Below are 115,343 nucleotides of genomic sequence, written 5' to 3' on the forward strand. Positions count from 1 at the left end.
AGGTTGTCGTGTCTGTCCTTGGTCTGTTCGTGGGTAGCGGCTGGCATCTGACGCTGGGTCTGTTGTTCATGGTTGTCGTGATTTTCCTTCCCGGAGGGATCATGGAAGGGATCGACAGGGTGATTTCAAAATTCAGGTCATCCCGTCAACCGGTGGCGGATAACAAAACGGTTTCTTCACAAAACCAGCCGGGTGAATAGGGAGTAGATCATGGAAAAACTGGTTCTTCACCTGGACAATATCCAGAAGAATTTCGGTGGCCTCAGTGCCCTCAAGGATGTGAACCTGCAAGTGGAGGAGGGGACAACCCACGCCATTATCGGCCCGAACGGGGCCGGAAAGTCCACCCTTCTGAATGTGTGTGTCGGGCGGTTGAAGCCGGACATGGGCAAGGTGACTTTCGATGGGCATGAACTGACAGGCCGCAAACCTCACGAGATTGCCCAGATTGGCGTGGCGCGGGTTTTCCAGACCCCGGAGATTTTCCCGGAACTGAGCCTGCTGGAAAATGTCATGATCCCGGCCTTCTCGAAACGGGATGGGGCGTTCCGCCTTAACGGATACCAACAGCTTTCCGCGCAGGGAGAACTGCGGGCCGAGGCAGAGCATATCCTGGAGGATGTGGGCCTGCAGGAGTTGATGCACCATATTGCGGGCAGTCTGTCCCGCGGCGACAAACGGCGGCTTGAACTGGCCATGTGCCTGATCCTGCGGCCACGCCTGTTGTTGCTGGACGAGCCAACGGCCGGAATGTCCCGTCACGATACCAACCGGACGATCGACTTGCTGAAGCAAATCAAGAGCCGCGGCATGACGAAAATCATCATCGAGCATGACATGCATGTGGTGTTCAGTCTGGCGGACCGGGTCAGTGTTCTGGCACGCGGGCAGATCATCGCCGGGGGAACACCGGAAGAGGTCCGCGAAGATCCGAAGGTAAAAGAGGCGTATCTGGGAGGGGCTCACTGATGTCAGGTGGAACACCATTTTTCAGCGTTCGGGATATCCATGCCTATTATGGGGAATCCTATATCGTGCAAGGGGTTTCCTTCGATGTGGAGGAAGGGGAGATCATTGCGCTTCTCGGCCGGAACGGGGCGGGTAAGACCTCGACGCTCCGAACCCTTGCCCGTGTCGATAACCCGCATCTTGCCAGCGGCGAGATTTATCTGGATGGTCAGGCCGTCCACAGCATGAAATCCTTTCAGGCGGCGCAGGCGGGCATTCAACTGGTGCCCGAGGATCGCCGGATCATCGGAGGACTAACCGTCGAGGAGAACCTGATCCTGTCACAGGTGGCCGAGCCACGGGGCTGGGCGATCGAGCGGATTTACGATCATTTTCCGCGGCTGGGGGAGCGGCGCCATCAGGATGCGGTCACCATGTCCGGCGGGGAACAACAGATGCTGGCCGTGGCACGGGCTTTGGCGCGGGATGTGAAAATCCTGTTTCTGGATGAACCTTATGAAGGGTTGGCGCCGGTTATCGTGCACGAAATCGAAAACATCCTGAAAGAAGTCAAGAAGATGGGCATTACCACCATCATTGTTGAACAGAACGCGGTTGCGGCCCTTCAGCTTGCCGACAAGGCGCTTATTCTGGATATGGGGCAGATCGCGTTTCGCGGGACAGCCCAACAGGTTCTGGATGATGTGGAACTGCGGCACGAATATCTGGCAATTTAGCCGGAAATCTGGAATTTTATAAAGAGTGTTTGGCGCCCCCCAAGGGGGCGGCATGTTTCTCAGCAAGCGTTTGACAAACACTTTTGAATTGTTTGAAATACCGAAAAATACAAAACAAATTTTTTGTCTGCATGTGTGCTGCAGACAAGTTTAGGGATTAAAGGAAATGTCCATACACGAATTGTATCCGGTTTCCAGCGAATTGGCGTCTTCAGCCTGGGCGGATAAAGCAAGTTATGAGGCCATGTACAAGGCCTCTATCGAGAACCCCGAAGCTTTTTGGGGGGAACATGGCAAGCGGATTGACTGGATCAAGCCGTACACGCTGGTCAAGGATGTCTCATACGACAAGGAAGACCTGCATATTCGCTGGTTCTATGACGGGACGCTGAATGTCAGCGCCAACTGCATTGACCGGCATCTGGAAACAAAGGGCGACCGGACCGCGATTATCTGGGAAGGGGATGAACCCACCGATGACAAGACCCTGACTTACCGCGAGTTGCACCGGGAAGTGTGCAAGCTGTCCAACGTGCTGAAAGCTCGCGGGATCAAGAAGGGCGACCGCGTCACCATTTATATGCCGATGATCGTCGAGGCGGCCATTGCCATGCTGGCCTGTACCCGGATCGGGGCCGTTCATTCGGTTGTGTTTGGTGGCTTTTCCCCGGATGCGCTGGCAGGCCGGATTCAGGATTGCGATTCCAATTGTGTGATCACGGCTGATGAAGGGGTGCGCGGCGGCAAGATCGTTCCCTTGAAGGTGAACACGGACAAGGCGCTGGAAAACTGCCCGAAATGTACCCTCTGTGTGGTTGTGAAGCGGACCGGCAATGACATTAACTGGGTTGAAGGCCGGGATGTCTGGTATCACGAGGAAATGGAAACCGCCTCTGAGGATTGCCCACCGGAAGAGATGAGTGCAGAGGACCCTTTGTTTATTCTGTACACCTCCGGCTCCACCGGGACACCGAAAGGGGTTCTGCACACCACCGGCGGCTATCTGGTCTATGCGGCCATGACGCACCGGTATGTGTTCGATTACCATGACGGCGATATCTACTGGTGCACCGCCGATGTGGGCTGGGTGACCGGCCACAGCTATATCCTCTATGGGCCGCTTGCCAACGGCGCGACCACCCTGATGTTTGAAGGGGTTCCAAATTACCCCACCATGTCCCGTTTCTGGGAAGTGTGCGACAAGCATCAGGTCAATATCTTCTATACGGCGCCGACGGCGATCCGCGCCCTCATGCAGGCCGGGGACGAACCGGTCAAGAAAACCTCTCGTTCGTCCATCCGTCTTTTGGGATCTGTTGGGGAACCGATCAACCCGGAAGCCTGGCGTTGGTACTATGAAACGGTTGGGGACAGCCGCTGTCCCATTGTGGATACCTGGTGGCAAACCGAAACCGGCGGTATTCTGATTACCCCGCTGCCGGGGGCAACCGACCTGAAACCCGGATCGGCAACGCGGCCTTTCTTCGGGATTGATCCGGTTATTGTCGATAACGAGGGCAATGAACTGGACGGCGAGGCAGAAGGTGTCTTGTGTATCCGCGATAGCTGGCCGGGCCAGATGCGAACCGTTTATGGCGATCACAAGCGGTTTGTGGATACCTATTTCGCCAACTATCCCGGTAAATATTTCACCGGCGACGGTGCCCACCGGGACAAGGACGGGTATTACTGGATTACCGGTCGGGTGGATGACGTGATCAATGTTTCTGGTCACCGCATGGGAACCGCCGAGGTGGAAAGCGCACTGGTCGCCCATCCCAAAGTGACCGAGGCCGCCGTAGTCGGATATCCCCACGACATCAAGGGGCAGGGTATTTATGCCTATGTCACACTGATGGCCGGGAATGAGCCGTCCGAGGAATTGCGGAAGGATCTTGTGAACTGGGTGCGCAAGGAAATCGGACCGATTGCCGCACCGGATCTGATCCAGTGGGCGCCGGGATTGCCCAAGACGCGCTCTGGTAAGATCATGCGCCGTATCCTGCGCAAGGTGGCAGAGGATGATTTCGGAAGCCTTGGGGATACCTCCACATTGGCAGACCCGGCTGTGGTTGACGATCTGATCGAAAACCGGATGAACCGTTAGGTTCTGGCTCTGCCGGAAAAAGCGGTGTGAATATGCGGGCTTCCGATGATTTCGGAAGCCCGTTTTTTATTCTCCATGCACGGCTTTGACACTGTTCCGGGACGCGGTATAGTGATAAATAATAAAGAAAAATCGAATTAATGGGATGGTCATTCATCCCCTTGGCTGAACTGACGGCTGTACCGTGCCATGGGAGGGGTTATCGACAGTATGTCTCATACTGTGCTTGTTGTAGAGGACGAGCCGAATATTGTGCTGTCCTTGCAGTTTATCATGCGGCAGGCGGGGTTCACTGTCCGGGTGGTTTCTGACGGTGATCAGGCCCTGCGGGCAATCGAGGATTACGTCCCCGACCTTGTCCTGTTGGATATCATGTTGCCCAAACGGGACGGGTTCGCCGTGTGTGAGGCCATTCGTGCCAACCCGGCCTGTCACAAGGTCAAGATCATCATGCTTTCGGCGAAAAGCCGGGATGCGGACCGGAACAAGGCTTTGGAACTGGGCGCCGACGAATTTGTGACAAAACCGTTTTCAACCCGGAACCTTGGTGAGTTGGTGAACAGGATGTTTCTAACAGGGGCCCCGGCCTCCCCGCCCCCTAGAACCTGAATGCAGCCGGAACAGGGACGGACAGGCGGATGAAGCGAAGCGGCAGAAAGAAGGAATGGTCGATCCTGTTGTTCAGTTTCTTTCTGCTGGGCATTGTGCCGCCGGTCATCATCGTTTTTGACAAACAATCCCTGTTTCTCGGCTTCCCCCTCAGTTTTCTGTTCCTGTATGGCCTGTGGGCTGTGGTGATCCTGTTCATGGCGATCGGTGCCCGCAAGCGCCTGCCCGGCCCGGATCAACCGGACAGGGCCAACCTGCCCCTTTTCGGGCGGGGGGAGAGGCCTGCCGGCAGGCCCGAGGATGCCACCGATGTCTAGCGGTCTGGTCCTTGCGGTATCCGCCCTCTATCTGGGGCTTCTATTTGCCATTGCCCAGTATGTGGACACCCACGAGCGGGCCAAGCGGATATTTCACCGAAACCCCTATGTTTTTACCCTGTCCATGGCTGTTTTCTGCACATCCTGGACCTTTTATGGCAGTGTCGGGCGAGCGGCTACCACGGGGTTGAGCTTTCTGCCCATCTATCTGGGGCCGACACTGGTGTTTGTGTTGTGGTCCACGCTCTGGATCAAGATCATCCGGATTTGCAAGCAGCAGCGCATTACCTCGATTGCCGACTTTATTGCCTCCCGCTACGGCAAAAGATCAACGCTGGGAGGGTTGGTCACCATCATCGCGGTTGTCGGCACCATGCCCTATATCTCGCTGCAACTGAAATCCATCGGCAACAGTTTTCGTATTCTGGTGACATCCTCCGCTGGCAGTATGCCCGCGCAACCGGTCGATCCTCTCTTTTTTGTGGATACGACGCTGGTGGTGGCCATTGCCCTGTCCCTGTTTGCCATCCTGTTCGGGACCCGCCATCTGGATGCCAGCGAGCATCATGAAGGGCTGGTGGTGGCGATTGCGTTTGAATCCGTTGTCAAACTGATTGCGTTTCTGGCGGTGGGGCTGTTTGTGACCTATGGCATTTTCCATGGCTTTACCGATATTTTCCAGCGGGCCTCGGTCGATCCGGCCTTGTCGCGCCTTTTTACCGTCAGTCAGGGAAGCGGGTACAGCCAGTGGATGACCATGACCCTGCTATCCATGGCGGCGATTATCTGCCTGCCGCGGCAGTTCTATATTACCGCTGTTGAAAACCCGGATGAGGAATATATCCGTAAGGCGACCTGGCTGTTTCCGCTCTATCTGCTGGTGATCAACCTGTTTGTCCTGCCCATTGCCATCGGCGGGCGGCTTGCGTTTGCGGGGACGCCGGTGGATGCGGACATGTTCGTTCTGACGGTGCCGTTGTATTACGACTATCCGGTTCTGGCGCTGTTCGCCTTTGTAGGGGGATTGTCGGCGGCCACCTCCATGGTGATCGTTGCCTCCATCGCGCTGGCGACAATGGTCTGTAATGATTTGGTGATGCCGCTTTTGCTGCGGTGGCGGTGGGCCAATATCAACAAGACGGCAGACCTGACAGGGCTGCTGCTGGCTATCCGCCGGATCAGTATCGTGGTGATCCTCATTCTGGGATACGGCTATTACCGATTTGCCAGCGAGAGCTACTCTCTGGTGACCATCGGACTGGTGTCCTTTGCCGCCGCCGCCCAGTTTGCCCCGTCCATCATTGGCGGTATTTTCTGGAAAAACGCCACCTATTCGGGGGCGTTGACGGGGCTTATGCTGGGTTTCCTGATGTGGCTCTATACCCTGTTGCTGCCTTCTTTCGCGCAGTCCGGCTGGTTGCCTGTCAGCTTTATTGAGCATGGCGCCTTTGGCATCTGGTGGCTGAAGCCCTACGCCCTGTTCGGGCTGGAGGGGTTCGACCGTCTGACACACGCCCTGTTCTGGAGCATGCTGGTCAATATCGGGGCCTTTTGGTTGATGTCGATCCTGACCCAACAGACCGCCATTGAACGCATTCAGGCGGTCCAGTTCGTGGATGTGTTTCGGGGGGCGGATGACGCCGCCGACAGCAGCTACTGGCGGGGGACGGCGACCATTGGGGATCTGCAACAACTGGTTGGCCGCTTTGTCGGGGTCCAGCGGGTCGCCGAGGCGTTTGATGCGTTCGCTGCGGCGCGGAACATCAGCCTGAAAAAGAACCAGCAGGTGGATGCGTCACTGCTTGATTTTGCCGAAAGACTGCTGGCAGGCTCCATCGGTTCGGCCACGGCGCGGGTCATGATCGGGTCGATCGTGAAAGGCGAGATTGTCAGTCTGGACGAGGTCTACCGCATTCTGGACGAGACCAGTCAGGTGATCGAATATAGCCACAAGCTGGAACAGAAATCGGCCGAACTGGAGGAAGCCACCGCCCAGCTTCGCACTGCGAATGAGCGGTTGAAGGAACTGGACAGCCTGAAGGATGACTTCCTGTCCATGGTCAGTCATGAACTTCGAACCCCGCTGACCAGCCTTCGGGCTTTTGCGGAAATCCTTCAGGACAATCCCACCGTATCCGGTCCCCAGCGGGACCAGTTCCTGTCCATCATTATCAAGGAAAGCGAGCGTTTGACCCGCCTTATTGACCAGCTTCTGGACCTTGCCAAGCTGGAGGCTGGACGCATGGACTGGTCGCTTCGGGATGTGGATGTGGCCACCACCATTGAGGAGGCCGTGGCCGCCCTCAACGCGTTGATCCACGAGAAGGATATTCGGCTGGAAATGGACATGCCGGATGATCTGCCCTTTGTCCGGGCGGACCGGGATCAACTGATACAGGTGATCGTCAACCTGATCTCGAATGCCATCAAATTTTGTGACAGTGAGCGGGGGGTTATCCGCATTCGTGTAACCCGTCAGGCGGAAGCGCTTCTGGTTGGTGTGGAGGATAACGGTTTCGGCATTCCGGCCCCGATGACAGAGGTTATCTTTGAACGGTTCCGGCAAACCCTGTCCCCGGCCGGGGGGAAGCCACAAGGATCGGGGCTTGGCCTTGCCATTTGCAAGCAGATTGTTACCTTTCTCGGTGGGGAGATATGGGCGGAAAATCTGGATCGGGGAGGGGTCGGGTTTTTCTTTACCATTCCAATGGCCAAGTCGTGACAGGGGACGTGGATGAAATGCAGAACCGTTCAAAGCCTGATCAGGGCACTGTGGGTGCTTCTGTTTGGGGCTGTGGGTCTGGCCCTTGCCGGAGAGGGGGCCCCGGCCCACGCCAGACAGGATGTGGATATGGAACTGGTTCTGGCGGTGGACTGTTCCTACAGTGTTGACGCCACGGAGTTTCGGTTGCAGCGGGAGGGGTTGGCTCACGCGCTGCGCCAGCCCGATGTGGCCCGCCTGATCGGGGAGGGGGCTGTTGGCGCCATTGCTGTCAGCGTTATTCAATGGTCAAAGCAGGATGTCCAGATCATGGCGATCCCGTGGGAGCGGTTGTCTACAGCCGGGGAGGTTCGGGCTTTGGCGGACCGTATTGAGGTCATGCCCCGTCTTGCATCGGACGGGGGCACTTCGCTGGCCGGGGCCATCCGATTTTCCCTCGCGGCGTTCCGATCAAGCGGTTTTCAATCTTTCCGAAAGGTCATTGATATCTCCAGTGACGGCCGCGATAACAGTGGTCTCAGCCCGGACGAGGCCCGGGATCTGGCCGTGGCGGCCGGGGTGACCATCAATGGCCTGACCATCCTGAATGAGGTGCCAACCCTGGATCATTATTTCAGGGACCATGTGATCGGCGGACCGGGGGCCTTTGTTGAGGTGGCCTCCAGCTATGATGATTTTGACGATGCCGTGCAGCGAAAACTTATTCGGGAAATCCGGCCGCGCCTGATTTCCGGGACGCCGCCGACTTCCAGCGATCTGGAATAGACCCTTGCCATCGAGGTGACATTTTCTTCCCCTAGATGCTAACCGAGATAAGAATGTTGTTTTAGACCGGATCGCAAGGCGAACGAGGGGAATGAATATTTTCAGGAAAATGTTGGGCGGTGTTGCGCTGATTGTTGTTGGGGGTGTGGTCGTTGTGACCGCGTTGGGCATTTACAGGTTCAATGTGATGGAAAGCGATATTTTCCTGACGCCGACACCGGATCATATGGTGGGTAGCTGGTTGGAGGAAAAACCGGCGCTGGAAGGAACAGCTCTTTATCAGGGGATGGAACTGCGGGCAGATGGCAAAGCGTTTTCCATCAATATGGCAACGCTTCCCTATTCCACCTGGTCGATGGATGGGGATCATCTTGTCCTTGAAGGGCGCAGTATCGGAAACGGGGTCTCCTTCGATTTTTCCATGCGCTATCGGGTGCAGTCCCTTCGCGCCGATAAAAACGCAATGACCCTGGTTGACGATACGGGACGCACAATCCCCTATATCCGGGAGCCGGAAAGCCAGTCGGCAGGGAATAGTCGATTTTCTGCCGACTGAAAGTGGGGCCGCCGCCAAATTAGCGCGGCAGCGTCCCGTTGATGATATAGCCAAGCGCCTGAACCACCTGTTCCGGGGTGCGTGCCATGGCGGAGGCTGCGGCGTCCACCTCTTTCAGGGCATGGTCATGTTCTTCCGGGTGCAGGGTGATATACGGCGTACCAAGGGCTGCGCAATAGCCCGCATCAAAGGCCGCGTTCCATTGTTTGTACTTTTCCCCGAAACGGATAATGGCGATATCCGCCTCGCGCAGCAGGGTTCCGGTGCGGACCGCATTCAGCATGGCACCTTTGTGGTCATGCCAGTATTTGTTGTCTTCGGCACCAAAGATGGCAACACCGCAATCGTCACTGTCGGCATGGACGGTCACCGGTGCGGACAGTGAAACGGGCAGTTCTGCCTCTTTGATGCCAGCGGCGATCCGTTCCCGCCAGTCGGAGTGGATTTCACCGGACAGATAGATGTTCCAGATTTTGTTCATGGGGTAACCTTCCTTCGCTTCGGTTAGAGGGGGCGTCGCCGGTCAGACAAGGGCCCGGATTATCATGCTGCACCCGATCAGGAACAACAGGCTGAGGACACCTTTCTTAAAGTGGTCCGGATTGACATAGTTCCTGAGATGGGTTCCAAGCTTGATCCCGAGATAGATGGGGATCATGCCGATCAGGCCATAGACCAGTTCCAGAGAGCCGAGGGCGGCCGTCCGCTGGAGGCTGATGGCCAGAACCACACTGCCGGAGAAAAGCAGCACGCTGACGGCCGAGACAAACCGTTCCTTGGTCAGGCCCAGCGTAATCAGGAAAAAGATCGGCATGATGGCAAACAGGGTTGTCATGCCCCCGATGATGCCGGAAACAATACCGATGGCCGGGGCAAAAACCGTTTCATGCCGGGACAGGACCTTCAACTGGATGCCAGCCAATTCCAGCAGCGATACAAAAGTCAGCACACCGCCCACAACGAGTGTCAGAAGATGGGTATCCGCGCTGGTCAGGAAATACACACCTACGGGCAGGGACAGAAGGGTCGGCAGATACAGGTTCCAGTGCCGCTTGATGGATCGCTTGATATCTCCGGCAATAGACATTTGGACCAGATTGCTGAGGATCAGGGGAACCACCAGAACCGATACGGCGGATGGCAGCGGCAGAACCAGTATCATGATGGGCATGGCAATGGTTGGCAGGCCGAATGAGGACACCCCCTTGACGATGGCACCGCACAACAAGGCCGCGCAAATGATGGTCAGGTGATAGAGATTGATGTCATTCAGGAGTTGATCCAGCATACGGGTGCTACTTTACAGAAGGGGCTGACAGGTCAGGCCGGTAGGGGGATGTCGTTAAGATGGGTCGGGATGTGATAGCCTTTTTGCACTGCCGGTCGGTCGGCGATCCGGCAATACCATTGCCTGACATTGGGAAAGTCCGTCAGGTTGATATTCTGCCATTCAAATCGTGAAATCCACGGCCAGATGGCGATATCGGCGATGGAATAGTCATCGGCCACATAGTCCCGGCCTTTCAGCCGGGCATCAAGGACGGAATAAAGGCGCTGTGCCTCGTTGTGGTATCGCTCCTCCGCATAGGGGGCAATGCCTTTGTGGAATTTCAGGAAATGATGGGCCTGCCCCAGCATGGGACCCGCGCCGCTCATTTGCCACATCAGCCATTCGATCACGGGCCATTTCTTCTCTCCCGGTGGCAGAAGCCGCCCGGTCTTTTCCGCCAGATACAGCAATATGGCCCCGCTTTCCATCAGGGAAATGCCGGTTTCCCGGTCGTGAATGGCCGGGATTTTATTGTTGGGACTGATGGCGAGGAAATCAGGCGCAAACTGTTCATTCTTGCCGATATCCACAGGATGTACGGTATAGGGAAGGTTGACCTCTTCCAGCATGATGGACACCTTCCGGCCGTTTGGTGTCCCCCATGTGTACAGGTCAATCATTGTCTTGATTTACCTTCCGCCCGGATTTCCGACAGGCTTTGAACCGGTGTCAGGGCCTCGGGGTCGACAACGACCTCAATCACGGCGGGCTTGCCGCTTGCGCTGGCGCGGGCAAAAGCATCCATGAAATCAGCGGTTTTTGTTACCCGTTCCCCGTGGGCGCCATAGGCCTCGGCCAGTTTGACGAAATCGGGGTTCTGCAATCCTGTGCCGATCACGCGTTCCGGGTAATGACGTTCCTGATGCATACGGATGGTGCCCAGCATGCCGTTATTGACGATCACGAAAATCACATTGGCGCCGAATTGCGCGGCTGTGGCCAGTTCCTGACCCAGCATCATGAAGCAACCATCACCGCTGAAACTGACCACCTGACGGTTCGGGGCGGTCAGCTTCGCGGAAATGGCCGCCGGGACACTGTATCCCATGGCGCCATTGGTCGGGGCAATCTGGGTGCGGAATTTCTTGTGCTGGAAAAACCGGTGCACCCACACGGCATAGTTCCCGGCACCGGCGGTGACAATGGCATCCTCGTCAAGAGTCTGGTTCAGCCATGACACGATTTCAGACATGTTGACGGAACCCGGTACCTCTGTCGGCTGGATCCTTTGCAGATAATCGGCCCGTGCGCTGGCAACCCATTCCCGCTTGGCGTCATTGGCTGTCGGGGCAAGGGCGCGGGCGGCGCGGGCAAATTCCGGCATGGCGCAGTTGATGCCAAGATCAGGACGATAGACGCGGCCGATTTCCTCGGCGCCAGTCAGGACATGGACCAGTTTCTGTTCTGTCTCCGGCACCCCCAGCAGGGTGTAGCCTTGTGTTGTCATTTCCCCAAGGCGCGGCCCAATCGCCAGCAACAGGTCGCTGTTCCGTACGCGCTCGGCCAGTTTCGGATTGACGGCAATGGCCACATCCCCGGCATAATGATCATGCCGGTTGTCGAAGCAATCCTGAGACCGCAGGGACGCACCGACGGCAATGCCGTGATTTTCCGCAAAGGCAACAATGTCATCCACGGCTTCCTGTGACCATGTGGGGCCGCCAACAATCATGAAGGGGCGTTCCGCCTTGGCCAGCAAGCCGTGCAATTCGTCAAGGTCGGGCTGGCTTGGGACCGGGCGGGGGGCCTTGGCGGCGGCTTTCAGGTCCGGGGTGACGGCGGTTCCGCTCAGCATGTCTTCCGGCAGGGCAAGGACAACCGGGCCGGGGCGACCGGACAGGGCAACATGAAAGGCCTGATTGATATATTCGGGGATGCGTTCGGTGCTGTCGATCTGGGCCACCCATTTGGCCATCTGGCCGAACATGTGGCTATAGTCGATTTCCTGAAAGGCCTCGCGGTCCATCATGTCCCGCCCGACCTGACCGATCAGCAGGATCATGGGGGTGCTGTCCTGAAAACCCGTATGCAGCCCGCAGGACGCGTTGGTGGCGCCCGGCCCGCGGGTCACAAGACAGATGCCGGGTTTGCCGGTCAGCTTGCCATAAGCCTCAGCCATGTTCGAGGCACCGCCTTCATGGCGGGTGTTGATGACCTTGATATCCTTTTCGTGTGTGTAAAGTCCATCCAGCAGGGCAAGATGGCTTTCACCGGGAACACAAAACACTGTATCCACATTCTGGATGGCAAGCTGTTCTGCAAGAATATGACCGCCAATGCGGGGTTTGGACGCTGCTGACATGGGTTCCCTCATTGCTTCGAAAGGTTTTGGCCGGTGAACCAAACCGGATTGGGCTTTCGGAAGTGAATAATAATGCTATAAATTGTTATCAGAAACATCCTGTCCGAGGCAATGGGGTGTCGTGCCGAATAACCAAAGAAGAATGAAGACACGGCAAACCTCCCGGACAATATACGAACTTAAAAGGCAGGGATTAGTATGAAACTTCTCCGATTTGGACCTGTTGGTCAGGAAAAACCCGGTATTCTGGATACGGAAGGCCGTCTTCGCGATTTGTCCGGGGTCGTCCCGGATATTACCGGGGACTGTCTTGGCGATGACGGGCTTGCCCGGATTGCCGCCATTGACACGGACAGCCTGCCGCTTGCCCCCGAGGGCGTGCGGATTGGTGCCTGTGTTGGCAAAATTGGCAAGATGATCGGTATTGGTCTGAATTATTCGGATCACGCAGCCGAGGCAGGCATGCCGGTGCCGGAACAGCCGATTGCCTTCATGAAGGCCACCTCGGCCATTTGTGGTCCCAATGATGATCTTCAGATTCCGCAAGGGTCTGAGAAAACCGACTGGGAAGTGGAACTTGGCGTTGTGATCGGAAAACGGGCCAAATATGTCTCCCGCGAGGCGGCGCTGGACCATGTGGCCGGCTATTGCGTGGTCAATGATGTGTCCGAGCGGGCCTTCCAGAACGACCGCGGCGGCCAGTGGATGAAGGGAAAATGTCACGATACCTTCGGCCCCATCGGCCCGTGGCTGGTAACCCGCGACGAGATCGCGGACCCGCAGGACCTTGAATTGTGGCTGGAGGTGGATGGACATCGTTACCAGCAGGGGAATACGGGTACCATGATTTTCGATGTGGCGACCCTTATTGCCCATTTGAGCGAGTTCATGACACTGGAACCCGGTGATGTGATCACAACCGGCACCCCGCCGGGTGTCGGCATGGGACAAAAGCCGGAGCCTGTCTTCCTGAAGGCCGGACAGACGGTGCGGCTTGGTGTTGTGGGACTGGGAGAACAGTGCCAGACAACAGTCCCGGCAAGCCGGTAAGTCAATCAGTAACACAATAAACAGAAAAACAGGAAAAGGTGGATTATGGAAGTAACCGCACGGCCGGAAGATCTGGGCTTTTGTAAACAGCGTCTTGAAAATATCACAGACTGGATGAAGCGATATGTGGAGGCCGGAAAGCTGCCGGGCGCACAGACGCTGGTCATGCGGGAAGGCGAGGTTGTCTATTCAAACTGGACAGGTTACCGGGATGTGGAACGGGCGCAGGACTGGACAGGGGATACGATCGCACGGTTCTATTCCATGACCAAGCCGATCACCTCCGTGGCTCTGATGACCCTGTATGAAAAGGGTCTGTTCCATCTGGATGACCCGATCGAGCGGTTCATCCCGGCCTTTGCCGATATGCGGGTCATGCGGAAAAATGCGGTGTCGCTGGATGATACCGAGCCTTGCCGGACCAAGCCGACAATCCATCATCTTCTGACCCACTGTTCCGGGCTGACCTACGACTTCAACAAGGGGGTTCTGGAAGACGCCTACGCCGAGGAAAAGATGGACTTCATGCCCAACCGCGGCACGCTTGAGGATCAGGTGGAGCGGCTGGCCCGTCTGCCTCTGAAATTCGAGCCGGGTACCCGGTGGAACTATGGTGTGTCCACGGATGTGGTGGGCCGACTTGTGGAGGTTATCTCCGGCAAGTCGCTGGATGTCTATCTTCGGGAAGTCATCCTTGAGCCGTTGGGCATGAAGGATACCCGCTTTGATGTGACGCCGGAAATGGTGGGCCGGTTTGCCTCCTCCTATACGCCGAAGCGCGATGGCAGCCTGCGTCTTGTTGACCGGGCCGAGGATTCCCTGTTTGCCGAAGGGCGTGTGCAGGGCTTTTCCGGTGGGGGCGGTCTGGTCTCGACCGTGGAAGATTATTCAAAATTTGCCGAGATGATCCGTCAGCGCGGGGCGCTGGGAGAAGACGGCCCCCGTATTCTGGGAAGCCGGACCGTCGAGTTCATGATGGAAAATCATATGCCGGGCGATTTGGCCTCCATGGGGCAGCCGGTCTTTTCCGAAGTGTCCTTCGAAGGGGTCGGTTTCGGTCTTGGCGGTTGGGTCATGCTGAACCCGGCCAAGGCGCAGATGCTGGGCACCCCCGGTGATTTCGGCTGGGGCGGTTTGGCCAGCACGGTGTTCTGGGTGGACCCGCTGGAGGACCTGACGGTTGTGTTCTCGACGCAGCTTCTGCCGTCCAGCTACCATCCGCTCCGCAAGGAAATCCGCGCACTGGTCTATCAGGCGATGATCGACTGATCGCGGGGCCTGCCCGCACTCCCCGCCGGGCCTGCCCGCACGGGGAGTTGAACTTGTGGCAGGAATGATCATCTTCCCCTTAGGGAATAATCCTGTAATCTGGTCTTGTCGCGGCCGGATTACAGGAAAAGGGGATGAAGAATGAGTATCGCACTTGGTGTAAAACCCTTTGAGTTTGTCGTCTTTGGCGGTACCGGCGATCTTGCCATCCGCAAGCTGATGCCGGCCCTGCTGTTCAGTGAATGCGACAAACGACTTCCCGAGGAAAGTGATATCATTGCCCTTGGCCGGTCAGACCTGTCCCGTGACGACTATATCGCCATGGTCCGGGCCGGATGCGTCAAGCATATGGCCGACTATCCCTTTTCCGACGCCGATTGGGACGCTTTCTCCCGGCGCCTCAGTTATCTGCAACTGGATGCGGATAACGGGCATGATTTTCTCAAGCTGAAAGAAATTCTGGACCGGCGGCGGGACCGGGTGCGGGTCTTTTATCTGGCGACCCATTCCGACCTGTTTGGGAAAATCGGGGATCAGTTGCATGCGGCTGGGGTGATTACGGACGAGACCCGGATCGTTCTGGAAAAGCCGCTCGGTATGGACCTTGCCACCGCGAAACAGGTCAATGAACAGATCGGCAGGAATTTTCGGGAAGACCAGATTTTCAGGATTGATCACTATCTGGGCAAGGAAACGGTTCAGAACCTGATGGTTCTGCGGTTCGGCAACTCCCTGTTTGAACCGGTTTGGCATCATGGCATGATCGACAGTGTGCAGATCACGGTTGCCGAAACCATCGGGGTTGAAGGCCGGGGCGACTATTACGATAAAAGCGGTGCCCTTCGGGATATGATGCAGAACCACCTGATGCAGCTATTGTGTCTTGTGGCGATGGAACCGCCCGCCCATTTCGATCAGGATGATGTGCGCGATGAAAAACTGAAAGTTCTGAAAAGCCTGCGTCCCCTGTCCGATGCGGATGTGGCGGACAAGACGGTGCGCGGCCAGTATGAACCCGGCGCCATCGGCGGGTTGGCAACGCCGGGTTATCTAGATGACCTTGCCATCGGGGAAAGCCAGACGGAAACCTTTGCCGCCCTGAAGGCCGAGGTGGAGAACTGGCGCTGGACGGGGGTGCCTTTCTATTTGCGGACGGGTAAGCGACTGCGCCGGAAATTTTCGGAAATTGTCATCCAGTTCAAGCCGGTACCCCATCCCATTTTCAATCAGGCCGCCAGAGGGATAAAGGCAAACCGCCTGATCATCCGGTTGCAGCCGGATGAAGGGATCAAGCTGATCATGACGAGCAAGGTGCCGGGGCCCGGCGGAATTCGCCTTCAGCAAACGCCGCTGAACCTCAGTTTCTCGGATGTGTTCCGCAGTCGCTCCCCCGAGGCGTATGAGCGTCTTATTCTGGATGCGGTGCGGGGGAATTCGACCCTGTTCATGCGGCGGGATGAACTGGAGGCGTCTTGGGCGTGGATCGAACCCATTCTGGACGCCTGGCAGGAGGATCAGGTTGAGCTTTCCCCGTATCAGGGCGGGACAATGGGGCCGAATGCCTCAACGGCACTGATGGCACGGGATAACCGCACCTGGCATGACGGAGAGGAAACCTAGGGATCATCATGACTGTCCTCACTGAATATCTTTACTCGGCGCGGGAGCAGGTGAATTCTGCCCTTGCGGATTTTGCGGCGGACCGCCTGCAGGACGCTGTGCGAAAACGGGGCCGGGCCGTGCTGGTGGTGTCTGGCGGTTCAACGCCGGGGCCCATGCTGGAATTGCTCAGCCGTCATGAGGTGGACTGGAAGCATGTTGTGGTGTTGCTGTCCGATGAACGCTGGGTGGAGCGGGGCAGCGAGCGCAGCAACGAAGCGATGGTACAGACCTGCCTGTTACAGAACGCAGCGGCAGAGGCTCGCCTTGTCAGCCTGTATGAGCCGGGGATGGACGCGCAATCAGCCACCGGCACAATAGAAAAGCGGCTTGAGTTCCTGAGAGAGCGCCCGGACGTTGTCATTCTGGGGATGGGGGAAGACGGGCATACGGCATCGCTGTTCCCCTGCGCCGATGGAATTGAGGCCTTGCTGGACCCGGACCGGGCGGGATTGGTGGCGCGGGTAATGCCGAAAACCGCACCGGATGAGAGAATGACCCTGACAGCACCAGCGCTGACAAGTGCCCGGCATATGGTGTTGTTTATCACCGGCAGTTTGAAGCTGGAGATCCTTCAGAAAATTCTGGCGGGGATGAAAACGGCCCCGGTCGGCACGGTCCTTCAACAGGCATCGGGGGAAAAGGCGCTGTTCTGGGCCGCCTGAGCAAGAGAGGCATAGACGGATGGTACGCAAATCAATTCAGGACGTGACCCGGCGCATTGCAGAACGAAGTCGGGAAACCCGCTTGGCCTATCTGGAACAGATCAAGGCGGCCAGAGAGGCGGGGCCGAACCGGGCGTCGTTATCCTGCGGAAACCTTGCTCATGCCTGCGCGGCGTCACCGGACGCGGTCAAGGCATTCTACCCGGATAAGGGGGCGGTCAATATCGGGATTGTCTCGGCCTATAACGATATGCTGTCCGCCCATCAACCGTTGAAGGATTACCCGGACCTGATCAAGGCGGCAGCCCGCGAAGAAGGGGCCTTCGCCCAGTTCGCAGGCGGGGTTCCCGCCATGTGCGACGGGGTCACGCAGGGGCAGGACGGGATGGATTTGTCCCTGTTCAGCCGGGATGTCATTGCCATGGCAACCGGGGTTGCCCTCAGCCATAACGTGTTCGATGCGGTGCTTTGCCTTGGGGTGTGCGACAAGATCGTGCCGGGCCTGCTGATCGGAGCGCTGGCCTTTGGGCATTTGCCGGTGATCTTTGTCCCGGCGGGCCCCATGCCCTCCGGGTTGCCCAATGACGAAAAGGCCCGCATCCGGCAGGAATTTGCTCGCGGGGCCATCGGGCGGGACGAGCTGTTTGCGGCCGAAAGTGCCTCCTATCACAGTCCGGGGACCTGTACATTTTACGGGACCGCCAATACCAACCAGATGTTGATGGAACTGATGGGCCTCCATCTGCCGGGGACGGCTTTTATCAATCCGGGAACGCCCCTTCGCGAGGCCTTGACCCGCGAGGCCGCCCGGCGGGCCGTCGCCCTTGCGCGGGATGCTTCCCATCCGCCCCTTGGGCAGCAACTGGACGAGCGGGCCTTTGTCAACGCCGTGGTCGGGTTGCTGGCCACCGGGGGATCAACGAACCTGACCCTGCATCTTCTGGCCATGGCAAAAGCCGCCGGTATTCATCTGACATGGCAGGATTTTGCCGATTTGTCGGAATGCGTTCCGCTGGTGACGCGGATTTATCCCAACGGCAAGGCGGATGTAAACCATTTCCATGCAGCAGGCGGGTTCGCCTTTCTGGTCCGCACCTTGTTGGATGAAGGGTACCTGCACGAGGATGTCTCCACCATTGCCGGGGCAGGCTTGCGCCGGTATCAGCAGGAACCCTTCCTTGTTGGGGAGTGTCTTGAGTGGCGGGACGGGGCCGATACATCGCTTGATCCCGATATTCTTCGCCCGGCATCAGGCCCTTTTCAGCCGACAGGCGGCCTGAAGATGCTGACCGGCAATCTGGGCCGGTCCATCATCAAGCTTTCCGCGGTCAAGGAACCGCATCGTTTTGTGGAGGCCCCGGCCGCCGTCTTCCGGGATCAGGATGAATTTCTGTCAGCCTTTGAGGCGGGAAAGCTGCACCGGGATTTTGTGGCGGTTCTTCGAAATCAGGGGCCCAAGGCCAATGGCATGCCGGAACTGCACAAGCTGACCCCGGCCCTTGGCCTGTTGCAGGATTTGGGATACCGGGTCGCACTGGTGACGGATGGGCGGATGTCCGGGGCGTCTGGCAAGGTGCCAGCGGCCATCCATGTCAGCCCCGAAGCCCTGAGCGACGGGAATATTGCCCGCATTCGCGATGGGGATGTGATCACGCTGGATGGGGAAAAAGGGGTCTTGCAGGTGCAGGTGGATAGAGAGACGCTTGAACGCCGCGGCACAGAGAACCCATCCCCGAACAGGTCGGCCTTCGGGTCCGGGCGGGAATTGTTCGCCGGCATGCGGGAGCGGGTCAGCTCCGCCGAGACGGGAGCCGTGACCCTGTTTTCCTCATGAGGGGGTGGCGCGCGGCAGAAAGATGCTGGCCGTGGTGCCCTGACCGGGTTCGCTTTCCAGTGTAACAAAGCCGTTGGACTGCTTGGCAAATCCATAGATCATGCTGAGCCCGAGGCCGGTGCCTTTCCCGACCTCTTTCGTGGTGAAGAAAGGTTCGAACACATGTTCCAGTGTTGCCGCATCCATTCCCTTGCCGGTATCCTCAACGGACAGGCCCACATATTCCCCTGCCGTAACGTCGTTCAGTTCCAGTGCCTCTTCTTTTGAAACGGTTCGGTTGAAGGTTCGAATGGTCAGGTTGCCGCCTTCGGGCATGGCATCCCGGGCATTGATACAGAAATTCAGGAGGGAGTTCTCGATCTGGCTGGGGTCGGCGAAAATCGGCCAGATGCCGGGGGTATGCTCGAACCGGACAAGGATGGTTTCCCCCAGAAGGCGGTCGATCATGTCCAGCATTTCAAGGGTCAGGTGATCCAGTTGCAGCATCTGGGGATGCAGGGACTGTTTGCGGGAATAGGCCAGAAGCCGCTGCGTTAGCTGGGCTGCCCGTGTGCTGGATCGCTCAATCGCCCGGATGAAAGGGGAAACGGGGGTGTCTTCCGGCAGGGCTTCCTGCAGCAGGTCCACATTGCCAAGGATCACCGCAAGGATGTTGTTGAAGTCATGGGCAACGCCGCCGGTCAACTGGCCGACGGCCTCCATCTTCTGGGCCTGACGCAGTTGTTGCTCCATCTTGCGGGACCGTTCCTTTGCCTCGATCAGGCCGGAAATGTCACGGCCAGCCCCCCGGTAGCCCCTGAACTGTCCCTGATCGTCAAAGATCGGTACGCCGCTGATGGAAATATGCAGCAGGCTGCCGTCCGTTTTGTGAAGCTGGAAGCGGAAATCGCGAAAGGGTTTGCGGTTCGTCAAATCCCGCTTGTGCTGTTCCCAGTCGGCAGAGGACTGGTCGACGCCGGAATTGTCCCAGCGTTCCTTGCCAAGGAAGGTTTCTGGTTGGATACCCGCCAGTTTCTGGAAGCGATCCGATACGGAGGTAAAACGCAGATTTTCATCCATGGCCCAAAACCAGTCCGATGTGGACAGGGCCGAGGCCTTGAAGTTGGCTTCACTCTCGCGAAGGGCGGCCTCGATCTTGCGGCGGTCGGCAATCTCTTTTTCCAATTCCCGTGTACGCTCTGCAACCCGGATTTCAAGGCGGTCGTTTGTTTCCTTCAGCAGAAGCTCTGCCTCCTTGATCGGGCTGATATCCGTCAGCCAGGAAACAATCTTCTCGCGCCCGTCAATCATGATCTTTACCCATGAATTGAGAGCCCAAAAAGGGCTGCCATCGAACCGGGTCAAGTGGACTTCGCGGGCCATGACCTGTCCGGTTTCAGACACTTCCTCAATCATGGCGTCCCGGTCCGCCAGATCGACCCAGAAGCCCAACGTTGACGTGGTCATCAACTGTTCCATTGAGCACCCCAACAGGGTGGCGAGGCTTTCATTGACGAATGTGAAGCGGCCTGTGTTGACCTCGGATATACCAACGGAAACGGGACTGGCGGCCAGAATGTTTCTCAATTGGGTTTCCGAGGCTTCCAGTTCCTTTTGTGCCTCCTTGATCTGGGTCAGGTCATAGAGCCAGAAAACCACTTGGTCCGTATCGCCCAGATTGAACTGGCGTCCGAAAATATCAGCAGGAAAAGGATCGCTGCCCCGGCGAATAATCCGGGTGTTCATAATTTCCAGATGGCCCGTTTCGCTGATCTCGGTGAAGAAGGTGCGCCGGTCCTCATCCGAGGCCCAGAATGTGTGCGCCTTTTCCCCAAGCAGGGTCTTCGCCTGCGGGGCAATCAGGTCCTTGAGGCGGCGGTTGGCAAAGGTGATGGTGCCACATTGTTTGTTGGCAATCCCGACCCCCACCGGGGAGCTGTCCAGAATATGCTGGAAAGCTCGCTCGGTATTCTTGCGTTCCTGAATTTCCTGCGTCAACTCACGGGTTCGCTCCAGAACCTGCTGTTCCAGCCCCTCTGAAATCTGCTCCAGCCGTTCTTGTGTTTCGACAAGCTCCTTAATGTCCGTTGCGATCCCGGCCACTCCAATCACCTCGCCATCCGTCCCATTGACGGGAAACTTGACGGTCAGGGTGGGCTGTTCGTCTGCCTGATACCGGAAATCTTCGCGGAAGGTGAGGGGGCGGTTCGCGGCGGCAACCTGTTGGTCGTGGCCCCGGAGCTGGCGGGCGATGTCATCCGGGAAAATCTCGAAATCGTCCTTACCAAGGATCTTGTCGCCATCCATGCCATATTTTTTGCCGGCATGATTGCCCGCCAGCAAGTAGCGCCCTTCCATATCCTTCATGAAGACATAGGCGGGACTGTTGTCAATGACAGCCCGAAGCATGTTTTCCGATTGTCGCCATTTCCGTTCTGCCTGCCGGAGGTCTGAAATATCCAGCAGGACACCGATCAGGCCGGTGGTGGCCCCGGCGTTGTCAGTCAGGACCGACTTGTGAAATAACACATCCCGCACCGTACCATCGGCAAAGCATACTTTGCTTTCATAGACTTGCCGCCCGCCTGCTGCGAACAATTCATCATCCGCTTTTCTGTATGTATCAGCCAGATTGGGGGCGGAAATGTCATGGACGCTCTTGCCGATGAGGTCCTGCCGGGCAAGGCCGATGCTGTTCAGGAATTCCTCGTTGCATCCCGTATAGATGTGGTCCGTGTTCTTGATGAAGACCGGCGCAGGAATGCTTTCCAGAAGGGTCTGCCCAAGGTCTGTCAGGCCGTGCAGGGGAAGGGGCATGTCCGGGGCGGGGCCTGCAGGTTTGACAAAGACGAGGACCGTGTTGTTTTCGGTTGCGCAGAGCAGGTCGACAATCCTCTCTCCGCCGGAGTTCGGACCAGGAAGGACAAGACCGGGAACGCGAAATTTTTGCCCTTCCTCGGTATGCGCGGCGATGGCTTTGCGGAGCCGTCCCATATCGGCAGGCGAGAGCAGGCGGTCAAGCGGCATGCCGTCGCAGGGCTGGCCACCAACATGTTTCTGAAAGGCCGGGGAGCCGTCAAGAAGTGTCCCGTCCCTGTCCAGCAGGAAGGCAGGCTCATCTGTCAGGGCGAGCAGGGTCTCCGGTTTTAGCATGGGGAGGCCCGCCTGTATTTGATTATTCGCTCTGCTGATTCGGGAAACAGAATGCTTAAATTCGCTAATAAATACATAGTCTGCTGTACAATCACACAACTCTGATGATCTGTTTGCCCGGCATTTCCGTTGGGGTTTTCCGGCTTTTGAGGCAATGTTAAATTACAACTTCGAGGATTGCGATTATTTTATCCTTTGTTAGTGAAGAATTCAGGGTGCGAGAAGGGCGTTGAAAATACCTTTTCGATAGATTTCTGCCATTTTGCGGCACGTATAACAACTTTTAATAAAAATATTTTTTAGCTTTTTCTACCAAAATGTCTTAATTAACATATTACTATTGACGGAATGGTTTGTTCGTTAGTTTTATATCCTGAGTTGTCCTGTAAGGGACAGGTTCCGTTTTGTAAGAACCCGCATGGGTAGCAGGCTGTCGTTCGGTCCTTGTTACCTGACATAAGGGGTCGTAGAATTTTAACCTTCAACTTGCAAAGGGAGGCAAGAATGAGGAAGATTTTTACAGTGGCTGCCGCTGCTGCGATGTGTCTGGGGGTCTCGACAGCCGTTCAGGCAAAGACGCTGAAACTGGCCTATGATGCAGACCCGGTTTCCATGGATCCCCATGAACAACTGTCCGGGGGAACCCTGCAATTTTCCCACATGGTGTTTGATCCGCTCGTCCGCTGGACCCGCGATCTGGGATTTGAAGGGCGGCTTGCCGAAAGCTGGGAACGCATTGATGAGAAAACAATGCGGTTCAACCTGCGCAAGGGCGTGAAATTCCATTCAGGCAATGAAATGACCGCCCTCGACGTGGTCTGGACGTTCGACCGCCTGAAGAAAAGCCCGGATTTCAAGGGCCTGTTCGCCCCGTTTGAAGGCATGCGGGTCGTTGATCCGCACACCGTTGAACTGGTGACCACAGCGCCGTATCCGCTGGTCCTGAACCAGGCGACCTATATTTTCCCGATGGACAGCAAGTTCTATACGGGCTTTGATGACAAGGGAAAATCCAAGGCGGCCATTGTCAAGCACGGCGATGCCTATGCCTCTACCAACGCGTCCGGTACCGGCCCGTTTGTCGTCACCTCCCGCGAGCAGGGCGTGAAAGTCGCCTTCAAGCGGTTTGACGATTATTGGGATGCCAAGTCACCGGGGAACGTTTCTGAAATCATCATGACGCCGATCAAGGAAGGCCCGACCCGTGTTGCGGCCCTCTTGTCCGGCGATGTGGATTTCATTGCACCTGTACCGCCCACCGATCTGGAGCGTATCGAGGAAAACCCGAACACCAAACTTGTCACCATGAGCGGTACTCGCATCATCACTTTCCAGATGAACCAGAACCGGGTTGATCATTTCAAGGATGTTCGCGTTCGTCAGGCGATTGTACATGCCATCAATAACGACGGTATCGTCAAGAAAGTCATGAAAGGCTTCGCCACCGTTGCCGCCCAGCAGGGGCCGAAAGGCTATGTGGGTTATATGGAGGAACTGACGCCTCGCTATGACGTTGAAAAAGCCAAGCAGCTGATGAAAGAGGCCGGTCTTGAAGACGGTTTCTCCATCACCATGATGGCGCCGAACAACCGGTATGTGAACGATGCGAAGATCGCCGAAGCGGTTGCCAGCATGCTGTCAAAGATCAACATCAAGGTTGACCTGAAGACCATGCCGAAGGCTCAGTACTGGCCGGAATTCGATAAACGCTCTGCGGATATGATGATGATTGGTTGGCATTCCGATACCGAGGATTCCGCCAACTTCTCTGAATTCCTGACCATGACCCCGAATGCTGAAACCGGGTATGGCCAGTATAACAGCGGTAATTATTCAAACCCGAAAGTGGATGAACTGGTCCTCAAAAGCCAGAGCATGACGGATATGGCAGAGCGCGCCAAGGTCCTGCAGGAAGTGGAAAAAACCCTGTATGACGATGCTGCCTTTGTGCCGCTGCATTGGCAGAACCTGGCATGGGCATCCCGTAAAGGGGTGAATATCGAGCCTATCGTCAATGTGATGAACTTCCCGTATCTCGGTGATCTGGTCATCGAATAAGCCGGTAGATGTGAGGGTCGGCATCCGCTTGGAGTGCCGACCCCCTTTCAAGGATATAGACGTTGGATTATCTATATTTTGCGATCAGGCGTATCCTGCAGGCCATATTGGTGATGTTTGTCATCAGCCTGATCGGTTTTTCCATTCAGGACAATCTGGGAGACCCGCTGCGCGAGCTGGTGGGGCAATCCGTCTCGGAGGCGGAACGGGATGCCATGCGGGAGCGCATGGGGCTGAATGATCCGTTTCTTGTCCAGTATGGCCGTTTTCTGTCCAAGGCCGTTCAGGGGGATCTTGGCAATTCCTATTTTTTCAAGAAACCCGCGCTTGAGGTGATTGCCGCCAAGTTTCCGGCAACTCTTGAACTGGTGATCGGGGCCACCTTCATCATTGTCGTTTTCTCGGTGCCGCTGGGCGTGTTTTGCGCCATCAATCCGAAAAGCTGGTTTTCCAAGTTTATTATGGGGTTCAGTATTGTCGGCATTTCCGTGCCGGTATTCCTGACCGCGATTTTCTCAATTTATATCTTTGCCGTGGAACTGGGCTGGATGCCCTCCTACGGGCGGGGGGAAACCTCGGACCTGCTGGGCTGGCAATCCGGGTTTTTCACCTGGGACGGTTTTGTTCACCTGATCCTGCCAAGTTTCTCTTTGGCGTCCATCATGATGCCGCTTTTCATTCGCCTGATCCGGTCTGAAATGATGGAAATCCTGCAGATGGATTATGTCCGTTTTGCCTGGGCCAAGGGGCTTTATCCGGCGCGGGTCTGGTTTGTCCATGCGCTGAAGAATACCCTGTTGCCGGTGATCACGGTGGGCGGTGTTCAGGTGGGGACCATGCTGGCCTATACCATCCTGACGGAAAGCGTGTTCCAGTGGCCGGGTATGGGGTTCCTGTTCCTTGAGGCGGTCAACCGCGTCGATACCCCCCTGATCATTGCCTATATCATTGTTGTTGGACTGATTTTTGTGGTGACCAATACAATTGTCGATCTGGTCTATACATGGGTGAACCCAACCGTGAAACTGGTGGGGCAGAAGTCATGAGCAAGGTCGCCACTTTCCTGAAATCCGATTTTGTGTTCCGGTTCCGCCGGGACAAGGTGGCCGTTGGCAGCTTTATCGTTGTCATGGCGCTGGTCCTCTGTGCCGTTCTGGCACCGCTTATTGCACCCTATAACCCTTACGACCTGACCACGATCGATATCATGGACAGCGAAATCCCGCCCGTATGGGATAAAAGCGAGGGGGACGCCCGGTTCCTGTTGGGGACCGACCCGCAAGGGCGCGATATGCTGAGCACGATCCTTTACGGGATGCGTATTTCCCTGACCATTGGCTTTTTCGCGGTGCTGTTGCAAGCCACCATCGGGGTGGCCATCGGTCTTTTGTCCGGGTATCTGGGCGGGCGGGTCGATGCGTTTTTCATGCGTCTGGCTGATATCCAGCTATCCCTTTCCACCCTGATGGTGGCGATTATCACGCTGGCCGTGTTCCAGGCGGCCTTCGGGGCGGAGCTTTATAGCGAACTGGCGATTTTCATGCTGGTCATGGTGATCGGTATTGCGGAATGGCCCCAATATGCGCGGACAGTCCGGGCCTCGGTTCTGGCGGAAAAGCACAAGGAATATGTGGATGCCGCCCGCGTTATCGGGATGAGCCAATGGCGCATCATGGTCCGGCATATCCTGCCCAATACCCTGTCGCCCATTCTGGTGATCTCGACCATTCAGGTGGCGAACGCGATTATCTCCGAGGCGGCCTTGTCGTTTCTCGGTCTTGGTATGCCGGTCAACAAACCGTCTCTCGGATCGCTTATTTCCAGCGGGTTCGAGTTTATTTTCAGCGGCTCATGGTGGATTACGGTTATTCCAAGCATTGTTCTAGTGGTCCTGATCCTCAGCATTAACCTGCTGGGCGACTGGCTGCGCGATGTCTTGAATCCAAAGCTGTACAAGGACTGAGCATGGCGTTGTTAGAGGTAAAAGATTTACAGGTGGAATTCCCGCTGGGTCGGAAAACCCTTCAGGCGCTGTATGGTATCGATTTTGCGCTGGACAAGGGGGAGCGGCTTGGGATCGTCGGGGAAAGCGGTGCGGGGAAATCCGTTGCGGCCTTTTCCATCCTCAACCTGCTCAGCAAGCCGGGCCGGATCTCCGGCGGGGAAATCCTGTTTGAAGGGCGGGACCTGTCCAAGCTGAATGATAAGGAAATGCGTACCATTCGGGGCAATCGGATCAGCATGATCTTTCAGGACCCGATGATGACGTTGAACCCGGTCTTGACCATTGGCACACAGATGGTTGAATGCCTGAAGGCCCACCGGGATATTTCCAGTGCCGAGGCGCGGGAAATCGCAATCTCGAAATTGCGTGAAGTGATGATCCCGTCGCCGGAAAATCGCATGGACAGCTATCCCCATGAATTGTCCGGCGGGATGCGCCAGCGGGTGGTCATTGCCATCGCATTGCTGACCGACCCGTCGATTATTATTGCCGATGAGCCAACCACCGCGCTGGATGTGACCATTCAGGCCGAGATCATGGCCCTGATGCTGGAGCTTTGCAAAACCAACAATGTGGGGCTGATCCTGATCACCCACGATCTGGCGGTGGTCAGTCAGGTGACGGAACGGATCATGGTTATGTATGCAGGCCGTGTGGTCGAGGAAGGATATACGCAGGAAGTGATCAAGAACCCGCGTCATCCCTATACCCGTGGCCTGTTGAAGGCCTTGCCGCAGGAGAACCGGCCGGGCCAGCGGCTGAACCAGATTCCGGGTTCCATGCCGGCGCTGGACGCCATTCCGGCGGGGTGCGCGTTCAATCCCCGCTGCGAGTTTGCGGATGGGGATTGTGTGAAGGCGGTACCCGATCTGGTGGGAGAACAGGGGCACCGAGCGGCCTGTGTGCATGTGGATCGTATCCCGGCCTTTGTCGGAGCAGGAGGAGCGGAATGAGTGATACAGGAGCTGTCCCGCTCGTTGAAATCGAGAATGTGGAGAAACGTTTCGGCGGGGCAGGAGGTTTCCTGTCTTCGCCGCAACCGGTGGTCAAGGCCCTCAATGATGTGACCCTGACCGTCCCGAAGGGCGAGGCTTTTTGCCTCGTCGGGGAAAGCGGGTGCGGAAAATCCACGCTGGCCCGAACGGTGATCGGATTGCATCCGCCGAGTGCGGGGGAAATCCGGTATCGCGGGAAGCGGATCGATAATCTGAGCACCCGGGAACGGCGGCCCTATAACCAGAAAATGCAGATGATTTTCCAGAACCCCTATGCGTCTCTCAATCCGCGCATGACGGTTCTGCAAACCCTGGAAGAGCCGCTGCGTATTCATCGCCCGCAAATGAGCGATGCGGAAATTCGCGACAAGGTCCATGCGGTCATGCGCTCGGTCGGGAATGACCCTGCGTGGGGGGAGCGGTATCCCCATGAATTTTCAGGCGGCCAGAGACAGCGGATCAGTATTGCCCGCGCCTTGATGCTGGACCCGGAATTCATTGTGGCGGACGAGCCGATTTCGGCCCTTGATGTATCCATTCAGGCGCAGGTTCTGAATGTGATGATGGATGCCCAGAAGGAACGGGACCTGACCTATCTGTTCATCACCCATGACCTGTCTGTTGTTGAGCATTTCGGCAGTCAGGTTGCGGTGATGTATCTGGGAACGGTCTGTGAGCAGGCGGAAACGCGAAAATTGTTTTCCATGCCGCGGCACCCTTATACGCAGGCCTTGCTGAGTGCCATTCCCAAGATGGATGGAACCGGCGTCAATCATGTGAAGATGACCGGCGAGGTGCCGACCGCCATGGATTTGCCAAAAGGGTGCGTTTTCCACCCGCGCTGTCCGCATGCCATGGAGCGGTGTTGCCACGAGGTGCCGACACTGAAGCAGAATGGCAGCAGCCAGACCGCCTGTTTCGCCGTTGAAGAAGGGCGTATCTGATCGAACAGGACAAAAAGGCGGCGGATAAGGGCGGATCTGATCGTTCTGGATACCGCCTTCTTTCCTGTCAGCTTTGATCAGCGCGAGGGTTTAACCGTTTCGAAAAAATCCTGCCAGCGCTTGACAGCGGCGCTTTCATTGAAAGACCCGAGATATTCCGCCTCTGCCGCCGCGACGATGGACTGATAGAGCGCCTTGTCGTGGATCAGGTCGCGGATATGGGCGGCAAGGGTCTGGTGATCGTCAATGGGGGCCAGCATCCCGGTCCGGCCATGATCGATATAGGCCTCGGGGCCTGTGGCGCGGGCGGCGACGATCGGTGTTTTTGACGCCCAAGCTTCCAGAATGACATTGCCGAACCCTTCCTGCCGGGACGGAAAGACGCAGATATCGGCGGTGGCCAGCAGGGCCTCCTTGTCGGTGCGCCAGCCAAGGAAACGCACCCGGCTTTCCACCCCAAGATCAGCGGCAAGGGCCTGCAGATCAGGCAGGATTGCCCCTTCCCCCCCAATCCAGAGATAGGCGTCCTTTATGTCCGCGAGCGCCCGAATGGCCACATCCAGTCCCTTGCAAGGGTGCAGACGGCCCAAGGCCAGCAGCAGCGGAGCGTCTTCCGGGGTGTCCAGATCAGCCCGCGAGACGGGCGGGGACGGGGTCCAGTGAACGAAGTTGGGGATATAGTGGACCCGGTCGGCAGGCCAGCCATTGTCGATGATATAATCACATAGATGGCGGGTTATGCCGACCAGATGGTCGCATTTGTTGAAATATTTCAGTTTATAGTATCCGCCGATCCGCGCCACTTTGGTGAAATCCCCATCCGGCGTCATGGAGGCGGCCCGGCTCATCCAACTGAGGAAGATATCCGGCTGGTAGTCGGCGGCCAGTTGCTTGAGGGTGCGCGGTGTCCGCCAGTCCAGTGCGCCGCCGAATTTCAGGTTTACCGGCTGCAGGCCGCCTTCTTGCAATGCCGTGTCGCGGACAGGGTTGGCCCGCGTCGCCAGAAGCTGGTCCATCCCGGCGCGGGAAAAGGCAAGGGCAAGATTTACAAAGAAGGTTTCAGCCCCGCCGTGTCCGGCCCCGCCGATTGCCTGCATGATCTTCATTGAACTGTCTCCGTCATGAGGCCCTTATAAAGGAAGGGCCGCTATTTGCATAGCGACCCTGTTCTCTTCCGATTCAATGGAAAAAGGGTCCTAGTCTGCGGACGCCCCCTGTGCGATCCAGCGGCCAATCAGTTGCCGTTCCGCCTCGGTCATTTCCGTGATATTGCCAAGCGGCATGGCATCCGTATCCACGGACTGTTGGCGGATACGGGTTTTTTCCCGCAGGATTTGCGCGGCGGTTTCCAGTCGGACCCCCTTGGGTGCCACGTCGAAATCCTCGTTTGTCGGTTTCGCCGCATGGCAGCTGGTGCAGCGGTTGTTGATGATGGTTTCGACCTCGCTGAACGAGACCTTGGGGCCTTCGGCCAGATCAGCGGTTTTCGGTGTCGCCACATAGGCAATCACAAAAAACAGCACGAATGCGACCGGCAGCAGGAAAAGGCCTTGCTTGGCCCGCCCCTGATTTTTCATGTTGAAATAATGGCGTACCAGAATGCCAACAAGGGCAATGGCCGCCAGAACCAGCCAACTGAAATCATGCCCGAAGGTCATGGGATAGTGGTTGCTGATCATGATGAACAGGACCGGCAGGGTGAAATAGTTGTTATGCAGGGACCGTTGCTTGGCTTTCAGGCCGGGGGCGGGGTCCGGGGCCTCGCCTTTTTCGGCGGCACTGACAAGGGCGCGTTGGCCCGGCATGATGACCATCATCACGTTGGCCGCCATGATGGTTCCGATCATGGCCCCCACATGGATATAGGCCCCCCGACCGCTAAAGACGTGACTGAGACCATAGGCCGCCAGTGTCAGCAACAGGAACAGGACAATCCCGAACACCCCCTGATTGTTGATCAGGGGCGTCTTGCAGAGGAAGTCATAAACGACCCATCCCCCGATAAGGGACCCGAGGCCGATAAGAATGGCCGTATCGGGCGAGATATCGGCGACATTCTGGTCGATGAGGTAAATTTCTGCGCCAAAGTAATACAGGATGGCCAACAGGACGAAACCGCTGAGCCATGTGAAATAGGCTTCATACTTGAACCAGTGAAGGTGATCCGGCAGGGCGGGCGGGGCCACGCGATATTTCTGCACCTCGTAGAAGCCGCCGCCATGGATGGCCCAAAGCTCGCCGCCCACGCCGGCCTTGTCCTTGGGGCCGTCTTTTGCCGGCGGTGTCAGGTTCATGTCCAGCCAGATAAAGTAGAAGGACGCGCCGATCCACGCGATGCCGGTAATGATATGAATCCACCGGATTGCCAGATGCACCCATTCGAATAAGTCGAACCCCATAACTCTCCCTCACTCTCCCATACTCGGAATTCCGACCCGGCCCCCTCCCTCAAGGTCCGCCGGTCACAATCCGGAATTTTCCCGAATTTTTGATTATTTGAGAAGTTTGAATTAGAGTAACAGTCTTTCAAAAATAATTTGATAATAAAATGGCATCTTTTCAAAATATGGCGGCCTTTGTCGCAGTGGCCGAACAGGGTAGTTTCTCTCAGGCGGGGCGGGAGTTGCGGGTTTCAACGGCGGTGGTCAGTGCGCGGATCGCAAAGCTGGAGGCGGATATCGGCGTGCGGCTTTTGAACCGCACTACGCGGCAGGTCTCCCTGACCGAGGAGGCGCGGGGATATTATCAGGATTGCAAGGATATCCTGCAACAGGTGGAACAGGCAGAGGCGGCCTTGTCCTCGCGTCAGAACAATCCGTCGGGCAGCCTGAAAATTGCGGTGCCGGTGGTCTTCGGGCGGCGGTATGTGGCACCGCTTCTACCGGGATTTGTGGGACGCTACCCGGATATCGATATTCGCCTGCATCTGGCGGACAGCTTTGTCGATATCCTGAAAGAAGGGATGGATGTTGCCATCCGTATTGCCAGCCTTCGGGATTCCACACTGATGGCGAGGAAACTGGCCGACAGCCCCCGCGTGATTTGTGCTGCGCCGTCCTATCTTGACCGGTTTGGAACCCCGCAGGTTCCGGCTGATCTGTTGCAGCATCAATGCCTGTTGCTCCGGTTTCCGGGTTCCGTTCAGTTCCAGTGGCGCTTTCAGGAGAACGGTAACCGCATCACCCTTCCCGTGCAGGGGCGTCTGGACAGCAATAACGGGGATGTCATTCGGGACTGGGCGCTTGCCGGTCACGGGATTTGCATGAAATCCCGCTGGGAGGTGGCACGGGAGTTGGCCTCTGGTGAGTTGGTTGAACTGTTGCCAGAGACACCGCCGCTGCCTGTGGGGGTTTATGCGCTCTATTCCCCGGCAGCAACACTTCCGCCGCGTATCCGGCTGTTTATTGATTATCTGGTCGAGGCGTTCAAGCCGGGGATTGGTTAGGCATTGATGCGGGCATGGATACTGGCTGGATTGTAAAACATGCCAAGGGACAGGCTTTCCGCAATCCGTTCCGCTTTTTCAAAGATGAAATCCGCATCGTCAGCAGAAAAAAGCTCATCCAGTGTTTCACGGAACAACACCAGCCAATGCCCGAAATCTTCCGGCTCAACCGTTTGGGTCAGTGTCATATGGGCCCGCATGGGGTTCCCGGAATAGAGGCCGCTGCTGTTCAGGACGGATGACCAGAAACGATACATCTTGGGTAAATGTTCTGCCCATTTGTCGCCGATGGCACCGTCAAAGATGGGACCAAGCGAAGGGTGCTGGCGAACCTTGCCGTAAAACCGGTTCACCATTTCAACGATCATGTCGTTGGAAATTCTGACGGGTCTGGTTTTTCGCACGCGGGCACCTGTTTATTGGGTCTTCAAAAGGCGTTCATATGCCGCCACGATAATGCTAGCGGCAAAGGCACATTCTGTCTCTGTGACATATCGACCCAGACCAATCCGAACCGTCCGCCCTGCCTCCTCAGGCGAGAGGCCAATGGCGGTCAGAACATGGGATGGTCCCCCGGAAGAAGACAGGCAGGCCGAGCCGGTAGAGATGGCAAGCTCGGGCATTTCCAAAATCAGGTCCTCTGCCTCGATCCTGCCGAAGGTCAGGCTGAGGCAACCGGGCAGGCGGTTGTCAGGGTCGCCATTGAACCGGACATCCACATGCGGGTTCTGGATCAGGATATCCCGAAGGCGTTGGGCCAGACTGGCAAGGGAATGATGGTCATGGTCCCGGTTCTGATGCGCCAGCTTGGCGGCCGTTCCAAACCCTGCGATCAGGGCGGTGGGAAGGGTGCCGGGCCGGCGGCTGTTTTGCTGGTCCCCGCCGAACAGGGTGGGTGACAGGCTTGTTCCGCGCCGGATGAACAGGGCGCCGATCCCCTGCGGTCCGTACAATTTGTGGGCGGACAGGCTGAGTGCAGTGAGGCCGGGCAGGGATGCGTCGATTTTTTCCGTTGCGGCGGCCTGTACCGCATCAGTATGAAAGGGAACGCCGTGGGCCGCACATAAGGCGGCAATCCGGGACAGGGGCTGGATTGTGCCAATTTCGTTATTGGCGGACTGGATCGTGACAAGGGCGGTTTGGCCGCTGATCTTGCTTTCCAGATCGGTCAGGGAAACCCGGCCCTGCCCATCGACCGCCGCGAACGTCACTGTCAGCCCCTGTTTTTCCATCTCTTTCAGCGGTGACAGGATGGAGCTGTGTTCAATGGGCGTTGTGATGACTTGCTTTCCCGCATAGGGCGGGGTGACCAGCCCGAACAGGGCCAGATTGTTGGCCTCGGTCGCGCCAGAGGTAAAGATGATTTCATCGGCATGGGCGGATATCAGGGCGGCGATATGCCGTTTTGCCTTTTGCACGGTCTGGCGGGCGGCATGACCGAAGGCATGGGTGAGACTGTCCTGATTACCCGGTTGTTCATAGGTTTGAAACAGGGTGTCTCGAACTTCAGGGGCCAGCGGGGTTGTGGACTGATGATCCAGAAAGAGCGGCAGGTGAATTTCCGCCCCCTCAAACATGATCGTCTGTTCTGATCCCGCCGTCATGATCACCCCGCCAGATAGGCCGCAAGCCGGGCATGCATGGATTGCTTTTCTGCCTCGCTGGTGAAAGACGCATCAATCCCGTTGCGGGCCAGTGTGATGATTTGGTCCCGTGTCAGGCCAAGCGCTTCGTCAATGGCGTGATAGTTGTCGTTCATATAGCCACCGAAATAGGCCGGGTCATCGGAATTGACCGTGGCTTTCAGGCCTTTTTCCAGCATGGTTTTGATGGGGTGCTTCCGCATGTCCTTGACGCCGGCCAGCTTGTGGTTCGACAGGGGGCAGACCGTCAGGGCGATCTGCATGTCGGCAAGTCGGCGGGTCAGGGCCTCATCCTCAAGGCTGCGGTTGCCATGGTCCAGACGGTCCACCTGCAGCAGATCGAGGGCTTCAATGACATATTCGGGCGGGCCTTCTTCGCCTGCATGGGCAACCAGAAGGAATCCTTCCTCCCGTGCGGCCCGGAAGACCCGCTCGAATTTAGACGGGGGATGCCCCAGTTCAGAAGAATCCAGTCCGACCCCGATGATCTTGTCCTTGTGACGGAGCGCATCTTTCAGCGTTTCAAAGGCGGCTTCCTCGCTCAGGTGGCGCAGGAAACACAGGATCAGCCGGGAAGTGATGCCCAGTTTCTGTTCTCCCTCGGCAAGGGCGCGGGTGATCCCGCTGACCACGGTGTCAAAGGCAATGCCCCTTTCCGTGTGGCCTTGGGGATCGAAAAAGATCTCCGTGTGCATCACATTGTCGGCCTTGATCCGTTCAAGATAGGCCCATGTCAGGTCATGGAAATCCTGTTCGGTGATCAGGACGCTCATGCCCTGATAATAGATATCAAGAAAGTCCTGCAACTCGGTAAATTGATAGGCGGCGCGAACCTCCTCCACCGACCCATAGGGCAGGGAGATGTTGTTTCTTTTGGCAAGGGTGAACATCAGTTCCGGTTCCAGACTGCCTTCGATATGAAGGTGAAGTTCGGTTTTCGGCATATTGTCAATAAAGTCCCGGTGTGATGTCATTGTCCCTCTCCCGTTCATTCCAGATAAAATAAAACCCCCGCCGTTCCGTTCAAGACCGGCGGAGGTTCCAAGAGTGCTCAGGCAGTCTTATTTGGGCAGTTTGCCCTGAATGCCTTCAACATACCAGTCCATGCCAAGCAGGGCGGCATCATCCAGCTCTGCACCGGCGGCAACGGCTTCGGTTCCATCCTGTTTGTTGAACGGTCCGGCAAACGGCTTCACAGAACCATCCATGATGGCCTTGCGGGTTTCTTCTGCCATGGCCACAACGTCGGCCGGAATGGCTTCGTTATACGGTGCCAGTGCAACAAGGCCGTCCTTGAAACCGCCCCACAGGTCCTGGGATTTCCAGCTGCCGTCGAAGGCTGCCTTGGCCCGTGTAACGTAATAGTCGTTCCAGTCGTCGATGATGGCGGTCAGCTGGGCTTTCGGAGCGAAGTGCTGCATGTCGGAAGCCTGACCAACGCCGTAGACGCCGCGGCTTTCAGCAACCTGAAGCGGAGCCGGGCTGTCGGTGTGCTGCATGATGATGTCTGCACCCTGATCGATCAGGGCCTTGGCAGCATCGCCTTCCTTGCCCGGATCATACCATGTGTTGACCCATGCAACCTTGATTTCCACGTTCGGGTTCACGCTGCGGGCGCCAAGGGCGGTGGCGTTGATACCGCGCACAACTTCCGGAATGGGGAAGGAACCGACATAGCCGATGATGTTGGATTTGGTCATCTTTGCGGCGACCTTGCCAACCACATACCGGCCTTCATAGAAACGGGCGGAGTAGGTGGAAACGTTGTCGGCGCGCTTGTAACCGGTGGCGTGTTCAAATTTTACATCCGGGAACTGCTTTGCCACCTTGATGGTGGGGTTCATGAAGCCGAAGGATGTGGTGAAGATCAGCTTGTGACCGTCGGCAGCCATCTGGCGGATGACCCGTTCGGAATCGGGGCCTTCCTTGACGCTTTCAACGAAGGTTGTCTTGACCTTGCCGTCAAAGGCCTTTTCAACAGCCTGACGGGCAACGTCATGGCGGTAGGTCCATCCGTGGTCACCGATCGGCCCCACATAGACAAACCCGATTTTATCCTGGGCCGACGCTGACCCGGCTGCAAGCATTCCGCCTGCGACAACTGCCGCACCCATCAGGGATGCGATGTTTTTCAGTTTCATGATTATCTCCTCTGTCGAAACCGGTTTTCTTCTTCTACCTCAGGCCGCCGGATGGAAAATTTTTCCGATGCAGGCAGGCGCATGTTTTCTGATACGGGACTCATCTTTCGAGATGAGAACCAACACTACAACCGTTGCCAGATAGGGCAACATGGACAGGATTTGCGACGGTACGTCCAGACCAGCGGCCTGGGCATGCAGTTGCAGGATCGTGATGCCGCCAAACATGTAGGCCCCGACGACCACGAGGCCGGGCTTCCAGGTGGCAAAAACGATCAGGGCCAGCGCAATCCAGCCGCGACCGGCTGTCATGTTTTCGGCCCACATGGGAGTATAGGCAAGGGACAGATAGGCCCCGCCAACCCCCGACATGGCGCCGCCAAACATGACGGCGAGATACCGGATTCCGATGACGGAGTATCCGATGGAATGGGCCGCGTTATGGGAATCCCCCACAGCGCGAAGAATCAGGCCGCCCTTGGTCCGGTACAGGAACCAACTGACCAGTGCCGCCATGAACAGGGACAGATAGACAAGGGCATCCTGTCCAAACAGGACCGGGCCAAGAACCGGAATATCCGACAGGCCGGGTACCGCCAGCTTGGGCAGGGCGTCGACGGGAATACCAACAAAATCCTGACCGATCAGGGCACTGACCCCGACACCAAACAGGGTCAGGGCAAGGCCGGTTGCCACCTGATTGGCCATCAGGGACAGGGTCAGGACGCCAAACAGAAAGGCCAGAAAAGCCCCGGCAAGGGCACCGGCAGCCACGGCAAGGAAATAGTTCCCGGTCACGGTTGCGGTGACAAAGGCGGCGACCGCCCCGACCAGCAGCATTCCCTCTACCCCCAGATTGAGGACCCCGGATTTCTCGGTGACCAACTCACCAATGCCGGCAAATACCAGCGGCGTTGCCGCCGTAATCACGGTCAACAGGATAGGGATAATCCACTCAACGCCGCTCATGATGTGACCTTTCCAATTTTATTGAACCGAAACCGATAATTGACCAGCACATCACAGGCCAGCAGATAGAACAGAACCATTCCCTGAAATACGCCCGTTACGGCAACAGGCAGGCCCAGATTGATCTGGGCTGTTTCCCCGCCCAGATAAGTCAGGGCCATGAGCAGACCGGCGAAAATGATCCCCGCGGGATGAAGACGGCCAAGGAAAGCCACGATAATGGCCGTGAAACCATAGCCGGGAGAAATGGAAGGCAGAAGCTGTCCAACCGGGCCAGCCACTTCGGATACCCCGGCAATACCGGCAAGGGCCCCACCGAACAGCAGCGAGAACCAGATGATTTTTTTCTGGCTGAACCCCGCATAGGCACCGGCTTTTGGTGCCGCGCCGATCACCTTGACCTGAAACCCGACAAGGGTTTTTGCCAACATGATCCAGGTGCCGAAAACGGCCAGCAGGGCCAGAATGGTCCCGAAATGAAGGCGGGTTCCCTCCAACAGGACCGGCATGGTCGCAGAGTCACTGAAAACACGGGATTCCGGGAAGTTAAAGCCATCCGGGTCGCGCCACGGGCCATGCACAAGGAAGCTGAGCAGCAACAGCGCCACATAGACAAGCATCAGGCTGGTCAGGATTTCATTGGCATTGAAGCGTGTTTTCAGGAATGCGGGAATGCCCCCCCAGATCGCGCCGCCAAGGGCCCCCATGGCAATCATGATCGGCAGCAGGAAGACGCTGTCCACATCATGGAAGTAAACAAAAACACCGCCGCCAACGATGGCACCGAACGTTAGCTGTCCTTCGGCCCCGATATTCCACACATTGGCGCGAAAACCGACGGACAGGCCAATGGCGCAGAGGATCAGCGGGGTTGCCTTGACCAGCAGTTCCGTTGCGCCGTACTTGTTATTGATGGGAACGATAAAGAAGTTCCGAAGCGCCTCAACCGGGTTTACACCCAGAAATTCGAACAGGGCCATGCTGGTCACAACGGTCAGAAGCAACGCCAGAACAGGCGTCACATAGACCATCTTGCGCGAGGGTTCGGGCCGTTTCTCAATTTTAAGCAACACTTGAAACTTCCTTTCGCTCGCCTGCTCCGTGGGTTCCCCCCATCAGCAAGCCAATTTCCTCAATGGTGATCTCGCGAATATTTCGGTTGACGGACAAGCGCCCTTCGGCAATCACGGCGATCTGGTCACTGATGGCGAACAGCTCGTCAAGGTCCTGACTGACCACCAGAACGGCTGCACCATTTTCCGCAAGGTCAATTATTGCCTGATGAATGGCGGCAGCGGCCCCCGCATCAACGCCCCATGTGGGATGGGCAATGATGATCAGGCGCGGGTCCTGAAGCATTTCGCGCCCGACGATGAATTTTTGCAGGTTGCCACCGGACAGGCTGCCTGCCGTGTGGGAGACGCCAGCGGTACGAACATCAAATTTCTGGACGATTTCTTCTGCGAAGGCGGTGGTCGTGGACCTGTCGATAAAGCCGGCCTTCAGAAGTTTCTTCTGGGAATAGGCACTGAGGAAGGCGTTATCGACCAGATCCATTTCCGGTACGGACCCATGACCGAGGCGATCCTCGGGCACAAAGGCAAGGCGAAGGTTACGGCGCTCAACAGGGCCCAGTTTTCCGATGGGCTTGCCATCCAACTGAATGTTTGCAGGGTCCTGACTGAGGACTTCCCCGCTCAGGGCTTCCAGAAACTCGACCTGGCCGTTACCGGCCACACCGGCAATCCCCATGACTTCACCGGCGCGAACGTCAAGGTTGATCTGGCTGAGATTGACGCCGAACTGGTCGCTGGTTTCCATGCTGAGGTCGCGAATTTTCAGGCGAACCTCGCCCCGTGTCGCATTTTCCACATGTTCCGGTGCCACAAGGTTGGTGCCGATCATCATCTCAGCGAGGGACTTGGATGTTTCCTGTGTGGGGTCGCATTCCGTGATATATTTACCGCCCCGCAGGATCGTCGCCTTGTGACAGAGGGCTTTGATCTCGTCCAGTTTGTGACTGATATACAGGATCGAAACCCCTTCATCCGCAAGGCGGCGCAGGGTTTCAAACATCTTGTCGGCTTCCTGTGGGGTCAGGACCGATGTGGGTTCATCCATGATCAGCAGCTTGGGATTTTGCAGCAGGCACCGAACAATCTCGATGCGCTGTTTTTCACCAACAGACAGCGTGTGGACATGACGGTGCGGCTCAAGGGGGAGGCCGTAATTGTTGGAAACCTCGACGATCCGGCGGGCCAGTTCAGCCATGTTTTGGCGACCGGGCAGGCCAAGGGCGATATTCTCGGTGACCGTCATGGCTTCGAACAGGGAGAAATGCTGGAAGATCATGCCGATGCCCAGTTTCCGCGCGGCATGGGGGCTTGCAATCCGCAAGGGAACACCATTCCAGAGAAGGTCCCCTTCATCCGCTTCCAGAACGCCGTAAATGATTTTGACAAGCGTACTTTTCCCGGCCCCGTTTTCGCCCAGCAAGGCGTGAATTTCGCCGGGCAGGATTTTCAGGTCAATCTTGTCATTTGCCAGAACACCGGGAAAAGCCTTGGTAATTCCCCGAAGTTCAAGACGTGGTTTCAAGGCGCCATGTGGCGTACCGCCGTCACCCATAAAGCTGGACTCCCCAATTTTCACTCAACTAAAATGGCGTTCGCCACCCCTTCCAGTTTGATCCCTTTATCACAGATCCTTGCCGGTTGCCGTCTCTATCACGGTTTACCGTTTCCGGACCGTGCCTGATCCGGCCTGTCCAGGGCCCCTGTCCCGCTCTGATCCAGAACGGACAGGATTTCTGCGGCTGTGCTGATCGCAATTTCCGCAGGATGCTTTCCTTTTAGTACACCAATACCGATTGGGCATCTCATTTTTCCAAGAGCGTCTCCCGGAATCCCTCTCAGTTTAAGGCGCTTTTCAAATTTCGTGCGTTTGGTTTCGGAACCGATCAGTCCGAAATACCGAACAGGCCCCTTTTTAAGAATTTCTGCGGAAATTTCCAGATCAAGCTGATGACTATGCGTCATTACCAGAAAAAATGCTGAATTCGGTGCTTCTTCTGCAACCGCAACGGGGTCTGCGGTCAGAATTTTCCGAACATTTGTCGGTAGAGCCTGCGGGAAAGATTCGGGGCGTTCATCAACCCAGTGAATCAGGCAGGGAAAAGAGGACAGGGTTTTGACAAGCGCCTGCCCCACATGACCCGCGCCAAACAGGAACAGATCGAACCTGTGATCCCGAACCGGGCGCAACAGGGTGAAGTCCCCCGCAGTGCCCGTCCCGTCCAGTCTGGCGGCCTGACATGTATCGCTAACCCGCGACAGACAGGCGGCAAAATCCGGCGTCAGGGACGGGATGGTTTGATCTGTAGAATAAAACTGGTGGCTGATATTGCCATTCCGCTCCCGGCGGGTGGCAAGAACAAGGGGGGCCGTGTCATCCAGATGCTGTTCAAGTCGGTCCAGCCAGGGGGCGTTTTCCTGCCCCAGGGGTTCTGCCAGTATTTCAACAAACCCGCCGCAACATTGCGCAAGCTCCGGGCCAAGGGGGAAGGAGAGTAGGGTCGCCGCCGCCTCCGGGGTGTTCAGAAGGCGTCTGGCTTCCTCGATGGCCGAATATTCCAGACTGCCCCCGCCAATGGTCCCGGTCATGCCGGTGCGTGTGATCAGCATGCGTGCCCCGATTTCGCGGGGGGTTGAGCCTTTCACCACGGCGACCGTCAGCAGAACGGAGCAATGTCCGCCCGCTCGGTGGGCTGCAATGATGTCACGCCAGTTGCTCATTCGGCCGCCTTCACCCTCGCTGTATCCTGTGTTGTCATCTCTGTTTCCAGTGCCTCAACGGCTTTCAGCACTCGTTCCGGTGTGGCCGGTGCGTCCAGTGTCGGATAGATGGCATAGTCAGATACGCTGGAGACGGCATCGGCGATGGCATTGAAGGCGGAAATGGCCAACATGAAGGGCGGCTCGCCAACAGCTTTTGATTTGTGGATGCTGTCTTCCACATTTTCGCCGCCGGAATAAAGCTCCATGTTGAAAATGTCGGGCCGGTCGCCGCAGGCGGGGATTTTGTAGGTGGAAGGGGCGTGGGTCCGAAGGTTGCCGTGGTCATCAAAAACCAGCTCTTCTGTGGTCAGCCAGCCCATGCCCTGAATAAACCCGCCCTCGATCTGGCCAAGGTCAATGGCCGGGTTCAGGCTTTTCCCCGTATCGTGGATCAGGTCCACCCGTGTGATCCGGTTTTCCCCGGTCAGGGTGTCGATCACCGCTTCGGATACGGCAGCGCCATAGGCAAAATAATAGAACGGCCGCCCGGAGAATGTTTCGGCGTCATAATGGATTTTGGGCGTTTTGTAATATCCCGTCGCTGACAGGGACACCCGGTTCAGATAGGCCAGCTGCACCAGTTCGGCAAAGCTGACTGTCTGGTCGCCAATGCGAACCCGGTTGGGCAGGAACTGGATATCCTGTTCTGCAACATTGTAGTGCCCGGCGGCAAAGGCAATCAGTCGTTCCTTGATGGTGCGGGCGGCGGCCTCGGCGGCCTTGCCGTTCATGTCCGACCCCGACGATGCCGCCGTGGCGGACGTATTGGGTACCTTGTCCGTTGTGGTTGCCGTGATCTTGACCCGTTCAATATCGATCTGCAGTTCCTCAGCCACCACCTGTGCGACCTTGATGAACAGCCCCTGTCCCATTTCCGTTCCGCCGTGGTTGAGCATCACACTGCCATCCGTATAGACATGCAGCAGTGCCCCGGCCTGATTGAGGAAGGTGGTGGTAAAGGAAATCCCGAACTTGACGGGGGTCAGGGAGATGCCTTTTTTCAGGATGGGGCTTTTTTCGTTGAAGGCCCGGATTTCCCGTCGCCGCTGGTAATAGTCCGATTTTTCGGCCAGTTCCTCGATGATTTCGGCAGCAATATTGTCCTCAATCGTCATGTGATACGGCGTCACGTTGCGATCGGTCTTGCCATAAAGATTGATTTTCCGAACCTCCAGCGGGTCGGCTTCAAGGCGGGCCGCAATGGCGTCCATGACCCGCTCCACCGCGACCATGCCTTGCGGCCCGCCAAACCCGCGAAAAGCGGTGTTTGACACCGTGTGGGTCTTGCACCGGTGAGACTGGATGGTGATGTCCTTGAAATAATAACAATTATCTGCATGGAACATGGTGCGGTCATTGATGGCGGCGGACAGGTCTGCAGACCGGCCACAGCGGGACGCGAAGACAAACTCGATCCCGGTGACCCGTCCGGCGTCGTCAAAGCCCACATCATAATCGACCACAAAATCATGCCGCTTTCCGGTCATGACCATATCGTCATCCCGATCCAGCCGCAGTTTGGCCGGACGCCCTGTTCGGGTGGCTGTAAGTGCGGCAATTGCCGCGAACCATGCCCCCTGGGTTTCCTTGCCGCCAAAGCCGCCGCCCATCCGCCGCACCTCGACGGTAACGGAATGATCCGGGACGTTCAGGAATTTGGCCACGTTATGCTGCACCTCGGTCGGGTGCTGGGTGGAGCAATGGATGAGGACATCCCCGTCCTCTCGCGGGACGGCGAGGGAAATCTGGCTTTCCAGATAAAAATGATCCTGTCCGCCGATTTCCATCCGTCCCTGCAGGCGATGCTTTGCGCGGCCAAGGGCTTCTGCCGCGTCTCCGCGGGCCATGGTCCGGCTGGGCAGCACAAAAGAGCCGGCGGCCATGGCCTGATCCACGGTCAGGATGGCGTCCAGTTCCTCATATTCAATGATGGCAAGGCTGGCTGCGGCGCGGGCATCCTCAATGCTGTTGGCGGCAACCGCGAACAGGGATTGCCCCACATATTCCACCAGATCCTCGGCGAAAACCGGATCATCGCCAAGCACCGGCGAGGCATCGTTGATCCCCGGCACATCACCGGCTGTCAACACACAGGCAACGCCGGGCGCGTTACGAACCGCGCTGACATCCAGCTTTAAAAGTTTCGCGTGGGCCTTGGTACTTTGCGCCACATAAATATGCAGAAGGTCGCGGGCTTCGGGCATGTCATCAATATAAACCGCCTCGCCCATAACCTGTTTGGCGGCACTGTCATGAGGATGGTTCTTGTGAACTGTGCCGCGAATGATTGTCTCGCTGGGGGTAGGGTTACGCATGGGCAAGCCTCCCTTCTCCGACCAGCCGGGTTTGGGTTTCCGGTTGGGTTGTCTCAATGAAGAATTTGCGAAGCAGGTTCTGCGCCACCGTCATCCGGTAATCGGCGCTGGCCCGCATGTCGGTCATGGGGGTGTAATCCTGTGCAAGTGCCTGCAGGGCGCTCGCGAGATTGTCCGCAGACCAGTCCTTTCCGATCAGGGCCTGTTCCGCCAGCTTGGCGCGAAGCGGTGTGCCCGCCATGCCGCCAAAGCAGATGCGGATATCCGCGACCCGTGTTCCGTCCAGTTGCAGGTTGAAGGCGCCGCAAACGGCGGAAATATCCTGATCGAACCGCTTGCTGATCTTGTAATTGCGGAACAGATCCCCTTCCCGGGGGAGGGGAAGCGTGATTTTCTCGACAAACTCGCCGGGCTGGCGATCCTGCTTGCCATAGTCGATAAAGAAATCCTCAAGGGCAATTTGCCGGGTACCTTTTTGTGACCGCAGGGTCAGGGTTGCCCCCAGCGCAATCAGGGAGGGCGGCGTGTCGCCAATGGGGGAGCCGTTGGCAATGTTGCCGCCAATGGTCCCGGAATTGCGGATCTGGGTGGAGGCGATCCGCCGGACCAGTTCCCCGAAATCACCATATGTCTGTTCAAGCATCTGCCACGCATCGCTGTAGGTGACGCCGGCGCCAATCTCAAGGGTGCCGTCCTGCTCCCGGAGGGTGCGAAGGGCGGCAATGCGCCCGATATAGATGATGGTGTCCAGAACGCGGTGTTGTTTCGTGACCCAAAGCCCCACATCGGTGGCTCCGGCCAGAATTGTGGCGTCCGGATAGTCCGCCAGAAGCTGGGCCAGTTCTTCGGGCGTTCCGGGCGCGAAGTAGCGTCGTCCCTGCCACTCAAGGGCAAGGGTCTTGTCCCCTTCAAGATGTTCCAGCAGGCTGGCCGTTTCGATCATGCGCTCGGTGAATTTGTCGGTGGGGCGGGTGGCCGCGATCTGGCGGGCTGCATCGATAATCGGCCCATAACCGGTACAGCGGCACAGGTTGCCTGCGAGGACCGTATCAATATCCCGGCGCGTGGCGGGGGCGGTGTTGTGCATTTCGGCGAACAGGGACATGACGAAACCCGGCGTACAGAACCCGCATTGGGTGGCGTTTTGTTCGACCAGTGCCTGCTGGGCCGGATGCAGGCTGCCGTCTTCGCCCTTCAGATCCTCGACCGTGATCAGTTCCTTGCCGTCCAGCATGGGCAGGAACTGGATACAGGCATTAACCGCCTGATACCGGACATGATTACCAACCCGTTCCCCAAGGACAACCGTACAGGCGCCGCAGTCGCCCTCGGCGCAGCCTTCCTTGGTGCCTGCCAGCGCATCGTCATAACGCAGGAAATTCAGAACCGTCCGGGTGGGGTCGACAGTGTCCAACTCGCGAATTCGTCCCCTGTGGATGAACCGTATCTTATTTCTCATGGGTTCCTCCGGTAATCATGTAAACATATATAGTGTACTGCATAATCAAGCGTGCGTTCCAAAAAAGGATGCCCCCCGCCCGGAAAAGGGCCGGGGGCACCAGTGAAGGTATTCTTGCCCTAATGATCCTCTTTTGGAAGAAGCAGGTTCAGAAGGATCGATAGAAAGGCGACAGGAAACAGCCCCGTCGTCATCATCATGGCCACCCAGTCCGGAAAGATGGAGACCACGCCGGGTTCGGCTTTCAGGCCAAGGCCCACACTCAGGGAAACGGCGATAATCACCATATTCCGGCGGTTCATGTCGACACTGTTCAGAAGTTTCAGGCCCGCACCTGCAATCATGCCGAACATGACAACCGCAGCACCGCCAAGAACGGCGTTGGGCATGGCCGAGACCACAGCGCCAATTTTCGGAACGAAGGCGGAGAGGATCAGGAACAGGGCCCCGATGGTCACCACATGGCGGCTCATGACGCCGGTCAGGGAAATGATCCCCACATTCTGGCTGTAGGATGTGTTGGGCATGGCCCCCATCAATCCGCCAAGGGCCGTTCCAAGGCCATCGGCCATTGTCCCGCCCGAGATTTCCCGGTTTGTGGCTTCACGTCCTGCGCCGCCCTTGGTGATGCCGGAGATGTCGCCCACGGTCTCGATCGCCGAGACAATTGCCATCAGGCACATGCCGACGACCGCGGCAGCCTCAAAGCTGATGCCGTATTTCAGGGGCTGGGGGAAGGCAAACCATGCGGCATCGGCGACGGTGCCAAAGTTGACAACATCCATGGGGATGGCCACCAGATAGCCGACAATCAGGCCGATCAGGATGGCCGAGGCCGAGGCGATGCCCTTTGCCAGGAACTTGGTGCCAAGGATCACAACAATCACAAGGCTGCCAAGGAAGACATGGTACCAGGCGCCGAAATCCTTGGTGACGAATTTCGCCAGTTTACCGCCGCCCACATATTCAACGCCGGTGGGCAGAAGGGTCAGGCCAATGGTGGCGACCACCAACCCTGTGACCAGGGGCGGCAGAATACCCCGAAACCGCCCGATCACGGTTCCAAGGAAGAAATGAAAGATCCCCCCGACAAGCGTTGCCCCGAAGATCACCGGCAGGGCGGCAACACCCTTGATGGAGGCGGCAATGGGAATGATCACCGGCAGAAAGGCAAAACTGGTGCCCTGCATGATGGGAAGGCGCGCCCCGATCGGGCCCATGCCGATTGTCTGAAGCAAGGTTGCAAGGCCAGCGACCAGCATGGCCATCTGGATCAGGAAAATCTTGTCCCCGCCAGCAATTCCGGCGGCGCCTGCAATGATGATCGGCACCGTCACGTTTCCGGCAAACATGGCCAGCACATGTTGAAGTCCCAGTGGGACGGCCTTTGCCAGCGGCGGCATGTAATCCGGGTTTTTCAGGTCTTCCGGTCCCGAATAGGATCGGTTGCCCGATTGTGAAATCTCACTCATGTCTGTGTCTCCCCCCTGTTAGCTGACACTCTTTTTTTATGGTTGCGTGCCGTTTTTTTGCGGCATGCGCGGATACACCTCCCAGAGTATCCGCCCGGTGCCCCTAGCTTCCCCGATAGGTGGAATAGCTGTAGGGCGAGACAAGAAGTGGGACATGGTAATGCTGATCCGGGTCGGCGATGCCAAACCGGAGAACAACTTCGTCCAGAAATTTCGGTTCCGGCAGGTCAAGGCCCTGTCCGTCGAAATAGTCACCTGCGTAAAACACAAGTTCATATTGCCCGGCCTGAAAGGCGTCGCCTTCCAGCAGGGGAGAGGAGCAGCGTCCGTCGTCGTTGCTGGTTGTGGTCTTGATGAGTTCCCAACTGTCATCAATCAACCGATACAGCTCGATTCGAATTCCTTTTCCCGGCAGGCCAGCCGATGTGTCCAGAATATGGGTTGTCAGTTTTCCCATGGTTTTTCCGTCTTGTTCCATTCTTTTCAGGTACGGGTATTGCCGACCTGATTAAACATCTAATAAGGAAAAAATGATGCATGAGATGCGACATATTGTCCACATTTTTTATTTTTATTGTACTATATCTGCGAAGGCTTTTCGTGGCCCGTTTGGGCCGGCGGGGGCTTGTCCCCCAGCTTTTGGGCGCTATTGGGCCGGTTTTGTCGGTTCTGATGCCGTATTTTCTTGAGATTATGAACATTTTGTTTGTAGATTTGTATACAATCTTTGATATTATTGTTTAAATTTAATGTTGATCAATCTCCATTCCGCATTCGAGATATGAACCAGACTGTAAAAAACCGTTCCGCCTCTGAAAGTCATCAGGATGCTGCGAAGGCGTCGCAGGATGATCGGATCTATGAGGAAATGTTCACCGCCATTCTGGAACAGCGCCTGTCGCCGGGGACCAAGCTGTCCGAGGATGTGCTGGGGGAAATTTTCGGGGTGAGCCGCACGGTTGTGCGCAAGGTGCTGCAACGGCTGTCCCATGAAAAGGTGGTGCAGATTTTCCCCAACCGGGGGGCTTATGTGTCCGAACCGTCGCCGGAGGAAGCCCGCGATGTTCTGGATGCCCGCAAGGTTTTGGAGGCCGGGATCATGCGCCGGGTGGTTCGCAACTGTACAGCGGACGATCTGGCCCGGCTTGAGAAAATGCTGGAGGAGGAGGCCGAGAGTATCGCCGCAGGAGAGCGGACCCGGTGGGTGGCGCTTTCCGGTGATTTCCATCTGGCACTGGCCGCCATTGCAGGAAACCGGGCGCTGGAGGATTTCCTGAAAGAACTGGTGTCCCGCACATCCCTTATTCTGGTTCAGTATCAGGGGGGCGGTGTGAATAGCTGTGCCTGCGACGAACATGCGGGCATTATTGACGCCATTCGGGCACGGGATGAAGACCGGGCGGTCACGTTGATGCTGGACCATCTGCAGAATTGTGAAGAGCAGTTGCAACTGGACGGCGGGGACGAGGCCAGTGACCTGTACAAGATTTTTTCTGGCGTCACCGGCGGCAGAATCGTTCGCAAGGAAGGGTGAGAAATGACAATGAGTTCGGATTACCCGCGGGACATGATCGGGTATGGTGCCAACCCGCCGGACCCCAAATGGCCGGGCGGCGCCCGCCTTGCGGTACAGTTTGTCCTGAATTACGAGGAAGGCGGAGAGAACTGCATTCTTCACGGGGACCATGCGTCGGAAGCCTTCCTGTCCGAGATTATCGGGGCGGACATGCTGCCGGGGGTGCGCCATATCAGCATGGAATCGATCTATGAATATGGCAGCAGGGCCGGTGTCTGGCGGCTGTTAAGGCTGTTTCGGAAATATGATATTCCGCTGACCATCTTCGGGGTGGCCATGGCGCTGGAGAGAAACCCGGAAGTGACCGAGGCCTTCATGGAGGCCGGTCATGAAATTTGCAGTCATGGATACCGCTGGATCAACTATCAGTATGTTCCCGAAGATGTGGAGCGGGAGCATATGCATAAGGCGATCGAGATCATCCTCCGCCTGACGGGGGAGCGTCCCCTTGGCTGGTATACCGGCCGGACCAGCCCCAACACCCGCAAACTGGTGATTGAGGAAGGCGGGTTTTTATATGATGCGGATGCCTATGACGACGATTTGCCCTATTGGACGGAACTGGACGGCAAGAAACAACTGATCGTCCCCTATACCCTTGATGTGAATGATATGCGGTTCGCCGCCCTGCAGGGGTTCAACAGCGGGGATCAGTATTTCACCTATCTGAAGGATACATTCGACACCCTGTATGAAGAAGGGGTGGAGGCACCGAAGATGATGTCCGTTGGCCTGCATTGCCGTCTGGTGGGGCGTCCGGGGCGGATCGCGGCACTGAAGCGGTTTATTGACTATGCGACCGCTCACGAGGATGTGTGGTTTGCCCGTCGCATCGATATCGCCCGCCACTGGCATGAAAATCATTCACCGGAAGGGGCGTGACATGAGCCGCTTGAAGCATGATGTGACCGCCCTTGGGCGCGATGAGTTCGTTTCCCTTTTCGGCGGCGTGTACGAGCATTCCCCGTGGGTGGCAGAGCAGGTATGGGATCAGGGGCTGACCGACGCCCATAACGACGCCGACACGCTTGCCCGTGCCATGGCCCGCCGAGTGGCCGCAGCCGGCGATCAGGCGAAACTGGACCTGATCCGTGCCCATCCCGATCTGGCTGGAAAGGCGGCGGTGCGCGGTGAATTGACGGCGGAATCCACCTCGGAGCAGGCCCGCGCCGGTCTTGGGGAGTGCAGCCCGGATGAATATGCCCGGTTCCAGAAATACAATCAGGCCTATCGGGAGAAATTCGGTTTCCCCTTCATCAAGGCCGTTCGGAACAGCAACCGTTTCGAAATCCTTGCGGGCTTTGAGGCGCGCCTCGAGAATGATCCGGAGCAGGAGTTCAAAACGGCGCTTGAGGAAATTGACAAGATCGCAGCCTTTCGGTTGCAGGACCTTTAGTGAAGACAAGGCCATCTGGCCTGTTCAGGGAGTTATCAAATGACATTGCTTAAGCCTGAGAACGCCGACTTTGTCCGGCGGTATACGGATTTGGCCCAGCCAAGCCTGGGGTCGGAGGTGATCTATGCGACCGATGATTTCTTTGCCGACAAGTCCCGCCTGATTGATCCGGCGGAGCCTGTCTTCTATCCGGATCGGTATGATGATAACGGGAAATGGATGGATGGCTGGGAAAGCCGCCGCAAACGGGGCGAGGGATATGATTATTGCATCCTGCGTCTGGGGCTTCCGGGCATTGTCCACGGGGTCAATATCGATACCAGCCATTTCACAGGGAACTTCCCCCCGGCCGCGTCCATCGACGCCTGCAATGTGGAGGGAGATCCGGACGAGCAGACGGAATGGACGGAAATTGTCGCCTCTGTCTCGCTGGGGGCAAGCCGTCATCATCTTGTTGCGGTTGACAGCGACGCCACCTGGAGCCATTTGCGCCTGAATATCTACCCGGATGGTGGCGTGGCCCGGCTTCGGGTTTACGGTGAAATCAACTGTAACTGGGATGCCCGCGACCCGGATGAGATTGTCGATCTTGCCGCGCTGGTCAATGGCGGGCGGGGCATTGCGGCCAGTGACCAGCATTACGGATCGCCAACCAAGACACTGGCCCCCGGCCGGGGCGTCAATATGGGGGACGGCTGGGAAACGCGACGTCGCCGGGAGCCCGGAAACGATTGGGCCATTATTGCGCTGGGTCATCCGGGTGTGGTGTCCACGGTTGAGGTGGATACCGCCCATTTCAAGGGGAACTATCCTGACAGATGTTCGGTTCAGGCAGCCCATGTAACAGGCGGTACGGAACAGTCACTGGTTACACAGAGCATGTTCTGGCGCACCCTGCTGCCGGAGCAGAAACTGTCCATGCATGCCATCCACAGCTTTACCGACGAGGTAGAGGATTTGGGGCCGATTACCCATGTTCGCCTGAACATCATCCCGGATGGTGGCATCAGCCGTCTGCGCCTGTTCGGCAAGATCAGCCGGTAAGGAGGAGGCAAAATCATGAAACTGTCGGTTCAGCCGTTAACCAAGCCAGCGTTCGCCCCGTACGGGGATGTGATCAGCACGGATGAGAATGATCATTTTCTGATCAATAACGGCTCGACCGAGCGATATCATGATCTGGCAAAGGTGGACCTTCTTGAGGGAGGGCGGGCCCTGATCAATATTTTCAGGGCCACCCCGCTGAGCTATCCGTTGAATATTCGGATGGTGGAGCGACACCCGCTGGGCAGTCAGGCCTTTATTCCCCTGAACGGGCGGCCTTATCTGGTTCTTGTGGCACCGGCTGGCGAGACGGTTGCGCCGTCAGACCTCCGTGTTTTTCTGGCTCGGGGGGATCAGGGTGTGAATTATCATGCCGGCACATGGCATCATCCCGTTCTGGCACTGGGCGCGGTCAGTGACTTCCTTGTCGTGGACCGGGGCGGGGATGGTGATAATTGCGAGGAACTGTTCTTCGCTGAACCCGAAATCTGGCTGGACGTGCCCGAAGGCCCCTGACCGGGGACGGGCGGGCCGCGGCCCTGATCAGGGCTTGCTTCTATAGTGATAGCGGTAAAGCGTTTGATCAAACCCCATGGAGGACCAGAAAGCGGTTCCTTTCGGGTTTGCGGCGACAACCTGAAGATAGGCCGTGGTGACACCGCTTGCGGCGGCAGCCTGAAGAAGGCCCGTGACAATATCCCGCCCCAGCCCTTGCCGCTGATAGGCGGGGTCCGTCGCAAATTCGAACAATCCCATCATGCTATCGTCGCAAATGGCAAGGCCGCAGGCCCGGATGTCCCCGTCTCTCTCCACCGAGGCGCAAAGGGGCCGCATGGGCGAGGCGGACAGGATTTTTTGAAACACCTCGATTTCCTCGTCATCCTGCCGGGTCAGGCGGGCGACAGCTTCCCGCCATGCAGGCGTGACAGAGGTCTCTAGCCGGACCGGACCGGAGGGGGCGCTGATCGTGCCCGGGGAAAGGGCACGGACGCGAATATCTGTAGGGTCCGCCTTGATATATCCACGGCTTTCCAGTTCCTGATCAAGAGTGTCCGCTTCTGCCAGTGGTGTCAGGCGAAAATGACAGCTTTGCCCTTCCCGGCGGTAAAAATCTTCGCAATGCCGGATTTTTTCCTCGATCGGAAGGTGGCTTTTATGAAGCACGTTGACCGAATTGGTCCGCCGCGTGAACCCCTTGGCCCGCCTCAGGACCCAGCCGTCATAGGCTTCATTCTCAAGGGCGGGCAGGGCTTTCAGGGCATGTTGTTCCAGCGTCAGGATCATGAGCGTTTCCACATGTAAGGTATTTCCAATTAATACCCGGTTGGCAAAGGCTTGTCACCTGTGGGAAGTCCCGACATCATGGGGCGGCACGCGACAAAAGACGCAAGGCGGGAATGAAGGATCAGGCGACAGCGCGAATAGCGGGGAAAAGGATGGCAGCGGCCGGGATGGCGGCCCTTCTTCTGGCGGTCCTGTTTATCATTTTCGTCGATCTTCGACCAAGGATCGGGGCCGACTTCTTTTTTGGCAGTAACGACCCGGAGCTGGTGGGAGCGCAGAGGATTGGCGAAATTTTCCCGGCCGATGAATTCGTTATTCTGAGTGCGGCCAGTGACGATATCCACAATCCCGGGTACGGGCGGGCCATCCAGAAACTGACAGACCGTCTTGGCAATCTGCCGGGGATTACCCGTGTTCTCAGTATCGCATCGGGGCCGGAAAGTCTGGCCGCCGCCATGGACAGCCCGTTCTGGCGCCCCTTGCTGATCAGTCGGGACGAACAAGCCACCTTGATCATTGTCTTTCTGGATGAAAGGCAGGCGGTGTCGCTGGTCCCGGTAATTGAACAGATGGCAAGCCAATCGGAAGCCGCAGGCGGCATCGGCCGGCTTTCGATGTCGGGGATGCCCTATATCGCCGAGCAGATCAGGAAAAATCTGGTGCGGGACATGAAGCTGTTCAGTACCCTTGCGCTGGTGATTTTTGCCGGATTGCTGTGGGTGGTGTTCCGCTCTCCGGTGGTGGCGCTGGGCGGGGCGGTTAGCGGCATATCGGCCATTTTCGCAACCCTGCTGGCCCTGCATTTTATGGGGCAACCCATTGGCATCCTGACGGCCAATCTTGCCATTATCGTGTTTGTCCTGACCCAGTCGCAGATTATCTACCTGACCAATAACTGGCTTCGGACAGATGTCAGTGACGGGATTGCCCGCATGCGGGACGCGGTTCGCCGGACGGCCTATCCGGCTTTCTGGTGCGGCGTGACCACGTTTCTGGGCTTTATGTCCCTGATACTGGTCCCGGCCGAACCGCTGCGCCAGTTGGGGGCCGGGGGGATGGTCGGGGTGCTGTCGGCCCTGGGTGTGACCTTCCTGATATATCCGGCTTTTCTGCTCTATGTGCGCCGACCGCCTGTCCCGCCGCGGCAGGAGCGGGAGAAGAAATCCCGAGTTGGCGTACTTTCCAGGGGCGGGAGCGTTCTTCTGGTCGGCTTGGTGGTTCTGCTGGCGGTGGGTCTGCCGTTCCTGAATACGGATCCGGGGCTTCTTGCCTATTTCAAGAAGGGCGGTGACATCGAGCGCGGGCTGGCCCGGATTGATGAGAATGGCGGCAGCAGTCCGTTGCAGCTTGTGGTGTCGCGAAAAGACGGGGAACGGCTGGATACGGCTCAATCCTATGAACAGCTTTGGACATTGCATCATGATCTTGCGCGCCATGATCAGGTGGGAACCGTTCTGTCGTTGCCCGCCCTGATGGCAGAGGCAAATAACCATCCGCTTGCCTTTCTGTTGCCTTGGCGCGAGATCGTGACGCTGCTGTCATTGGAGGCCAACCAGAACGTAGCCAGCAGTTTTCTGGACCCGGACCGGACACAGGCCCTGTATCTGCTGCGCATGAAAGAACAGGGGCGGGATCGCCCGCGGGCAGAGGTGATGCAGGAGTTGGAAGGGGTCGTGTCATCCGCCGGGTTCCATCTGGACCTGAGCGGTGGGGTTTACATGTTGCAGGGGCGGCTGTCCGCGCTGGTGTCCAAAAGCCTTGTCGGCGGTGTTATCAGTCTTCTGGGGCTGTTCTTCCTGATCTCTTTTCTGCTGACGCGAAAGGGGCTTGTCGCCGGGGTCATGACCCTGACGGCGGCCATTATCCCGGCCATTACGCTCGGCTATTACGGGACGTTTCGCATCCCGATTGATATCATATCCGCGCCGGCGGTTACCGTGTCGGTGGGGCTGGCCGTGGATGCGCTGATACATCTTGTCCTTGCCATCCGCCGATCTTCCAAAAAGGGGGGCGCTCCCGCCCGGTCGATTGCATCGGCCCTGCGTGAACAAGGGACGGGTATCGTTGCCTCCTCCGGGATTATAACGCTGGGCTTCCTGATTTTTTCAGCCTCCGGCTTTCCGCCGACCATCCGTTTTGGGCTCGGGATCATCATGGGGGCGGTGATTGCCGCCGTTGCATCCCTGACCCTGTTCCCGTATCTGTTGAGGATGACCCAGAAGTTCACCGGAAAAGCATGACCATTGAAATTCCAGAAACCGGTCTTCCTGTCGAGGAAGTCCTGCCCCGTCTTGTCCAAATCCTTGAAGTGGGGAACCGCGCCGTGCTGCAGGCACCGCCGGGTGCCGGTAAGACGACGACGGTCCCCCTTTGGCTGTTGCGACTGACGGCGCTGGACGGGAAAAAGATTATCATGCTGGAGCCAAGACGCCTTGCCGCCCGTGCCGCGGCGCGGCGCATGGCCGACCTTCTGGGTGAAGAGGTTGGCGAGACGGTCGGATACCGCATAAGGCTGGACACCCGTGTTGGGGCGAAGACCCGGATCGAGGTGGTGACCGAAGGGATCCTGACCCGCATGCTTCAGGAAGACCCGGATCTGTCGGAAGTGGGGGCCCTGATCTTTGATGAGTTTCACGAGCGGAACCTGAATACGGATTTGGGGCTGGCCCTTGCCCTGCAATCCCAGGAAATCCTGCGCGATGATTTGCGTCTGGTGGTTATGTCGGCCACGCTGGATACGGAACGGGTGGCCGATCTTCTGGGCGGGGCGCCGGTTGTTCAAAGTGATGGCCGGATGTTCCCTGTGGAAACACGTTATTTCGGCCGGTTCACCCAAAAACGGGTTGAGGGGCCCACCGCCGATTGCCTGAAGACAATCCTGCAGCAGGAACAGGGCGATATTCTTGTTTTCCTGCCGGGCGCGGGCGAGATTAACCGGACGGCCACGGCGCTTAAATCCGTTGTCCCGGCGGATACGGTCGTTCTTCCGCTTTATGGGAACCTGTCACAGCAGGAGCAGGACCGGGCCCTGTTTCCAGACAGGGAGGGGCGGCGGAAAATTGTTCTGGCGACCGATATTGCGGAAACCAGTCTGACCATCGAAGGCGTTCGTGTCGTGGTGGATGCGGGTCTGGCCCGTTCTCCCATATTCGACCCCAACAGCGGCATGAGCCGTCTTGAAACCCGCCGTGTCAGTCGGGCCTCTGCCGATCAGCGGCGGGGCCGGGCGGGACGTATGGGACCCGGTATTTGTTACCGTCTTTGGTCGGAAGCGGAAGACCGGGGGCTGCTGCCCCATGCAGAACCGGAAATCGCCGTCGCCGACTTGGCGGCCCTGGCGCTGGAACTTGCCAAATGGGGCGTCACGGACCTTCAGGAACTGCACTGGATGACGCCGCCGCCGGATGGGTTGATGGGGCAGGCGCGGGATCTTCTGACCGCGCTGGGGGGCATTGATGATGAAGGGCGGATATTGCCCTTGGGGCTGCAGATGGTACGTCTGCCCCTGCATCCGCGCCTTGCTGCAATGGTGATCAAGGCCGCAGAGATAGGCGAGCAGGGCCTTGCCTGTGATCTGGCAGCCCTGCTGTCAGAGCGGGATTTCGTCCCTCGAAACCGGGAGTTCCCCAATTCCGATATTCGGCATCGCCTTGTCCGCATGAACGCCGCGCGGCAGGGCCGGGACAAGGATGTGCGCATCCGCCAGATCATGCGGAATGCGGATGATCTGCGCCGCCGGATGAAAGCCGGACGTGAGCCGGGGGCTGTCGAGGCGGTTGGCATTGTGTTGGCCTTTGGCTATCCCGACCGTATTGGGGAATTGCGCAAGAAAAGTGCACGAAACTATCGTCTGTCCGGGGGACGGGGGGCGGTTCTGCCTGAAAATGATGCCTTGCAGGGCGAGCCTTATCTGGTCGTCGCCGATCTGGAAGGGCGGGGCCGGGATGCGCAAATCTATCTTGCCGCCGCGATTACCTACAGTGATTTGATGGATCGGTTCGAACAGGATATCCGCACCGAGACCCGTGTCTTTTGGGACGATCAGAAAGAAAAGATCATCGCGCTGGAAGAGCGGAAAATCGGGGCCCTTGTTCTGGACGAGACGCGGATCAAGTCGCCGCCCGCAGATTTGGTGGCCAAGGCGCTTTGCGATCTGGTGCGGGGCAAGCAGATGCGTATTCTTCCGTGGTCCCCGGCCAGCCGGGGCCTGATCGACCGGGTCGCCTTTGCCCGCAAGCATGACGCCAAGCCGGGTGGGTGGCCGGACTTTTCGGACCCCGTATTGCTGGACAGTCTGGAAGATTGGCTGATGCCTTATCTGGCCGGAAAGACAACCCTGTCCGATCTGGAACGTCTTGACTTGTACGAAATTCTGAAAGGCAGCTTGAGCTGGGAGCAGCAGGAAGCGCTGGACCGGTTTGCGCCAGCCTTTTTCGAGGCCCCCACGGGTAGCCGTCTGCGGCTGGATTATTCAGACCCGGACATTCCGGTTCTGGCCGTCCGTATTCAGGAAATGTTCGGGCAGGCGGAAGGTCCGGTGGTGGCGGATGGTTCTATCGCCGTGTCTATTCACCTGCTGAGCCCGGCACGCCGCCCGGCCCAGATCACCCGCGATCTGGGTGGGTTCTGGAAAAACTCTTACACGGCAGTGAAAAAGGATTTGAAGGGGCAGTATCCAAAGCATTACTGGCCCGATGATCCGATGGTGGCAGAGCCGACAGCCCGAGCCAAGCCCCGGAAGGGGTAGGTGCGGATGTCTGCACCTGCGTCAGTATTCGCGTCAGGCAGAGATCAGGGACAGGGCAGCAAGAAGGATAACTGTTTCGCTGATCTGCTGGATGCTGCCAAGCACATCGCCGGTCTGGCCGCCGATTTGCCGCCGGGCAATTTCCGCCATCAGTGCCGCACCCAGGGTCCCGGCCAGCAGCAGCACTGCGCCCTGAACGACGCCCACGCATAAAAGGGTCAACAGGACACACAGCCCGAGAGACCAGAGGCAGGTAACAAGGGAGGGTTTTCCTGCGCTGGCGCCAAGGCCATCGGTTCGCGCGGCGGGCAGGAACCGAAGTGCCCAGACAATCATGCCCCGGCTGACTGCGGCGGCAATCATGAGAATGACCAGTACCTGCAACGGGTCCCCAAGGCTGGAGATTGCCGCCGCCTTCAGGCCGATCAGCAGGATCAGCGTGACAACCGCATAGGTCCCGACCCGGCTGTCCCGCATGATTTCCATTTTCTTGTCCCGTGTGCCCCCACCGCCAAAACCGTCGGCCACATCCCCGATGGCATCTTCATGCAAGGCGCCGGTGACAAGGGCCTGCGCGGCAAGGGCCAGAAAGGCGGCGGGCAGGGCGGGCAGCCCGATCAGGGTGGCAAGCCAGAAAACCCCACCGGACAGGCCCCCCACGATCACGCCGACCAGCGGGAAGGCACGGCAGGCCGTCATTAGCGCGGGCATGGAGAAATGAAAACGAAGCCGGATCGGCAGTCGGGTCAGAAAGACAGTCGCGACCAGAAAATCATTGATCCAGCCGGGCTGATAACCGGGGCGGTCAGGATGAGGGGTATTCTGCATGGTTATTTCAGTTTCTGGGGCAATCCGGCAGTGACAAAATAGACGGTATTCGCCATGACCGCCATTTCCTGATGGAGGCGCCCTGCGAAATCCCGAAAGGCGCGGGCCATGGGGTTGTCAGGGACAATGCCCTGCCCAACCTCGTTGGAGACAAAAATCACCTGTCCCGGAAGGGTGGGAAGGGTTTGGGCCAGAAGCCGGCCTTCCTTTTCCACATCCCGTTCTGCGGCCATCATGTTGGACACCCACAAGGTCAGGCAATCGACAAGGATGACCGTATCGGGTTTGCTGACTTTTTGCAGGGTGGCTGTCAGTTCAAGCGGTTCTTCAACCGTGGTCCAGTCTGGCCCCCGGTCCCGGCGGTGCAGGTCGATCCTGTCCTGCATTTCCGCATCGAACGCCTGCCCGGTTGCCAGATAGGTCAGGGGCAGGCCTGCTTTTCGGGCCAGATTTTCCGCGAAACGACTTTTCCCGGACCGTGCCCCGCCCAAAACCAGAACCGTGTTGCCCCTATCGGTCATGAGGATATCCCCTTGTCAATCAGGTGAATAAAGGACCCGGAAACGGACCCACGGCGCACCCCGACCGCGCCAAGATCGTCCCCGGCTGCGTTCGTTGCGGTGAACAGCGGTGTTGCGCCCTGTTCGGGCACCGCATCGGCATAGTGAAATTCGTGGGCCATGAATGCGTCGCCCGCTTGCCCGAAGGGGGAGGCACCGCAAAGCTGAACCCGCCGGTATCCCAGATGGATGCGCGGCTTTTCAAAGGATGTGTGAACCGGCAGCAAGTCCAGCATGGGGTGGGTTTTGCCGGTCCTGTCCGTCAGGCTCCGGGACAGGGTCATAAACCCCCCGCATTCGCCGTAAATGAAGGTCCCTTTTTCCGCGGCTGATCGCATTCCGGCCCGGAATTGGTCGTTGCCGGAAAGCCGTTCCGCATGGAGCTCGGGATAACCGCCGGGAAGAAAGATGAAATCCGTATCCTGGGCAGGTGCCTCATCCCGGAGCGGCGAGAAAAAGCGGATTTCGGCTCCCGCGTTTCGCCATCCCATCAGGATATGGGGATAGGTGAAGGAAAAGGCGTCATCCTCTGCCACCGCGATGGTGCGGCCGGGGGCGGGAACCGTTGTGGTCGGCGGCGCGGCGGGTGATCCCGTCCGGGCGGGGCAGGCCATATCGCGGATCAGGTCCAGATCAACATTTTCTGCGACAATCTGGGCTGCGGCATCCAGAAACCCGTCCATACCCAGTTTTTCGCGGGCCTGAACAAGGCCGAGGTGTCGATGCTCCAGTTGCAGGCTTGTCGATCGGGGAACAAATCCCAACGGCGGAACACCAGCCTGTCGGCAGGCATCGGCCAGCATGGTCTTGTGAACGGCGCTGCCCACCCGATTGAACAGTACGCCCGCAATGCGAACGTCGCGCCGAAAGGTGGCAAACCCCTTGATCAGGGCAGCGGCGCTTTGGGACATGCCTTTGGCATCCACAATCAGGATCACGGGAATATCCAGAAGGGCCGCCAAGTCGGCGGTGGACCCGGAGCCATCCCGTGCCCCGTCAAACAGGCCCATGACCCCCTCGCCCATAATCAGGTCGTTATGTGCGGACAGATGCCCGGCAAGGCCGTGAATTGTTTCGGGTCGCATGGCCCAGGGATCAAGGTTGATGCAGGGGTTGCCAGACGCCGCGGCATGAAAGGCCGGATCGATATAGTCTGGCCCCGTCTTGAAGGAGCCAACCGATATTCCCCTGTTCCGAAAGGCGCGGAGCAGGGACAGGGTGATCACCGTCTTGCCGGAACCGGAAGACGGGGCCGCAACCAGAACAGCAGGTGCGGCGGCGGAGGTCAATCCCGATCCCCGGACGGATTATTCTGCTTGTTGGCTTCCTGCGTGAACCAGTCCAGCTTGTGATGAAGATCCACCACATGGCCCACCACGATCAGCGCGGGGGGCTCAATTCCGCTTTTTGCCACATCGTCGGTGGCGCGGGACAGAGTGGTTGTCAGGACTTTCTGCCGTTCGGTGGTGGCATCGGCGATGATCGCAACCGGTTCATCGGCGGACCGCCCATATCCCATCAGCTTTTCCGTGATGATGGCGATATGCTTCATGCCCATATAGATCACAATGACCGGTGAGCCCTTGGCGATATGTTCCCAGTTAACACTGGGGACCTCGCCGCTGGCGTCATGACCGGTGACGAAGGTCGCCGCCGAATTGGTGTCCCGATGGGTCAGCGGGATTCCCGCAAAGGCCAGCCCGCCAACGCCCGACGAGACGCCGGGAATAACCCGGAACGGGATATTGTTTGCCTTCAGCGTCAGGGCCTCTTCGCCGCCGCGCCCGAAGATATAGGGGTCGCCCCCCTTCAGGCGGAGAACCCGTTTCCCTTCTTTTGCAAGGGCCACCAGTCGCTCGGAAATATCCTTTTGCTTGGCAGACGGCTTGCCGCCCCGCTTCCCGGCATATTCCAGAATACAGCCGGGGCCGGTCAGTTCCAGAATGTCCTTGCTGACGAGGGCGTCATAGACGAGGATGTCTGCCTGCTGCAAGGCTGCGACCGCATAAAGGGTGAGCAGGCCCGGATCGCCGGGTCCGGCGCCCAGAAGCCATACGCTTCCCGGTTTAAAGTCAGGAATTTTTCCGAGTATCTTGTCCATATGCCTCTTTTACACATCAAATTTGTTACTGCCTAGTCATCCCTTCGGCTGAGGCTTATAAATATGATCATGAGTGACGAGGTACCAAAAAAACTGCGATTTGGCTGGACCACCGGGGCATGTGCCACGGCGGGCACCAAGGCGGCATTATCCGCATTGTTGTCGGGGACGTTCCCGGACCCGGTCAGCATTACCCTGCCCAAGGGGCAGACACCGTCTTTCCCACTGGCGACAGAGAGACTGGATGAGGGAGAGGCAACCGTCAGCATCATCAAGGATGCGGGGGATGATCCTGATGTGACCCATCTGGCCCGTATCATCGTGACCGTCCGGCACGGGGGGAAAGGCACCGGTGTTACCTTTCGGGCCGGAGAGGGGGTCGGTACCGTGACCCGCGAAGGCCTGCCTCTTGAGGTCGGGGAGCCCGCCATCAATCCGGTGCCCCGCCAGATGATGCGGCAGGTTGTTGAGGAACTGGCCGGGCAAGCGGGGGTTGCCCCAGATTTCCAGATCGAGGTGGGCGTTGAAAATGGGGAGGAACTGGCCCGCCATACCATGAACGGGCGGCTTGGGATTATCGGCGGATTGTCGATTTTGGGCACGACCGGAGTGGTCGTTCCCTATTCCTGCGCGGCGTGGATTGCGTCGCTGCACCGGGGAATTGACGTGGCGCGGGCCGCCGGGGCGACCCATGTGATTGCCTCCACCGGGTCCACATCGGAAAAAGCCGCGCAGGCGATTTATAACCTGCCGGATCATGCGCTGCTGGATATGGGGGATTTCGCAGGCGGGGTCCTTAAATACCTGAAGCGGCATCCTGTTGAAAAAGTGACCCTTGCGGGGGGCTTTGCCAAATTCACAAAACTGGCGCAGGGTCATATGGACCTTCATTCCGGGCGAAGCGCGGTGGATTTTGTCTGGCTGGCGGAGGCGCTGGCCCATCTTGGGGCTTCGGCATCGGTACAGCAGGCCTGCAAGACGGCCAATACCGCCATGCAGGTTCTGGAACTGGCACGGGAGCAGGATATCCCGTTGGCGGATTATGTGGCCGCCAAGGCCCGCAGCGTGGCGGAAGGTATCGCGGGCAGTCCTTGCGTGGACGTTTTGATCTTTGACCGGAAAGGCCGTTTGGCCGGGGAAAGTGGCCGTGACAGGGGTTAGGGTTTTGCTTTTGGGCGGAACGGGCGAGGCAGTCGCCCTGAACCGCTGGCTAGGGGACAGGCCGTCGGTTGATCTTGTGACATCGCTGGCCGGGCGAACCCGTCTTCCGCCAACATTGCAGGGACAGGTGATCAGCGGCGGGTTCCGCGCCCGCGGCGGGCTTGATGCGTTCTTGAAAGAGCAGGCAATCGATCTGGTTGTGGATGCCACCCATCCCTTTGCGGCGGCCATGACACGGCAGGCAGTGCAATCCTGCGACCGTCTGGGCGTGGCCTATGTCCGGTATTCAAGGCCGCCGTGGGACGCTGTGCCGGGGGACCGGTGGATTGAGGCCCGGGATATGGCGGATGCGGCCGCCCGGATGGACGGGTACAAGCGCATATTCCTGAGCGTTGGCCGTCAGGAGGTCGGGGCCTTTGCCGCCTTGCCGGGGCGGTATTTTCTGGTGCGGAGTGTGGAACCCGTGGCGTTCAGGCCGGGAAATTCTGTCGTTCGGGAAATCCGGGGGAAGGGACCGTTTCATAGGGAGGATGAACTGGCCCTGCTTCGGGACCACCGGATTGACCTTGTGGTCAGCAAAAACAGCGGCGGGGCGGCAACCTATGCCAAGATTGAGGCCGCCCGCAGAGCCGGGGTTCCGGTGATGGTGATTTCCCGTCCGGCCTTGCCGGCCTCGCGGGAAATTTTCAACATGGATGACCTTGCCCCTATCCTTGCGTCTTTTTCCTAGGGCGCAATACATGGACATGATCGGCATGGTAAAGGGCGCTGTCCCGCCAGCCTTCCGCTTCCAGAACCCGCCCCACAATGATCAGGGCGGTGCGCGTGATCTTGGCGGCGCGGACTTTTTCCTGAATATCCGCAAGGGTGCCCCGGATTACCACCTCGTCCGGCCAACTGGCGCGGTAAACCACGGCAACGGGACAATCCTCCCCATAGTGGGGGATCAGGTCGGCGCTGACCTTGCGGAGGTTCCGAACCGACAGGTGAATGGCCAGCGTCGCCCCGGAAGATCCAAGCGTGTCCAGATCTTCCCGGTTGGGCATGGCGGTCGCCTTCATGGAGGTCCGCGTCAGGACGATGGTCTGGCTGACATCGGGCAGGGTAAATTCGGCTTTCAGCGTTGCGGCCGCAGCGGCAAAAGCGGGCACCCCCGGCGTGATGGTGTATTCTATCCCAAGCGCGTCGAGCCGGCGCATCTGTTCGCCGGTTGCGCCGTACAGGCACGGATCGCCGGAATGCACCCGCGCCACATCCAGCCCTTTTTCATGGGCCGTGACCATTTCGGCAATGATCTCGTCAAGATGCAGGGACGCCGTATCGACGATATGGGCATCGGCGGGGGCGTGGCCCAGAATTTCTTCCGGCACCAGTGATCCCGCATACAGGCACACCGGGCAGGAGGCAATCAGGTCCCGCCCGCGAAGGGTGATCAGGTCGGCAGCGCCGGGGCCGGCACCGATAAAATGGACGGTCATTTCTTATCCTTTTCCTGAAGGGAAACTTTCATCTTTCCGGCATATCCCCGCGGGGTATAGGCCCATGTGCGGGCGCCGGTATTGGTTGTGGTTGTCCGGCTTTCGCTGGAGCCGACCATGACAAGGGTCAGCATGTCGACGGTTTCCGGGTCCAGATCCTGCAGGGTGGTGTGGATGACGGTTTCATCCTGCCTGCCCAGATTGCGGGCAATGATGACCGGTGTGTTGGCAGGCCGGTGTTGCAGCAGGATGTCCCGGGCTGCATGAAGCTGGGTCCGTCTTTTCAGGGATACCGGATTATAGAAGGAAATGACGAAATCGCCTACAGCCGCCGCCTTGATCCGCTTTTCAATGGCATCCCACGGGGTAAGAAGGTCGGACAGGGAAATGGTGCAGAAATCGTGGCCAAGCGGGGCCCCGGCACGGGCCGCCGCCGCTTGCAGTGCGGAAATGCCAGGTGTGACCTCAATCTCAAGCCGGTCCCAATCGGTGCGCTTTTCCACCTGTATCAGTTCGAAGACAAGCGTCGCCATGGCGTAAATGCCGATATCGCCAGAAGATACAAGCGCGACATTCTTTCCGGTCGCGGCAAGGTCAAGCGCGGCACGAACCCGCTTTTCCTCTTCTCCGAGGCCGAAATTATGACGAACCTTACCGGCGATACTGTCGCCCAGCAGGTCCAGATACAGACCATAGGCCACCAAATCGGTTGCCTCCCCGATCAGGCGGGAGGCTTCCGGTGTGCGCCAACCGTCCTGCCCCGGGCCGATCCCGATGACCGACAGTTTGCCCTGCGGCCGCCCGATCACGGTCGGATCAATGGGCTCTGGGCTTTCTGCAAGGGCGCAGGTGGCCCGGCGGGATTTGTGTTTTGGCACCAGAAGCTGACTATCCGGTCCTGCAGCGGCCAGTGCCGCGCCTTCACTGACCCCATGACAGCCGACTTCGCGGAACACAACGTCAGACGGGTTTTGTAGTTTCGGGGTCTGGGCCTCCAGTTCAGCGGCGGAGAAGAAGCGGGCCTGATGACCGAACAGGGCGGCCACGGCATGAACCGCCGCTTCATCCATCTTGACATCGATGGACGAGACCGCGCCGATGGCATGGCGGCTGATCCCGGCCTGTTCCAGTGTGTCGAGAACCAGACGGGTGACCTCCTTGCGGGAGGCATAGCGTTCACACCCGATCCCGAGGGCGAGTGTTTTGGGATGGTAAACGAGTTTTTCCGGCGATCCCTTTACCTTTTTCGGGGTGACGACGATGGACAGGTCACCAGCCTCATCAAGGGGTAGGCCGGATTGGGTCAGCCACGGATGATCCCCTTCCAGACGGACTTTTCTGCCGGAAAGCAAATGCCCGGCAAAGGTTTTCATATCTTCCGGGTTGGCAAGGTGCAGATCGGCAGGCGGATTGTCGAGGGCAATTTTGAAATGCAGGTCACTGGCGGTGGTGATGGCGGCCTGTCCGTTCAGATGCGCGGCCAGCAACCGGGCCATGTCATTGGCCCCATGATGGCCGCCCAGCAGGGGAACCACCATGTCGCCTGTATCGGACACCGCAAGAACCGGCGGTTCCACATTCTTGTTTTCCAGTGCCGGTGCCAGACAACGCACCAGTATGGCCGATGCGCAGATGCCGATAATGGGGGTGTTGTTCTTGTAGAGTTCCTGCAGGTGGCGGGCCGTTTGCCGGAACTGGATATCCGCATCGTCAACGCGGCCGGCCAGCCCGTGAACAAGGGCTTCCGGGAAGAATTGCTGAAGTTTCAGGGCTGTTTCGCGGCCGCTTTCATTGAGCAGGATCAGGGCCGGGGCGGGCATCATTTCCATGCCTGCCCCCGTTTATGGATCAAAATCATTGAAAAATAGGGTGCCACGTCGGTGGGCACCTCCTCCAGGGAAAGAATTTTTTGGGTTTCCAGTGTTGCCCGTTCGATATAGCGGGCCTTGTCCGACAGCCCCATATCCCGGATCAGCGACCTGATCCGTCCGAAATGGCGGCCAACCTTCATGATGGCCAGACTGTCGGCCTGTTCCATACGGCTTCTGAGCGCATCATCGGCAAGGGGGGCAGGAAGCACCGTCAGGACGTCATTGCGGGCGGAAAGCGGGGCCTGCAAGGCGGTGGCACAGGCGGTCAGCGACGACACGCCGGGCACCACTTCCACCCGGTGGCTTTCCGCAATTCGGCCAAAAAGATACATGAAGGACCCGTAAAAGAACGGATCCCCTTCACACAGGACCGCAACATCATGCCCGTCATCCAGATGGGATTTCAGGTCGATGGCCGCCCGGTCATAGGCATCCTGTGCGGGCTTTCGGGCTGTGGTCATGGGGATACGGATCGGGATTTCCGTGTGCAGGCCGGACAGGTGCGGGGCCACAATGGCCCGCGCCAGACTGTTTCCATCCTCCAGAGTCGGATAGGCCAGCACGGGGGCGGCATGCAATATTTTCAGGGCTTTCAGGGTGATCAGGTCGGGGTCTCCCGGACCGATCCCGAGACCATAAAGGGTGCCGGTCATGGTTTTACCAATCTTAACTGGGTGACTTCGCGAAAGGGCTTCCAGCTTGTGAAACGCCCGATTTTCTGGGACCGGGCAATGTTCAGCCGGGTCAGGCTTCCGCCAAAAGACTGGTGCAAGGCCAGTATTCGGGCTTCGCCTTCGGTGGTAACCGTATTGATGATCAGCCGCCCGCCGGGCTGAAGGGCCTGCCAGCAGGCTTCAAACAGGCTGGGGGTATTGATGCCGCCGCCAATGAAGACGGCATCGGGGGATGGCAGGTCCGCAAGGCAATCCGGGGCCATTCCTTGAATGATTTGCAGGCCGGGAACCCCCAGCTTCAGGCGGTTCCTCTCGATCATGCGGACCCGGTCTTCGCGGGTTTCCACGGCAATGGCCTGATTGAGGGGGGAGCATCGCATCCATTCAATCCCGACAGAGCCGGACCCCGCCCCGATATCCCAAAGCCGTTCACCGGGAAGGGGAGAGAGGGCGGCCGCCGTCACGGCGCGGACTTCCTGTTTGGTAATCTGCCCGTCGTGGAAAAAGGCATCATCCGGCAGGCCCGGTGTGGTTGGATAAACCGGCGTGCCGGGGTCTGCTGCCACCTGAATGGCCAAGGTGTTCAGGTCCTCGCTGTTGCTGGCAGGCCAGTCTTTGGCGGTTCCTTCCTGCCGGGCTTCGCGTGTCCCGCCCATATGTTCAAGAACGGTCAGGCTGGACGGGCCAAAACCCGTTTCGGTCAGCAGGGCAGCGACGTTTGCGGGCGTTTGGCCATTATCGGACAGGGCCAGAATACGGGCACCCGGTACCAGATGGGGCAGGATCAGTTCCAGCGGGCGTCCGTGCAGGGTCAGGGTGACCGTCCGGGACAGGTCCCAACCCATTCGCGCCGCCGCCAGACTGAAGGCAGACAGGGCGGGCAGGACCCGCATTTCAGACGCCGCCAGTCGCTTGGCAAAGGTGACGCCGATCCCGTAATTCATGGGATCCCCCGTGGCAAGGATACAGATGTTGTCCCCCCGCCGGGCAAGGACGTTTTCTACCAGCTTCATCAGCGGGCTGGGCCAGCTTTGGGTGGGGGTGGTTGTTTCGGCGGGAAGCATGGCAAGATGCCGGTCGCCGCCGATAATCAGGTCCGCCCCTTCAATGGCGGCCCATGCGTCGGCGGACAGGTTCGACAGGCCATCATCCCCGACCCCGATAATGCTGAGCCACGGTTTCATGCAGGGTCCTTTCGGGTCAGGGTGGCGGCTGCGTTCAGGGCCGCGGCGGCCATGGCACTGCCGCCCTTGCGGCCATGCAGGGTGATGAAGGGAAGGTCCCGGTCAAAAGTGGCCAGTGCCTCCTTGGATTCAGCCGCCCCCACAAAACCAACGGGAAAGCCCAGAATGGCGGCAGGCTTGGGTGCCCCTTCCTGCAGCAGTTCCAGAAGGTGAAACAGGGCCGTCGGGGCATTGCCGATAACAATAATCGCCCCGGCCAGATGGGGGCGCCAGTATTCGACGGCTGCCGCCGAACGGGTGTTGCCGATTTCCTTTGCCAAGGCGGGAGTGCCCGGATCGTTCAGGGTACAGATGACAGGATTGTCCGCAGGCAGGAAGCGCCGGATGATGCCATGAGACACCATCTCGCAATCCACCAGAACGGGACACCCCTTGTTCAGGGCCTCGCGGCAGGCCCGTGCAATATCCGGGTGAAACGCCATGTCCGGCACGATTTCCGGCATGCCGCAGGAATGGACAATGCGGGTGATCAGGGTGCCGATGTCCGCATCCATATGGGTAAGGTCAACCTCCGCTTGGACGGTTGCAAAGGACTTCCTGTAGATGGCGTCCGGATCCCGGATATAGTCGTACATGATCGCTCAGTCATCCTCGCGTTTCATGCTGACGGGACCAAGCGGGTGGTCAGCATGGGGATACGGGTGGTGGTGATGCCCATGGTCATGGGAATGCCCGTGATCGTGGGAATGATCATGGTCGTGGCTATGACTGTGGCTGTGACTGTGCTCATGATCATGCCCATGACTGTGGCCTGTCCCGATGCCTTCTACATGATGATGGTGGCTTTCCTGAACCAGCCCGACCTCATCCTCAAAGCCAAGGGCCTGTTCCCGGTATTTGCAAAGGCCGCAGTTCATGTTGTTGCTGCCTTCCAGAATTTCCTGCACCCGGTCCGCAAAACAGTCCAGAACCAGCGGGTGATCATTCAGGTAGGGGGCTTTGATAAACTCGATATCCGGGTTCTTCGCCGCGACCTTGTCCGTATAGTCATAAATCCGGTTGACCAGAATGCCGGTGAACAGGAAATAGGGGAACACGACGATCCGCTTGTATCCAAGTTTGACCGCATGTTCCAGACCCGGCTCCACCAGCGGGAAGGTGACGCCGGAATAGACGGTTTCCCCCCAGCCGAACCCAAGGCCTTCCCACAACATGCGCATGACCTTGGCCACGTTGGAATTGGCATCCGGGTCGGACGCGCCCCGGCCAACCACGACCAGCATGGTTTCATGAAGGGGGACATCCCCGCCCGCAGCGTCCAGTGCCTCGCGGATACGCTCCCCGGCGGCGCGGACCATTTTAAGGTCAATACCAAGTTCCCGCCCGTAGGAAATCTTCAGACCCTCATGCTGCGCCGCATAGGTATTCAGGACGGAGGGAATGTCGTTCTTGGCGTGACCGGCGGCAAACAGCATGCCCGGCACCGCCAGAATATGCTGGTGTCCACTTTCCCGCAGGCGGTCAAGACCATCACGGATAATCGGGGTGGCAAATTCCAAAAAGCCAGAGTCAACCTCATATTGCGGCAGGCGTTCGGCAATCCCGCGGGCCACGGCGGCGAATTCCGTCACGGCGCCTTCATCCCGGCTTCCGTGCCCGCAAACCATTACGCCAACTTTTTCAGTCATTTCTTGCTCCACTTCCGGCCGGGAGTTCTTCCGGCATTAGACAATCCCGTTCTTGTCGGGGATGAGGGGACGCCAGAATGCGGTTGACCTTGAAAGGGGCTGGCTGCATTTTGGCGGCATGTTGTTTGATGTTCAGGTTTTGCTCGGCAGACTTTCCGATCCCGCTACGCTGGCCGTGGCGGTTTTTGCATTGGACTGCCTGATCGGCGACCCGGCAGCGCTGTACCGCCGTATCTGGCATCCGGTTGTTGTTATCGGAAAGCTGATCAGCCTGTTCGAACAGGCGTTGAACCGACCGGTCTGGTCCAATCCGGCCCGCTTTACCGCGGGTCTGGTCACCACCTGTTGTGTTGTATCCCTTGCCTTCTGGGTGGGGATGGGCGCGGTTCAGGTGACCCACTGGTTGCCAGAAACGATTGTCCTGCTTGTCCTTTTTGCCAGCAGTCTTGTGGCATGGCGCGGCCTGCAGGACGGGGTTGCCCGGGTTGAGGCGGACTTGCGCCTTTCCTTGCAGGACGGGCGTGTGGCGGTCAGTCATATCGTGGGCCGGGACCCGGCCAGTCTGGATGAAAGCGGTGTCAGCCGTGCCGCCATCGAAAGCCTGTCCGAGAATTTCTCGGACGGGACCACGGCCCCGCTGTTCTGGTTCCTGTTGCTGGGGCTTCCCGGCCTGCTGGCCTACAAGGCGGTGAATACGCTGGACAGCATGATCGGGCACCGGTCGGACCGGTACGAATATTTCGGCAAGGCCGCGGCCCGTCTGGATGATGTGGTCAATTTTGTACCCGCGCGCCTGACCGGCTTTCTGATTGTACTCGCCGCGTGGGTGACGCCGGGGGCCCATGGCAGCGCGGCGCTGCGGGGCCTGTTTCGGGATGCCGCCCATCACAAAAGCATCAATGCCGGTTGGCAGGAAGCGGCCATGGCCGGGGCGCTGGGCGTTGCGCTGGCGGGGCCGCGCCAATATGGCGGGACGCTGGTTGACGATGTCTGGATGAACCCGGAAGGCTGCAAAACCGCAAGTGCCGACGATATCCGCCTTGCCCTCAAGATATATCGGATGTGCGGTATTCTGCTGTTTATTCTGCTGGCCGGGATTGCGCTGGTTCATCTGCTCACCTGATCCTTTCGGCGATTTCCAGCATCCGGTCGATCCGGGTGTGGGCTTCAAGATGGGCGGCCAGATCATCAAGGGCCTGTTCCACACCGGCATCGAAACTGTCCAGAAGCGGGGCGTCTGACCCGGTACGGTGCAGAAAGGCATGACGAAAGGCGTCATTGGCAAACAGACCGTGCAAATAGCACCCCATGACCCGCCGGTCCTTGGAAATGGCTCCGTCAGAGCCGGATTCAAGCTGCAGGAAGGGGGCTTTCAGGGCCGGGCCGGTGCATTCCCCCACATGCATGTGGTATCCCTGAACGGATGTGCCGGACAGGGTTTCCGTTCCCCCTTCCATCAGAAGCTTTTTCGAGCCGGTCAGCGTGGTCGTGAAATCCAGCAGTCCCAACCCTTCCACCTCGCGGAGGGAGCCTTCGATCCCGTCCGGGTCATGGAGGCGGCGGCCCAGCATCTGATAGCCACCACAGATGCCGACAAGGGTTCCCCCCTGCCTGACATGGGCGTGAATATCGATGTCCCAGCCCTGATCCCGCAGGAAGATCATGTCGGCAAGCGTGGCCTTTGAGCCGGGCAGGATGATCACATCCATCCCCGCCGGGATGGGGGTGCCGGGGCGGATCATTTCCACCTGAACCGAGGGTTCCGCAAACAGCGGGTCGAAATCGTCGAAATTGGCAATCCGGGACAGGACGGGGATGGCGATCCTGACCGCGTCCCCGCCCCGCTTTCTGGCGGGCAGGGAGGCGGCATCCTCTGGCGGGAGCTTGCTGGCATCGTTGAAGAACGGCACCACGCCCATAGTCTCCATGCCGGTTTGTTCCGTAATAATGGTCAGGCCATCGTCGAACAGGCTGACATCACCGCGAAACTTGTTGACCAGATATCCTTTGGTGCGGTTTTTTTCACTGCCCGACAAAAGACTATAGGTGCCGACCAGTTGGGCAATGACGCCGCCGCGGTCGATATCGCCGGTCAGGATAACGGGGATATCCGCCGCTTCGGCAAATCCCATATTGGCAATATCATTCTTGCGAAGGTTTACCTCGGCCGGGCTGCCCGCGCCTTCGATCAGGACAATATCGGCGCTGCCGGCAAGGCGGTGGAAACTTTCCAGCACCCGGTCCAGAAGGGTATGTTTCAGGTCCTGATACTGCCGGGCCTTTACGTTGCCGACCATTTGCCCCTGCACGATGACCTGAGCCCCCACATCGGTTTGCGGTTTCAGCAGAACCGGGTTCATGTCATTGAGAAGCGGGGTCCGCGCCGCCCGGGCCTGCAGGGCTTGCGCGCGGCCGATCTCGCCGCCTTCACTGGTGACCGCCGCATTGTTGGACATGTTCTGCGGCTTGAACGGCATGACCCTGAGGCCCCGATTGCTGAGGGCACGGGCCATCCCCGCGACAAGCAGGGACTTGCCAACGTCGGAGCCGGTGCCCTGTATCATCAGGGCTTTCGGGTGGGGTGCCATGATTAGAACTCGATTCCGACCTGAGCCTTCACGCCGGAGCGGAAGGGATGCTTGATCTGGGTCATTTCGGTGACCAGATCGGCGGCATCAATCAGTTCGTCCTTGGCGTTGCGGCCGGTGACAACCACATGCAGCTTTTCAGGCTTGTTCTTCAGGAATTCAACGACCTTGTTAAGATCAAGGCTGTCATAACGGAGAACAATATTCAGTTCATCCAGAATGATCATGTCAAATTCCGGGGTGTCGCTGCGGCAGGCCTCGATCATGGCAGTGGATTTCTCCCACGCCTTTTCTGCGGCTCGGATATCGCGCTCCCGGTCCTGTGTTTCCCATGTGAAACCCTCGCCCATGGTGTGGATTTCGATATTGTCGGGGAAGGCCTCAAGAACCTTGCGCTCGCCGGTTTCCCACTTGCCTTTGACAAACTGGACCACGCCCACCTTCATGTCATTGCCGATGGCGCGGGCGGCAAGCCCGAAGGCCGCCGTGGATTTCCCCTTGCCCTTGCCCGTATGAACAATCAGCAGGCCTTTTTCGATGGTTTTCGTGGCCAGCATCTTGTCCCGTGCGGCTTTCTTCTTGCGGGCTTTCTCATTGGCGCGCTCCAGCTCTTCGGGGCTCAGTTTCCTATCCATGTGCTGTCTCCGCTTTCAAGGCCTCTATCTGGCCATATAGACTGTTCCTTCGAGGGGACCAGAGGCCGCGTTCAATGGCCTCCTGAAACCTGTCGATCATGTCCTGCAGGGCGTCGGGGTTGTTGTCCCGGATGAAGTCCCGCACGGTCTCGTCACCGATATAGGCATCGAACAGGGCCTCGAAATGGTGATCTTTAACCGCATGGGCCGTCGCCGCAAAGGCAAACAGGTAATCGACAGTTGCGGACATTTCAAAGGCCCCCTTGTATCCGTGGCGCATCACGCCCTCGATCCATTTGGGGTTGGCGGCGCGGGCCCGGACGACCCTGCCGATTTCCGCTTCCAGTGTCCTGATTTTCGGGCTTTCCGGACGGGAATGGTCGTTGTGGTAAACGGACGGCTGCGATCCCGTCACATGCCGGATGGCCGCTGTCACGCCGCCCTCGAACTGGTAGTAATCGTCACTGTCCAAAAGGTCGTGTTCCCGGTTGTCCTGATTGTGAACCACCGCATCAATCCGGCCAAGCCGCCGTGTAAACACATCATGGGCGGCCTTGCCATCCGCACCGGCACCATAGGCATACCCACCCCATGCGATATAGGCGCGGGCAAGATCGCCCTCATCGGACCATCCTTTTTCGTCAATCAGGGCCTGCAGCCCCGCCCCATAGGCGCCGGGCTTTGATCCGAACAGGCGGTAGGACGCCCGGCGTTCCGCCTCGGCCTGATCCAGCCCGTCCTGAAGCAGAAGGGTGGTATCCTCTGCCACACGGGCGGCCAGCGGATTGGTGGCGGGATCCTCATCCAGCTTGGCGACGGCGCGGGCCGCGCTGTCAAACAGGGCCATTTGCTGGGGAAAAGCATCGCGGAAAAAGCCGGACACCCGCAAGGTCACGTCCACCCGTGGCCGGTCCATGATGGAGGCAGGCAGGATTTCAAAACCGACCACCCGGTTGGAAGCCGTGTCCCATTTGGGGCGAACCCCCATCAGGGCAAGGGCCTGCGCAATATCATCGCCGCCCGTCCGCATGTTGGCGGTGCCCCACGCACTCAGGATCATGGATTTGGGCCATTCGCCATGTTGCTGGCGATAGTGGCGGATCAGCATGTCGGCGGATTTCCAGCCCAGTGTCCATGCGGTAGGCGTGGGAACGGCCCGGCTGTCGACCGAGAAGAAATTCCGCCCCGTTGGCAGGACATCGTTTCGCCCACGGGTCGGGGCACCGGACGGGCCGGGGGCGACAAACCGCCCGGCAAGACCTGTCAGAAGGCCATTTATTTCTGCCCGCCCGCATTGTTCAACCACGGGACGCAGGTGGTTGTCGATGCCGTCAAGAACGGCTTGGGTCTGTTTCCATTCCGGTTGGGCCTGCCGTGCCCCTGAAACAAGGTCAGCGGCCAGTTCTTCAAGACGTTCAACCGTATCGCCATTGGTGCGCCAGCGGCCCGCATCGTTGTTCAATGCCGCAGGCTGTGGCCCGGCCCAAGGGTCGCCCAACCGGCAATCCAGCGGGTCAAACTCAAACTCTGATCCCAGTGCAAGGTCTTCGGCCAAGGCCCGGATGAGCGAGGCATCCTTGCCCTTGCCGTCATTGCGGGGGATGCGAACAAGGGCGACTAGAAGGTCCACCAGCAGCCGACCTGCCGGGGCCTGACCAAAGACATGCAACCCGTCGCGGATTTGCAGCTCCTTCAATTCGCACAGGTAATTGTCCAGCTTGGACAGTTGCTCTTCTTCCTCGTCATTGGCGCTGATGCCGCAGTCGATATCCACACCGGATATCTGGGTCAGTTCCAGAATTTGCTGCCGCAACAGGCGGATACGCCGGGGGTCCACACCGGCTGCCTCGTAATATTCGTCGACCAGCCGTTCCAGATCGGCCAGCGGGCCATAGCTTTCCGCACGGGTCATGGGCGGTGTCAGATGGTCAATGATCACGGCGGCGGCGCGGCGCTTCGCCTGCGTCCCCTCGCCGGGGTCGTTGACAATGAACGGGTAGATATGGGGGGTCGGGCCAAACACGGCCTCGGGGAAGCAGGTTTCCGACAGGGCCAGCGATTTCCCCGGCAACCATTCCATATTCCCGTGCTTGCCCATATGCACGATGGCGCCGACCTTTTGGAGGGTGGTCAACCAGATATAGAAGGCAAAATATCCGTGCGGCGGGACAAGGTCGGGATCGTGATAGCTGGAGACGGGGTCAATGTTATATCCGCGTGCCGGCTGTATCCCGACAATGACCTTGCCAAAGGAAATCAGCGAAAGATGGAACGCCCCCTCATGGAAGAAGGGATCCCTTTCAGGATCGCCCCAGCGGGCGGAAACCTGTTCCCGGACCGAGGGCGGCAATGCCTCGAAGGCCTTCAGATAGTCGGGCAGGGACAGGCGGATATCACTGATCCGGGATTTTCCCTCGTTTCGGTCATTGGTGGGGCCGGATAAAAGCCGGTCAATCAGGTCGTTCCCGGTTTCGGGAATGCCGGAAATGTCATATCCCGCCTTGGCAAGCGCCGTCATGACCTCGATGGTGCCCGCGGGCGTATCAAGGCCGACACCATTGCCGATCCGGCCGTTTTTGTTGGGGTAATTGGCAAGGACAAGGGCAATGGCCCTGTCTTCGGCAGGGGTATTTCTCAGGCGTGCCCAGTTGGCGGCCAGAGCCGCCACAAAGCGGATGCGGTCCGGCACGCTTTTATAGGCGACGATGCTGGTTTCCGTCTCCCCGTCAAAACCGGCATCAGCCTTGAAGGATACGGCCCGGCTCAGGACCCGGCCATCCACTTCCGGCAGGGCCACATTCATGGCGATATCGCGGGCGGAAAGACCTCTGATACCATTGCGCCATCCGTCTTCATTGCCGCCAGAGAAAATCACCTGCAGGACCGGGCAGTCGGCCCCGTCAAACGGGGTTTCCTTGCGCTGCCCGGACGGGCTGGAAACGGCAAAGCCGGTGGCGTTCAGAATGACCGACGGGGTCGTTTCAGTCAGAAGTTCCGTGACGATCCCCGCCGAAACCGGGTCTTTCAGGCTGGTCACATAGAGCGGCAGCGGGTTGAGGCCCCGATCCGCCAGCGCGCTGATCAGGTCGTCAACGGGCGCAAGGTTGTTCGCCTGATAGAGGGCGCGGTAAAACACGATGGCGCAGACGGCCCCATCCGGTTGCCAGCGGTCCCGTATCAGGTCGAGGCCGGGGGTGGTCAGGCCCGGCCAGTAAAGACCGGCTTTCAGAAGCGGTCGGGGTTCCTGCCAGTTGGCGGGGCCACTAATCAGGAAGTGACAGTATTTCAGGGCCTGCCGGTAATTCTCTGCGCCGCCTTCCACCAGATATTGCCACAGACGATGGCTGTCTTCACGGGGCAGGGTGTTCAGGCCGGTCAGTTCCTCGTCGGGTTGATCGTCTCCCGGCAGGAAGGCCAGCTTGATCCCGTTCCGGCGGCAGCATTCGGTGATCTGCTCCACACCATAGGGCCAGTAATTCACGCCGCCCAGCAGGCGGATGACAACCAGTCGGGCCTGACTGATGATTTCTTCCACATAGATATCAACGGACAGGTTGTGCGCAAGCTGCATGTTGTTGGCAAGACGCAACGAGACGTCGAAACCCTCCAGGTCCCGGCGGGCGACCGCCAGGCTGGAAAGTTCCGTATCGGCGGCGGACAGGAAGACAATATCGCCCGGACTTTGTCCCAGATCGACAGCTTCAGACCCGTCCGTAATGGTGCCGGGAGTTGCGGCCAGCAGGTGCATGATTAACCCTGCAGGAAGCGGGTAATGGCGTTGGCATCCAGACCATGTTCGCCAATCACGACAAGGCGGCTGCTCCGGGGCTCATCCGTGTTCCATTCCCGGTCGAAATAATGCTGGATCCGGTTGCCGACGCCCTGCACCACAAGGCGCATATCCTTGCCTTCAAGGGCGATGAACCCCTTAATGCGCAGAATGCCATGATCCTCGATGGCGGTTTTCAGTTTGCTGACCAGTTCCTCAATCGAGGTGGGGTTGGGCAGTTCCAGAACAAAGCTGTCGAAATCGTCATGTTCGTGGTCGTCCTCGCCGTCGTGGTGGGACTTGCGGATATCAAGATCGTCTTCCGCGGCGGCACCAATGCCAAGCAGGACAGCACTGTCAATCAGGCCGTGGCTGGCCTTCACCAGCTTGACGGAGGGGCGCAAGCGGGCCCGGATTTCAGCGGTTGCCGTCTCAAGGCCCGGTTCGTCCAGCAGGTCCGACTTGTTCAGGATGACAAGATCGGCGCAGTTGATCTGGTCCTCGAACAGTTCCTCAAGCGGGCTGTCATGATCCAGATTTTCATCCGCCTCGCGCTGGGCCTGAACCGCATCAGGATTGCTGGCGAACAGACCATCCCGATAGGCGGGGCCATCAATCACCGTGACAACACCGTCAACGGTCACCTGTGTGCGCACTTCCGGCCAGCCAAAGGCCCGGACAAGCGGCTTGGGAAGGGCAAGGCCGGATGTCTCGACAATGATGTGGTCGGGCCGGTCAGGCCGGTCCAGAAGGGACTGGATGGTGGGCAGGAAGTCATCAGCCACGGTACAGCAGATGCAGCCGTTGGCCAGTTCCACGATATCCTCTTCGCTGCAGTTCTCATTGCCGCAGCCTTTCAGAACCTCGCCATCCACGCCAAGGTCACCAAATTCGTTGATAATCAGCGCCAGGCGCTTGCCATTGGCATTTTCAATCAGGTTGCGGATCAGGCTGGTTTTGCCTGCACCCAGAAAACCGGTAATGACGGTCGCGGGAATTTTTTGGGTCATGGTCATTGGAAACAGTCCTGACGTTGGGGGAGGGGATGAGGCAATAGCAGGAGGGACCGCGCCTGACGGGTCAGGGCGATAGGAAACAGGGTGGCAGAGACACTGCCGGTCTTGTGGACTGCGTGTTGGCAAGTCATCCATGATCCTCCGTCATGTGGTGTTATTGTCGGGGATGGCAGGTCTCCTGGCTTGCAAATGGCATCTGTGCCGGCCTTCCCGAAAATCTTCAGTGGCGAGTGGCAAAGACTAGTTGCTTACAGTTGCGGGGACAGCTGCGGAATTGATCAAGGATCGCACCGCATTCCCTTTTTAATCCCGAAATTCGGGAACCATCGGTGACGGACGCTACGGATGTTGGAGGATTCTGTCAATTCAATAAGTGACAACAGGGGGTCTTTTGCCTATTTTCCCAAGTTCCGTATTTTTCCTGTTCAGGAGGACAGTCATGCCCCCATTCCATCTGGCTTTTCCGGTCATGAATATCGAGGATACCCGCCGTTTCTACGTGGATATTCTGGGATGCAAGGTCGGTCGTGAGGCTGAAAAATGGATTGATTTCGATTTTTTTGGCCACCAGATTTCCGCCCATGTGAAGCCTGAGCAATGCGAAGCCGTTGAAACCAACGCGGTGGATGGGGACAATGTGCCGGTACGCCATTTCGGGGCAGTTCTGGAATGGTCCGACTGGGAAGCCCTGCGTGACAAGGTCGCTGCCAGCGGTACCGCCTTCCTGATTGAACCCCGTATCCGGTTTGAAGGGCAGGCAGGCGAACAGGGGATCTTTTTCCTGCATGATCCGTCCGGGAATGCGATGGAATTCAAGACCTTCAAGAATATGGACAGCCTGTTCGACCGGGGCTAAAGACGCGGCAGAATTTCCTCAAGCGCTGTTTCAAGACGGCGCCAGTCCCGTTCGCTTCCCGGCAGGCCAAATCGCAAGAATTGCGGGCGTTCCGGGAACGGGCGGATGAGGATATGACGCGTGCACAGGGCGTCAAAAATTGTGGCAGCATGGTGTGTCTCGACCAGTGTGAACAGGTCCGTGCCGCCAACCGGTGTCATCCACTGATTATCCAGAAGGGTGGCAAGGCGCGTGCGGCTTTCTGCAAGCTGTTGCCGGGTTGCGGTGATCCATGGCGTGTCTGACAGGGCCGTTTTTCCGGCGAAGGCAGCGATGCCGCTGACGGCCCAAGGGCCAAGATGCTCGCGTATTGTGCGGATCAGGGCCGGGTCCCCCATGGCAAAGCCAAGCCGAAGCCCCGCCAAACCAAAGAATTTTCCGATGGATTTCAGGATGACAGTGCCCGGAAGGGGCGGCACACCTGCCAGACTGTTTTCCGGCATGACGTCCATGAAAGCCTCGTCAATGATGGTCCAACCGCCCTTTTCGGCCTGTGTTTTGGCAACGGCCTGCAAGGCGGGGATCGGAACAAGGCGGCCATCCGGGTTGTTGGGATTGACGATCACGGCTACATCCGTGTCCCTGCCGATTTGATCAAGGGTGCCGCGTTCGGTGACATGGTGGCCCCCGCGCCGCCAGCAGGTGCCATGTTCCGCATAGGTGGGGCCCAGAATATCAACGCGGGACATGGGGCGCAGAAGGGGAAGCAGTTGCAGGGCGGCTTGTGTTCCCGGAAGGGCGACCAGATCTGCCTCGTCATGCAGGGAGTAATAGCGCCTTGCGGCAGATAGCAGGGCGTCTTCCAGATCGCTTTCCGGCAGGCGATGCCAGACTTTCTCGGGGCAGTCGGGGATAGGGTAGGGCACCGGATTGATGCCGGTGCTGAGGTCCAGCCAGCCATCCGGGCCCTGTCCATAAAGGCCCTTGGCATGGGCAAGGTCGCCGCCATGATACACATCCCGGTTATAGGAATTGGGGGCAGGGCGGTCTGGCATCGCAAAGATCCTTGGTTTGTTTTTCTTGTCGTTCATCAGGTGGGGCACACGGCCCTTTCATACTGAATTCCGGTTGCAGCGCAACGGATAAGCATGACATTTTCGCATTAAGGCCATAAAGTGCCCGGAGAAAACTGTCAAAAGTTGACCCTGTCTTTTTACAGAAGGAATGGATGCGTGCCGAAAGAGAAGACCCGAATTGCGACGACAGGCCTGATCAAACGGTTCGATGGAAAGAACGCGCTGGACGGGGTTGATCTTGAGGTGCGCGACGGCGAGATTTTGACCCTGATTGGTCCGTCCGGATCGGGCAAGACGCTTCTGTTGAAAACCATTCTGGGGCTGGTCACACCCGATGCCGGTGAGATTGAGGTCGGGGGCGAGGCTGTTCTGTCCCTGTCCGGGGCGGAACGGGACGAATATCTGAAACAGTTCGGCATCCTGTTCCAGCGGTCCGGCCTGTTCGATGGTATGCCCGTCTGGGAGAATATCGGGTTTCGTCTGCTTCAGAAATCAGGGGCCAGCCGGAAAGAGGTGCGCGAGGCCGCAATTGAAAAATTGCGGGCTGTCGGTTTGTCCCCGGATGTCTGTGATCTCTATCCCGCTGAATTGAGCGGTGGCATGCAGAAACGGGTGGGGATCGCCCGGGCCCTTGCCGGGGACCCGTCGATCCTGTTTCTCGATGAACCAACGGCCGGGCTGGACCCGATCATGAGCAATGTGATCAATGACCTGATCTTGCAGAATGTGCGTGATCTTGGCAGCACCGTCATCGCGGTGACCAGCAACCTTGTAACGGCGCGGCGGATCTCTGACCGGATTGCCATGCTGCATGAGGGGCGGGTAGTCTGGTGCGGCGATGTGGATGCGGTGGAGCAATCGGATAATCCCTATCTTGACCAGTTCTGGCACAAACGAAAAGACGGACCGATCCAAATGCCGGTTTCCTCGCTGACCTTCTGACGGGTCCGCGGCCTCACAGGCGCGGGGACCCAGCCGTCATGAGGGCTGTACCGCCAGACAGCCATCGGAAATATCATGACGGAAAAAACCGACCTTCCAGAAGACGTGGATCGGGCGCTTCAACCGCGCCCGAATTTGCGATGGGCGGATAGCCAGCGTTTCATGTCGCCGTGGGGAAAATCCGTTTTCATTGATAATGCGGCCAGCCGCCGGTTCTGGTCTGAATTATATCATGAGGAAGAAGAGGTCCGGCTTTTGCTGCGGGACCATCTGGAAAAAAGGATCGCGGGCTGCCCGTCGGCGAATATTCGTTTCTGGCTGTCAGAATTCGATTTCATGGCCCGGTTGCTGCCCGCGGAACACATGATCCATTATGCCCCGTCCTTTGTCCGGCTGGCGCTGGGCATGCCCCGGAAAATGGTCCTGTGCCGACGCATGGCCGTGCGGCGGTATCTGGATGGCAGAAGTCCTGAAAAACACCGCTTAATGGAACGGGAAGAGCGAAAGTTCATTCGCGCCAGCGTCCTCTTTTATTCCGGGCAGAGGTTGTTTGAAATGGCGGAACAGTTTTGTGGTCTGATGCAGGTTTCGGGGGACCAGTCCCGGCAGGCATCGCAGCGCCGCGTCGCCCTGTATGTTCGGTCCCTGCAACTGTTGACGGACGAGGAGATATGCCGCTGGTTTATCAGCGAGGATGATTACCGAACGGAACTGGAGTTTCTGAGGGATCAGTGCCGCTATCTGAAAATGACGGCGGCCATGATTTTCGGTATTTCAAGAACACGCCTGACAGAGTTCCAGAAGGGGGAATAGGAAACGGGTAAGTCCGTTCCTGTCCCCAATCCCCCCGCTGGATCATTACATGTCAGGATTACAAGGCTGGCAGGCCAACCCGCTGGCGGAGTTCTTCGTCGCGAACGGAAAGTTCCTGTCCGGCGAGGTCAGCCGCATCATCGCTGCACAGCCATGTGATGGCGGCGGCCGGTTCGTTGGCGGGGAACAGGTTTTCCCGTGGCATCTGGCTGACCCGGTTGATACCGGAAGAGCGGATCAGGCCCTGCATGTCGGTATCAACGGTGCCGGGGCCAAAGCCATAAACGCGAACGCCTTTTTCTGCGGCTTCCAGTGCGGTGGCGCGGGTCAGCATGTAAACCCCTGCCTTACCGGAGCAATAGGCACTCCACCCTTCCAGCGGGTTGTGTGCCGCCCCGGAAGAGACGTTGATGATAATGCCGGAAGACTGCTTGTAGAAATGCGGCAGGACGGCGCGAATGCCGTTATAGACGCCAACCAGATTGACGGAAATATTCCGGGCCCAGTCTTCAGGATCGGTGTCCTCGATCAGGGCGATCGGATCGATAATGCCCGCATTGTTGACGATGGCGTCAATCCGGCCATAGCGTTCCAGCGTGTCGGCAACCAGCTTTTCGACCGCCTCGAAGGAGGAGACATCACAGCCAACAGCAAAGGCTTCGCCGCCGTTGTTGCCGATGGTTTCCAGAATGTCGCTGCAGGACGCGGCATTGCGTGCGCTGAGTGCGAGACGGGCACCTTGTGCGGCCATTTCGTGGGCGACTGCTGCCCCGATACCGCGGCTGGCGCCTGTGATGATTACGACTTTATCCTTGAGTGATGTCATACCCGTATGCCCTTTTTTACTGTATTCGTGTTTTTCTATACCCTTCAGGGGCGGTCCTAGAAAGAAGAATTTGGTTGTTGCAGGAAATCAGCTTCTTCCGGGGTGGAACTCCGACCGAGGGTTTGGTTCCGGTGCGGGAAACGCCCAAACCGTTTGATAATCTCCAAATGCCGGACGGCAAAATCGATGCTGGATTCATCGGAAAATTCCCGAAACAGCGCAACCGAGTATTCCTGATCGGACAAGTCCTCACTATGTTCGAAGGGCAGGATTGCGAAATTCCGCTTGAAGGCGGGAAGGCCTTGGGAATATCCCTCCCGGATCATGTGACGGGCGATCTCTCTGGCCTTGGCATCGGCGGAAAAGGCCTTGGGGCTATCCCGAAACATGTTTCTGGAAAACTGGTCAAACAGCAGGATCAGGGCCAGGCACCCGTTCATGCTGGTGGCCCAGGAAAGGTAGTCGCCATTGACGGCCTTCTCGAAATCATCCAGGAAGCGATCCCGGATTTCCTGATCGAAGGCCTCATTTTTCTGAAACCATTCCGGGCGATTTTCCCCATGATCGGGATGGTCTTCGGGAAGAAACCAGAAATCGAGTATTTCCGAGATTTTGGACATGGAAAGCGGCCCCTGTCTGTTGCCGGTTAATCTTAGCGCAACCATATGCAACTATCCTGTATTGTCAAAGTCAGTCTGTTGTCCGGCACAGGACGTACCGGAAAAGGAAGCAAGCATGAGACGCAACATTTCGATGAAAAAGGACAGGATGGGTCTTCTGTTCCTGTCAGGCCTTCTTCTTCTTTTGTCAGCCTGTGAGGAGGTCTCGCAAGAGGAGTTTCTGGCGAAGGTCGGAAACAGGACCAGCCCGGACGCCATTTCGGAAGCCGTGGGGAAACCGGACAAGATTGAACAGGATGGGGCCATGGCGCTGTGGCGGTATTCGACGGATCGGGGGGATGTCTGTTACGCGGTGACAGGGCAGATCGCCCTTCGCATGATGTGCTGATCCGGTTCGGGCGGGATTGTGTCTTTGATGGCTTTATTGCGTGTGACCGTGGTTTTGGTGGGGGCCTTTCTGGCTATGGTCGGATCGGCGCAGGCCACCCAACCGATGAAGAACGGTATTCTTCAGGCTCCCCTTGGTATCAAGGGGAAGGATGACCGCTCCCCGGTGGATATTACCGCCTTTCCGTGGCGAACCATCGGTCGGGTCAACCGGTCCGGCAATTTTTGTACAGGCATTCTTGTTGCCGAAGATCAGGTCCTGACGGCGGCCCATTGTTTCTGGAACAAGCGCACAAAACGGTGGAGCGGGGCAACGGAATTTCATTTTGTCGCCGGGTATGACAAGGGGCGGTATGCGGGGCATGCCCGGGGGCTTCGATATCGGACGGCCTTTGCGGCCCTGCCGGATCTGTCTGTACAGCCGTTGCCACGGGACAAGGACTGGGCGGTATTGACGCTGGACAAGCCCTTGGGGAAGACCTTTGGTTTTGCCGAGGTATCCCGCCGCCGCCTGTCAGAGGATGCACTCGCAACCGCTGATCTGGTGCAGGCAGGATACAGCCGGGATTATTCCCATATTCTGACGGTTCATGAAAAATGCCGGATAACCCACACAGCAAGACTGGATAAAGGGCAGGCACCGATCTATTTTCATCAGTGCGATGCCACAAACGGGGATTCCGGTTCGCCCATTTTTGTGAAGGATGGGGCAGGGTATCGCCTGATTGGCTTGCATTCTGCCACGGCGCGTCTGAAAACCGGCGAGGTCAGTGGGCTTGCCATCCCCAGTTCCGTATTTTACCCGTATCTCAAATAATTCCTGATTGTCCGCCAGCAAGGGGAAGGCGAGGGCCTGTATCCCTGAAAAGGGTGGGAATTATTGTATAAAATTTACATAAAAAAGAATTAAAATCTTAACAAGTACCTCATATGGGGGATGTTTTGTCCCCCGGCTTGTATTAGCTTCAACCCTGCTTGATTGAGGTAACAACAGAAAAGACAGAAGCGGGGATCGGGATTTCTATCCGGTAAGGGTTTGAGGTTTCCGAGGTCGTTTCAGCAAACAACAGGTCAGGAACAGTGTCCGATCGGGAGCGCATGGATGACATGCCGGGAATGCCCGGATCCGCTACAACAAAACAGATTGTTGTAAATAAGGGGGATGTTGTTCCGCTTGATGTAAGTGCGCCTGATAACGCCGATTTTATTACATCGGGGCAGGATTTGATTATCACGGTCGAGGCAAACAGGGTTGTGCTGAAAGGCTTCGCGGGAATGGCTGATTTGCCAGACCCCCCTTCGTTGCAGTTTCAGGATGGCAAGGCATATTCAGCAGTGGATGTCCTGAAATGGACGGCTGAGTTCAAGGGTATTGATTTCATGTCAGACTCACAAGATGACCTGGTAGATCTGGATGCTTTGTTTGATATGCTGAACATCGCCGTCCGGGACGGGGTGGATGCCCTGGATTATGTCGCGGATGCAGCCGGGAACGGCGGCGTCCTTATTGTCAGGAATGACGCCTTGGCGGAGAGCGGTGTCTCTTCCAGTCTGGACGATCTTGGCGGGCCAATCTCCGATCTTGTGGATGATCCTTACAAGGCGGATGAGTCCTAGCCGATACAGCAGAATTTTAATCAGGACAGTCTGATGCAAAAAAGGGCCCGCAGATGCGAGGCCCTTTTTTGTTTCCGGTGACATCACCCTTGGCGGGATCAGGAGGGATTTTTGTCCTGCTCCAGCGAGTTTCTGAAATCCTCTCCTTCGGGGGACTGCAGGAAGTCGTCCAGTGCGGCGACCACATCCTGATCATACCGGTGTGGATTGCTGCGGAAGACTTCCATGGCTTCCTCAACGGAAACCTCCTGCCGGTAAGAGCGGGGGGAAATCCGGGCAATCAGGATATCGGCCATGCCCAAAATCCGGGCGGACATGGCAATTTCTTCCCCTTCAAGCTGTTTCGGGTATCCGGTCCCATCCTTGCGTTCATACATCTGGGCGACGGCCTCGACGATGGGGGCGTCCACTTCCATTTCCGCCAGAATGGACTCGGCGCTGGCCACATGCCCCCGCATGATGTCCATTTCCTCGTCGGTCAGGCGTCCGTCTTTTGTACGGATTTCCGACGGGATCGAGATTTTACCGATCTGGGACAGGTTGGCGCCGGTTGCAATCGCCTGCCGGGTTTCTGTGGGAAGATCCATGACACGGGCGACATTGTTGGCCAGAACGCTCATCCGATGGGAATGGTTGGCAAGATAGGGGTCGTTTGCCTCCAGCATGCGAACCAGAACCGAAATGGTTTTCTGACCCAGCCGTTCCTTCATCCGCTGGTGCTCGATAAAGTCCGTGATGTCACCGGCCACGGTGACGATCCCCATGAACAGTCCCTCGTCATCCATCAGGCGGGATTTTTCGATCCGCAGAATGCGGGTGCCATTATCGGTCTCCACTTCCATGATGGTATTCTGGGTCTGCTCGGTATCCAGAACCACCTGATTGAGGTCCCCCATGGCACGGGCGGCCTTCTCGCCAAACAGGTCGCGGTCGGTCTTGCCAGCAATGGACTGAACCGGGAAATTGACAAACCGGGCAAGTGACGGATTGGCATAGACATAGCGCCCGGCCGTATCGGTCAGTCCGATCAGGTCATCGATGGTGTTGTTGATGCTGCCAAGCAGGCGGCGCTGGGCGTTGATCTTATGGGCCAGTTCCTTGTATTGCTCGGCCATGGCCTTGTTGTTCTGGCTGCGCAGGGTCAGCCAGATGGCCGCAAGGATACTGAGAATGACCAGCACGGTGCTGACCGCAACGATCCATATGCCAACAGAATATCGCTCCAGCGGCTCCAGAGCCTCTTTCTCATGAATGCCTTGGGTGATGACCCAGTTGGTATTGCCAAGTTGCACGCCGACAGAATAGAGAGGGCCGTTTGTGGTTGAGATATCCCGAAGCGCAAAGCGGGTGAAATCCGCTGTCATGCCGCTGGCTGGCTGTTTGGAGAAATAGGTCTCGGACTTGCTGTCCGCCATAAAGAACCGGTCGCCGTCCCGCTGGAACAGCCAGGTTTCTTCTCCTTCCATGGACAGGGCGGAAGGGCGGAGAAGTTCCTCGATCTTTTCGCGGGCAGAAACCGTCATGACCATAATCCCGACGACGGCGGGGTTGGCCCCGGCCGCACTCTGCGCCTCAAGGATGGGAACCAGAAAATCAATCAGCAGGTCTTTTCCGCTCTCGCGGGCATTGACGGCGGCAATCTCTGTCTGGCTGTAGTGCCGGACGGCAAGGTCCCGCTGTTCATCCGTCAGGGACGGTGATCCGGTGGACGCCAGATAGGCCCGGCCATTGCGGCCAATGACATAGGCGGCGACCACGTTGTTCTGTTCGACAAAACTTGAGATGGCATTTTGCATGTAGGGAAGCTGGTTGGCCAGCGGGCGGGGCAGTTCCGCACTGTCAGACCGGTTGACCTCGTCTGCGAACAGGCGGAACAGGGGATGGCTGGCAATCTGGGAAGCCTTGCGCCCGGTGCTGTCAATCCAGGTGGTCATGACCTCGTTCTTGCCGGCAGCGGTGATCTCCTCGCGGGCCTGCAATTCGGCAAGCAGTTCCTCTTTCGCGTTCTGGATTGCAAAATCGGCTGTGAAATAGGCCCCAAGCGACAGAAGAACGGCAATCAGAATACCGATCCGAAGCGGTGTCCGAAAAGACGAAGAACGCTCCTTGGGAGCTTCCCTGGACATGATATTGTTCAGTTCAAGGTTTGCGGTTAGTTCAGTCATCGCGTGGTTTCTCCGTCGCGCCGGCAATCTCGGTTGCCTCATTGGCTACATGCGCCCATCGGGTGGTTTCGTTCACCGAATAGAACGGCACGTAATATTTGACATTCTTTTCCTGCTGGACCGTGTCATTCTGGGAATCCAGAACCAGACGGCGGCCATTTTCCCGGACATACAGGATGGTGTGGTTCTGGCCGCGCAACACGTCGCTTGTCACAACGATGCGCATATTGGCAACGGGCACACCCAGCTCTTTCAGGCTGATATATTTCATGATTGCGAAATCTTCGGAATCGCCGCCGTTGGTGATGAATTCCAGCGGGCTGGCCCAGTAATCCGCGTGGCCATAATTCTCCATGTCGGACACATGGCGCCACTTGTTGATGAACCTGTTGATCTCGCGAAGTTGGGTGGAACGCTCGGCCTCGGTCAGTTCCTGGATTTTGGCCCGCCACAGGGTCATCTGTTGCGAGGCGCATTTCTGGATGTCCTGATCACACAGGCGGGCGGCCCGGTCGCTTTTCTTGAAATCGCCAATCACCCTTGTCCATTGCGGCAGGGCCTGCAAATCCCGCGAAGGGATTTCGACCGTACCGAACAGGCCGTCCGGCGGCGGAATATCCGCCATCGTGTTGGCCTGCGCGGACCCTGCCATCAGCAGGGACGCGGCAAGGGCAAAGGGAAGAAGTGTCGCTGATAGGGGCATCATCTTTCCTTCAAGGCGTTGTCGCGGGTTTTCAGGATCGGCTTCAGGATGTAGTCCAGAACGGATTTCTGTCCGGTCAGGGTATCCACGGACGCCACCATACCCGGAATGATCGGGTAGGTTTCATCGCCGCGCTTCAGATAGTTCTGCTCGGTGCGGACAATGATCTTGTAGAAGCTGTCGCCGGTCTGCTCATCCACGGTGGTGTCGGCGCTGATCCGTTCCAGCTCGGCAGGTAACCCGCCATAGATGGAATAGTCATAGGCCGTGATCTTGACGGTTGCCTTCTGTCCGGGGCGCAGGAAGGCGATATCGGACGGACGGATGCGGGCCTCTACCAGAAGAGAATCCTCAATCGGGACAATTTCCACAATATCCTGTCCGGGCTGTACCACGCCGCCGATGGTTGAAATTTTCAGGTCCTTGACCGTCCCTTTTACCGGGGAGCGGACATCAGTCCGTACAACCCGGTCGCGGGCGGCCAGAATGGTCTGGCGGATGGCCTCAAACTCGGCCCGGGCGGTGCTCAGTTCCTGCGATGCAATACTGCGGAAGTTGAGGATCTTTTCCTCGATCCTCTGGTTGGCTTCCTGCAGGGCGCCCTTGGCCCGGGGCAGGGCAAGCTGTGACGCGGAAATCTGGCCTTTCAGGTCATTGGCTTCCCGTTTCAGTTTCAGCAACTGAACCTTCGGAACAATGCCTTTCACGGCAAGGGGTTCGGTGATGGAAAGCTCTTCATTAACCAGAGCAAAGCTGGACCGCAGCTGGTTCAGGCGTCCGTTGATTTCGGCAATTTCCTGCTGGCGTTGCTGGGCCTGCTGGCGGAGGATGGCAATCTGTGACTGCAATTCCGCCTGCCGGGCGTTGTACAGGTTCTGTTCACGGACACTGATCTCGGCGCCTTCGGCAATCAGTTCCGGCGGAAAGGTAATGCCGGTCCCTTCGGCTTCTGCCTTGAGGCGGGCAATCCGGCCCATCAGGTTCAGGTAATTGGATTCAATCTCGCCAAAGCGGGCAGAAAAGCCGGTATCGTCGATGCGGAGCAGAATCTGGCCTTTCTCGACCGTTTCCCCTTCCCGCACCAGAAGTTCCTTCAGGATGCCGCCTTCCAGATTCTGGATGACCTGCACCTGACTGGACGGGATGACCTTGCCATCGCCGCGGGTGACTTCATCCAGAATGGCATTGTCCGCCCAGATATAGGCGGAAATGAAAAAGGCCACGATCCCGATCAGCAACAGGAAGGAACGCGGGTTGGGTCCCTGCATTTTTGCCGCCATCACATCCGAGGCAAAATCGGAATCGCTCCACTCAGCGTTGTTGGACATTTGCTTTTCCATCGTCTTCGTTACCCCTGCTGCGCTTTTTGAGGCGCCTGACTTGTCCGGTCGGCCTTGCGACCGATCTTCAACACTTCATCCCGTGGTCCGTCTGCAACCACCTTGCCGTTTCCAAGAACGATAATCCGGTCCACCAGCGAGAACAGGGATGTCCGGTGAGTGACCAGAATAAGGGTCTTGTCCTTGCTGAAATCCTTCAACCGGCTGATGAAACGACGTTCGGAATTGAGGTCCATGGAACTGGTCGGTTCATCAAACATCAGGATGGGCGGGTTGGGCAGCAGGGAACGGGCGAGGCCCATACACTGGCGTTGGCCGCCTGACAGGGTGGCGCCCTTTTCGCCGACCTGAAGGTCATATCCGTGCGGATGCCGGCTGATAAAGTCATGAACACCGGCCAGCTTGGAGGCGCGCAGGACCATGTCGTCATCGGCCTGTGGGTGGCCCATAGTGATATTCTGGCGCACGGTCCCCTGAAACAGGACGATATCCTGCATCACACTACCGATAGAGCGGCGAATGTCGGACGGGTCAATTTGTCGGATATCGGTGCCATCGATCAGGACCGCGCCTTCATCCGGTTCGTACAGGTTGATCAGCAGCCGGGAAATGGTGGTCTTGCCGGACCCGACCGGCCCGATAATGCCCACCTTTTCCCCCGCCCGGATCTTGAACGATACATTGGAAAGGGCCGGCAGTTCTGTTCCCGGATATTTGAAGGTTACGTCCTTGAACTCCACATCGCCCTGAATGTTGGGGCGGCTGAGTTGCCGTTTTTCCGCAGCCCGTTCCACCGGCAGGGCCATGATCTGGTTCAGACCCTTGAGGGCGACCATGGCCTGATTGAGCCGGGTCAGAAGACCGGCAATCTGACCCAGGGGGGCCATTGTCCGTCCGGTCAGGATGGTACAGGCAATCAGGGCACCGATCGTGATGTTGGTATCCGGCTGTGTCATCAGCGTGACGCCATAGATAACCACAAGGATGGTGACCAGTTGCATGACGGCGGCCGACAGGTTGATGCTGAGGCTGGCAAAGAAGCGGGAGGTTACGCTGGTCTTGGCGGTCTGCCCGACGAAGCGTTCCCATTCTTTTTGCATATGGCCTTCAACGCCGAGACTCTTGACAGTATCAAGGGCCGAGATGGTCTCGATAATGACGCCATGCTTTTGGGAGTTCTCGTCGGAGTTTTGGGAAACCGCCCGGCGCAGCGGCCATTGCAGGGCCAGCCCGATGCCGATCACCACCGGAATGGCGACGGCGGGAACAACCACAAGGGGGCCACCAATCAGATAGATGATGAACAGGAAGACGCCGAGGAACGGCAGGTCAACCAGTGCGGTGATGGTGGCAGAGGTAAAGAAATCCCGTAAGGATTCAAATTCCCGAAGATGGTTGGCAAACGCCCCGGCAGAGGCGGGCCGGGCCTTGACCTGAAGGTTGAGGACCTGTTCGAAAATCCGGCTGGACAGAAGCACGTCGGCCCGTTTGCCCGCATTGTCCACGAAATAGGATCGCAGGGATTTCAGGATCAGGTCAAAACCGATCACCGTAATGATACCAAACGCCAGAACCCAAAGGGTTTCAAGGGCCTTGTTGGGGACCACCCTGTCATAGACATTCATGATGAACAGGGGGCTGGCAATGGCAAAGCTGTTGATCAGGAAGGCGGCCAGAATCACCTGAAGATAAGTTGGCCAGAACTGGCGCAGGGTTCCCCAGAACCACGAGCCCTTGCGTTCCTGCAAACTTTCGTCCCGATCGACGCGGAACTTGAAGCCGGGTCGGACAAATATGGCATACCCGGCGTAAATCTTTTCCAGTTCCGCAAGGGGCAGGGTTTGGGACCCTTCGCCGGTCTCCGGGAAAATGACGACGGCCTTGTCGCCCTTCCGCTCCAGCAGGATACAGGCGCGCCGCCCTCGAATCAGCAGGACGGTTGGCAGGACCACTTCCGGAATCTTGTCCAACTTGCGGTTGGTGATCCGGGCACTGATGCCAACGCGCTGGGCGGCCCGGACAAACAGGTCCGGTGTCAGGCAATTATCTTCCAGCGGCATGCCATAGATCAGGGCTTCAGGCGTGCGGGGGTCCTCGAAAACCTTGGTCAGGGCGACAAGGCAGCCCAGCAACGGATCATGGTCCGACTTGGCGACACTGGACAGTTCAACCTGCCAATCCCCGGAGGCGTCCTCGCTGGCCGGGGCGTCCTTCTGGCCACCTTGCGCAGCGGCCTGCTTCAGGGATTGAAGGGCTTGCTCCCGAAAGGAACGCTCCGGCGAGGGAGACGATTGCTCCTTGTCCCTCACAGTCTCCGTCCCCGAGGAGAGTGATTCCTTTTCCAGAATGGAATCTGTTTTCTTACCATTTGTCGTCATTTGCGTATCCAAACCGGACACCGTACCGGCCTGTCAGGGCGGTCGCCTGCTGTTGCTGGCGGCACTGACATGGGCGCGGTATGCAGTATCCTTCTTTTCCAATATTCAGCCCGGAGTGGTGCAGGTGAGTGCACATACCCGGTGCCGGTTCCCCCAAAAGTAGCTGCGCAGTACAATTCTTGCCGGATGATCAGGTCCGGCCTTCTGCCTCAATAGAATGCGGATTTGGTGAAAATCGTATTAACGTCTCCGTTGTTTCACTCGAAATATCGCCAATTTATAAAAAAATAATCCGTCAATTTCTCGCTTTAATGGTATTCCCCCGTCGGTTTTGAAGGGGGACGCCCTCGCAATACAACTGTATCTTGGGCCGGATCACTCATTAAATACAACAAAATTAACCATAAATATATGGGTCCGCTATGGGGGCGTCTTTCGTGGGGCGGCATACCCATAAGGAGATTTATGTTGTTTTGTTTTCTTGGTATGAGGGTTTTTGGTTTCAAGGGTGCGAAAACCATGCCCTTGAAATGATGTAACAATTTTATTAAAAACGATTCTATCGATTTAAGTCGCTGAAAATGCTTCTCTTCTTGTGCCAGGTGCAAGAAGGGTAGGGGTGTTTTGGGAGAACAGCTCCGGCCGTTGGGTGGGGTATGGTCTCCCGGTGGGGACTGTGAGGAGACGGGTTTCTTTTGTGTTGCGATTGAGCCACACAGCGCAGAAACACTGGGGAATATGTGCTGTGTGACACTAAAATGGGTTGTTTTCGCGCCCGGTGTGTGGGTAAATTTTGTCGAATTTGTTAAATGTATAAACGATTGTTGTTTGACATAAACTTGTTTTGCGAGTACTCGGTGGGGCAACATTCAAGCGTATTGGGTACCAGAAAACTACAAACGATATTACTTTAAATGTGGGAGAGGGGCATGATGTCCAGATTGTCAGCGAGTAGCACGCGCAGGGTTGTTACGGCGAGTGTTATGGCGACAGTGCTTGGAAGTATTGCAGTTTCTGCGCCGGTTCATGCCGGTTCCTTGGCCGAAGCTGTACAGAGTACCGTGATGAATTATCCGGAAATTGGCGAGGCGTCCGCAAACCGCCGTGCCATTGACCAGGAACTCGAGCAAGCACACGGCCTTTACTATCCTTCCATTGATCTTGCCGCCGGGGGTGGTAAGGAATGGACGGATACGGTTTCTATCGATGACAAGTGGCTGACCCGAACCGAGGGCAGCATCTCATTGACACAAACCCTTCTGGATTTTGGCGCCCGCGAAGCCGAGGTTGAACGTCAGTCCGCCCGTGTCGATGGCGCCGCCTACCGGGTTCGGGAACGGGCCGAGGCCATTGGCCTTGACGCAGTTCAGGCCTATCTGGATGTTCTCCGCAATCTGGAAATTGTGAACCTTGCGACGGAAAATCTTGAAATTCACAAACGCACGCTGAAGGAAATCAACGACCGCGTTGATGCCGGACAGAGTGGTGTCGGGGATGTCCAGCAGACGGAAGCCCGTGTTGCCGCCGCCGAGGACACCCTTGTCGAGACAATGCGTCAGCTTGATAACGCAGAGATCGCGTATCGCCGCATTGTCGGGGAAGCCCCGATGAATCTCGAACTGCCGGAATTCAATGACGGTGTTCTGCCCGCCAATCTGGAAGACATCATCACAATCGGTCTGGAAAGCAACCCGGATATCCGCTTTGCTCGTTCCGACCTGAAAACTTCCGAAGCCGAAATCAAGGCTGCCGAAGCCAACTTCTACCCGACCGTTAATCTGGAACTGGATGCAAACGCCAATAACGATACGGACGGTGTGAAGGGACATAACGACGATTTCACCGCGATGGTTCGTCTGCGTTACAACCTGTACCGCGGTGGTATCGATCTGGGCCGTCAGCGGGAAGCGGTTGAGCGTAAGTCCGAAACCCAGCAACGTGTTGCCCGCTTTGAACGTCTGGTCGAAGAGGAAATCCGCCAGAGCTGGAGCTCTCTGGCCCGCTCGCAAGGCCGTGCCGCAGCGCTAAGCGATCAGGTTGTTGCCAACGGTCAGGTGGCTTCCACTTACCGTCAGGAATTCCAGATCGGACAGCGGGACCTGCTGGATATGCTGGATGCGGATAATGAACTGTTCAACTCCCGGACAAGTCTGGCAACGGTTGAATATTCCGTTCTGTTCGCGAAATACCGCCTGCTGGCAACTATGGGTCGTCTGAACAGCACATTGGGCGTAACCCTGCCAGAGGAAGCCTTGCCGAATAACAGCTAAGGCGTTCTTTACGAACACTGAAAAAGGCCGTCCCTTGCAGGGGCGGCCTTTTTTGCTTTGTAGGGATGAGAGGGTGAGTGTCGGGGCGACAAGGGGCCGCTCAGCATGGCTGTGGCTGTATGGCTGTTGGCTGCGCTGCTGTGCTGCCGTGCCTTTGCATGACTGTGGGACGCAGGGTTACAGGGGGGCGGAATATCGGATTGACCGGATGGTGAAACTGTCCGGTTGTCGGGGGCGGGGAAGGCGGGGCTAGTTGACAGCCGGCTTGTGGCGCCACCATCCCAATTCGTTGACCGAGTAGATGGGGCGGTAATGCTTGATTCGCTTGGCATCCACAACCAGTCCGATCTGATTGTCCAATATCATCTGTTTTCCATCCAGTTCAACAGCAAGAATGGCATGGGCAATTCGCAGGTTCATATCCTGCAGGACAACGATTTTCATCTCTTCCGCCTTCCAGCCAAGCGCCCGGAGGGTGAAGTATTTTACGATGGCGTAATCCTCGCAATCGCCAAAGCGGGCAAAGAATTCCCGCGGGATTTCCCAGTAATCCTTTACCCCCCAGTTGATGGGGTCGAGGATATAGCGAAAGAGGTTGATGTAGGTGTTGACGCGTTCCAGTTGTTTGGCCTTGGGGGCGTCCTGCAACTCCTCAATCAGTTCTTCCCACTTCTTGTAGGCACAGGCGTTAAGCTGGCCGGAATCACAGTTTCCGGGGCGTTCCTTGTAGGTGTCCAGCACCTTTTGCCATTTGGGAAAGGGCTTCAGGTCTGTATAGGCGATTTCCCGAAACCCGAAGATGCCGTTTGCCGAGGCGTGGGGCGGTGCCACAAGGACACTCAGCCCGAAGGCCAGGGCCGACGAGAAAAGCAGCAATCGCGATTTTGGATGGTTGCGCTTTTTCAAAACGGCCCCTGTTACAATCTCCGGTATGGTCTTTTCTATATCAGGGCGTAAAAAATGTCCGCAAGCCTGTATCAGAAGACTATTCTGTAAACCGATTAAGAAATATTAACATTCCTTGTGTTCTATTCACATTTTTGTCAGTAAGACAATTGGAAACAGTGGTTTACAGTGGTTGTATCCCATGGATAGCACGGACTTTACGGTATAGCGAATTGGAACAGGCGCATGGCTGATATCGATAACGAGTTAGAAGAAAGGGGCAAGGTAAACCGCACCCTTTGGTTTTCAGCAGTTATTCTGCTTGCGGTCGTGGTGGCTGGCGTCTGGGGAACTGTTGCGTTTGTTGACAAACAACGCGAGAGGGAACTTCAGAACTGGGAAATCAGGCTGGGGATCGTTGCCAATCACCGCAAGGAAAGTGTGGACAACTGGCTGGCCGAGCAGAAAAAGACCATTGCCTCACTGGCGGAGAATGCGTCCCTTCAGGTTTACCTGACCCAACTGGTTCTTGAGACAAGCGAGAATGGTAGTGAGATTTCTTCCGTGCCGGAAGCAGGCTATCTGATCAATCTTCTGAACAACCAGGCGGTGATTAGTGGTTTCTGGGAGCCGGAAGAGCCGGAGGTTCGTGCCAATGTGGCGCGGCCGGGGCGGGCCGGGATTGGCCTGACAGACCGGACCGGGCGCCTGCTGGTGTCCAGCGGCAGTATGCCGCCCATGAACCCGGCGATCCGGGCCGCACTGGCGGAGGCGGATGCCGGGGTTTCAGCCACAATCGATGTTTATGAAGGATTGAGCGGCGAGCCGACCATGGGCTTTGTTCATCCCGTCTTTGCGGTCCAGCAGGATGGGGACAAGGATAATGTGATCGGCTTTATTGTCGGGATCCGCACCATATCGAATTCCCTGTTTCCGTTGCTGATCCAGCCGGGCGATACCCTGAAGACCGGGGAAACCTTTCTGGTCCGCGAAGATAACGGCCTGATTGAATATATTTCACCGCTGGCCGACGGCACATCGGCCCTGAAGCGGACGTTAAGCGGGGATGATCGGTTGGCGGCGGCCTTTGTGGTTGGCAAGCCCGGCGGTTTTGCAATCCTGAACAACTATCTTGGCGAAGAGGTTCTGGTGACCGGGCGCAAGATCAACGAAGCGCCGTGGTATCTGGTGCGCGAGGTCAGCACCCATGAGGCCCTGTCGGAAACCAACAACCGCCTGAATGTGATGCTGGGGGTCTTCCTGCTGCTGATCATCGGGGTCAGTGGCACCCTTGTTGCGGTCTGGCGTCACGGGACGTCTCTTCGGGCGGCGGAACTGGCGCGTAAATACAAGGCAACGGCCGAGCATTTACGGGAAAAATCCGAATTTCTGCGGGTGGTGACCGACCAGCAACCCACCTCCATTGCCGTGTTCGATAAGGACAACCATTATACATTTGCCAACCGGATCGCGGCGGCCGACGCGGATATCGATCAGGATGAACTGATCGGCCGGAAGATCACCTCCATTCTGGGGAAAGAGACCTCTGCCAAGGTGCGTTCCATGTTGGATACGGCCCGTCAGGAAAACACCCAGATTTCCGATGTGGTGACATTGGAGGACGAGGGGCGGCCCCGGGTGTTCAAGTCGGACATCATCCCGCTTCGGATAAACCAGAAAGACCCGGAAAGTGTTCTGGCTGTCATGCAGGATATTACGGATGTGGTTGCCGAGCGGCAGCGGCGCGAAAGTATGCTGCGCAGTCTGGTGTCCACACTGGTGGCCTTCGTGGACAAGCGCGACCCCTATTCGTCGAACCAGTCAAGGCGGGTGGCCGAAGTCGGGGTTGCCATTGCCGAGGAACTGGGGGCGTCTGACAAGGTTATCCAGACCGTTGATATTGCCGGGAACCTCATGAATATCGGTAAAATTCTTGTTCCTGTTTCTATCCTGACCAAGACAGGGGAACTGACCGATCAGGAAATGGAAGCCGTTCGGGATAGCCTCTATTCCAGTGCGGACCTTCTGGAAGGGGTCAAGTTCGACCTGCCGGTTGCCGAAACCCTGCGGCAGTTGCAGGAGCATTGGGATGGCAGCGGCCAACCCCGTGGCCTGTCCGGGATGGCCATCAACGAGCCCGCCCGTATCATCGCGGTTGCAAACGCGTTTGTTGGTATGGTCAGCCCGCGGTCTTACCGTCAGGCACTGGATATGAGCAAGGCGATCGAGATCCTGATGGACGGGGCGGACAAGCGCTTTGACCGGAAACCCGTCAGTGCGCTGATCAACTATCTCGATAACAAGGGGGGCCGGGAACGTTGGTCCCACTTCGCGGAGATGCCGGAAGATTTGTCTGCGGAAAATGATGAATAAACGGAAAAAGCGCCCTTTGAGGCGCTTTTTTTATAGCAGGCAGTTCCGGGAGATAGGGAGGGCGCGCCCTTACAGAATGGGCGTCGCCTGCAGGGCAGCAGGGCCGGTCAGGATCAGCTTGACCAACTCGCTTTGACGGCTTGTATCGGTTTTACGGAAGACCTGCCGCAATTGGGAACGGACGGTGTGCATGCTGACCCCCCATTCCTCGGCAAGGTCATCCAGCTTGTGCCCATTGGTCAGCCCCAGTGTCAGGCGCCCTTCCGCTGGCGTCAGGCCATAGAGACGGCAGATGGTGTCCACGGACAGGGTCACCGGTTCTGACGGGTCGGAAACGAACAGCACGGCCCCCTTGCCGGCGATCCCGGTACCAATGGGGGCCACCATGGCGGTAAGCGGGGCATCGCGGTTGCTGCGGGTGATGGACATGGCAAAGTCACTGTCGCCCGAGGCATCCTGTTCCTTTAGTAGGGCATTTTCCAGCAATTCGCCGAGCAATTTGTTTTCTGACGGCACCTCGGCGCGGCAAATGCGGTCCCGGTCCAGGATCAGGCCGTCCCCGGCATCCAGAAACCCCTTCGCCTTGTCATTGAAAAAGAGAACCTGCGCCTCGGAGGTGACCAGAATGACACCCATGGGCAGGCGGTTCAGGACTGCGGTTGCGGATTCAAGAAGCCCCTCTGAGGGTTTTGCCGGTCCCTGTCCGCGCTGGCGTTCAATGGCGTTGATCAGGCTTCTCGCCATGCCGGAGCTGGTAAGTTGGCTGCGGATCAGAAAATCCTGCGCCCCGTGCCGAATGGCGGGGTGACCGACATTTTCCTCATCTTCCGTCAGCAGAACAACGGGGATTGCCGGAAACGTTTTTCGCAAGGATTGCAGTTTTTCAAGGCCGTCCCCGTTGAGCAAATCGCCATCCAGAAGAAAAATATCGGCGTTGCCGGGGTCCTGTTGGTTGATCAGGGCGGTTATGTCCGTGACATGATGCAGGTCGAAGTCTGGCTTCTTGATGTTGGAAAAAAGCCATCCCATCTGTTGGGCATCGCCTTCCTTGTCTCCAACAAACAGGACTTTTGCATTTAAGATAGTACTCATCTTGTGCGCCGACTCTTTGATCTTCCTGTCACTCAAATAACTTCAGGATTTTTTATCCTGAAAGCCCGTTAATCCGATTGCCTTTTGACTTTCACATTTTCTTCCAAGCGCTTATCGTCGGGCGCGTTGGAACAGCCAGTACCCTACGTGGGAAAGGTGAAACATTTAATAACAATGAACCATGATTTTTGATCAATGATCCCTTAAACGTTTACATAATAGTTACATTTGAAACAAACAATTTTCGTCAATTCGGCGGGAAGTGTCAATTTTGCCATAAGGTTTAATACTGTGCCGCCCAAGAAACAGACCCACTATACATACATTTCCTTTAACAAACCTTTCGGCGTTCTCAGTCAATTTACCAGCGAGGGGGGACATCCCGCCCTTTCCGGGTTTGATTTGCCGAAGGAGGTTTACGCGGCTGGCCGCCTTGATCGGGATAGTGAGGGGCTTCTTGTCCTTTGTAATGATGGTCGCTTTATCAAGAAACTGCTTGATCCGGAATTTGCCCATCCCCGGACCTATTGGGCACAGGTAGAAGGAATCCCGGATGAAAAGGCGCTTCAGGCGTTGCGAAGCGGACCGGTTATCAAGGGATACAAGTGCAAGCCCTGCAAGGCGACCCTGCTGGCCCCGCAACCGGACGTACCGCAGAGAAATCCCCCGATCCGTGAACGAAAGGAAATCCCCACAAGCTGGCTGGAACTGACCCTGACAGAAGGCAAGAACCGGCAGGTCAGACGTATGACTGCCGCCGTGGGGTTTCCGACCTTGCGTTTGATCCGGGTGGCCATCGGCAACCTGAAACTGGGCGATCTGGAGCCGGGCTCATGGCGCGCCATCCGCCGCGAAGACATCCTGCCCTGACAGGGAGGAAGGGCCTTCGCGGCAGGCGCGTTCCAAATCGGGGACAGGATCAGTGGGCGAACAGCACGGGCGCTGTCATGTGATCCAGGATTTCCTGTGTGGCACCCCCCAGAATCATTTCCCGGATACGGCTGTGGCCATAGGCGCCCATCACCAGCATGTCGGCACTGTAATCCACAAGGGAATCCAGCATCGCATTGCCGGCACTGACATCTTTCCAGTGTCCCACCTTGCATTCCGCCTTCACGCCGTGGCGTTCCAGATGGGCAAGCATGGCCGCGTCCGGACCGCTTTGGTCCTTGGAAGGGTTGATGCTGAGCAGGGTGACCTTCTTTCCTGCTTTCAGGAAGGGCATGGCTTCATGAATGGCCCGGGATGATTCCCGTGTGTTGTTCCAGCCAACCAGAATATGGTCGCCAAAATTCTTGAAATTCCCGGCATAGGGGATCGCAAGGATCGGCCGCGCACAACTGACGACCAGATCGTTGATCAGGGTCAGATAGGGGGCGGATTCGGATTTTTGCGGATCGACCTGTCCAACCACCACAAGGTCGGCTGTCAGCGCATATTTATTCACCACATCGGGGGCATAGCCTTCCTCGATAATGACGCTGACAGGGACATTGACGCGGGCGGCCAGTTCTTCCAGCTTGGCCTTGCAGGCCAGCGCTTTCTTGTTTTCCAGTTCCAGCGTCTGTTCCGTATATTCCGGAGGGATGTAGCCCATGAAAGACGTGGGTGGTGTAATGGGTGGGATGGAATAGACACCGACCAAAGCAGCATTGTTTTGTGTGGCGATACCCAGTGCCGCCTCCACTCTGCTGTCAAGATTTTCGTCACTCGCGAGATGCAACAGGATCGTTTTTATAGACATTTTGAGCCCTCTTTTTGTGCGAATTGAACCGTTATTATTAAAAATTACACGCTGTCAGGTCCAATCTGTTTGATCTGGAACAAGTTTTTGCAAAAAACCTTATAAACTGTGAAGGATGTAAAAGCATGATGCAAGGGGATTAGGCCATTCGGGACAGGAAGGGAGCCCGGAACCGGTGCAGCCCCGGAAAATCCGATAGTTTTTGCACCGCCGTCCGGTTAAGGTGTGCCCGGACTTCAGTTTCAGGTATTTCAGGATAGACACGTCATGGACGCATTGACCGCACTGTTTACACGCAAATCCGCTGCGGCGCTGACGGAACCGGCCCCGGACGAGGGGGAACTTCGGGAAATGTTCCGGGCCGCAGTCAGGGCACCGGACCATGGGGCCATCCGTCCCTGGCGATTTATTGTGTTCAGGGGGGAGAGCCGGGCCGATCTTGGGGCCATCCTGAAAGACTGTGCCCGGAAGTCTGATCCCGCCGCGACGGAGGCGGCCCTTGAAAAGGCCGCGCTGAAACCGTTTCGCGCGCCGCTTGTCATCGCCGTGATTGCAACTGTTTGCGATCATCCGAAGGTTCCAGCCATTGAGCAGGTGATTTCCGCTGGCGCCGCCGCACAGAATATCATGCTGGCGGCCCATGCCATGGGGTTCGCCGGAATTTGGCGAACCGGTGCCCCCTGTTATGACGAAAGTGTCCGGGGTGCGCTTGGGGTCGCGGGAGAGGATCAGATCGTCGGCTTTCTGTATCTGGGGTCCGCCCGCACGGTGCCGCCCCTGCCGGACTGCGACCCGGATGCGTTTGTTGAATACTGGGAAACGGCGGGCAGGTCTTAATTTTTACACAATCCTGACGGTGAATTGCTTGCAGTGATCACTGGTGATTTGTTAGTTTAACCGAAGTTTTGAACACGGCTGTGTCGTCAAATTTGATTGGGGTAATTCTTTGCTGAAAAAAATGAAACTGCTTGCGTGCCTGTCTCTTGTGTCGCTGGCAATAGGTGCAACCGATATTAATCATGCAAACGCGCAAGGGACCCCGCCGGCCGCCAAGGTTGCCGTTGTTGATGTGATCAAGGTTCTGAACGAGTCCGAGCCGTGGAAAAAAGCCCGTGAAGAGATCAAGGCCCGGACAGACGAGGTCCAGAATGACCTGAATACCCGGGGCAAGGATATCAAGGCCCGCAGCGAGGAACTGGATCGGCAGAAGGCCATTCTGGCACCGGATGTCTTTCAGACACGACGCGGGGAACTGGCGAAGGAAATGCAGTCCTTGCAGCGGGAAGCGCAGATTTCCAACAACAAGCTGAACAATGTGTTGAACGAGATCCGGTTGCGTCTTCGCGGGGTCATTGTCCAGATCGCGGCGAAGGTTTCCACCGAACGGGGCATGAATATCGGTTTTGACCGGGCGGATGTAATCTATTTCGGGGACCAGATGGATATCACCGACGAGGTTCTGAAGCGGTTCAATGCGTCAGATACCAAGATCGAGATTACTGTCGACAAGCAGTAAACGCACAGCAAGGCGAGGGGTCAAATCCTCGCCTTTAGTTTTTCTTTCAGTTCTTCGTCACAGAAAGCCGCATCCAGTGCATTTCGGGTAATGGTCTGCAGGTCTTTCAGGTCCAGGTTCGCCGCTTTGGCCACACGGTCATATTCCTTGCCAATGCTTGTCGCGAAGAAGGGCGGGTCATCAGAATTCAGGGTGACAATGCAGCCCGCTTCCATGAAGTCCCGGAACGGGTGGGTTTGGTAATCCTGAAACAGACCGGTGGCAATATTGCTGCCGGGGCAAAGTTCCAACGGGATTTTCCGGTCCGCCAGTTCCTCAACCAGTAGCGGGTCCTCCCCCGCCCGGACGCCATGTCCGATCCGGCTGACAGGCAGGGCATCCAGTGTGGCGCGAATGCTTTCCGGTCCGCCAAATTCCCCCGCATGATTGGTTGTCTGATATCCGGCGGCATGAACCAGATCAAAGGCGGGTTTGAAATCGGTAGGCTGATACTGGGCTTCGTCGCCGCCCATTCCGAACCCGACAACATAGGGGTGCGGGTTTTCCGTAAAGGCGCGGGCAATGTTCATGGCCCTGCCCGGCCCAAGATGCCGCACACAGGTTACGATAACCCGGCCTTCAATCTGGAAATCCCGGCGGGCGTCATCAATGCCGGCAGCAATCCCGTCGAGATGATCCGTATAGCTGATCCCGGCCTCTGCCGCATGGTCGGGGGATGAAAAAGTCTCCACATAGAGGACATCCTCAAGGGCGCAGCGGCGAAGATAATCATAGGTCACCGCCCGGTAATCATCCTTTGATCGAATAGCGGCGGCGGCCTTGTCATAGCAGGACAGGAAGTCCCAGAAATCCGTCCAGGCGAATTCCCCGTCGGACTTGAAGGTGGACGGGTCCAGGTTGGCTCCGTTGCCTGCGGCCAGCTTTTTCACAAGGGCCGGGGTTGCCGTCCCTTCCAGATGGACATGAAGTTCGGCTTTTTTGACCATGATTATTCCACGAACGAGGTGCCTTGCCGCAAAGCAGGCAGGCCCAGATGGCTGGCAATGGATTGTCCGATATCGGCAAAGGTGTCCCGCTCGCCGATGAAACCGGACGGGTGGGTGCGGGAAAACCCGACAATGGGAACGACTTCCCGTGTGTGGTCGGTTCCGGTCCATGTGGGATCGCAGCCATGATCCGCGGTCATCAACAGTAGGTCGTCTTCCTGCAGGCGGTCCAGAAGTTCGGGCAGGCGGGCGTCGAATTCCTCCAGTGCCTGGGCATACCCGGCCACATTCCGCCGGTGGCCGTAGGACTGGTCAAAATCAACAAAGTTGGTAAAGACGAGCGAGCCGGGGGTCGCCCGGTCAAAGGCTGCCAGCGTGGCATCGAACAGGGCCATGTTGCCCGCGGCCTTGACCACTTCCCCTGTGCCCTGATGGGCGAAGATATCACCAATCTTGCCAACGGAAATGACCTGACGGCCAGCCCCTGTCATTACGTCAAGAAGGGTTGGTTCTGGCGGGGGGACGGCAAGGTCCTTGCGGTTGGGGGTTCGCTCGAAGGTGCCGGGCTCCCCGATGAAGGGGCGGGCGATGACCCGGCCGATATCCAGCACATCGACAAGCTTGCGGGCCTCTGCGCAGAGGTCATAAAGACGTTGGAGCCCGAAGGTTTCCTCATGGGCCGCGATCTGCAGCACACTATCCGCGGAGGTGTAGAGGATGGGCCGACCGGTCTCCATATGCTCCTGTCCGAACCGTTCGATAATCTCGGTCCCGGAGGCATGGCAATTCCCAAGGAAGCCGGGAAGGTTGCAGACCTGTTTCAGGGTCTCGGTCAGGGCGCGGGGGAAGCAGGGGACTGTTTTCGGGAAATATCCCCAATCAAACAGGACCGGAACCCCGGCCATTTCCCAATGCCCCGATGGGGTGTCCTTGCCTTTGCTGAGTTCCTGTGCGTATCCGTAAATTCCGGTGGGCGTTACCCCGTTGCTGACAGGACCGCCGGTCTTGGCACGGTGGGCGGCATGAAGACCCAGTCGTTCCAGATTGGGCAATTCAAGCGGGCCGGTGCGGTGTTCATTGTCCGCCTTGCCGGCGCGGGCGGCCTCCATGATATGGCCGAAGGTATCCGCGCCCTGATCACCGAACTGGTCCGCGTCCCGTGCGGCCCCTAGTCCAAAGCTGTCCAGAACCAAAAGGATCGCTCTGCTCATATATCCTCCTTTGTCAGTCGGTCGCGAATGACAGATGTTTGTTTTGGCGCCTCGTCCACAAGTGTGATGGCCGCCAGAATACGGCGCTCGGCCGCATCGGCCTGATTTTCGGTGCGGGCAATGATGGTTGCAACCGGTTGCCGGGGACCCGTCTTGAAGCCGATCCCTTTCAGGTTGGTCAGGCCCACGCCATAGTCAATGCTGTCGCTGGCCTTGTGGCGTCCTCCGCCAAGGTCCATGACGGCAACGCCCATCTCGCGGGTGTCGATCTTGCCGATATATCCCCGGCGAGGGGCAAACACATCCCGCCGGATCGGGGCCAGTGGCAGATGGGCGTCCGGATTGGTCATCAGGTCGCGGGGCCCGCCCAGTGCGGCCACCATCTGGGCAAATTTCTCGGCGGCGGTTCCGCTGGCAAGGGCCCCCTTGATGGCAAGGGGCGCTGTCGTCCGGTCCATGATCCCCGACAGCACCAGCATTTCCGAACACAGCCCGACCACGACTTCCAGCAGGCGAGGGTCCACATTACGGCCCATCAGGAAGTCAATGCTTTCGCGGACCTCAATGGCGTTGCCGGCGGTATGGCCGAGAACCTCGTCCATGTCGGTCAGCAAGGCTGTGGTTGGCATCCCGGCCCCATTGGCAACCGTGACGATACTTCTGGCCAGTTCCTCGGCATCGGCATAATCCGGCTTGAACGCGCCGGAGCCGAATTTCACATCCATCACAAGGGCATCCAACCCGGCGGCCAGTTTCTTGGAAAGAATGGACGCGGTGATCAGGGCGATGCTTTCGACCGTGGCCGTGACATCCCGGGTGGCATAAAAACGCCGGTCCGCCGGGGCAAGATCGGATGTTTGCCCGATAATGGCGCAGCCCACATGCTTGACCACGCGGGTCAGAAGGTCCGGGTCCGGGGCGGTGTTGTATCCGGGCACGCTGTCCAGCTTGTCCAGCGTGCCGCCCGTATGCCCCAGCCCACGGCCGGAGATCATGGGAACCGCCCCGCCGCAGGCCGCCACAACAGGGGCAAGGATCAGGCTGACCTTGTCACCCACACCGCCGGTGGAGTGTTTATCGACCACCGGGCGTCCAAGATCCGCGTGGGACCAGTCCATCACATCACCTGAATGCACCATGGCGCGGGTCAGCCAGATCCGTTCGTCCATGGACATGTCCCGAAAGAAGACCGCCATGGCAAAGGCGGCAATCTGTCCTTCGGAAATGCTGTCATCCGTGATGCCGCGGACCATGAACTGTATTTCCTGTTCCGTCAGTGGCTGTCCATCCCGCTTTTTGCGGATGATCTCCTGAGGAAAATAGGTGTCTTTCATGGCAGAATTCACTCCCCGTAGGGTATCCAGATATTCTTGACCTGTGTGGCGTGGCGAAGATAGTCCCGTCCTTCGCCCTGTTCCGGGTCAAACCAGTTTCTTTGCCTGCCGTGACAGGTCCAGATACGTTTCATGTTGCCGGTGGAAGCGGCTTCCGCAGTGGCCGCGCCCTCCTTTTCTGGGCCGAAATACCAGACGGATTTGACATCATCATGACTGGCCAGCGTTTTCGACAGGTCATCCCGTTTACCGGTGATAATGTTGAAAACCCCGGCGGGGACGTCGGATGTTTCCAGAACCTGATAGAAATCGGTTGCCGTCAACGGGTGCCGTTCCGAAGGCACAAGAACAATGCGGTTCCCCATGGCAATCGCGGGGGCGGCCAGCGATATCATGGACAGCAGCGGGTTTTCATCGGGGCAGATAATCCCGATGGTCCCGATGGCTTCCTTCATGGCAAGCGTGACGCCCCGAAGCGGCGGGGTATGGATGCTGCCTTCATATTTATCCGCCCAAGCGCCGTAGCTGAACAGCCGGGACAGGGTGGCGTCAACCTCTTGCCGGGCCTGTTCAGGGGAGACCCCGGTTGTTTCTGTCAGACGGCGGGCGAATTCATCCCGCCGTGTTTCCAGATTTTCTGCCAGATAATACAGCACCTGTGCCCGGTTATGGGCCGATGTGCCGGTCCAGCCGGTGGCCTTGCGGGCGGCCTCGACCGCATTGCGGATATCCTTGCGGCTGCCCCAGCCCACCTCGGCGATCTTGTCGCCGCTGGCGGACAGGACGGGCAGGCTGTACCCATTGTCCGGGCGGGCCTGTTTTCCGCCCACATAAAGCTTGGCGGTGCGGTCCAGCGAGGCCAGCGGGGACGCGGTGGTCGCCCCGCTCTGTTCGGCGGTAGCGGTGGTCTGATAGGCGGGCAGGGTGTTTTCGAAGCGGGGCTTCAAAACCTCCATCATGCCTTCAAGGCCACCCTCGCGGCTAAAGCCGGATTCCCGGTTTCCGCCAAATCCGCAGGCCGCATCAAACTGGTTGGTGGAGTTGATCCAGACAACACCGCAGTCCAGCTTCGGCGCCACATCAAGGGCAAGGTTGATATTCTCGCTCCAGATCGAGGCGGCAAGACCATACCGGGTATTGTTGGCGATCTTGATGGCCTCGTCCGGGGTGCGGAATGTCATGACCACGACCACGGGACCAAAGATTTCTTCCTGTGCGATGGTGGCGGCGGGGGCCACATTGGTGAACAGGGTCGGGGGATAAAAACATCCTTCCTTGGGCACTGCCCAGCCGGGTTGCCACAATTCGGCCCCTTCGGCCTGACCTTTTTCAACAAGGGTCTGGATGGTTTGCAATTGGACGGGCGCGACGATCGCCCCCATATCAATACACTTGTCCAGCGGATCCCCAAGGCGCAGGGTTTCCATACGGGCCTTCAGCTTGGCGATTATTCGGTCGCTAATCCCTTCCTGCACCAGCAGGCGGGACCCGGCGCAGCAGACCTGCCCCTGATTGAACCAGATGGCGTCAACAACCCCTTCAACGGCACTGTCCATATCCGCATCGTCAAACACGATGAACGGCGATTTTCCGCCAAGCTCCAGCGTCAGGTGCTTGCCGGAGCCAGCGGTTGCCGCGCGAATTCGGCGTCCCACCTCGGTCGAGCCTGTAAAGGCGATCTTGTCCACATCCTTGTGGCCGACGATCAATTCACCCGTGGCGCCGTCACCGGTAACGATATTCACCACCCCGTCCGGCAGTCCGGCATCCTTGCAGATTTCCGCAAAGCAGAGGGCCGTTAGCGAGGTAAATTCGGCTGGCTTCAGAACGACCGTGTTGCCCGCCGCGATGGCCGGGGCAATTTTCCACGCCAGCATCAACAGGGGGAAATTCCACGGGATGATCTGTCCGATGACCCCCATGGGGCTGTATCCGGCCAGTTCGCTACCCTGCAACTGTGCCCAGCCGGCATGATGATAGAAATGCCGGGCAACCAGCGGAATATCGATATCCCGTGTTTCCCGAACGGGTTTGCCGTTATCAAGGCTTTCCAGTACGGCAAGCAGGCGGGCGTTGCGCTGGATGGCACGTGCGAGGGAATAAAGGTGGCGCGCCCGGCCATGTCCGCCAAGGGTCGCCCAGTCGCCCTGCGCCTTGCGGGCGGCGGCAACGGCGGCATCCACATCCGATGCGTCGGCTGCCGCGATTTCGGCAAGGGCTTCGCTGGTCGCGGGATTGGTGCTGGTGAACCATTGGCCGGATGCAGGCGGGGTCCAGCCGCCGTCCACAAACAGTCCGAACCGGCCCTTGTGGCTGGCAATCCAGTCAAGGGCGATTTCCCTGCTTTCAGGGGCGGGGCCATAGTCCATGCTGTCAAAAATCTCTGAAATGCTCATTGCCAGTCCTTACGCCATCGGGTGACGGAAATCCGCGGAGTAGCGGCCGGTTACATAATGTTCAAGTTGCCGCTCGATATCACCGAGCAGGCTGGAAGCGCCAATGCGGAACAGATCCGGTTGCAGCCAGTCCAGCCCCAGTTCTTCTTTCATCATGATCTGATAGTTCAGAACATCCTTTGCGGTACTGATCCCGCCCGCGGGCTTGTACCCGATCTTGCAACCGGTCCTGTCCTGATAGTCCCGAATGGCGCGGATCATGACCAGACTGACCGGCAGGGTTGCGTTCACGCTTTCCTTGCCGGTGGAGGTCTTGATGAAATCGGCCCCGGCCATCATGGCGATGATGCTGGCCTTGGCCACATTCCGCAAGGTGACCAGATCACCGGTGCCCAGAATTGCCTTCATATGGGCATCGCCGCAGGCCTCCCGAAAGGCCTTCACTTCGTCATAGAGGGCTTTCCAGTTGCCGGTCAGCACATGCCCGCGGGTAATGACAATATCAATTTCCGTGGCTCCGGCGGCAACGGAGGCTTCAATCTCGCGAAGGCGCAGGTCCAGCGGGGTCAGGCCGGCTGGAAAACCGGTGGAGACAGCGGCAACGGGAATACCGCTGCCAGCAAGGGCCTCGACCGCGGTTTCCACCATGGTGTGATAGACGCAGACGGCGCCGGTGGTCAGGCCCCGCTCGCTCATGCCAAGGGCCTCCAGAATGTCGGGACGCACGGGCTGGCGGGCCTTGGCGCAAAGACGTTTTACCCGCCCCGCGGTGTCATCTCCGCTCAAGGTGGTCAGGTCGATGCAGGAAATGGCTTTTAGAAGCCACGCCGCCTGATACTCCTTCTTGACGGTTCTTCTGCCGCCAAGGGTGGACGCCCGGCGCTCCACGGCGCTCAGGTTCACGTGAATATCCTCGACCGCGTCAAGGCTGAACGGCATACCGGGGTTGCGGTCCTCCCCGTGCCCCGGCGTCTTGAATTTACTGACCGTTGCCATCGGCCCCCTCCTTCAAATGTGCTTTCAGCAATTCGCGTTTCAGGGTTTCGAGAAAAATGATCACCAGTTTTTCCAGATCCTCTGCGGCCAGCTTGGCGCAATCAAGGGTTTGCTGGTGGCTGAGCTCCGTTTTGCTGAGACCGGCAACCAGATTGGTGATGTTGGAGATGGCGGCGACCCGAAGGCCGCAGTGGCGGGCCACCAGAACCTCGGGCGTGGTGGACATGCCGACGGCATCCGCCCCAAGAACGCGGAAGGCCCGGATTTCCGCCGGGGTTTCAAAATTCGGCCCCAGATAATGCAGATACACCCCTTCGGACAGCGGAATGTCCAACTCCTCGGCGATGGCCTTGAAATGGGCCCGCAAGGTGGGGTCATAGGCGTCGGTCATGGGGAAAAAGCGGGGCCCGAACCGGTCGTCATTCTCGCCAACCAGTGGATTGCGGCCCGTCAGGTTGATATGGTCGCTGATCAGCATCAGGCTGCCCGGACCGGCGCTTTCATGAAAACTGCCCGCGGCGTTGGTGACCAGCAAAATGTCAATGCCCAGCAGCTTCATGGTGCGGACCGGAACGGCAAGGTCTTCCGGGTTGCCCCCTTCATAAAGGTGAATACGCCCCTTCATGCAGACCACGGGCATACCCCCAAGGCGGCCCAGAATGAGCTGCCCGTCATGGCCTTCAACGGTTGATCTTGGAAAATCGGGAATATCGTCGAAACCGATGGTTACGACCGCGTCGATTTTCTCGGCCAACCCGCCAAGGCCCGAGCCCAGTATGATGCCGACACGAGGGGTGAAACCCGGTGCGGTGTTCTTGATGAACTCCGCAGCCTTATATGGATCCAAAGCCATTATCTTTCCTTGATGTAAGGCACGCCAATCGATTTTGGCGGATTTGCCTTGCCGACGAAACCGGCAAGCAGGAGAACGGTAAGAATATAGGGGAGTGCCTGAATGAATTGTACCGGAATTACACCAACAATGGGCAATTCAACCCCTTGCAGGCGCGCCTGAACGGCATCGGTGAAGGCAAAGAGCAGGCAGGCAAACAGGGTCGGAACAGGCTTCCATTTTCCGAAGATCAAGGCGGCAAGGGCAAGATATCCCTTACCCGCCGTCATTTCCCGAATGAATCCGGCCCCATGCGCCGTGGAAAGATAGGATCCGGCAAAGCCACACAGAATGCCAGTTACCGCAAGGGCCTTGTAGCGCATGAGTTCAACCGAGATACCGGCGGTATCGACCGCATGGGGGTTTTCCCCGACAGCCCGAACCCGCAACCCGAAACGGGTCTTATACAGGATATAGGCGACCAGCGGCACAGAGGCCGCCGCACAATAAACCAGAATATTATGGCCCGAGATCAGTTCGGCATAGGTATAGCCGATGACGGGAATTTCCCGCACCGCATCGGCAAAGGGCAGGGTGATGGGCTGGAAACGGGCGTCTCCGCTCAAGGAAGGGGTTTGGCCGCCCTGATGAAACCACGCGATCGCCAGTGTGGGCGTCAGGCCGGAAACCATGATGTTGATGGCCATGCCGGACACCACCTGATTACCCTTGTGAGTGACACAGGCATAGGCATGGAGGGAGGAGAGCGCAAGGGAGGTAACAACCCCGGCACACAGGCCAAGCCATGCGGACCCCGCCGCCGAGGAGGCCGCCGCAGCGGCAAAGGCCGCCCCCAGCATTTTCCCTTCCAGCCCGATGTCGACCACGCCGGACCGCTCCGAAAACATGCCCGCCATGGCCGCAAGGACAAGGGGCGTTGCCACACGGAAAGTGGCATCCAGCAGAAGGATAATGATCTGGAAAAGTTCCATCTTTTATGCCTCCGCTGTTGCTGTGGCCTTGCGGCGCTTGAACAGGCTTTCAATGCGGGGACGGAACATATGCTCCAATGCCCCTGAAAACAGGATGATCAATCCCTGGATCACAATCACCATTTCCCGGTTGATGGTCTTCATTTCAAAGGCCAGTTCCGATCCCCCCTGATAGAGGGCGCCAAACAGCAGGGCCGCCAGAAAGATGCCAACCGGATGGTTGCGCCCCATCAGCGCCACGGCGATACCGACAAAGCCAAAGCCGCCACTGAAATCCAGAATGAGCCGATGATGGACGCCCAGGACCTCGTTGACACCGACAAATCCGGCCAGCGCCCCTGAAATGACCATGGCAAGAATGATGTTCCGGGCCGGGGAAATTCCGGCATAGCGGGCGGCGGTTTCATTTTGCCCGGTCACACGGATTTCATAGCCCCAGCGGGTATGCCACATGAAATAATAGAAGGCCCCGCTCAGGATCAACGCGAAGAAGAAGGACAGGTTCAGCGGCGTGTTGGGGAAGGGCAGGAAATCATGGAGGTAGGGAAGCCATGTAAATTCGGCAAATTCACGGCTTTCCGGTGACTGTCCGCCCGGCGCGATCAGGATTTCCACCAGAAGGTAGGTCATGATCGAGGCGGCGATGAAATTGAACATGATGGTCGTGATGACGATATGACTGCCCCGCCGCGCCTGCAGATAGGCCGGGACATAGGCCCAGAAACCGCCGAACAGGGCCGCCGCGAAAATGGCCAGCGGGATCACCATCCATCCCGGCATGAAATCCAGGTAGAGCGCGGCCAAGCCGACCCCGAGCCCGCCAATCAGGGCCTGTCCCTCAGCGCCGATATTGAACAGGCCGCAATGGAAGGCAATGGCCACCGCAAGGCCGGTAAACACAAAGTTGGTGGTGTAATAAAGGGTATAGCCAATGGCATCGGGATAGCCGAAGGCGCCATAGATCAGCACCTCCAGAGCCTGCAGCGGGTCATCCCCCACAATCAGGATCACGGCGCCGGACAGGATAAAGGCTGCCAGCAGGTTGACCAGCGGGATCAGGATCAGATTGACCCAGGCCGGAACTTTTGCAGGAGCCCCGAATTTTGCTGTTGCGTCCGACATTATGCTACCGTTTCGTCCTGTTGTGCATGGGGGGAGCCGTTCTTTTCGCGGATGCCGGCCATCATCAGGCCAAGCCGGGTTTCATCGGCATCCCGCGCATCCAGTTCGCCAACGATTTCACCATCAAACATGACGGCGATCCTGTCGGACAGGGACATGACCTCGTCGATCTCAACAGACACGACCAGAATGGCCGCCCCGGCATCCCGCATCCGGATCAGCTGGTTATGAATGAATTCGATGGCGCCGATATCCACACCGCGGGTCGGCTGACCGACCAGCAGGACATCCGGTTTCTGTTCCATCTCCCGCGCCAGAACCAGTTTCTGCTGGTTGCCGCCGGAAAAACCGGACGCCTGCAAATGGGGATTGGGGGGGCGGACATCAAACTTTCGGATATATTCCTCGCAGGTGGAGATCATGGCCGCATGATCAAGGGTTGTCCCCTTGTTGTAAGCCGGCAGGTCATGATAGCCGAGGATGGTATTTTCATTGGCGGAAAAAGACAGCACCAGACCGGAGCGGTGCCTGTCTTCGGGCACATGCCCAAGTCCGATTTTCCGCAAGTCACGGGCATTGAATTTTTTGCTGTGGGTGATGTCCTCATCCTTGAAGATCACCTGTCCCGAGGTTGGCTTCCGGGTTCCGCCCAGAACTTCCAGAAGCTCGGACTGACCGTTGCCGGATACCCCGGCAATGCCAAGAATTTCACCGGCCCGGATATCAAGGGTGACATCCTTCAGGCGCTGCACGCCGTCGGCATCCACATAATTCAGGTTGCGGGTCTGCAGGATGGCCTTGCCGGGATGGGCATCGGTCTTTTCGACCTGTAACAGGACGCTGCGCCCGACCATCAGTTCGGCCAGATGTTCGCGGTTTGTGTCTTTTGTGGCCACATGGGCGACCATCTCGCCGCGCCGCATGACCGAGACATTGTCCGTGATTGCCATGATTTCCCGCAATTTGTGGGTAATCAGGATCACGGTCTTTCCCTGTTCGCGAAGGGTGCTGAGAATACGGAACAGATGGTCGGCCTCTTGCGGGGTCAGGACCCCTGTGGGCTCGTCCAGAATCAGGATTTCCGCGCCCCGGTACAGGGCTTTCAGGATTTCAACCCGTTGTCGCAGGCCCACCGGAAGGTCGCCGACAATGGCGTCCACATCGATTTCCAGGCTGTATTCCTGTTCCAGGCGCTGCAACTCCTTGCGGGCCTTGGCAAGGCCCTGATCAAGGCGGGCACCGCCCTCCACACCCAGAATGATATTTTCAAGAACCGTAAACGTATCGACCAGCATGAAATGCTGGTGGACCATGCCAATACCTGCCTTGATGGAGGCTTGGGGATTGTCGATCCGGCATTCCTGTCCGTTTACAAAAATCTGGCCTTCATCGGCCTGATAGAAGCCATACACGATACTCATCAGTGTTGACTTGCCGGCACCGTTCTCGCCGATGATGCCATGGATGGTGCCGCGGTCCACGGACAGGGAGATATCCCTGTTTGCGTGGACCGGACCAAACCATTTGTTGACGCGGCGCAGCTCAAGCGCCGTGTTATGTGAAGTCATGACAGAAAGAGCGCTCTTTACTGGGCCATATAGTCAGTGACTTTGATCTTGCCGGCGATGATGTCGGCACGGGCCGCTTCCAGCTTGTCGATCACTTCCTGTGACAGGACACCCTTGTTATGCTCGTCGAGGGCATAGTTCACGCCGCCTTCCTTCAGACCGAGAACCTTGATGCCCGGCTGCCATGTGCCGGCCTTGGCGTTGGCAAAGGCTTCCATGACGGCAACATCCACACCCTTGGTCATGGAGGTCAGCATGGTGCCCGGATGCAGGTAGTTCTGGTTGCTGTCAACGCCAATGGCAAATTTTCCGGCATCCTTGGCGGCCTGATAGACCCCGATGCCGGTGCCGCCTGCTGCGGCGTAAACAACATCCGCGCCGCGATCAAACTGGCTTTTGGCAAGCTCGCCGCCCTTTGTCGGGTCGTTCCATGCGGCCGGTGTGGTGCCGGTCATGTTCTGGAAAACTTCGGCGTTGGGGTTGGCATATTTTGCACCTTCAACATAGCCGAGGGCAAATTTCCGGATCAGCGGAATATCCATGCCGCCAACGAAACCGACCTTACCGGTCTTGCTGGTCAGGGCTGCGGCCATGCCGACAAGGAAGGATCCTTCATGCTCCTTGAAGATGATGGACTGCACGTTGGGCAGGTCCACGACCATGTCCACGATGGTGAATTTTGTATCCGGGAATTCCTTGGCGGCCTTCTCGACGGCTGAGGCCTGCGCAAACCCCATGGCAACAATGATGGATGCGCCCTTGCGCGCCATGCGTTTCATGGCCTGTTCACGCTGGGATACCTGCGTGACTTCAAATTCCATGTAATCGATGCCGGTGTCCTTCTTGAAGGCTTCGGCGCCGTTATAGGCGGCTTCGTTGAAGGATTTGTCAAACTTGCCGCCCATGTCAAAGACGATGGCGGGCTTGAATTCGTCAGCCTGGGCCATGCCTGTGGTGACGACTGCCGCTGCCGCAATGGCGGCAAGCGCAAAACGTTTAATCATCTGGTGTCTCCCTGTTCGAGATCGTACCGGCTCCCCCGGAAGCCGACTATCTTCATTTATCAGCTAGCAATAAAGCTGACCAACTGGTCAAGAATTTATTGCATATCTCAAGTATATGACCCAATTTTCCGGTCTTCTAGAAAATTAAGCCCCCATTCATAGCAAAAGCTGTGTTTCTTGGGTAAATTATATATATAAAAGACAAATTTTGAGAAGGTAGCGAAGATTATGGCTAACAAGAGCGAGAGTTCCGTCGATATCAAGGCGCAGGTGGAAGACATGTTGTCCGGGCGTAAGGGATTTGCCAATTCCAAGCGCCTCCGCAAGAGCGGAATCGCCGGATACAAGGCATGGCTTGAGGAAAAACTGGCGTTGCAACTGGCCGCCGGGCAGACCGACCCCAGAAAACAGAAGAGAAAATCCCGCAACGGGTAAGACGGGCGTCCCTGTCCGGGCGTTCTGACCCGGACAGGGACCCAACCAGAAGGCTGGAGATTTCCAATGTCCAGAAGGCTTCAATATCAGAGACTGCCGTTTGTTCTCCTGCTGATCCTGTGTGCCGTATCGGGGGCCGCACGGCCCACCCTCGCTGAGGGGCATTCGGTCCTGATCCTGGCCGGACCGGATACAGAACAAGGCCTCCTTGCCGGGACCCTGTATCGGACCGTTGCCGAAAGAATTGCCGATCATCTTGAAAAGGCAGGATTTGAAGCCCTGCAGAATGGTCCTTCAAAGGAGGGGGCGCCGCCCATTGACGGGGGCGCGGATGATCAGGCGCTGCTGGATCAGGTGCGCCAGTCCCCGTATCTGAATGCCGATTATGTGACCGCCCTGACCATTATCGCCGACATGGCCCTGGTGGAGGAGGGGACCCATATCCAGGTTCGGATCAAGGGACGGATGCTGCGGGTCAAGACGGGGGATGTGCTTGCCCGCTTTGATTTACCGGTTCCCAATGACCTGCTGGCGCCGCCCTCTTGCAATATCCGGTGCCTTGCCGGTTTTCTGGAAGACAATACTGCCGCCCTTGCCGATGGTTTGGGGCAGGTTCTCGCCGAACGCCTGACGCGTCAGAAATGATCCTGCCCGAGGGGGCGCTTACATCAACAGATGACAGGCATAGCCGTTTCGGTCAGGCGGGCCGTCGGAAATTTCCATGCTTTTCTGGTCCAGATTCAGGATAACCGAGGCAATGGTAACCGTTCTGGCTTCTTCCGGTTCCAACTCGCTGGCGGATCGGCAAATGGCCTTGGGGCCACCGAAGGTGTCTTTCAGGGCCGTTTTGGCCATTTCCGCGTCCCATTTATCTCCCTGCTGGCGGATCAGGCGCTCCAGACGCGGGGAGCGATACAGGCTGCAGGGGGCAAGCCGTTCAAAATCGGAAACAATGCCGTCCTTGCTGATGAACAGGTTGCCGTGGGTCACCAGCCCGTTTTGGGGATAGAGGGTGTGAACCACGCGGGAGGAGGTTTCAAGATTGAGGACCTCGCCGCCTTTTTGCCCCACGACCCAGTTGGTCGAACAGACCCGGTCGGTGGACACAATCACTTTCAGGGCACTGTCCAGTGTCCGGCTTCGCAGGATATCCCGTACCCGCATGTGGAAGGGGCGGTGATGTAGCTCCTCGCCGTCCCCGTGGGCGGACAGGCCATTGACACACAGGCCAATGCCTTCCTCGTTCAGGCCGATCATGCCGCACACAATTCCGGCCTGTGTCAGCACCATATAGGTGGGATGTTCGTCCGACCGCACACGCAGCAGGCACATATTCCCGAGCAGCCCTTCCAGCCAGTCCCAGTTCTGGCCCATCAGCGTTTCGCCGCTTGTGGTGTATTCTGGCTGCATCCCGAAGGATGTGCAGCCTTCGGGCTCGTGACTTGGGATGGTGTTCAGCGCCGCAGCTTCGCTGGTATACAGGCTGTAGCTGAGTTCGTAGCGGGCGTTCAGCATGGCAATATCCGAAAGGGCCACCCCTGCGCCTTCCGCAATGCCCTGCATTTCCTCGAAATATTCCGGGTCATGACGGCGGAACCGCTCCGCCCATTTTTCGGCTTCTGCCGAAATCCTCTCCCGCGTGGCACCGCCCAGCAGAAACCGGTTCCGATAGGTCTGGATATTGCTGTGGATGCTTTTTGCCATTTGCTCTCCGTGCTGGCGTCCGCGGCTCAGGGCCGGTCCGGAAAGGTCAAGAACGGGAATGGGCATGGGGCCTCCTGTTATCGTTTTATCGTTGTTTTTATTCTCTTGTTCGGGTTGATCTTGGCGTTTGTTGATACATGTTGCAAAGACAAACTTGCCCCGGACGTTTCGCTGGCTATATTCTGGCCTCGAAATCAACAACAGGTAATATGCAATGGCAACGGATCCCAGATTCCCAAATCTGCAAATTCTTGATCACCCGCTGATCGTTCACAAGCTCAGTCACATGCGAAACAAGGTGACATCAACAAAGACCTTTCGGCAACTGCTGAAAGAGATTGCCCTGTTGATGGGATATGAGATCACCCGCAACATGCCCATGACCACCGAACAGATCGAAACCCCGATCTGCCCCATGTCCGCGCCGGTTCTGGAAGGCAAGAAAGCCGCCATTGTCCCGATTCTTCGGGCTGGGCTGGGGATGGCGGATGGTTTGCTGGAACTGATGCCGGCGGCCCGTGTCGGACATATCGGCATGTACCGCGACCCGGAAACCAAGCGTCCCGTGGAATATCTGCGCAAGCTGCCGTCTGCGGGCGAGCGTTCCTTCATTCTGGTGGACCCGATGCTGGCAACCGGTTACTCGGCCGCCGCTGGGGTGGATGTACTGCTGGATCACGGCGTGGAAGTGGACAGAATCAGCTTCATGGCGCTGGTCGCCGCCCCGGAAGGGGTGCAGGTGATGCTCGACAAACATCCCGAGATCAAGGTCTATGTGGCCGGTCTGGACGAAAAGCTGAACGAGAAAGCCTATATCGTTCCGGGTCTCGGTGATGCCGGGGACCGCCTTTACGGCACGCTCTGACGAAAAAGAACCTCCTGAAACCAAAAAGACCCCGGTGGCTAATCCGGGGTCTTTCAGGAGGGAGACTTAATCAAACCGAATGTTTTCTGCCTAGCATCCGGTGCAGTTACAGGGAAAGCAGGACCGTGGTTCAGACATTCGCGCCTGCCGCCGTTTCCGGACTGCGTCGTAAAAGCCCGGCAACAAAGTCAGCAAACTGTATCTTATCCGGATCATGATCCCTCCGAACTGCGATTAATTCCTGTTCGACAACAGTATGATGCTGCAGCGCCGAAGCCAACAAAAACCATTGTGCGCTGCATCACAGAACGGGGCGAATACAAATTCAATCAGGGTTTACGTAAGGTGAGAGGCCCCTTTTCCGGGTTCAGGGCCACTTCACCTCTGGTGGCAGGGACATGAGAATGGCTTCGGTGTTGCCCCCGGTTTTCAGGCCGAAGGTTGTGCCCCGGTCATACAGAAGGTTGAACTCCACATACCGGCCCCGGCGGACAAGCTGATGTTCCCGCTGCTCCGGGGTCCATTCCCGGTTCATGTGTCGCCGGACAATCTGGGGGTAAATGTCCCGGAAGGCGCGGCCTACATCCTGTGTGAAGGCGAAATCCGCTTCCCAGTCCGTGTTTAGCTTGTCGTAGAAAATGCCGCCAACACCCCGCGGTTCATTGCGGTGGGGCAGGAAGAAATAGTCATCGCACCATTTCTTGAAGTCCGGGTAATAATTCGGGTCATGGGCATCACATGCCTTTTTCAGGGCGCCGTGAAAGTCAGCGGTGTCCTGATCGTTTGGAGACATGGGGGTCAGGTCGGCCCCGCCGCCAAACCACGATTGTCCGGTGACGATATGGCGGGTGTTCATGTGAACGGCCGGCACAAGCGGAGACCGCATATGGGCGACCAGTGAAATGCCGCTGGCCCAGAACTGTCCCGAGGCTTCGGTGCCGGGAATGCTTTTGCGAAATTCCTCTGAGAACTCCCCGTGAACGGTGGAGATATTGACGCCTACCTTCTCGAAAACCCGGCCTTTCATGACGGACATCTCGCCGCCACCGCCGCCCGGCCTGTCCCATGTGGTCACTTCGAACTGACCCGGGGGAAGGTCGCTGTGCATGCCGGTCAGTTCCTGCTCCAGTGTCTCGAAGCTGGTGCGGATCTGGTCTCGAAGGGTGCGGAACCAGAGGGCAGCCTGTTCCTTGCGCTGTTCGGTCAGTTCAGTTGTCATGGGTTTATCTGTCTTTCTGTTCTTGCCGGGGAAAGGCGCCGGTCTGGCGCAAGCCTTCTCCCAGAACCATGGAGGCCGCGATGGCCACGTTGACGGACCGCATCCCCGCTTGCATGGGAATCGTAACCCGTGCATCTGCCCGCTGGTGGACCTCTTCGGGAACGCCAACACTTTCCCGGCCCAGCAGAAGGATGTCATCGGGGCCAAAGTTGA

101 protein-coding genes and 1 riboswitch (2 of these 102 cut by a window edge) are annotated in these 115,343 nt (G+C 57.8%); of the genes, 44 read left to right on the forward strand and 57 right to left on the reverse strand.

Features of this window, described 5'->3' with window-relative positions; genetic code table 11:
• From FQB27_RS06895 to FQB27_RS06935, 9 genes are all read left to right on the forward strand, one after another.
• On the forward strand, positions 1-200 hold the final stretch of the coding sequence (locus tag FQB27_RS06895) for a branched-chain amino acid ABC transporter permease (protein ID WP_169560177.1). The gene continues 949 nt to the left of window position 1, outside the view; 200 of the gene's 1,149 nt are visible here — the last part of the coding sequence; its start codon lies beyond the left edge, outside the window; it ends in the stop codon at positions 198-200.
• A 10-nt stretch (positions 201-210) separates the two neighbouring features.
• Positions 211-969, forward strand: coding sequence for an ABC transporter ATP-binding protein (locus tag FQB27_RS06900; RefSeq protein ID WP_169560178.1), 759 nt, complete (start codon positions 211-213; stop codon positions 967-969).
• Entirely contained in the window at positions 969-1,685 is a 717-nt protein-coding gene (locus FQB27_RS06905; protein ID WP_169560179.1) for an ABC transporter ATP-binding protein, read from the forward strand. Before FQB27_RS06900 ends, FQB27_RS06905 begins: the two co-directional genes overlap by 1 nt.
• A gap of 166 nt (positions 1,686-1,851) precedes the next feature.
• The gene (gene acs, locus FQB27_RS06910; protein ID WP_169560180.1) at positions 1,852-3,792 is read left to right on the forward strand and encodes an acetate--CoA ligase; all 1,941 of its coding nucleotides are present in this window, start codon (positions 1,852-1,854) and stop codon (positions 3,790-3,792) included.
• 210 nt (positions 3,793-4,002) lie between these two features.
• Positions 4,003-4,401: a response regulator transcription factor gene (locus FQB27_RS06915; protein ID WP_169560181.1), complete on the forward strand. Its 399-nt coding sequence runs from the start codon at positions 4,003-4,005 to the stop codon at positions 4,399-4,401.
• A gap of 29 nt (positions 4,402-4,430) precedes the next feature.
• Positions 4,431-4,718: a hypothetical protein gene (locus FQB27_RS06920; RefSeq protein ID WP_169560182.1), complete on the forward strand. Its 288-nt coding sequence runs from the start codon at positions 4,431-4,433 to the stop codon at positions 4,716-4,718.
• Complete coding sequence (locus tag FQB27_RS06925) at positions 4,711-7,440, forward strand: sensor histidine kinase (protein ID WP_169560183.1); 2,730 nt, start codon at positions 4,711-4,713, stop codon at positions 7,438-7,440. The genes FQB27_RS06920 and FQB27_RS06925 overlap by 8 nt, the downstream gene beginning before the upstream one ends.
• Positions 7,441-7,452: 12 nt before the next feature.
• The gene (locus FQB27_RS06930) at positions 7,453-8,205 is read left to right on the forward strand and encodes a DUF1194 domain-containing protein (protein WP_169560184.1); all 753 of its coding nucleotides are present in this window, start codon (positions 7,453-7,455) and stop codon (positions 8,203-8,205) included.
• Between the two features lie 91 nt (positions 8,206-8,296).
• Positions 8,297-8,761: a lipocalin-like domain-containing protein gene (locus FQB27_RS06935; protein ID WP_169560185.1), complete on the forward strand. Its 465-nt coding sequence runs from the start codon at positions 8,297-8,299 to the stop codon at positions 8,759-8,761.
• 19 nt (positions 8,762-8,780) lie between these two features.
• On the opposite strand, the gene FQB27_RS06940 is transcribed toward FQB27_RS06935, so the two are convergent.
• From FQB27_RS06940 to FQB27_RS06955, 4 genes are read right to left on the reverse strand one after another with little or no spacing between them, the layout of a single operon-like run.
• Positions 8,781-9,242, reverse strand: coding sequence for a YtoQ family protein (locus FQB27_RS06940; RefSeq protein WP_169560186.1), 462 nt, complete (start codon positions 9,240-9,242; stop codon positions 8,781-8,783).
• A 42-nt stretch (positions 9,243-9,284) separates the two neighbouring features.
• Positions 9,285-10,049 carry a sulfite exporter TauE/SafE family protein gene (locus FQB27_RS06945; RefSeq protein WP_169560187.1) on the reverse strand — a complete coding sequence of 255 codons (765 nt, stop codon included), beginning with the start codon at positions 10,047-10,049 and terminating at the stop codon, positions 9,285-9,287.
• A gap of 32 nt (positions 10,050-10,081) precedes the next feature.
• Positions 10,082-10,711 (reverse strand): glutathione S-transferase family protein, encoded by a 630-nt coding sequence (locus tag FQB27_RS06950; protein WP_169560188.1) that lies wholly within the window; start codon positions 10,709-10,711, stop codon positions 10,082-10,084.
• A complete protein-coding gene (locus tag FQB27_RS06955) occupies positions 10,708-12,393 on the reverse strand; it encodes a thiamine pyrophosphate-binding protein (RefSeq protein WP_169560189.1) in 1,686 nt (561 codons plus the stop codon). Before FQB27_RS06955 ends, FQB27_RS06950 begins: the two co-directional genes overlap by 4 nt.
• A gap of 198 nt (positions 12,394-12,591) precedes the next feature.
• On the opposite strand from FQB27_RS06955, the gene FQB27_RS06960 reads away from it, so the two are divergent.
• The 5 genes from FQB27_RS06960 to edd all read left to right on the forward strand — a co-directional run bounded on the left by FQB27_RS06960 (position 12,592) and on the right by edd (position 18,870).
• Positions 12,592-13,443 (forward strand): ureidoglycolate lyase, encoded by an 852-nt coding sequence (locus FQB27_RS06960; RefSeq protein ID WP_169560190.1) that lies wholly within the window; start codon positions 12,592-12,594, stop codon positions 13,441-13,443.
• Between the two features lie 45 nt (positions 13,444-13,488).
• The gene (locus tag FQB27_RS06965; RefSeq protein ID WP_169560191.1) at positions 13,489-14,712 is read left to right on the forward strand and encodes a serine hydrolase domain-containing protein; all 1,224 of its coding nucleotides are present in this window, start codon (positions 13,489-13,491) and stop codon (positions 14,710-14,712) included.
• A gap of 141 nt (positions 14,713-14,853) precedes the next feature.
• Positions 14,854-16,332, forward strand: a complete 1,479-nt coding sequence (gene zwf / locus FQB27_RS06970) for a glucose-6-phosphate dehydrogenase (protein WP_169560192.1) — start codon at positions 14,854-14,856, stop codon at positions 16,330-16,332.
• An 8-nt stretch (positions 16,333-16,340) separates the two neighbouring features.
• Positions 16,341-17,036 carry a 6-phosphogluconolactonase gene (gene pgl, locus FQB27_RS06975; RefSeq protein WP_169560193.1) on the forward strand — a complete coding sequence of 232 codons (696 nt, stop codon included), beginning with the start codon at positions 16,341-16,343 and terminating at the stop codon, positions 17,034-17,036.
• 19 nt (positions 17,037-17,055) lie between these two features.
• Positions 17,056-18,870 (forward strand): phosphogluconate dehydratase, encoded by a 1,815-nt coding sequence (edd, locus tag FQB27_RS06980; RefSeq protein WP_169560194.1) that lies wholly within the window; start codon positions 17,056-17,058, stop codon positions 18,868-18,870.
• Here edd and FQB27_RS06985 read toward each other — a convergent pair.
• Positions 18,865-22,002: a PAS domain S-box protein gene (locus tag FQB27_RS06985; protein ID WP_169560195.1), complete on the reverse strand. Its 3,138-nt coding sequence runs from the start codon at positions 22,000-22,002 to the stop codon at positions 18,865-18,867. The genes edd and FQB27_RS06985 overlap by 6 nt on opposite strands.
• Positions 22,003-22,506: 504 nt before the next feature.
• Between FQB27_RS06985 and FQB27_RS06990 the strand changes: the two genes are divergently transcribed.
• From FQB27_RS06990 to FQB27_RS07010, 5 genes are all read left to right on the forward strand, one after another.
• Positions 22,507-24,060, forward strand: a complete 1,554-nt coding sequence (locus FQB27_RS06990) for an ABC transporter substrate-binding protein (RefSeq protein ID WP_169560196.1) — start codon at positions 22,507-22,509, stop codon at positions 24,058-24,060.
• Between the two features lie 62 nt (positions 24,061-24,122).
• Positions 24,123-25,106: an ABC transporter permease gene (locus FQB27_RS06995; protein ID WP_206374422.1), complete on the forward strand. Its 984-nt coding sequence runs from the start codon at positions 24,123-24,125 to the stop codon at positions 25,104-25,106.
• Complete coding sequence (locus FQB27_RS07000; RefSeq protein WP_169560197.1) at positions 25,103-26,023, forward strand: ABC transporter permease; 921 nt, start codon at positions 25,103-25,105, stop codon at positions 26,021-26,023. Before FQB27_RS06995 ends, FQB27_RS07000 begins: the two co-directional genes overlap by 4 nt.
• A 2-nt stretch (positions 26,024-26,025) precedes the next feature.
• Positions 26,026-27,018 (forward strand): ABC transporter ATP-binding protein, encoded by a 993-nt coding sequence (locus FQB27_RS07005; RefSeq protein ID WP_169560198.1) that lies wholly within the window; start codon positions 26,026-26,028, stop codon positions 27,016-27,018.
• Complete coding sequence (locus tag FQB27_RS07010) at positions 27,015-28,004, forward strand: ABC transporter ATP-binding protein (protein ID WP_169560199.1); 990 nt, start codon at positions 27,015-27,017, stop codon at positions 28,002-28,004. The genes FQB27_RS07005 and FQB27_RS07010 overlap by 4 nt, the downstream gene beginning before the upstream one ends.
• A gap of 77 nt (positions 28,005-28,081) precedes the next feature.
• Here FQB27_RS07010 and FQB27_RS07015 read toward each other — a convergent pair whose 3' ends face one another.
• Together FQB27_RS07015 and FQB27_RS07020 are read right to left on the reverse strand one after the other, a co-directional pair.
• Positions 28,082-29,110, reverse strand: a complete 1,029-nt coding sequence (locus FQB27_RS07015) for a glycosyltransferase (RefSeq protein WP_169560200.1) — start codon at positions 29,108-29,110, stop codon at positions 28,082-28,084.
• Positions 29,111-29,200: 90 nt separating this feature from the next.
• Positions 29,201-30,403: a urate hydroxylase PuuD gene (locus FQB27_RS07020; protein WP_169560201.1), complete on the reverse strand. Its 1,203-nt coding sequence runs from the start codon at positions 30,401-30,403 to the stop codon at positions 29,201-29,203.
• 149 nt (positions 30,404-30,552) lie between these two features.
• Between FQB27_RS07020 and FQB27_RS07025 the strand changes: the two genes are divergently transcribed.
• Positions 30,553-31,449 carry a LysR family transcriptional regulator gene (locus FQB27_RS07025; protein WP_169560202.1) on the forward strand — a complete coding sequence of 299 codons (897 nt, stop codon included), beginning with the start codon at positions 30,553-30,555 and terminating at the stop codon, positions 31,447-31,449.
• On the opposite strand, the gene FQB27_RS07030 is transcribed toward FQB27_RS07025, so the two are convergent.
• The 12 genes from FQB27_RS07030 to uraH form a co-directional block, all read right to left on the reverse strand.
• A complete protein-coding gene (locus FQB27_RS07030; protein ID WP_206374425.1) occupies positions 31,446-31,853 on the reverse strand; it encodes a group III truncated hemoglobin in 408 nt (135 codons plus the stop codon). The two genes, FQB27_RS07025 and FQB27_RS07030, sit on opposite strands and share 4 nt — an antisense overlap.
• Positions 31,854-31,865: 12 nt before the next feature.
• Positions 31,866-33,053 (reverse strand): cysteine desulfurase family protein, encoded by a 1,188-nt coding sequence (locus FQB27_RS07035; RefSeq protein ID WP_169560203.1) that lies wholly within the window; start codon positions 33,051-33,053, stop codon positions 31,866-31,868.
• A gap of 2 nt (positions 33,054-33,055) precedes the next feature.
• On the reverse strand, positions 33,056-34,066 hold the full coding sequence (locus FQB27_RS07040) for an adenosine deaminase (protein ID WP_169560204.1): 1,011 nt from the start codon (positions 34,064-34,066) through the stop codon (positions 33,056-33,058).
• A gap of 87 nt (positions 34,067-34,153) precedes the next feature.
• On the reverse strand, positions 34,154-35,233 hold the full coding sequence (locus FQB27_RS07045; RefSeq protein ID WP_169560205.1) for a BMP family ABC transporter substrate-binding protein: 1,080 nt from the start codon (positions 35,231-35,233) through the stop codon (positions 34,154-34,156).
• A 39-nt stretch (positions 35,234-35,272) separates the two neighbouring features.
• Positions 35,273-36,202, reverse strand: a complete 930-nt coding sequence (locus tag FQB27_RS07050; RefSeq protein ID WP_169560206.1) for an ABC transporter permease — start codon at positions 36,200-36,202, stop codon at positions 35,273-35,275.
• Entirely contained in the window at positions 36,199-37,233 is a 1,035-nt protein-coding gene (locus tag FQB27_RS07055) for an ABC transporter permease subunit (protein ID WP_169560895.1), read from the reverse strand. The genes FQB27_RS07050 and FQB27_RS07055 overlap by 4 nt, the downstream gene beginning before the upstream one ends.
• Before the next feature lie 31 nt (positions 37,234-37,264).
• A complete protein-coding gene (locus FQB27_RS07060) occupies positions 37,265-38,830 on the reverse strand; it encodes an ABC transporter ATP-binding protein (protein ID WP_169560896.1) in 1,566 nt (521 codons plus the stop codon).
• Between the two features lie 98 nt (positions 38,831-38,928).
• The gene (gene xdhC, locus FQB27_RS07065) at positions 38,929-39,996 is read right to left on the reverse strand and encodes a xanthine dehydrogenase accessory protein XdhC (protein WP_169560207.1); all 1,068 of its coding nucleotides are present in this window, start codon (positions 39,994-39,996) and stop codon (positions 38,929-38,931) included.
• Positions 39,993-42,353 carry a xanthine dehydrogenase molybdopterin binding subunit gene (gene xdhB / locus FQB27_RS07070; RefSeq protein ID WP_169560208.1) on the reverse strand — a complete coding sequence of 787 codons (2,361 nt, stop codon included), beginning with the start codon at positions 42,351-42,353 and terminating at the stop codon, positions 39,993-39,995. The genes xdhC and xdhB overlap by 4 nt, the downstream gene beginning before the upstream one ends.
• Positions 42,346-43,812: a xanthine dehydrogenase small subunit gene (xdhA, locus tag FQB27_RS07075; RefSeq protein ID WP_169560209.1), complete on the reverse strand. Its 1,467-nt coding sequence runs from the start codon at positions 43,810-43,812 to the stop codon at positions 42,346-42,348. The genes xdhB and xdhA overlap by 8 nt, the downstream gene beginning before the upstream one ends.
• Before the next feature lie 119 nt (positions 43,813-43,931).
• Positions 43,932-45,284 carry a uracil-xanthine permease family protein gene (locus tag FQB27_RS07080; protein WP_169560210.1) on the reverse strand — a complete coding sequence of 451 codons (1,353 nt, stop codon included), beginning with the start codon at positions 45,282-45,284 and terminating at the stop codon, positions 43,932-43,934.
• Positions 45,285-45,387: 103 nt separating this feature from the next.
• Positions 45,388-45,741, reverse strand: coding sequence for a hydroxyisourate hydrolase (gene uraH, locus FQB27_RS07085; RefSeq protein WP_169560211.1), 354 nt, complete (start codon positions 45,739-45,741; stop codon positions 45,388-45,390).
• Between the two features lie 324 nt (positions 45,742-46,065).
• Here uraH and FQB27_RS07090 point away from each other — a divergent pair, with 324 nt between their 5' ends.
• From FQB27_RS07090 to FQB27_RS07110, 5 genes are read left to right on the forward strand one after another with little or no spacing between them, the layout of a single operon-like run.
• Entirely contained in the window at positions 46,066-46,818 is a 753-nt protein-coding gene (locus FQB27_RS07090; RefSeq protein ID WP_169560212.1) for a GntR family transcriptional regulator, read from the forward strand.
• A 9-nt stretch (positions 46,819-46,827) separates the two neighbouring features.
• On the forward strand, positions 46,828-47,742 hold the full coding sequence (gene puuE / locus FQB27_RS07095) for an allantoinase PuuE (RefSeq protein ID WP_169560897.1): 915 nt from the start codon (positions 46,828-46,830) through the stop codon (positions 47,740-47,742).
• Between the two features lies 1 nt (position 47,743).
• Complete coding sequence (uraD, locus tag FQB27_RS07100; protein WP_169560213.1) at positions 47,744-48,256, forward strand: 2-oxo-4-hydroxy-4-carboxy-5-ureidoimidazoline decarboxylase; 513 nt, start codon at positions 47,744-47,746, stop codon at positions 48,254-48,256.
• A gap of 39 nt (positions 48,257-48,295) precedes the next feature.
• On the forward strand, positions 48,296-49,300 hold the full coding sequence (alc, locus tag FQB27_RS07105; RefSeq protein ID WP_169560214.1) for an allantoicase: 1,005 nt from the start codon (positions 48,296-48,298) through the stop codon (positions 49,298-49,300).
• Positions 49,301-49,315: 15 nt separating this feature from the next.
• Entirely contained in the window at positions 49,316-49,816 is a 501-nt protein-coding gene (locus FQB27_RS07110) for an ureidoglycolate lyase (protein WP_169560215.1), read from the forward strand.
• 27 nt (positions 49,817-49,843) lie between these two features.
• Here the strand turns inward: FQB27_RS07110 and FQB27_RS16805 are convergent, their stop codons facing one another.
• Positions 49,844-50,596, reverse strand: a complete 753-nt coding sequence (locus FQB27_RS16805; protein WP_169560216.1) for a GNAT family N-acetyltransferase — start codon at positions 50,594-50,596, stop codon at positions 49,844-49,846.
• A gap of 140 nt (positions 50,597-50,736) precedes the next feature.
• On the opposite strand from FQB27_RS16805, the gene FQB27_RS07120 reads away from it, so the two are divergent.
• Positions 50,737-52,824 carry an efflux RND transporter permease subunit gene (locus tag FQB27_RS07120; RefSeq protein ID WP_169560217.1) on the forward strand — a complete coding sequence of 696 codons (2,088 nt, stop codon included), beginning with the start codon at positions 50,737-50,739 and terminating at the stop codon, positions 52,822-52,824.
• Positions 52,821-55,331 (forward strand): ATP-dependent helicase HrpB, encoded by a 2,511-nt coding sequence (gene hrpB, locus FQB27_RS07125; protein ID WP_169560218.1) that lies wholly within the window; start codon positions 52,821-52,823, stop codon positions 55,329-55,331. The genes FQB27_RS07120 and hrpB overlap by 4 nt, the downstream gene beginning before the upstream one ends.
• A gap of 33 nt (positions 55,332-55,364) precedes the next feature.
• Here the strand turns inward: hrpB and FQB27_RS07130 are convergent, their stop codons facing one another.
• The 4 genes from FQB27_RS07130 to cobA are packed head-to-tail and all read right to left on the reverse strand — an operon-like array spanning position 55,365 to position 58,820.
• Positions 55,365-56,159, reverse strand: a complete 795-nt coding sequence (locus tag FQB27_RS07130) for an adenosylcobinamide-GDP ribazoletransferase (RefSeq protein ID WP_169560219.1) — start codon at positions 56,157-56,159, stop codon at positions 55,365-55,367.
• Between the two features lie 2 nt (positions 56,160-56,161).
• Entirely contained in the window at positions 56,162-56,680 is a 519-nt protein-coding gene (gene cobU / locus FQB27_RS07135; RefSeq protein WP_169560220.1) for a bifunctional adenosylcobinamide kinase/adenosylcobinamide-phosphate guanylyltransferase, read from the reverse strand.
• Positions 56,677-58,008: a cobyrinic acid a,c-diamide synthase CobB gene (locus FQB27_RS07140; RefSeq protein WP_169560221.1), complete on the reverse strand. Its 1,332-nt coding sequence runs from the start codon at positions 58,006-58,008 to the stop codon at positions 56,677-56,679. The genes cobU and FQB27_RS07140 overlap by 4 nt, the downstream gene beginning before the upstream one ends.
• On the reverse strand, positions 58,005-58,820 hold the full coding sequence (cobA, locus tag FQB27_RS07145) for a uroporphyrinogen-III C-methyltransferase (protein ID WP_169560222.1): 816 nt from the start codon (positions 58,818-58,820) through the stop codon (positions 58,005-58,007). The genes FQB27_RS07140 and cobA overlap by 4 nt, the downstream gene beginning before the upstream one ends.
• A gap of 69 nt (positions 58,821-58,889) precedes the next feature.
• Between cobA and FQB27_RS07150 the strand changes: the two genes are divergently transcribed.
• Positions 58,890-59,981 carry a cobalt-precorrin-5B (C(1))-methyltransferase gene (locus FQB27_RS07150; RefSeq protein ID WP_169560223.1) on the forward strand — a complete coding sequence of 364 codons (1,092 nt, stop codon included), beginning with the start codon at positions 58,890-58,892 and terminating at the stop codon, positions 59,979-59,981.
• Complete coding sequence (locus FQB27_RS07155; protein WP_169560224.1) at positions 59,968-60,711, forward strand: cobalt-precorrin-6A reductase; 744 nt, start codon at positions 59,968-59,970, stop codon at positions 60,709-60,711. The genes FQB27_RS07150 and FQB27_RS07155 overlap by 14 nt, the downstream gene beginning before the upstream one ends.
• On the opposite strand, the gene cobM is transcribed toward FQB27_RS07155, so the two are convergent.
• From cobM to FQB27_RS07185, 6 genes are read right to left on the reverse strand one after another with little or no spacing between them, the layout of a single operon-like run.
• Positions 60,689-61,459 (reverse strand): precorrin-4 C(11)-methyltransferase, encoded by a 771-nt coding sequence (cobM, locus tag FQB27_RS07160; RefSeq protein WP_169560225.1) that lies wholly within the window; start codon positions 61,457-61,459, stop codon positions 60,689-60,691. The two genes, FQB27_RS07155 and cobM, sit on opposite strands and share 23 nt — an antisense overlap.
• Positions 61,456-63,288 (reverse strand): precorrin-3B C(17)-methyltransferase, encoded by a 1,833-nt coding sequence (gene cobJ / locus FQB27_RS07165; RefSeq protein WP_206374430.1) that lies wholly within the window; start codon positions 63,286-63,288, stop codon positions 61,456-61,458. The genes cobM and cobJ overlap by 4 nt, the downstream gene beginning before the upstream one ends.
• A complete protein-coding gene (gene cobI, locus FQB27_RS07170; RefSeq protein WP_169560226.1) occupies positions 63,279-63,983 on the reverse strand; it encodes a precorrin-2 C(20)-methyltransferase in 705 nt (234 codons plus the stop codon). Before cobI ends, cobJ begins: the two co-directional genes overlap by 10 nt.
• Positions 63,980-65,188 carry a precorrin-6y C5,15-methyltransferase (decarboxylating) subunit CbiE gene (gene cbiE / locus FQB27_RS07175; RefSeq protein ID WP_169560227.1) on the reverse strand — a complete coding sequence of 403 codons (1,209 nt, stop codon included), beginning with the start codon at positions 65,186-65,188 and terminating at the stop codon, positions 63,980-63,982. Before cbiE ends, cobI begins: the two co-directional genes overlap by 4 nt.
• Complete coding sequence (locus FQB27_RS07180) at positions 65,185-65,823, reverse strand: precorrin-8X methylmutase (protein ID WP_169560228.1); 639 nt, start codon at positions 65,821-65,823, stop codon at positions 65,185-65,187. The genes cbiE and FQB27_RS07180 overlap by 4 nt, the downstream gene beginning before the upstream one ends.
• Positions 65,824-65,829: 6 nt before the next feature.
• Positions 65,830-66,876 (reverse strand): sirohydrochlorin chelatase, encoded by a 1,047-nt coding sequence (locus FQB27_RS07185; protein ID WP_169560229.1) that lies wholly within the window; start codon positions 66,874-66,876, stop codon positions 65,830-65,832.
• A gap of 61 nt (positions 66,877-66,937) precedes the next feature.
• Between FQB27_RS07185 and cbiB the strand changes: the two genes are divergently transcribed.
• Positions 66,938-67,999, forward strand: coding sequence for an adenosylcobinamide-phosphate synthase CbiB (gene cbiB / locus FQB27_RS07190; RefSeq protein ID WP_206374432.1), 1,062 nt, complete (start codon positions 66,938-66,940; stop codon positions 67,997-67,999).
• Here cbiB and FQB27_RS07195 read toward each other — a convergent pair.
• From FQB27_RS07195 to cobW, 4 genes are read right to left on the reverse strand one after another with little or no spacing between them, the layout of a single operon-like run.
• On the reverse strand, positions 67,992-69,464 hold the full coding sequence (locus FQB27_RS07195; RefSeq protein WP_169560230.1) for a cobyric acid synthase: 1,473 nt from the start codon (positions 69,462-69,464) through the stop codon (positions 67,992-67,994). The two genes, cbiB and FQB27_RS07195, sit on opposite strands and share 8 nt — an antisense overlap.
• Positions 69,465-69,466: 2 nt before the next feature.
• A complete protein-coding gene (gene cobO, locus FQB27_RS07200; protein WP_169560231.1) occupies positions 69,467-70,099 on the reverse strand; it encodes a cob(I)yrinic acid a,c-diamide adenosyltransferase in 633 nt (210 codons plus the stop codon).
• Positions 70,092-73,847: a cobaltochelatase subunit CobN gene (gene cobN, locus FQB27_RS07205; protein ID WP_169560232.1), complete on the reverse strand. Its 3,756-nt coding sequence runs from the start codon at positions 73,845-73,847 to the stop codon at positions 70,092-70,094. Before cobN ends, cobO begins: the two co-directional genes overlap by 8 nt.
• A 2-nt stretch (positions 73,848-73,849) precedes the next feature.
• Complete coding sequence (gene cobW / locus FQB27_RS07210; RefSeq protein ID WP_169560233.1) at positions 73,850-74,884, reverse strand: cobalamin biosynthesis protein CobW; 1,035 nt, start codon at positions 74,882-74,884, stop codon at positions 73,850-73,852.
• A 151-nt stretch (positions 74,885-75,035) separates the two neighbouring features.
• Positions 75,036-75,227: riboswitch (cobalamin riboswitch) on the reverse strand.
• Between the two features lie 96 nt (positions 75,228-75,323).
• Between cobW and FQB27_RS07215 the strand changes: the two genes are divergently transcribed.
• Complete coding sequence (locus FQB27_RS07215; protein ID WP_169560234.1) at positions 75,324-75,740, forward strand: VOC family protein; 417 nt, start codon at positions 75,324-75,326, stop codon at positions 75,738-75,740.
• Here the strand turns inward: FQB27_RS07215 and cobD are convergent.
• Positions 75,737-76,774 (reverse strand): threonine-phosphate decarboxylase CobD, encoded by a 1,038-nt coding sequence (gene cobD, locus FQB27_RS07220; RefSeq protein ID WP_169560235.1) that lies wholly within the window; start codon positions 76,772-76,774, stop codon positions 75,737-75,739. The genes FQB27_RS07215 and cobD overlap by 4 nt on opposite strands.
• Positions 76,775-76,951: 177 nt before the next feature.
• Between cobD and FQB27_RS07225 the strand changes: the two genes are divergently transcribed.
• Positions 76,952-77,737: an ABC transporter ATP-binding protein gene (locus FQB27_RS07225; RefSeq protein ID WP_169560236.1), complete on the forward strand. Its 786-nt coding sequence runs from the start codon at positions 76,952-76,954 to the stop codon at positions 77,735-77,737.
• Between the two features lie 75 nt (positions 77,738-77,812).
• Complete coding sequence (locus FQB27_RS07230; protein WP_169560237.1) at positions 77,813-78,550, forward strand: hypothetical protein; 738 nt, start codon at positions 77,813-77,815, stop codon at positions 78,548-78,550.
• Positions 78,551-78,608: 58 nt separating this feature from the next.
• Here the strand turns inward: FQB27_RS07230 and FQB27_RS07235 are convergent, their stop codons facing one another.
• Both FQB27_RS07235 and FQB27_RS07240 read right to left on the reverse strand, forming a co-directional pair.
• On the reverse strand, positions 78,609-79,376 hold the full coding sequence (locus FQB27_RS07235; RefSeq protein WP_169560238.1) for an SDR family NAD(P)-dependent oxidoreductase: 768 nt from the start codon (positions 79,374-79,376) through the stop codon (positions 78,609-78,611).
• A gap of 56 nt (positions 79,377-79,432) precedes the next feature.
• Positions 79,433-79,996 (reverse strand): DUF924 family protein, encoded by a 564-nt coding sequence (locus tag FQB27_RS07240; RefSeq protein ID WP_169560239.1) that lies wholly within the window; start codon positions 79,994-79,996, stop codon positions 79,433-79,435.
• 133 nt (positions 79,997-80,129) lie between these two features.
• On the opposite strand from FQB27_RS07240, the gene FQB27_RS07245 reads away from it, so the two are divergent.
• The 3 genes from FQB27_RS07245 (at position 80,130) to FQB27_RS07255 (ending at position 82,000) form a co-directional block, all read left to right on the forward strand.
• Positions 80,130-80,384 carry a hypothetical protein gene (locus FQB27_RS07245; protein ID WP_169560240.1) on the forward strand — a complete coding sequence of 85 codons (255 nt, stop codon included), beginning with the start codon at positions 80,130-80,132 and terminating at the stop codon, positions 80,382-80,384.
• Between the two features lie 27 nt (positions 80,385-80,411).
• On the forward strand, positions 80,412-81,200 hold the full coding sequence (locus FQB27_RS07250; RefSeq protein WP_169560241.1) for a trypsin-like serine peptidase: 789 nt from the start codon (positions 80,412-80,414) through the stop codon (positions 81,198-81,200).
• 281 nt (positions 81,201-81,481) lie between these two features.
• Positions 81,482-82,000: a hypothetical protein gene (locus FQB27_RS07255; protein WP_169560242.1), complete on the forward strand. Its 519-nt coding sequence runs from the start codon at positions 81,482-81,484 to the stop codon at positions 81,998-82,000.
• 98 nt (positions 82,001-82,098) lie between these two features.
• On the opposite strand, the gene FQB27_RS07260 is transcribed toward FQB27_RS07255, so the two are convergent.
• The 4 genes from FQB27_RS07260 to FQB27_RS07275 are packed head-to-tail and all read right to left on the reverse strand — an operon-like array spanning position 82,099 to position 88,586.
• Complete coding sequence (locus tag FQB27_RS07260; protein WP_169560243.1) at positions 82,099-84,165, reverse strand: HD domain-containing phosphohydrolase; 2,067 nt, start codon at positions 84,163-84,165, stop codon at positions 82,099-82,101.
• A complete protein-coding gene (locus FQB27_RS07265; RefSeq protein ID WP_169560244.1) occupies positions 84,158-84,871 on the reverse strand; it encodes a transglutaminase-like cysteine peptidase in 714 nt (237 codons plus the stop codon). The genes FQB27_RS07260 and FQB27_RS07265 overlap by 8 nt, the downstream gene beginning before the upstream one ends.
• On the reverse strand, positions 84,868-86,196 hold the full coding sequence (locus FQB27_RS07270) for an HlyD family type I secretion periplasmic adaptor subunit (RefSeq protein ID WP_169560245.1): 1,329 nt from the start codon (positions 86,194-86,196) through the stop codon (positions 84,868-84,870). Before FQB27_RS07270 ends, FQB27_RS07265 begins: the two co-directional genes overlap by 4 nt.
• A gap of 20 nt (positions 86,197-86,216) precedes the next feature.
• Positions 86,217-88,586, reverse strand: a complete 2,370-nt coding sequence (locus tag FQB27_RS07275; RefSeq protein WP_169560246.1) for a type I secretion system permease/ATPase — start codon at positions 88,584-88,586, stop codon at positions 86,217-86,219.
• 983 nt (positions 88,587-89,569) lie between these two features.
• On the opposite strand from FQB27_RS07275, the gene FQB27_RS07280 reads away from it, so the two are divergent.
• On the forward strand, positions 89,570-90,856 hold the full coding sequence (locus FQB27_RS07280; protein WP_169560247.1) for a TolC family outer membrane protein: 1,287 nt from the start codon (positions 89,570-89,572) through the stop codon (positions 90,854-90,856).
• Between the two features lie 249 nt (positions 90,857-91,105).
• On the opposite strand, the gene FQB27_RS07285 is transcribed toward FQB27_RS07280, so the two are convergent.
• A complete protein-coding gene (locus FQB27_RS07285; RefSeq protein WP_169560248.1) occupies positions 91,106-91,762 on the reverse strand; it encodes a transglutaminase-like cysteine peptidase in 657 nt (218 codons plus the stop codon).
• A gap of 225 nt (positions 91,763-91,987) precedes the next feature.
• On the opposite strand from FQB27_RS07285, the gene FQB27_RS07290 reads away from it, so the two are divergent.
• The gene (locus FQB27_RS07290) at positions 91,988-94,114 is read left to right on the forward strand and encodes an HD domain-containing phosphohydrolase (RefSeq protein WP_169560249.1); all 2,127 of its coding nucleotides are present in this window, start codon (positions 91,988-91,990) and stop codon (positions 94,112-94,114) included.
• 69 nt (positions 94,115-94,183) lie between these two features.
• Here the strand turns inward: FQB27_RS07290 and FQB27_RS07295 are convergent, their stop codons facing one another.
• Positions 94,184-95,206, reverse strand: coding sequence for a response regulator (locus FQB27_RS07295; RefSeq protein ID WP_169560250.1), 1,023 nt, complete (start codon positions 95,204-95,206; stop codon positions 94,184-94,186).
• A gap of 291 nt (positions 95,207-95,497) precedes the next feature.
• On the opposite strand from FQB27_RS07295, the gene FQB27_RS07300 reads away from it, so the two are divergent.
• Positions 95,498-96,076: a pseudouridine synthase gene (locus FQB27_RS07300; protein WP_169560251.1), complete on the forward strand. Its 579-nt coding sequence runs from the start codon at positions 95,498-95,500 to the stop codon at positions 96,074-96,076.
• A gap of 49 nt (positions 96,077-96,125) precedes the next feature.
• Here the strand turns inward: FQB27_RS07300 and FQB27_RS07305 are convergent, their stop codons facing one another.
• Positions 96,126-96,950, reverse strand: a complete 825-nt coding sequence (locus tag FQB27_RS07305; protein WP_169560252.1) for a universal stress protein — start codon at positions 96,948-96,950, stop codon at positions 96,126-96,128.
• A gap of 267 nt (positions 96,951-97,217) precedes the next feature.
• Between FQB27_RS07305 and FQB27_RS07310 the strand changes: the two genes are divergently transcribed.
• Together FQB27_RS07310 and FQB27_RS07315 are read left to right on the forward strand one after the other, a co-directional pair.
• Positions 97,218-97,787, forward strand: coding sequence for an NAD(P)H nitroreductase (locus tag FQB27_RS07310; protein WP_169560253.1), 570 nt, complete (start codon positions 97,218-97,220; stop codon positions 97,785-97,787).
• A gap of 121 nt (positions 97,788-97,908) precedes the next feature.
• The gene (locus FQB27_RS07315; protein ID WP_169560254.1) at positions 97,909-98,466 is read left to right on the forward strand and encodes an OmpH/Skp family outer membrane protein; all 558 of its coding nucleotides are present in this window, start codon (positions 97,909-97,911) and stop codon (positions 98,464-98,466) included.
• Positions 98,467-98,486: 20 nt separating this feature from the next.
• Here the strand turns inward: FQB27_RS07315 and add are convergent, their stop codons facing one another.
• The 10 genes from add to FQB27_RS07365 are packed head-to-tail and all read right to left on the reverse strand — an operon-like array spanning position 98,487 to position 110,907.
• Positions 98,487-99,452 carry an adenosine deaminase gene (gene add / locus FQB27_RS07320; protein WP_169560255.1) on the reverse strand — a complete coding sequence of 322 codons (966 nt, stop codon included), beginning with the start codon at positions 99,450-99,452 and terminating at the stop codon, positions 98,487-98,489.
• A 2-nt stretch (positions 99,453-99,454) separates the two neighbouring features.
• Complete coding sequence (locus tag FQB27_RS07325) at positions 99,455-100,663, reverse strand: phosphopentomutase (RefSeq protein WP_169560256.1); 1,209 nt, start codon at positions 100,661-100,663, stop codon at positions 99,455-99,457.
• Positions 100,660-101,997 carry a thymidine phosphorylase gene (gene deoA / locus FQB27_RS07330; protein ID WP_169560257.1) on the reverse strand — a complete coding sequence of 446 codons (1,338 nt, stop codon included), beginning with the start codon at positions 101,995-101,997 and terminating at the stop codon, positions 100,660-100,662. The genes FQB27_RS07325 and deoA overlap by 4 nt, the downstream gene beginning before the upstream one ends.
• Positions 101,998-102,005: 8 nt before the next feature.
• A complete protein-coding gene (locus FQB27_RS07335) occupies positions 102,006-104,393 on the reverse strand; it encodes an aldehyde dehydrogenase family protein (protein WP_169560258.1) in 2,388 nt (795 codons plus the stop codon).
• Positions 104,394-104,402: 9 nt separating this feature from the next.
• Positions 104,403-105,389 (reverse strand): deoxyribose-phosphate aldolase, encoded by a 987-nt coding sequence (gene deoC, locus FQB27_RS07340; RefSeq protein WP_169560259.1) that lies wholly within the window; start codon positions 105,387-105,389, stop codon positions 104,403-104,405.
• Entirely contained in the window at positions 105,373-106,242 is an 870-nt protein-coding gene (locus tag FQB27_RS07345; RefSeq protein ID WP_169560260.1) for a purine-nucleoside phosphorylase, read from the reverse strand. Before FQB27_RS07345 ends, deoC begins: the two co-directional genes overlap by 17 nt.
• Positions 106,242-107,213 carry an ABC transporter permease gene (locus FQB27_RS07350; protein WP_169560261.1) on the reverse strand — a complete coding sequence of 324 codons (972 nt, stop codon included), beginning with the start codon at positions 107,211-107,213 and terminating at the stop codon, positions 106,242-106,244. Before FQB27_RS07350 ends, FQB27_RS07345 begins: the two co-directional genes overlap by 1 nt.
• A gap of 3 nt (positions 107,214-107,216) precedes the next feature.
• A complete protein-coding gene (locus FQB27_RS07355; RefSeq protein ID WP_169560262.1) occupies positions 107,217-108,335 on the reverse strand; it encodes an ABC transporter permease in 1,119 nt (372 codons plus the stop codon).
• A complete protein-coding gene (locus tag FQB27_RS07360) occupies positions 108,335-109,903 on the reverse strand; it encodes an ABC transporter ATP-binding protein (protein WP_169560263.1) in 1,569 nt (522 codons plus the stop codon). The genes FQB27_RS07355 and FQB27_RS07360 overlap by 1 nt, the downstream gene beginning before the upstream one ends.
• A gap of 17 nt (positions 109,904-109,920) precedes the next feature.
• Complete coding sequence (locus tag FQB27_RS07365; protein WP_169560264.1) at positions 109,921-110,907, reverse strand: BMP family lipoprotein; 987 nt, start codon at positions 110,905-110,907, stop codon at positions 109,921-109,923.
• 228 nt (positions 110,908-111,135) lie between these two features.
• On the opposite strand from FQB27_RS07365, the gene FQB27_RS07370 reads away from it, so the two are divergent.
• Both FQB27_RS07370 and FQB27_RS07375 read left to right on the forward strand, forming a co-directional pair.
• A complete protein-coding gene (locus FQB27_RS07370; protein WP_169560265.1) occupies positions 111,136-111,342 on the forward strand; it encodes a hypothetical protein in 207 nt (68 codons plus the stop codon).
• A 66-nt stretch (positions 111,343-111,408) separates the two neighbouring features.
• Positions 111,409-111,987, forward strand: coding sequence for a hypothetical protein (locus FQB27_RS07375; protein WP_169560266.1), 579 nt, complete (start codon positions 111,409-111,411; stop codon positions 111,985-111,987).
• 18 nt (positions 111,988-112,005) lie between these two features.
• On the opposite strand, the gene FQB27_RS07380 is transcribed toward FQB27_RS07375, so the two are convergent.
• Complete coding sequence (locus tag FQB27_RS07380; protein ID WP_169560267.1) at positions 112,006-113,112, reverse strand: C45 family autoproteolytic acyltransferase/hydrolase; 1,107 nt, start codon at positions 113,110-113,112, stop codon at positions 112,006-112,008.
• A 148-nt stretch (positions 113,113-113,260) separates the two neighbouring features.
• Between FQB27_RS07380 and upp the strand changes: the two genes are divergently transcribed.
• Complete coding sequence (gene upp / locus FQB27_RS07385) at positions 113,261-113,911, forward strand: uracil phosphoribosyltransferase (protein ID WP_169560268.1); 651 nt, start codon at positions 113,261-113,263, stop codon at positions 113,909-113,911.
• Between the two features lie 367 nt (positions 113,912-114,278).
• Here the strand turns inward: upp and hemF are convergent, their stop codons facing one another.
• On the reverse strand, positions 114,279-115,130 hold the full coding sequence (gene hemF / locus FQB27_RS07390; RefSeq protein WP_169560269.1) for an oxygen-dependent coproporphyrinogen oxidase: 852 nt from the start codon (positions 115,128-115,130) through the stop codon (positions 114,279-114,281).
• Between the two features lie 4 nt (positions 115,131-115,134).
• A protein-coding gene (locus FQB27_RS07395) for a tRNA (cytidine(34)-2'-O)-methyltransferase (protein WP_169560270.1) crosses the window boundary here: on the reverse strand, positions 115,135-115,343 show its end. The gene runs 262 nt beyond the window's last position; the window shows 209 of its 471 coding nt (coding positions 263-471); its start codon lies beyond the right edge, outside the window — the gene reads right to left on this strand; its stop codon occupies positions 115,135-115,137.

The organism is Sneathiella chinensis (assembly GCF_012720115.1).
Lineage (GTDB): Bacteria > Pseudomonadota > Alphaproteobacteria > Sneathiellales > Sneathiellaceae > Sneathiella > Sneathiella chinensis.

Coding starts and splice junctions, on each gene's coding strand:
- cobU (WP_169560220.1), bottom strand. CDS start 56,680: ATGACCGATAGGGGCAACACGGTTCTGGTTTTGGGCGGGGCACGGTCC.
- cbiB (WP_206374432.1), top strand. CDS start 66,938: ATGAGGGGACGCCAGAATGCGGTTGACCTTGAAAGGGGCTGGCTGCAT.
- FQB27_RS07130 (WP_169560219.1), bottom strand. CDS start 56,159: ATGCAGAATACCCCTCATCCTGACCGCCCCGGTTATCAGCCCGGCTGG.
- FQB27_RS06965 (WP_169560191.1), top strand. CDS start 13,489: ATGGAAGTAACCGCACGGCCGGAAGATCTGGGCTTTTGTAAACAGCGT.
- FQB27_RS07290 (WP_169560249.1), top strand. CDS start 91,988: ATGGCTGATATCGATAACGAGTTAGAAGAAAGGGGCAAGGTAAACCGC.
- FQB27_RS07335 (WP_169560258.1), bottom strand. CDS start 104,393: ATGAGCATTTCAGAGATTTTTGACAGCATGGACTATGGCCCCGCCCCT.
- FQB27_RS07110 (WP_169560215.1), top strand. CDS start 49,316: ATGAAACTGTCGGTTCAGCCGTTAACCAAGCCAGCGTTCGCCCCGTAC.
- FQB27_RS07350 (WP_169560261.1), bottom strand. CDS start 107,213: ATGGAACTTTTCCAGATCATTATCCTTCTGCTGGATGCCACTTTCCGT.
- FQB27_RS07080 (WP_169560210.1), bottom strand. CDS start 45,284: ATGAGTGAGATTTCACAATCGGGCAACCGATCCTATTCGGGACCGGAA.
- FQB27_RS06920 (WP_169560182.1), top strand. CDS start 4,431: ATGAAGCGAAGCGGCAGAAAGAAGGAATGGTCGATCCTGTTGTTCAGT.
- xdhC (WP_169560207.1), bottom strand. CDS start 39,996: ATGAGCAACTGGCGTGACATCATTGCAGCCCACCGAGCGGGCGGACAT.
- hemF (WP_169560269.1), bottom strand. CDS start 115,130: ATGACAACTGAACTGACCGAACAGCGCAAGGAACAGGCTGCCCTCTGG.
- FQB27_RS07280 (WP_169560247.1), top strand. CDS start 89,570: ATGGCGACAGTGCTTGGAAGTATTGCAGTTTCTGCGCCGGTTCATGCC.
- FQB27_RS07025 (WP_169560202.1), top strand. CDS start 30,553: ATGGCATCTTTTCAAAATATGGCGGCCTTTGTCGCAGTGGCCGAACAG.
- FQB27_RS06915 (WP_169560181.1), top strand. CDS start 4,003: ATGTCTCATACTGTGCTTGTTGTAGAGGACGAGCCGAATATTGTGCTG.
- FQB27_RS07255 (WP_169560242.1), top strand. CDS start 81,482: ATGGATGACATGCCGGGAATGCCCGGATCCGCTACAACAAAACAGATT.
- FQB27_RS07040 (WP_169560204.1), bottom strand. CDS start 34,066: ATGACATCACACCGGGACTTTATTGACAATATGCCGAAAACCGAACTT.
- FQB27_RS07230 (WP_169560237.1), top strand. CDS start 77,813: ATGACGGAAAAAACCGACCTTCCAGAAGACGTGGATCGGGCGCTTCAA.
- cobJ (WP_206374430.1), bottom strand. CDS start 63,288: ATGGAAATGATGCCCGCCCCGGCCCTGATCCTGCTCAATGAAAGCGGC.
- FQB27_RS07235 (WP_169560238.1), bottom strand. CDS start 79,376: ATGACATCACTCAAGGATAAAGTCGTAATCATCACAGGCGCCAGCCGC.
- deoC (WP_169560259.1), bottom strand. CDS start 105,389: ATGGCAACGGTCAGTAAATTCAAGACGCCGGGGCACGGGGAGGACCGC.
- FQB27_RS07270 (WP_169560245.1), bottom strand. CDS start 86,196: ATGTCCAACAACGCTGAGTGGAGCGATTCCGATTTTGCCTCGGATGTG.
- FQB27_RS07250 (WP_169560241.1), top strand. CDS start 80,412: ATGGCTTTATTGCGTGTGACCGTGGTTTTGGTGGGGGCCTTTCTGGCT.
- FQB27_RS07010 (WP_169560199.1), top strand. CDS start 27,015: ATGAGTGATACAGGAGCTGTCCCGCTCGTTGAAATCGAGAATGTGGAG.
- FQB27_RS07120 (WP_169560217.1), top strand. CDS start 50,737: ATGGCAGCGGCCGGGATGGCGGCCCTTCTTCTGGCGGTCCTGTTTATC.
- cobM (WP_169560225.1), bottom strand. CDS start 61,459: ATGACCGTCCATTTTATCGGTGCCGGCCCCGGCGCTGCCGACCTGATC.
- FQB27_RS07240 (WP_169560239.1), bottom strand. CDS start 79,996: ATGTCCAAAATCTCGGAAATACTCGATTTCTGGTTTCTTCCCGAAGAC.
- FQB27_RS06930 (WP_169560184.1), top strand. CDS start 7,453: ATGAAATGCAGAACCGTTCAAAGCCTGATCAGGGCACTGTGGGTGCTT.
- cbiE (WP_169560227.1), bottom strand. CDS start 65,188: ATGAAACCGTGGCTCAGCATTATCGGGGTCGGGGATGATGGCCTGTCG.
- zwf (WP_169560192.1), top strand. CDS start 14,854: ATGAGTATCGCACTTGGTGTAAAACCCTTTGAGTTTGTCGTCTTTGGC.
- FQB27_RS07325 (WP_169560256.1), bottom strand. CDS start 100,663: ATGAGCAGAGCGATCCTTTTGGTTCTGGACAGCTTTGGACTAGGGGCC.
- FQB27_RS06945 (WP_169560187.1), bottom strand. CDS start 10,049: ATGCTGGATCAACTCCTGAATGACATCAATCTCTATCACCTGACCATC.
- FQB27_RS07150 (WP_169560223.1), top strand. CDS start 58,890: ATGAGTGACGAGGTACCAAAAAAACTGCGATTTGGCTGGACCACCGGG.
- alc (WP_169560214.1), top strand. CDS start 48,296: ATGACATTGCTTAAGCCTGAGAACGCCGACTTTGTCCGGCGGTATACG.
- FQB27_RS07060 (WP_169560896.1), bottom strand. CDS start 38,830: ATGGGTGACGGCGGTACGCCACATGGCGCCTTGAAACCACGTCTTGAA.
- FQB27_RS06950 (WP_169560188.1), bottom strand. CDS start 10,711: ATGATTGACCTGTACACATGGGGGACACCAAACGGCCGGAAGGTGTCC.
- FQB27_RS07315 (WP_169560254.1), top strand. CDS start 97,909: ATGAAACTGCTTGCGTGCCTGTCTCTTGTGTCGCTGGCAATAGGTGCA.
- FQB27_RS07005 (WP_169560198.1), top strand. CDS start 26,026: ATGGCGTTGTTAGAGGTAAAAGATTTACAGGTGGAATTCCCGCTGGGT.
- FQB27_RS07380 (WP_169560267.1), bottom strand. CDS start 113,112: ATGCCCATTCCCGTTCTTGACCTTTCCGGACCGGCCCTGAGCCGCGGA.
- FQB27_RS07370 (WP_169560265.1), top strand. CDS start 111,136: ATGGCTAACAAGAGCGAGAGTTCCGTCGATATCAAGGCGCAGGTGGAA.
- cobW (WP_169560233.1), bottom strand. CDS start 74,884: ATGACCATGACCCAAAAAATTCCCGCGACCGTCATTACCGGTTTTCTG.
- FQB27_RS07015 (WP_169560200.1), bottom strand. CDS start 29,110: ATGAAGATCATGCAGGCAATCGGCGGGGCCGGACACGGCGGGGCTGAA.
- xdhA (WP_169560209.1), bottom strand. CDS start 43,812: ATGAGAAATAAGATACGGTTCATCCACAGGGGACGAATTCGCGAGTTG.
- cobI (WP_169560226.1), bottom strand. CDS start 63,983: ATGACCGGCACCCTTTATGGTCTCGGGATCGGTCCGGGAGACCCCGAC.
- FQB27_RS06990 (WP_169560196.1), top strand. CDS start 22,507: ATGAGGAAGATTTTTACAGTGGCTGCCGCTGCTGCGATGTGTCTGGGG.
- FQB27_RS07345 (WP_169560260.1), bottom strand. CDS start 106,242: ATGGCTTTGGATCCATATAAGGCTGCGGAGTTCATCAAGAACACCGCA.
- FQB27_RS07215 (WP_169560234.1), top strand. CDS start 75,324: ATGCCCCCATTCCATCTGGCTTTTCCGGTCATGAATATCGAGGATACC.
- FQB27_RS07050 (WP_169560206.1), bottom strand. CDS start 36,202: ATGAGCGGCGTTGAGTGGATTATCCCTATCCTGTTGACCGTGATTACG.
- FQB27_RS07265 (WP_169560244.1), bottom strand. CDS start 84,871: ATGATGCCCCTATCAGCGACACTTCTTCCCTTTGCCCTTGCCGCGTCC.
- cobA (WP_169560222.1), bottom strand. CDS start 58,820: ATGGACAAGATACTCGGAAAAATTCCTGACTTTAAACCGGGAAGCGTA.
- FQB27_RS07295 (WP_169560250.1), bottom strand. CDS start 95,206: ATGAGTACTATCTTAAATGCAAAAGTCCTGTTTGTTGGAGACAAGGAA.
- FQB27_RS07185 (WP_169560229.1), bottom strand. CDS start 66,876: ATGACTGAAAAAGTTGGCGTAATGGTTTGCGGGCACGGAAGCCGGGAT.
- FQB27_RS06905 (WP_169560179.1), top strand. CDS start 969: ATGTCAGGTGGAACACCATTTTTCAGCGTTCGGGATATCCATGCCTAT.
- FQB27_RS06940 (WP_169560186.1), bottom strand. CDS start 9,242: ATGAACAAAATCTGGAACATCTATCTGTCCGGTGAAATCCACTCCGAC.
- upp (WP_169560268.1), top strand. CDS start 113,261: ATGGCAACGGATCCCAGATTCCCAAATCTGCAAATTCTTGATCACCCG.
- FQB27_RS06900 (WP_169560178.1), top strand. CDS start 211: ATGGAAAAACTGGTTCTTCACCTGGACAATATCCAGAAGAATTTCGGT.
- FQB27_RS07180 (WP_169560228.1), bottom strand. CDS start 65,823: ATGTACGACTATATCCGGGATCCGGACGCCATCTACAGGAAGTCCTTT.
- FQB27_RS07000 (WP_169560197.1), top strand. CDS start 25,103: ATGAGCAAGGTCGCCACTTTCCTGAAATCCGATTTTGTGTTCCGGTTC.
- FQB27_RS06985 (WP_169560195.1), bottom strand. CDS start 22,002: ATGCTAAAACCGGAGACCCTGCTCGCCCTGACAGATGAGCCTGCCTTC.
- FQB27_RS07055 (WP_169560895.1), bottom strand. CDS start 37,233: ATGGTCTATGTGACGCCTGTTCTGGCGTTGCTTCTGACCGTTGTGACC.
- cobN (WP_169560232.1), bottom strand. CDS start 73,847: ATGCACCTGCTGGCCGCAACTCCCGGCACCATTACGGACGGGTCTGAA.
- deoA (WP_169560257.1), bottom strand. CDS start 101,997: ATGAAAGACACCTATTTTCCTCAGGAGATCATCCGCAAAAAGCGGGAT.
- cobD (WP_169560235.1), bottom strand. CDS start 76,774: ATGCCAGACCGCCCTGCCCCCAATTCCTATAACCGGGATGTGTATCAT.
- FQB27_RS07355 (WP_169560262.1), bottom strand. CDS start 108,335: ATGTCGGACGCAACAGCAAAATTCGGGGCTCCTGCAAAAGTTCCGGCC.
- FQB27_RS07090 (WP_169560212.1), top strand. CDS start 46,066: ATGAACCAGACTGTAAAAAACCGTTCCGCCTCTGAAAGTCATCAGGAT.
- FQB27_RS07310 (WP_169560253.1), top strand. CDS start 97,218: ATGGACGCATTGACCGCACTGTTTACACGCAAATCCGCTGCGGCGCTG.
- FQB27_RS07045 (WP_169560205.1), bottom strand. CDS start 35,233: ATGAAACTGAAAAACATCGCATCCCTGATGGGTGCGGCAGTTGTCGCA.
- FQB27_RS07305 (WP_169560252.1), bottom strand. CDS start 96,950: ATGTCTATAAAAACGATCCTGTTGCATCTCGCGAGTGACGAAAATCTT.
- xdhB (WP_169560208.1), bottom strand. CDS start 42,353: ATGCGTAACCCTACCCCCAGCGAGACAATCATTCGCGGCACAGTTCAC.
- pgl (WP_169560193.1), top strand. CDS start 16,341: ATGACTGTCCTCACTGAATATCTTTACTCGGCGCGGGAGCAGGTGAAT.
- FQB27_RS06955 (WP_169560189.1), bottom strand. CDS start 12,393: ATGTCAGCAGCGTCCAAACCCCGCATTGGCGGTCATATTCTTGCAGAA.
- FQB27_RS07360 (WP_169560263.1), bottom strand. CDS start 109,903: ATGACTTCACATAACACGGCGCTTGAGCTGCGCCGCGTCAACAAATGG.
- FQB27_RS07275 (WP_169560246.1), bottom strand. CDS start 88,586: ATGACGACAAATGGTAAGAAAACAGATTCCATTCTGGAAAAGGAATCA.
- FQB27_RS07375 (WP_169560266.1), top strand. CDS start 111,409: ATGTCCAGAAGGCTTCAATATCAGAGACTGCCGTTTGTTCTCCTGCTG.
- FQB27_RS07260 (WP_169560243.1), bottom strand. CDS start 84,165: ATGACTGAACTAACCGCAAACCTTGAACTGAACAATATCATGTCCAGG.
- hrpB (WP_169560218.1), top strand. CDS start 52,821: ATGACCATTGAAATTCCAGAAACCGGTCTTCCTGTCGAGGAAGTCCTG.
- cobO (WP_169560231.1), bottom strand. CDS start 70,099: ATGGATAGGAAACTGAGCCCCGAAGAGCTGGAGCGCGCCAATGAGAAA.
- edd (WP_169560194.1), top strand. CDS start 17,056: ATGGTACGCAAATCAATTCAGGACGTGACCCGGCGCATTGCAGAACGA.
- FQB27_RS07245 (WP_169560240.1), top strand. CDS start 80,130: ATGAAAAAGGACAGGATGGGTCTTCTGTTCCTGTCAGGCCTTCTTCTT.
- FQB27_RS07195 (WP_169560230.1), bottom strand. CDS start 69,464: ATGGCACCCCACCCGAAAGCCCTGATGATACAGGGCACCGGCTCCGAC.
- FQB27_RS06935 (WP_169560185.1), top strand. CDS start 8,297: ATGAATATTTTCAGGAAAATGTTGGGCGGTGTTGCGCTGATTGTTGTT.
- FQB27_RS06925 (WP_169560183.1), top strand. CDS start 4,711: ATGTCTAGCGGTCTGGTCCTTGCGGTATCCGCCCTCTATCTGGGGCTT.
- FQB27_RS07365 (WP_169560264.1), bottom strand. CDS start 110,907: ATGATTAAACGTTTTGCGCTTGCCGCCATTGCGGCAGCGGCAGTCGTC.
- puuE (WP_169560897.1), top strand. CDS start 46,828: ATGAGTTCGGATTACCCGCGGGACATGATCGGGTATGGTGCCAACCCG.
- FQB27_RS07020 (WP_169560201.1), bottom strand. CDS start 30,403: ATGGGGTTCGACTTATTCGAATGGGTGCATCTGGCAATCCGGTGGATT.
- uraH (WP_169560211.1), bottom strand. CDS start 45,741: ATGGGAAAACTGACAACCCATATTCTGGACACATCGGCTGGCCTGCCG.
- uraD (WP_169560213.1), top strand. CDS start 47,744: ATGAGCCGCTTGAAGCATGATGTGACCGCCCTTGGGCGCGATGAGTTC.
- acs (WP_169560180.1), top strand. CDS start 1,852: ATGTCCATACACGAATTGTATCCGGTTTCCAGCGAATTGGCGTCTTCA.
- add (WP_169560255.1), bottom strand. CDS start 99,452: ATGGTCAAAAAAGCCGAACTTCATGTCCATCTGGAAGGGACGGCAACC.
- FQB27_RS07035 (WP_169560203.1), bottom strand. CDS start 33,053: ATGACGGCGGGATCAGAACAGACGATCATGTTTGAGGGGGCGGAAATT.
- FQB27_RS06960 (WP_169560190.1), top strand. CDS start 12,592: ATGAAACTTCTCCGATTTGGACCTGTTGGTCAGGAAAAACCCGGTATT.